Annotated in this window: 105 protein-coding genes (2 of these 105 running past the window's edge); 48 read left to right on the top strand and 57 right to left on the bottom strand. The window is 71.6% G+C overall.

Translation table 11 applies throughout. The annotated features are described in order from the left end of the window. The 5 genes from cutA to ACYVKF_RS01975 all read right to left on the bottom strand — a co-directional run. A protein-coding gene (gene cutA / locus ACYVKF_RS01995) for an aerobic carbon-monoxide dehydrogenase large subunit (protein ID WP_460964470.1) crosses the window boundary here: on the bottom strand, positions 1–1117 show its beginning. The gene continues 1352 nt to the left of window position 1, outside the view; 1117 of the gene's 2469 nt are visible here — the first part of the coding sequence; it begins with the start codon at positions 1115–1117; the stop codon falls past the left edge of the window. Then, positions 1114–1611 carry a (2Fe-2S)-binding protein gene (locus tag ACYVKF_RS01990; RefSeq protein WP_056916711.1) on the bottom strand — a complete coding sequence of 166 codons (498 nt, stop codon included), beginning with the start codon at positions 1609–1611 and terminating at the stop codon, positions 1114–1116. Before ACYVKF_RS01990 ends, cutA begins: the two co-directional genes overlap by 4 nt. Continuing rightward, complete coding sequence (locus ACYVKF_RS01985) at positions 1608–2495, bottom strand: FAD binding domain-containing protein (RefSeq protein WP_056916712.1); 888 nt, start codon at positions 2493–2495, stop codon at positions 1608–1610. Before ACYVKF_RS01985 ends, ACYVKF_RS01990 begins: the two co-directional genes overlap by 4 nt. A gap of 42 nt (positions 2496–2537) precedes the next feature. Next, on the bottom strand, positions 2538–3974 hold the full coding sequence (locus ACYVKF_RS01980) for a uracil-xanthine permease family protein (RefSeq protein WP_056916713.1): 1437 nt from the start codon (positions 3972–3974) through the stop codon (positions 2538–2540). 202 nt (positions 3975–4176) lie between these two features. Beyond that, positions 4177–5928: a helix-turn-helix domain-containing protein gene (locus ACYVKF_RS01975; protein WP_460964468.1), complete on the bottom strand. Its 1752-nt coding sequence runs from the start codon at positions 5926–5928 to the stop codon at positions 4177–4179. Positions 5929–6059: 131 nt separating this feature from the next. Here ACYVKF_RS01975 and ACYVKF_RS01970 point away from each other — a divergent pair, with 131 nt between their 5' ends. From ACYVKF_RS01970 to ACYVKF_RS01950, 5 genes are read left to right on the top strand one after another with little or no spacing between them, the layout of a single operon-like run. Further along, on the top strand, positions 6060–7031 hold the full coding sequence (locus ACYVKF_RS01970) for an oxamate carbamoyltransferase subunit AllH family protein (protein WP_460964466.1): 972 nt from the start codon (positions 6060–6062) through the stop codon (positions 7029–7031). Then, positions 7028–8533 carry an FdrA family protein gene (locus ACYVKF_RS01965; protein ID WP_460964464.1) on the top strand — a complete coding sequence of 502 codons (1506 nt, stop codon included), beginning with the start codon at positions 7028–7030 and terminating at the stop codon, positions 8531–8533. The genes ACYVKF_RS01970 and ACYVKF_RS01965 overlap by 4 nt, the downstream gene beginning before the upstream one ends. Position 8534: 1 nt before the next feature. Then, positions 8535–9959 carry a YlbE family protein gene (locus ACYVKF_RS01960; RefSeq protein ID WP_460964462.1) on the top strand — a complete coding sequence of 475 codons (1425 nt, stop codon included), beginning with the start codon at positions 8535–8537 and terminating at the stop codon, positions 9957–9959. 51 nt (positions 9960–10010) lie between these two features. Continuing rightward, complete coding sequence (locus tag ACYVKF_RS01955) at positions 10011–10871, top strand: bifunctional methylenetetrahydrofolate dehydrogenase/methenyltetrahydrofolate cyclohydrolase (RefSeq protein WP_460964460.1); 861 nt, start codon at positions 10011–10013, stop codon at positions 10869–10871. A gap of 4 nt (positions 10872–10875) precedes the next feature. After that, entirely contained in the window at positions 10876–11145 is a 270-nt protein-coding gene (locus tag ACYVKF_RS01950; RefSeq protein WP_200947742.1) for a DUF3017 domain-containing protein, read from the top strand. A gap of 110 nt (positions 11146–11255) precedes the next feature. Here the strand turns inward: ACYVKF_RS01950 and ACYVKF_RS01945 are convergent, their stop codons facing one another. Continuing rightward, a complete protein-coding gene (locus ACYVKF_RS01945) occupies positions 11256–12248 on the bottom strand; it encodes a malate dehydrogenase (protein WP_056916719.1) in 993 nt (330 codons plus the stop codon). A gap of 91 nt (positions 12249–12339) precedes the next feature. Here ACYVKF_RS01945 and ACYVKF_RS01940 point away from each other — a divergent pair, with 91 nt between their 5' ends. After that, on the top strand, positions 12340–13395 hold the full coding sequence (locus tag ACYVKF_RS01940) for a GNAT family N-acetyltransferase (RefSeq protein WP_460964457.1): 1056 nt from the start codon (positions 12340–12342) through the stop codon (positions 13393–13395). A 72-nt stretch (positions 13396–13467) separates the two neighbouring features. Then, positions 13468–13869: a DUF6855 family protein gene (locus ACYVKF_RS01935; RefSeq protein WP_056916720.1), complete on the top strand. Its 402-nt coding sequence runs from the start codon at positions 13468–13470 to the stop codon at positions 13867–13869. Positions 13870–13907: 38 nt separating this feature from the next. On the opposite strand, the gene ACYVKF_RS01930 is transcribed toward ACYVKF_RS01935, so the two are convergent. Further along, positions 13908–14375, bottom strand: a complete 468-nt coding sequence (locus ACYVKF_RS01930) for a DUF2867 domain-containing protein (protein WP_162254775.1) — start codon at positions 14373–14375, stop codon at positions 13908–13910. An 18-nt stretch (positions 14376–14393) separates the two neighbouring features. On the opposite strand from ACYVKF_RS01930, the gene ACYVKF_RS01925 reads away from it, so the two are divergent. After that, a complete protein-coding gene (locus tag ACYVKF_RS01925) occupies positions 14394–15956 on the top strand; it encodes a cryptochrome/photolyase family protein (RefSeq protein WP_460964455.1) in 1563 nt (520 codons plus the stop codon). Positions 15957–16051: 95 nt separating this feature from the next. Here the strand turns inward: ACYVKF_RS01925 and ACYVKF_RS01920 are convergent, their stop codons facing one another. From ACYVKF_RS01920 to ACYVKF_RS01900, 5 genes are all read right to left on the bottom strand, one after another. Then, the gene (locus ACYVKF_RS01920; RefSeq protein ID WP_460964453.1) at positions 16052–18268 is read right to left on the bottom strand and encodes an NADP-dependent isocitrate dehydrogenase; all 2217 of its coding nucleotides are present in this window, start codon (positions 18266–18268) and stop codon (positions 16052–16054) included. Between the two features lie 124 nt (positions 18269–18392). Beyond that, entirely contained in the window at positions 18393–19184 is a 792-nt protein-coding gene (gene aqpZ, locus ACYVKF_RS01915; RefSeq protein WP_460964451.1) for an aquaporin Z, read from the bottom strand. A gap of 449 nt (positions 19185–19633) precedes the next feature. Then, on the bottom strand, positions 19634–19918 hold the full coding sequence (locus tag ACYVKF_RS01910) for a PqqD family peptide modification chaperone (RefSeq protein ID WP_460964449.1): 285 nt from the start codon (positions 19916–19918) through the stop codon (positions 19634–19636). Further along, a complete protein-coding gene (locus tag ACYVKF_RS01905) occupies positions 19915–20709 on the bottom strand; it encodes a hypothetical protein (protein WP_460964447.1) in 795 nt (264 codons plus the stop codon). The genes ACYVKF_RS01910 and ACYVKF_RS01905 overlap by 4 nt, the downstream gene beginning before the upstream one ends. A 7-nt stretch (positions 20710–20716) precedes the next feature. Then, on the bottom strand, positions 20717–22255 hold the full coding sequence (locus ACYVKF_RS01900; protein ID WP_460964445.1) for a S10 family peptidase: 1539 nt from the start codon (positions 22253–22255) through the stop codon (positions 20717–20719). Positions 22256–22327: 72 nt separating this feature from the next. On the opposite strand from ACYVKF_RS01900, the gene ACYVKF_RS01895 reads away from it, so the two are divergent. Continuing rightward, positions 22328–23131 (top strand): exodeoxyribonuclease III, encoded by an 804-nt coding sequence (locus tag ACYVKF_RS01895; RefSeq protein WP_460964443.1) that lies wholly within the window; start codon positions 22328–22330, stop codon positions 23129–23131. A 231-nt stretch (positions 23132–23362) separates the two neighbouring features. Here ACYVKF_RS01895 and galK read toward each other — a convergent pair whose 3' ends face one another. The 4 genes from galK to ACYVKF_RS01875 are packed head-to-tail and all read right to left on the bottom strand — an operon-like array spanning position 23363 to position 28439. Further along, entirely contained in the window at positions 23363–24529 is a 1167-nt protein-coding gene (galK, locus tag ACYVKF_RS01890; protein ID WP_056916728.1) for a galactokinase, read from the bottom strand. Beyond that, a complete protein-coding gene (galT, locus tag ACYVKF_RS01885; RefSeq protein ID WP_200947743.1) occupies positions 24526–25641 on the bottom strand; it encodes a galactose-1-phosphate uridylyltransferase in 1116 nt (371 codons plus the stop codon). Before galT ends, galK begins: the two co-directional genes overlap by 4 nt. Next, entirely contained in the window at positions 25638–26450 is an 813-nt protein-coding gene (locus tag ACYVKF_RS01880; protein ID WP_056916729.1) for a DeoR/GlpR family DNA-binding transcription regulator, read from the bottom strand. Before ACYVKF_RS01880 ends, galT begins: the two co-directional genes overlap by 4 nt. Next, positions 26451–28439: a beta-galactosidase gene (locus tag ACYVKF_RS01875; protein WP_460964440.1), complete on the bottom strand. Its 1989-nt coding sequence runs from the start codon at positions 28437–28439 to the stop codon at positions 26451–26453. Between the two features lie 372 nt (positions 28440–28811). Between ACYVKF_RS01875 and ACYVKF_RS01870 the strand changes: the two genes are divergently transcribed. The 7 genes from ACYVKF_RS01870 to ACYVKF_RS01840 are packed head-to-tail and all read left to right on the top strand — an operon-like array spanning position 28812 to position 36841. Continuing rightward, entirely contained in the window at positions 28812–30170 is a 1359-nt protein-coding gene (locus ACYVKF_RS01870; RefSeq protein WP_460964438.1) for an ABC transporter substrate-binding protein, read from the top strand. Between the two features lie 55 nt (positions 30171–30225). Continuing rightward, positions 30226–31116 (top strand): carbohydrate ABC transporter permease, encoded by an 891-nt coding sequence (locus ACYVKF_RS01865; RefSeq protein ID WP_235529116.1) that lies wholly within the window; start codon positions 30226–30228, stop codon positions 31114–31116. Then, entirely contained in the window at positions 31113–32048 is a 936-nt protein-coding gene (locus ACYVKF_RS01860; RefSeq protein ID WP_082552997.1) for a carbohydrate ABC transporter permease, read from the top strand. The genes ACYVKF_RS01865 and ACYVKF_RS01860 overlap by 4 nt, the downstream gene beginning before the upstream one ends. Next, positions 32045–34201 (top strand): alpha-galactosidase, encoded by a 2157-nt coding sequence (locus tag ACYVKF_RS01855; RefSeq protein ID WP_460964435.1) that lies wholly within the window; start codon positions 32045–32047, stop codon positions 34199–34201. Before ACYVKF_RS01860 ends, ACYVKF_RS01855 begins: the two co-directional genes overlap by 4 nt. Positions 34202–34205: 4 nt before the next feature. Beyond that, entirely contained in the window at positions 34206–35237 is a 1032-nt protein-coding gene (trpS, locus tag ACYVKF_RS01850; protein ID WP_056916733.1) for a tryptophan--tRNA ligase, read from the top strand. A 9-nt stretch (positions 35238–35246) separates the two neighbouring features. Continuing rightward, a complete protein-coding gene (locus tag ACYVKF_RS01845; RefSeq protein WP_460964432.1) occupies positions 35247–35759 on the top strand; it encodes a 2'-5' RNA ligase family protein in 513 nt (170 codons plus the stop codon). A gap of 5 nt (positions 35760–35764) precedes the next feature. After that, on the top strand, positions 35765–36841 hold the full coding sequence (locus ACYVKF_RS01840; RefSeq protein WP_460964430.1) for a YihY/virulence factor BrkB family protein: 1077 nt from the start codon (positions 35765–35767) through the stop codon (positions 36839–36841). Between the two features lie 43 nt (positions 36842–36884). On the opposite strand, the gene ACYVKF_RS01835 is transcribed toward ACYVKF_RS01840, so the two are convergent. The 7 genes from ACYVKF_RS01835 to ACYVKF_RS01805 form a co-directional block, all read right to left on the bottom strand. After that, on the bottom strand, positions 36885–37829 hold the full coding sequence (locus ACYVKF_RS01835) for a DUF389 domain-containing protein (protein WP_056916736.1): 945 nt from the start codon (positions 37827–37829) through the stop codon (positions 36885–36887). A gap of 1 nt (position 37830) precedes the next feature. Then, complete coding sequence (locus tag ACYVKF_RS01830) at positions 37831–39138, bottom strand: D-alanyl-D-alanine carboxypeptidase family protein (protein WP_460964427.1); 1308 nt, start codon at positions 39136–39138, stop codon at positions 37831–37833. Between the two features lie 14 nt (positions 39139–39152). Then, a complete protein-coding gene (locus ACYVKF_RS01825; protein WP_056916738.1) occupies positions 39153–39911 on the bottom strand; it encodes a succinate dehydrogenase iron-sulfur subunit in 759 nt (252 codons plus the stop codon). Further along, on the bottom strand, positions 39911–41695 hold the full coding sequence (gene sdhA, locus ACYVKF_RS01820; RefSeq protein WP_056916739.1) for a succinate dehydrogenase flavoprotein subunit: 1785 nt from the start codon (positions 41693–41695) through the stop codon (positions 39911–39913). Before sdhA ends, ACYVKF_RS01825 begins: the two co-directional genes overlap by 1 nt. Before the next feature lie 28 nt (positions 41696–41723). After that, positions 41724–42191 (bottom strand): succinate dehydrogenase hydrophobic membrane anchor subunit, encoded by a 468-nt coding sequence (locus tag ACYVKF_RS01815; RefSeq protein WP_056916740.1) that lies wholly within the window; start codon positions 42189–42191, stop codon positions 41724–41726. Between the two features lie 11 nt (positions 42192–42202). Continuing rightward, a complete protein-coding gene (gene sdhC, locus ACYVKF_RS01810; RefSeq protein ID WP_157598378.1) occupies positions 42203–42580 on the bottom strand; it encodes a succinate dehydrogenase, cytochrome b556 subunit in 378 nt (125 codons plus the stop codon). A 179-nt stretch (positions 42581–42759) separates the two neighbouring features. Next, on the bottom strand, positions 42760–43899 hold the full coding sequence (locus tag ACYVKF_RS01805; RefSeq protein WP_460964424.1) for a glycosyltransferase family 4 protein: 1140 nt from the start codon (positions 43897–43899) through the stop codon (positions 42760–42762). 110 nt (positions 43900–44009) lie between these two features. Here ACYVKF_RS01805 and ACYVKF_RS01800 point away from each other — a divergent pair, with 110 nt between their 5' ends. Then, positions 44010–45089 carry a mannose-1-phosphate guanylyltransferase gene (locus ACYVKF_RS01800; protein WP_056916742.1) on the top strand — a complete coding sequence of 360 codons (1080 nt, stop codon included), beginning with the start codon at positions 44010–44012 and terminating at the stop codon, positions 45087–45089. Between the two features lie 15 nt (positions 45090–45104). On the opposite strand, the gene ACYVKF_RS01795 is transcribed toward ACYVKF_RS01800, so the two are convergent. Then, positions 45105–46688 carry an ABC transporter permease gene (locus ACYVKF_RS01795; RefSeq protein ID WP_460964422.1) on the bottom strand — a complete coding sequence of 528 codons (1584 nt, stop codon included), beginning with the start codon at positions 46686–46688 and terminating at the stop codon, positions 45105–45107. After that, a complete protein-coding gene (locus tag ACYVKF_RS01790) occupies positions 46685–47614 on the bottom strand; it encodes an ABC transporter ATP-binding protein (protein WP_460964420.1) in 930 nt (309 codons plus the stop codon). Before ACYVKF_RS01790 ends, ACYVKF_RS01795 begins: the two co-directional genes overlap by 4 nt. A gap of 53 nt (positions 47615–47667) precedes the next feature. Between ACYVKF_RS01790 and ACYVKF_RS01785 the strand changes: the two genes are divergently transcribed. From ACYVKF_RS01785 to ACYVKF_RS01730, 12 genes are all read left to right on the top strand, one after another. Continuing rightward, the gene (locus ACYVKF_RS01785) at positions 47668–48186 is read left to right on the top strand and encodes a GbsR/MarR family transcriptional regulator (protein ID WP_460964418.1); all 519 of its coding nucleotides are present in this window, start codon (positions 47668–47670) and stop codon (positions 48184–48186) included. Between the two features lie 99 nt (positions 48187–48285). After that, positions 48286–49881: an acyl-CoA mutase large subunit family protein gene (locus ACYVKF_RS01780; RefSeq protein WP_460964416.1), complete on the top strand. Its 1596-nt coding sequence runs from the start codon at positions 48286–48288 to the stop codon at positions 49879–49881. Positions 49882–50049: 168 nt separating this feature from the next. Continuing rightward, positions 50050–51267, top strand: a complete 1218-nt coding sequence (locus ACYVKF_RS01775) for an amidohydrolase (RefSeq protein ID WP_460964414.1) — start codon at positions 50050–50052, stop codon at positions 51265–51267. Positions 51268–51393: 126 nt separating this feature from the next. After that, on the top strand, positions 51394–52446 hold the full coding sequence (locus tag ACYVKF_RS01770) for a BMP family lipoprotein (RefSeq protein ID WP_082552998.1): 1053 nt from the start codon (positions 51394–51396) through the stop codon (positions 52444–52446). A 128-nt stretch (positions 52447–52574) separates the two neighbouring features. Next, on the top strand, positions 52575–54182 hold the full coding sequence (locus tag ACYVKF_RS01765; RefSeq protein ID WP_082552999.1) for an ABC transporter ATP-binding protein: 1608 nt from the start codon (positions 52575–52577) through the stop codon (positions 54180–54182). After that, positions 54179–55297 carry an ABC transporter permease gene (locus ACYVKF_RS01760; protein WP_056916748.1) on the top strand — a complete coding sequence of 373 codons (1119 nt, stop codon included), beginning with the start codon at positions 54179–54181 and terminating at the stop codon, positions 55295–55297. The genes ACYVKF_RS01765 and ACYVKF_RS01760 overlap by 4 nt, the downstream gene beginning before the upstream one ends. Continuing rightward, entirely contained in the window at positions 55294–56562 is a 1269-nt protein-coding gene (locus ACYVKF_RS01755; protein WP_056918648.1) for an ABC transporter permease, read from the top strand. The genes ACYVKF_RS01760 and ACYVKF_RS01755 overlap by 4 nt, the downstream gene beginning before the upstream one ends. Then, the gene (locus tag ACYVKF_RS01750) at positions 56562–56972 is read left to right on the top strand and encodes a cytidine deaminase (protein WP_056916750.1); all 411 of its coding nucleotides are present in this window, start codon (positions 56562–56564) and stop codon (positions 56970–56972) included. Before ACYVKF_RS01755 ends, ACYVKF_RS01750 begins: the two co-directional genes overlap by 1 nt. 151 nt (positions 56973–57123) lie before the next feature. Continuing rightward, positions 57124–58029, top strand: coding sequence for a DUF559 domain-containing protein (locus ACYVKF_RS01745; protein WP_460964410.1), 906 nt, complete (start codon positions 57124–57126; stop codon positions 58027–58029). A 123-nt stretch (positions 58030–58152) separates the two neighbouring features. Continuing rightward, complete coding sequence (locus tag ACYVKF_RS01740) at positions 58153–59442, top strand: thymidine phosphorylase (protein WP_460964408.1); 1290 nt, start codon at positions 58153–58155, stop codon at positions 59440–59442. A gap of 8 nt (positions 59443–59450) precedes the next feature. Continuing rightward, positions 59451–59813 carry a cupin domain-containing protein gene (locus tag ACYVKF_RS01735; protein ID WP_056916753.1) on the top strand — a complete coding sequence of 121 codons (363 nt, stop codon included), beginning with the start codon at positions 59451–59453 and terminating at the stop codon, positions 59811–59813. Next, a complete protein-coding gene (locus tag ACYVKF_RS01730; RefSeq protein ID WP_460964406.1) occupies positions 59810–60985 on the top strand; it encodes an adenosine deaminase in 1176 nt (391 codons plus the stop codon). Before ACYVKF_RS01735 ends, ACYVKF_RS01730 begins: the two co-directional genes overlap by 4 nt. Positions 60986–61003: 18 nt before the next feature. On the opposite strand, the gene ACYVKF_RS01725 is transcribed toward ACYVKF_RS01730, so the two are convergent. Continuing rightward, positions 61004–61819, bottom strand: a complete 816-nt coding sequence (locus ACYVKF_RS01725) for an RDD family protein (protein ID WP_056916755.1) — start codon at positions 61817–61819, stop codon at positions 61004–61006. Between the two features lie 41 nt (positions 61820–61860). Between ACYVKF_RS01725 and ACYVKF_RS01720 the strand changes: the two genes are divergently transcribed. Beyond that, positions 61861–62856, top strand: coding sequence for a stage II sporulation protein M (locus ACYVKF_RS01720; RefSeq protein ID WP_460964403.1), 996 nt, complete (start codon positions 61861–61863; stop codon positions 62854–62856). 69 nt (positions 62857–62925) lie between these two features. Here ACYVKF_RS01720 and ACYVKF_RS01715 read toward each other — a convergent pair whose 3' ends face one another. From ACYVKF_RS01715 to deoC, 10 genes are all read right to left on the bottom strand, one after another. Then, on the bottom strand, positions 62926–63495 hold the full coding sequence (locus ACYVKF_RS01715) for a dihydrofolate reductase family protein (protein WP_460964401.1): 570 nt from the start codon (positions 63493–63495) through the stop codon (positions 62926–62928). An 80-nt stretch (positions 63496–63575) separates the two neighbouring features. Beyond that, complete coding sequence (locus ACYVKF_RS01710; protein ID WP_056918651.1) at positions 63576–64868, bottom strand: DUF58 domain-containing protein; 1293 nt, start codon at positions 64866–64868, stop codon at positions 63576–63578. Between the two features lie 10 nt (positions 64869–64878). Next, complete coding sequence (locus tag ACYVKF_RS01705; protein WP_460964399.1) at positions 64879–65931, bottom strand: AAA family ATPase; 1053 nt, start codon at positions 65929–65931, stop codon at positions 64879–64881. Next, on the bottom strand, positions 65928–67106 hold the full coding sequence (locus ACYVKF_RS01700) for a DUF4350 domain-containing protein (protein ID WP_460964397.1): 1179 nt from the start codon (positions 67104–67106) through the stop codon (positions 65928–65930). Before ACYVKF_RS01700 ends, ACYVKF_RS01705 begins: the two co-directional genes overlap by 4 nt. Beyond that, the gene (locus ACYVKF_RS01695; RefSeq protein WP_460964395.1) at positions 67103–67840 is read right to left on the bottom strand and encodes a DUF4129 domain-containing protein; all 738 of its coding nucleotides are present in this window, start codon (positions 67838–67840) and stop codon (positions 67103–67105) included. The genes ACYVKF_RS01700 and ACYVKF_RS01695 overlap by 4 nt, the downstream gene beginning before the upstream one ends. After that, entirely contained in the window at positions 67837–69069 is a 1233-nt protein-coding gene (locus tag ACYVKF_RS01690) for a glycerophosphoryl diester phosphodiesterase membrane domain-containing protein (protein WP_460964393.1), read from the bottom strand. Before ACYVKF_RS01690 ends, ACYVKF_RS01695 begins: the two co-directional genes overlap by 4 nt. A gap of 93 nt (positions 69070–69162) precedes the next feature. Continuing rightward, complete coding sequence (locus ACYVKF_RS01685; RefSeq protein WP_056916762.1) at positions 69163–69789, bottom strand: uridine kinase family protein; 627 nt, start codon at positions 69787–69789, stop codon at positions 69163–69165. Between the two features lie 2 nt (positions 69790–69791). Beyond that, the gene (locus ACYVKF_RS01680) at positions 69792–70706 is read right to left on the bottom strand and encodes an aldehyde dehydrogenase family protein (RefSeq protein WP_460964391.1); all 915 of its coding nucleotides are present in this window, start codon (positions 70704–70706) and stop codon (positions 69792–69794) included. Positions 70707–70714: 8 nt separating this feature from the next. Beyond that, the gene (locus tag ACYVKF_RS01675) at positions 70715–72163 is read right to left on the bottom strand and encodes an aldehyde dehydrogenase family protein (protein ID WP_056916763.1); all 1449 of its coding nucleotides are present in this window, start codon (positions 72161–72163) and stop codon (positions 70715–70717) included. 29 nt (positions 72164–72192) lie between these two features. After that, on the bottom strand, positions 72193–73194 hold the full coding sequence (gene deoC, locus ACYVKF_RS01670) for a deoxyribose-phosphate aldolase (RefSeq protein ID WP_460964687.1): 1002 nt from the start codon (positions 73192–73194) through the stop codon (positions 72193–72195). 216 nt (positions 73195–73410) lie between these two features. On the opposite strand from deoC, the gene ACYVKF_RS01665 reads away from it, so the two are divergent. Both ACYVKF_RS01665 and ACYVKF_RS01660 read left to right on the top strand, forming a co-directional pair. After that, positions 73411–74811, top strand: a complete 1401-nt coding sequence (locus ACYVKF_RS01665) for an HNH endonuclease signature motif containing protein (RefSeq protein WP_460964389.1) — start codon at positions 73411–73413, stop codon at positions 74809–74811. Between the two features lie 116 nt (positions 74812–74927). After that, entirely contained in the window at positions 74928–75227 is a 300-nt protein-coding gene (locus ACYVKF_RS01660) for a hypothetical protein (protein WP_460964387.1), read from the top strand. Between the two features lie 193 nt (positions 75228–75420). On the opposite strand, the gene ACYVKF_RS01655 is transcribed toward ACYVKF_RS01660, so the two are convergent. From ACYVKF_RS01655 to ACYVKF_RS01605, 11 genes are all read right to left on the bottom strand, one after another. Further along, positions 75421–75897, bottom strand: coding sequence for an SRPBCC family protein (locus tag ACYVKF_RS01655; RefSeq protein WP_460964385.1), 477 nt, complete (start codon positions 75895–75897; stop codon positions 75421–75423). 126 nt (positions 75898–76023) lie between these two features. Further along, a complete protein-coding gene (locus ACYVKF_RS01650; RefSeq protein WP_460964383.1) occupies positions 76024–76629 on the bottom strand; it encodes a sigma-70 family RNA polymerase sigma factor in 606 nt (201 codons plus the stop codon). Beyond that, positions 76626–77069, bottom strand: a complete 444-nt coding sequence (locus ACYVKF_RS01645) for a MarR family winged helix-turn-helix transcriptional regulator (RefSeq protein WP_460964381.1) — start codon at positions 77067–77069, stop codon at positions 76626–76628. Before ACYVKF_RS01645 ends, ACYVKF_RS01650 begins: the two co-directional genes overlap by 4 nt. Before the next feature lie 437 nt (positions 77070–77506). Continuing rightward, positions 77507–77860 (bottom strand): DUF6221 family protein, encoded by a 354-nt coding sequence (locus ACYVKF_RS01640; RefSeq protein WP_460964379.1) that lies wholly within the window; start codon positions 77858–77860, stop codon positions 77507–77509. Positions 77861–77934: 74 nt separating this feature from the next. Further along, complete coding sequence (locus ACYVKF_RS01635) at positions 77935–78201, bottom strand: hypothetical protein (protein ID WP_056916770.1); 267 nt, start codon at positions 78199–78201, stop codon at positions 77935–77937. A 104-nt stretch (positions 78202–78305) separates the two neighbouring features. After that, positions 78306–80033, bottom strand: a complete 1728-nt coding sequence (locus ACYVKF_RS01630; protein WP_460964377.1) for a phospho-sugar mutase — start codon at positions 80031–80033, stop codon at positions 78306–78308. Between the two features lie 13 nt (positions 80034–80046). Beyond that, positions 80047–80898 (bottom strand): purine-nucleoside phosphorylase, encoded by an 852-nt coding sequence (locus ACYVKF_RS01625; RefSeq protein WP_460964375.1) that lies wholly within the window; start codon positions 80896–80898, stop codon positions 80047–80049. Positions 80899–80994: 96 nt separating this feature from the next. Then, complete coding sequence (locus tag ACYVKF_RS01620; RefSeq protein WP_460964373.1) at positions 80995–82098, bottom strand: ABC transporter ATP-binding protein; 1104 nt, start codon at positions 82096–82098, stop codon at positions 80995–80997. Then, positions 82095–82919, bottom strand: coding sequence for an ABC transporter permease (locus tag ACYVKF_RS01615; RefSeq protein ID WP_460964371.1), 825 nt, complete (start codon positions 82917–82919; stop codon positions 82095–82097). Before ACYVKF_RS01615 ends, ACYVKF_RS01620 begins: the two co-directional genes overlap by 4 nt. A gap of 17 nt (positions 82920–82936) precedes the next feature. Further along, a complete protein-coding gene (locus tag ACYVKF_RS01610; protein ID WP_056916774.1) occupies positions 82937–83806 on the bottom strand; it encodes an ABC transporter permease in 870 nt (289 codons plus the stop codon). Then, positions 83799–84935, bottom strand: a complete 1137-nt coding sequence (locus ACYVKF_RS01605; RefSeq protein WP_460964368.1) for an ABC transporter substrate-binding protein — start codon at positions 84933–84935, stop codon at positions 83799–83801. The genes ACYVKF_RS01610 and ACYVKF_RS01605 overlap by 8 nt, the downstream gene beginning before the upstream one ends. Positions 84936–85049: 114 nt before the next feature. Here ACYVKF_RS01605 and ACYVKF_RS01600 point away from each other — a divergent pair, with 114 nt between their 5' ends. Both ACYVKF_RS01600 and ACYVKF_RS01595 read left to right on the top strand, forming a co-directional pair. Next, entirely contained in the window at positions 85050–86510 is a 1461-nt protein-coding gene (locus tag ACYVKF_RS01600) for an NAD(P)H-quinone dehydrogenase (protein ID WP_082580868.1), read from the top strand. A gap of 143 nt (positions 86511–86653) precedes the next feature. Beyond that, positions 86654–87367 (top strand): antitoxin, encoded by a 714-nt coding sequence (locus ACYVKF_RS01595; protein ID WP_460964366.1) that lies wholly within the window; start codon positions 86654–86656, stop codon positions 87365–87367. A gap of 82 nt (positions 87368–87449) precedes the next feature. Here ACYVKF_RS01595 and ACYVKF_RS01590 read toward each other — a convergent pair whose 3' ends face one another. Beyond that, positions 87450–89252, bottom strand: a complete 1803-nt coding sequence (locus tag ACYVKF_RS01590; RefSeq protein ID WP_460964364.1) for an acetyl/propionyl/methylcrotonyl-CoA carboxylase subunit alpha — start codon at positions 89250–89252, stop codon at positions 87450–87452. Positions 89253–89333: 81 nt separating this feature from the next. Between ACYVKF_RS01590 and ACYVKF_RS01585 the strand changes: the two genes are divergently transcribed. Together ACYVKF_RS01585 and ACYVKF_RS01580 are read left to right on the top strand one after the other, a co-directional pair. Then, positions 89334–90170, top strand: coding sequence for an aldo/keto reductase (locus ACYVKF_RS01585; protein WP_056918667.1), 837 nt, complete (start codon positions 89334–89336; stop codon positions 90168–90170). Positions 90171–90336: 166 nt separating this feature from the next. Beyond that, positions 90337–91122 carry a tryptophan 2,3-dioxygenase gene (locus ACYVKF_RS01580; RefSeq protein ID WP_056917461.1) on the top strand — a complete coding sequence of 262 codons (786 nt, stop codon included), beginning with the start codon at positions 90337–90339 and terminating at the stop codon, positions 91120–91122. On the opposite strand, the gene ACYVKF_RS01575 is transcribed toward ACYVKF_RS01580, so the two are convergent. After that, positions 91123–92496, bottom strand: coding sequence for a glucose-6-phosphate dehydrogenase (locus tag ACYVKF_RS01575; protein ID WP_056916779.1), 1374 nt, complete (start codon positions 92494–92496; stop codon positions 91123–91125). 101 nt (positions 92497–92597) lie between these two features. On the opposite strand from ACYVKF_RS01575, the gene ACYVKF_RS01570 reads away from it, so the two are divergent. Beyond that, positions 92598–93590 (top strand): PfkB family carbohydrate kinase, encoded by a 993-nt coding sequence (locus tag ACYVKF_RS01570; RefSeq protein WP_460964362.1) that lies wholly within the window; start codon positions 92598–92600, stop codon positions 93588–93590. On the opposite strand, the gene ACYVKF_RS01565 is transcribed toward ACYVKF_RS01570, so the two are convergent. Both ACYVKF_RS01565 and ACYVKF_RS01560 read right to left on the bottom strand, forming a co-directional pair. Then, positions 93587–94597 carry an NAD-dependent epimerase/dehydratase family protein gene (locus ACYVKF_RS01565; RefSeq protein ID WP_460964359.1) on the bottom strand — a complete coding sequence of 337 codons (1011 nt, stop codon included), beginning with the start codon at positions 94595–94597 and terminating at the stop codon, positions 93587–93589. The genes ACYVKF_RS01570 and ACYVKF_RS01565 overlap by 4 nt on opposite strands. 164 nt (positions 94598–94761) lie before the next feature. After that, a complete protein-coding gene (locus ACYVKF_RS01560; protein ID WP_056916781.1) occupies positions 94762–95163 on the bottom strand; it encodes a MerR family transcriptional regulator in 402 nt (133 codons plus the stop codon). Between the two features lie 104 nt (positions 95164–95267). Between ACYVKF_RS01560 and ACYVKF_RS01555 the strand changes: the two genes are divergently transcribed. After that, positions 95268–96449: an acyl-CoA dehydrogenase family protein gene (locus ACYVKF_RS01555; protein ID WP_056916782.1), complete on the top strand. Its 1182-nt coding sequence runs from the start codon at positions 95268–95270 to the stop codon at positions 96447–96449. Positions 96450–96469: 20 nt separating this feature from the next. After that, positions 96470–98068, top strand: coding sequence for an acyl-CoA carboxylase subunit beta (locus ACYVKF_RS01550; protein WP_056918670.1), 1599 nt, complete (start codon positions 96470–96472; stop codon positions 98066–98068). An 84-nt stretch (positions 98069–98152) separates the two neighbouring features. Here ACYVKF_RS01550 and ACYVKF_RS01545 read toward each other — a convergent pair whose 3' ends face one another. The 3 genes from ACYVKF_RS01545 to ACYVKF_RS01535 form a co-directional block, all read right to left on the bottom strand. Then, complete coding sequence (locus ACYVKF_RS01545; RefSeq protein ID WP_460964356.1) at positions 98153–98815, bottom strand: Maf family protein; 663 nt, start codon at positions 98813–98815, stop codon at positions 98153–98155. Between the two features lie 38 nt (positions 98816–98853). Continuing rightward, positions 98854–100752 (bottom strand): Na+/H+ antiporter, encoded by a 1899-nt coding sequence (locus ACYVKF_RS01540; protein ID WP_460964355.1) that lies wholly within the window; start codon positions 100750–100752, stop codon positions 98854–98856. A gap of 69 nt (positions 100753–100821) precedes the next feature. Continuing rightward, positions 100822–102519: a DUF885 domain-containing protein gene (locus ACYVKF_RS01535; protein WP_056918672.1), complete on the bottom strand. Its 1698-nt coding sequence runs from the start codon at positions 102517–102519 to the stop codon at positions 100822–100824. Between the two features lie 73 nt (positions 102520–102592). On the opposite strand from ACYVKF_RS01535, the gene ACYVKF_RS01530 reads away from it, so the two are divergent. Continuing rightward, positions 102593–103258, top strand: coding sequence for an MOSC domain-containing protein (locus tag ACYVKF_RS01530; protein WP_460964353.1), 666 nt, complete (start codon positions 102593–102595; stop codon positions 103256–103258). Between the two features lie 151 nt (positions 103259–103409). Here the strand turns inward: ACYVKF_RS01530 and ACYVKF_RS01525 are convergent, their stop codons facing one another. Then, positions 103410–103640 (bottom strand): acyl-CoA carboxylase subunit epsilon, encoded by a 231-nt coding sequence (locus ACYVKF_RS01525; protein WP_056916788.1) that lies wholly within the window; start codon positions 103638–103640, stop codon positions 103410–103412. 38 nt (positions 103641–103678) lie between these two features. Beyond that, positions 103679–105331, bottom strand: coding sequence for an acyl-CoA carboxylase subunit beta (locus tag ACYVKF_RS01520; protein ID WP_056916789.1), 1653 nt, complete (start codon positions 105329–105331; stop codon positions 103679–103681). Positions 105332–105355: 24 nt separating this feature from the next. Here ACYVKF_RS01520 and ACYVKF_RS01515 point away from each other — a divergent pair, with 24 nt between their 5' ends. The 5 genes from ACYVKF_RS01515 (at position 105356) to ACYVKF_RS01495 (ending at position 109941) form a co-directional block, all read left to right on the top strand. Then, the gene (locus ACYVKF_RS01515; RefSeq protein WP_460964350.1) at positions 105356–106135 is read left to right on the top strand and encodes a biotin--[acetyl-CoA-carboxylase] ligase; all 780 of its coding nucleotides are present in this window, start codon (positions 105356–105358) and stop codon (positions 106133–106135) included. Positions 106136–106295: 160 nt separating this feature from the next. After that, complete coding sequence (locus ACYVKF_RS01510) at positions 106296–107411, top strand: adenylate/guanylate cyclase domain-containing protein (protein ID WP_460964348.1); 1116 nt, start codon at positions 106296–106298, stop codon at positions 107409–107411. Next, positions 107408–108199 carry an enoyl-CoA hydratase/isomerase family protein gene (locus ACYVKF_RS01505; protein ID WP_056916792.1) on the top strand — a complete coding sequence of 264 codons (792 nt, stop codon included), beginning with the start codon at positions 107408–107410 and terminating at the stop codon, positions 108197–108199. Before ACYVKF_RS01510 ends, ACYVKF_RS01505 begins: the two co-directional genes overlap by 4 nt. A gap of 29 nt (positions 108200–108228) precedes the next feature. After that, complete coding sequence (locus ACYVKF_RS01500) at positions 108229–108906, top strand: response regulator transcription factor (RefSeq protein ID WP_056917463.1); 678 nt, start codon at positions 108229–108231, stop codon at positions 108904–108906. A gap of 9 nt (positions 108907–108915) precedes the next feature. Then, the gene (locus tag ACYVKF_RS01495; RefSeq protein ID WP_460964346.1) at positions 108916–109941 is read left to right on the top strand and encodes a sensor histidine kinase; all 1026 of its coding nucleotides are present in this window, start codon (positions 108916–108918) and stop codon (positions 109939–109941) included. Positions 109942–109965: 24 nt separating this feature from the next. Here the strand turns inward: ACYVKF_RS01495 and ACYVKF_RS01490 are convergent, their stop codons facing one another. After that, positions 109966–110466 (bottom strand): GtrA family protein, encoded by a 501-nt coding sequence (locus ACYVKF_RS01490; protein ID WP_235529118.1) that lies wholly within the window; start codon positions 110464–110466, stop codon positions 109966–109968. An 86-nt stretch (positions 110467–110552) separates the two neighbouring features. On the opposite strand from ACYVKF_RS01490, the gene ACYVKF_RS01485 reads away from it, so the two are divergent. The 3 genes from ACYVKF_RS01485 to ACYVKF_RS01475 all read left to right on the top strand — a co-directional run. Next, complete coding sequence (locus ACYVKF_RS01485) at positions 110553–111749, top strand: 5-(carboxyamino)imidazole ribonucleotide synthase (protein ID WP_056916795.1); 1197 nt, start codon at positions 110553–110555, stop codon at positions 111747–111749. Next, the gene (gene purE, locus ACYVKF_RS01480) at positions 111746–112288 is read left to right on the top strand and encodes a 5-(carboxyamino)imidazole ribonucleotide mutase (protein WP_460964343.1); all 543 of its coding nucleotides are present in this window, start codon (positions 111746–111748) and stop codon (positions 112286–112288) included. Before ACYVKF_RS01485 ends, purE begins: the two co-directional genes overlap by 4 nt. Positions 112289–112397: 109 nt before the next feature. Further along, positions 112398–113176, top strand: the 5' portion of a protein-coding gene (locus tag ACYVKF_RS01475) for a cell wall-binding repeat-containing protein (protein WP_056918676.1). 277 nt of this gene lie beyond the right edge of the window; only the first 779 of its 1056 coding nucleotides appear in the window; it begins with the start codon at positions 112398–112400; its stop codon lies beyond the right edge, outside the window.

The following is a 113176-nucleotide window of genomic DNA, read 5'->3' as shown; positions in this document are numbered from 1 at the left end:
TGGCGAAGCACCCCTGCGGCCGGCCCGCGCCGCGGTACGGCGTGACGAGGACGGTGTTCGTGTAGAGCGACCAGAACTCGCAGCGGTAAGTCCCCGGCTTGTAGGGGCCGAGCAGCTGGGTGGAGGTGATGATCGGGACGATGATCCCGTATGGCGTGTACGCCCCGTTGTCGTGCCAGAACTTCACGTCCAGTCCGAGGAGCCGGCCGTCGTCGTCGAAGCCGACCCGCACCTGCTGGAGCTGGCCTCGTTCGTGCGCCGAGGAGATGAAGTGCTCGCGGCGGTCCTCGACCCACTTCACCTCGACCCCGAGGGTCTTCGCGACCCAGGGGACGAGGACCTCCTCGGGCCACGGGTGGTTGATCTTGACCCCGAACCCACCACCCACGTCGGGGGCGATGCACTCGACCTTGGCGAGCGGCATACCGAGCTTGGCGGCGACGGCTGCGCGCACCCCGGTGGAGGTCTGGGTGGAGGAGTAGATGCGCAGCTCGTCGCGGTCGGCGTCCCAGCGGGCGTAGACCCCCTTGCCCTCCATGGGCATGCAGGCGCTGCGCTCGATGGCGAGGTCCAGCTCGAGCACGTGCGGCGCGCCGGCGATGGCGGCCTCGACGTCACCGACCTCCTGGAGCATGTGGGCCGCGATGTTGCCGGGGACGTCGTCGTGGACGAGCAGGTCGGCGGTGCGGGCGGCCTCGATGCCGACGACCGGGGGGAGGGTCTCGTAGTCGACCCTGATGCGGGCGCAGGCGTCCTCGGCGAGGTAGCGGTCCCGGGCCACCACCATGACGACGGGCTCGCCGACGTGGTTGACCTCGTCCTTGGCGAGGGCGTGCTGCGTGCGGCCGTGCGTCAGGGTGGGGTGGGGGATGAGCAGGGGCAGGGGTTCGCCGACCCTGCCGGGGAGGTCCTCGTGGGTGTAGATCGCGACGAGGCCGTCGACGTCGAGCGCTTCGGTGACGTCGATGTCGACGACCTTCGCGTGGGCGTGCGGGCTGCGGACGAAGGCGGCAGCGAGGGCGCCGCGGCCGAGGTCGTCGAGGAACTTGCCCCCGCCGGTCACCAGGCGTGGGTCCTCGCGCCGCCTGATGGGGGCGCCGAACATCTGGGTGGTCACGAACCGGCCGCCTTGATCTCGGCAGCGCGCAGGACGGACTTGACGATGTTCTGGTAGCCGGTGCAGCGGCACAGGTTCCCCGAGATCGCCTCGCGGGCCTCGTCCTGCGTCGGGTCGGGGTTCTCCTCGAGGTAGGCCGTGATCGTCGTGACGAAGCCGGGCGTGCAGAAGCCGCACTGCAGGCCGTGGCACTCGGTGAACGCCTGCTGCACCGGGCCCATGGCGTCGATGGTGCCGAGGCCCTCGATGGTGGTGACCGCATGGGCCTGGGCGCTCACCGCGAACATCAGGCACGCGCGCACCGGGGCGCCGTCGACCAGGACGGTGCAGGCGCCACAGACCCCGTGCTCGCACCCGACGTGGGTGCCGGTGAGGCCGAGGTCGTGCCGCAGGAAGTCGGACAGCAACCGTCGGGCCGGCACCCGGGCGTGACGCGGGACGTCGTTGACCGTGACGGTGACGTCGAGCAGCTCCTCGGGGACGGGCTCGCTCATGCGGCGGATCCTCCTGCGCTGGAAGCGATCGAGTCGCTGGCGGCCTCGGCCAGGGTGAGGTGGGCGAGTCGGGTGGCGAGCATGGTGCGGTACTCCGCCGTGGCGTGGATGTCGGCCTCCGGTGAGAGGTGGTCGCGGATCAGGTCGTCGCACAGGGACCAGTCGATCCCCTCGGGGGACTGGCCCTGGACGGCCTCTGTCACGTCGACCACGCCGGGAACCTCGGTGACGGACACGAACGACAGCCTCGCCGACGTGACCACCCCGTCCGCCACGGCGACCGAGGCGGCCGCTCCGGCGATGGCGTAGTCGCCGTGCCGACGGGCGCGTTCGGCGAACGCCGTCCCGGTGGCAGCAGGCAGTCTCGGGAAGCGCACAGCCACTGCCAGCTCGTCGGGTTCCAGGGACGTCTCGAGGGCGCCGAGGAAGAAGTCGTGCCAAGGGATCTCGCGCGCCCCGGCAGGCCCGACGGCCTCGACCACGCCACCGGTCAGCGCGAGGATGGCCGGCATCTCGCCTGCAGCGTCCGCGTGGGCGATGGACCCCACCGTGGTCCCGCGGTTGCGGATGGCCGGGTGGGCCACGTGCCGCAGGGCGCGGCGCAGCAGCGGCGACGCGGCATACGCGCCCTCGTGGGCCTCGAGTCCTGCGTGCCGCACCAGGGCCCCGACCCGGACCACCTCGTCGGTGACGGTGACGGCGTCGAGGCCGGTCACGCGGTTGATGTCGACGAGGTGGGCCGGGGAGGCCAGCCGCATGTTGAGGATCGGGATCAGGCTCTGCCCACCGGCGAGGACCTTCCCGTCGTGGCCCACCCGCCCGAGCACCGCGACGGCCTCCTCGACGGTGCGAGGTGCGTGGTGCACGAACGGAGCGGGCTTCACGGACTGATCCTGCCTGTTCGGTGGGCGGGTGGGAAGGACGGGTCAGCGGCGAGGTCGGAGGTCGTCCTCACCGTCGCCATACGTCTCCCTGCCCACGGTGAGCACCGAGCCCTCTGCCTTCGCGCGCAGGTCGGAGGGGGCCAGGGACTTGGCGAGGTGGTACGCGCCGACGGCGACGATCGTGCCGAGGGCGATGCCGCTGAGCGAGAAGTCGTCGGTGAACTTCAGCGAGACGTTGCCGATGCCGATGACGATGCCGGCCGCGACCGGGACGAGGTTGATCGGGTTGCCGAAGTCGACACCGTTCTCCTTCCAGATCTTGGCGCCGAGCAGGCCGATCATGCCGTAGAGGACCACGGTGATCCCGCCGAGGACGCCACCGGGGGTGGAGGCGACGAGGGCGCCGAACTTCGGTGAGAGACCGAACAGGATGGCCACGACCGCGGCGACGTAGTAGGCCGCTGTCGAGTAGACGCGCGTGGCGGCCATGACACCGATGTTCTCGGCGTACGTCGTCGTGGGGGAGCCGCCGACCGAGGAGGCGAGCACCGTGCCGATGCCGTCCGCGGCGATGGCGCGACCCATGACGGGGTCGAGGTCGGTCTTGGTCATCTCGGCGACCGCCTTGACGTGGCCGGTGTTCTCGGCGATCAGGGCGATGACGGCCGGGAGGACGAGCAGGATCGCGGCGACCGAGAAGCTCGGCGCGTGCCAGCCGACGACCTCCTTGCCGGCGACGAGCTCGGTGTGGGGCGGGAACCCGATCCAGTCGGCAGCCTTGACGCCGTCGAAGTTGGTGCGGAAGTGGGTCGTGATCTTGCCGGCGCCCGCGTCGTAGGCGGTGATCTGGCCGAAGGCCTTGTCGAAGATCCACGAGAGGACGTAGCCGAAGATCAGTGCGAGGAAGATGGCGATGCGGCCGACGAAGCCACGGACGGCCACCGCGCACACGATGGTGAACACCATGACGAGCAGGGCGACCCACTGGTCCTGGGGCCAGTAGATCGTGGCCACCACCGGGGCGAGGTTGAACCCGATGAGCATGACCACCGCACCGGTGACGACCGGCGGCAGCACCTTGTGCACCACCCGTGAGCCGGCGAAGTGGATGAGCACGCCGACGAGGGCGAGGACGACACCGGCGACGAGGATCGCCCCGGTCACCTCGGCCGAGTCGCCGCCCTGCGCGCGGATCGCCGCGACACCGCCGACGAAGGACGCCGAGGTGCCGAGGTAGGACGGCACCTTGCCCTGGACGATGAGCAGGAACGCGATCGTCGCGATGCCGCTCATCATGATCGCCAGCTGGGCGTTGAGGCCCATGATCAGGGGGAAGACGAACGTCGCCCCGAACATCGCGACGACGTGCTGGGCGCCGAGCCCGATGGTCTTGCCCCAGGAGAGCCGCTCGTCGGGGGCGACGACGTCGTCGGGCCCCATCGTGCGACCGTCACCGTGAAGTTTCCAGCCCAATGCCATGAGGACTCCTTGTCGACTGCCGCGCCGGGTGGGGGGAGGGAGCAGCGCTGCCCCAGGTCGAACGTCACGCGGTGCGGCGACCCTACGACCCGGGCACCCCGGGACATGCGAAAACTAGCGGGACGCGCGGGCCGTGCATTGGGCAACAGTTGCCATCGGGGGCGGGCACGGGTTCGGCAGGTCGTGCACTCGCCCCCAGCGCTCAGATGCCGCGCATCTGGTGGACCTTCAGGGCCAGGGCCAGCTTGAGTCGCAGCTGCGGGTCGGAGGTGAACGGGCCGAGCATCTTCTCGAGCTTGGCGATGCGGTAGCGCAACGTGTTGTAGTGGAAGAACAGCATGCGGGCGGTCTCGGCGACGTTCATGTTCGTGTCGATCAGCACGCTCAGGGTGGTGCGCAGGTCCGCGTGCTCGGGGAGGTCGTCGTTCGCGAGCGGCCCCAGCGACTCCTCGACGAACCGCCGCAGGTCCGCGCTGTCCGGGATCAGCGACAGCAGCCGGAACACGCCGAGCCCGTCGAAGTGGGTCAGCGCGGAGGCTCCGTGCAGCTGCCGCCCCACGCTCACGGCACTGAGCGCCTCGTCGTATGCCGCGGGGAGACCGGCGAGGGAGTCGATCGGCCGCGACACCCCGGTCGAGAACGTACGACGCCCCCCTCCGCCGTCGCCGCGCACGATCCGGACGACCTCGCCCACGGCGCGCATGACGGCATCGGTGTCGGCGTCTGCGGGGACGGCGTGCAGGGCGACGACCTCCTGGCTGAACCCCACCACCGGTGCGCGCGGGTCGCGCACCGCCATCGCCTGGCTCCAGGCCCGGGCGAAGCGTTGCTGCAGCGAGCTCACCTCCTCGGGGGAGCGCGTCGTGTGGGCGTCGTCCTCGTCGGTCTCGGCGACGACGACGACGAGCCGGCGGTCGATGTCCCACCCGAGGGCTGCTGCGTGCGCGATCGCCTCGGCGGGCGCGCCCGCTCGTCCGGAGAGCGCGTCGCGGAGGAACTCCGCGCGGTACTTGCCCTCGACCGCCGACACCGCCTGGTCCTTGGTGATGGCCAGGGCCGCCACGGTGGCGGCGCGCTCGAGCAGGTGGACGTCGTCGGCGGTCAGGGCCCGGTCCACGACGAACGCCGAGAGCAGCCCGTGGTCGAGCTGTCCCGCCACGATCCGGACGAGGGCGCGGCCGGCGTTGTCGGCGCGGGGGTCGCGGATGCCGACGGGTTCGCGTTCGGTGACCAGCCGCCCCGTCCGGTCGAAGCAGTCCAGCGCCAGGGCCGCCTCGAGGTCGGCCTCCGAACCGGCGCGGGCGAGCACCCGCCCGTCGGTCGTCGTCACCATCGTGGCCCCACCGAGGAACCCGGCCAGGCGCTCGCACAGGTCCTCGAGGCCGCCTCCCGCGAGCACGATCCCGACGAGGATCTGGTGGGCCTCGTCGACCCGGGCGAGGATCCCGGACTGCTGGTCGAGCAGCGCCCCGAGGACCTCGGTGACGACGAGCTCGGGGCTGGCACCGCGGACCAGCACGACGGGGAGGCCGGCCGCAGCCCCGGTGCTGCGCCAGTCGGTGCCGTCCGTGCCGCCGTTGCGGGTCACGACGAGGGCGGCTGCGCCACCGGCGACCAGGGTGTCGACCAGGCCCCGGACGTCGGTGCCGGGCGCGAGCCTGGCGGGGTCGAGGCAGACCACGTGGTGGTCGGGACTGAGCTCGCGCCCGGAGTCGGGTCGGGAGCCGGGTCGCGAGCCCGCCTGCGTGTCGTGCACCGACGCCCGTGTGACGACGGTCCCCAGCTGGTGGGCCGTCGCGTGCACCCTGGCCCCGGCCAGCGCCGGCAGGAGCAGGACCCTGCTGAGCGGCACACCAGTGACGAGCTCGCGGGTGGGCAGGGGTGTTGCCGCCAGCGCCTGGGCGGCTGGCAACTCCGCGTCAAGGACGCCGGGATCGTTGGCAACATTCACCATGAGGGGACTGTAGTCCCACTGGGTAGCGTCGCTGCTCGAAGCCGCGCGGGGCTCGTGGTCCCCTGTCCACGGAACCCGCGCGGCTCTCTCGTCAGTCCTGCGCGACCCGACGCCGAGGAGGTGCAGCACCCGTGACGCCCTCCGGGACGCCTCTCGCCGGCACGATGGACCGTGCCACCAGGAGCAGCCCTGCGCCCGCCGAGGGGGGAGCCCCCACCTGGCCGGCCGCGGTCTCCGAACGGTCCGTGGGGATGCTGGCCCGGCGTCCGAGGAGTGCCACCGTCGTCGCGGTCCACCCGCTCGCGTTCTACCTGCGGTTCGACCGCAGCCGGCCCGACGGCACCACCGAGGGGATCCTGCCCGTGGTGGCCCAGTCGGGGCTGCGCCTGCCCAACGCCGTGGTGCTCGCCCCCGGGTCGTCCCGGCTCGGCTGGGGGGTCCAGCCCGGCGACCGGGTGGGTGTGGGCGACGGGGAGATCCGCCTTCCCGGCGCGACGATCCGACGAGCCCGCGTCTGGCGGCCGGTCCGCGTGCCGACGCCCGGCCACCTCCCGGGGGTTGCGGCGACCGGCTCCCTCGGGCGGCTCGCCTCCCCCGGGTGGGCGGTGCCGGCGCGGCACCTCGCCACGACGGCCCTGAGGGGCGAGTCGTTGGTCGACGTCGTCGGTCACACGGTGGGAGTGGGGCAGGGGCTGACCCCCAGCGGTGACGACGTCCTGTGCGGCGTGCTCCTCGCCCTGCGCCTCGCGGGCGCCGAGGACGCGCGCCGGCACCTGTGGACGACGGTCCGACCCCGTCTCGGCGCCACGACCGCCGTCTCCGCCGCCCTGCTCACCGAGGCCGCCGACGGGTATGCCGTGCCGGCCGTCGTCCGCCTCGCCGCGGCGCTCGCCGGTGGCCGCGAGAGCGAACCCGACGTCGTTCCCGCGGCCCTGGAGGTGCGGGCCATCGGCCACAGCTCGGGTGCCGACCTGCTCGCCGGGCTCGCGGGGGCGCTGGCGGCGGCGGACAGCACTTGCGGAGGTGACCCGAGCAGTCGCGTGCTGGGGCTGCCCACCGTGGGCGCCCACCACCTCCCGACGACCCCAGGAGTGACCTCGTGACCGACCACGTCGAGCTGAGGACCGGGGTCTACGTCGACTCGGTCAGCCTCATGCAGGTCTCGCGCACGGCGGCGGCAGCCCCGGGCGTCGACGCGGCCCAGGTCGCGATGGCGACCGAGCTGAACCTCGAGGTGCTGCGCGGCATGGGTTTCGACGTCCCGGCCGCCTCACCGAACGACCTCGTCGTCGCCCTGCGCGCTGCCGACGAGACAGGGGTGGCCACCGGGCGGGCCGCCGTCGACGACGCCCTCGCAGCGCTCCGGTCGGCCGGGACGTCGGCAGGAGGGTTCGGCGACGCCCCGCCACCACGGACCCTCGGTCGCGCCATCGACGCGGTCGGTGCGAACCTCGCCCTCGTCTCCGTCCCCGGTCGTCACGCGGCGGTGGAGGCGTTCGACGCCATCGACCGCGGGGTGAGCGTGATGCTGTTCTCCGACAACGTCGACGTCGACACGGAGGTGCTCCTCAAGGACGCAGCGGCCGACCGTGGTGTGCTCGTGATGGGTCCGGACTGCGGCACCGCCGTGGTCGGTGGCGTGGCCCTCGGGTTCGCCAACGTCGTCTCGCCCGGACGGGTCGGGCTGGTCGCCGCCTCCGGGACAGGAGCCCAGCAGGTGATGGCCCTCCTCGACGCCGCCGGTGTCGGGGTGAGCCACTGCCTGGGCGTCGGAGGGCGCGACCTGTCGTCCCGCGTCGCCGGGCGGTCCACCCGGCAGGCGCTCGCCGCCCTCGCCGCCGACGAGGGGACGGACACCATCGTCGTCGTCTCCAAGCCGCCGGCCCCGGGGGTGCTCGCCGACCTCGAGGCGTATGCCGCCGGGCTCGGCACCCAGGTCCACTGGGCGACGCTGGGGGCCGGTCGGCCCGACCTCACCACCTCGGTCGAGAGCGTGCTCGCCGCCCTTGGCAGGTCGGTACCCACGTGGCCGGTGTGGGACGTCCCGCAACAGCCCGTGGGCCGGGGGTCCCTGCGCGGGCTGTTCTGCGGCGGCACGCTCGCCGACGAGGCGATGCTCGTCGCGGGGGAGGCGCTGGGGGACGGCCGGGGCGACATCCGTTCCAACATCCCCCTGCGACCCGAGCTCGCGGTGGGTGACGACCTGCGCGCCGACGGGCACGTCGTGCTCGACTTCGGTGACGACGGGCTGACGCGCGGGCGCGCCCACCCGATGATCGACCCCAGCCTGCGGCTCGAACGCATCCACACCGAGGCCGCTGACGCGGGTTGCGGCGTGCTGCTGCTCGACCTCGTCCTGGGTCACGGGGCCCACCCCGACCCTGCGGAGGAGCTCGCCGAGGCCGTGCGCTCGGCCCGCGCCTCGGCCGCAGCCTCGGGCCGCGACCTGCCGGTCGTCGTGTCGCTGACCGGCACCGACGGCGACCCGCAGGGGCTGACCCGCTGCGCCGAGGCGCTGCGGTCGGCCGGTGCGGCGGTGTTCCTCTCCAACGCGGCTGCCACGAGGCGCGCCGTGTCCCTCCTGCCGACCACCGAGGAGGCCTGACATGGCCGGGCACGTCGACCTGCACGGGTTGCTGACCACCGACCCGGTCGTCGCGACTGCCGGCGCGGGGTTGCTCAGCGACGCCTTGCGCGACCAGGCCGTCGTCGTGGGGGAGGCGCAGTGGCAGCCACCGCCGGACGGCTCCGTCGACCCCCTCGTCCGGGTGATGGCTGACCGCCGCCGACGTGATGCGAATGCCCTTGCCCTGCAACGGATGACGGCAGCGGGTGCCGACCTCGTCGACGTCCGACCGGCCCACGAGGTGCTGGGGCTGGAGCGCGGCACCTTCCTGCACGCCGGCCCGCCGCTGGAGTGGGAGCGTGCCTCGGGCCCGATGCGCGGTGCCCTGATCGGGGCGATGCTCTTCGAGGGGATGGCCGACACCCCGGAAGCCGCGGAGACGGCCCTCGCCGCCGGCCACGTGGCGCTCGAGCCCTGCCACCACCGCGATGCGGTGGGCCCGATGGCCGGAGTCATCTCACCGTCGATGTGGCTGTACGAGCTGCGCGACGAGGTGCACGACCACACGTCCTGGTGCTCGCTCAACGAGGGCCTCGGCAAGGTCCTCCGGTACGGCGCGTACGGCCCGGAGGTCGTCGACCGCCTGCACTGGATGAACTCCGTCCTCGGCCCGCTGCTCCAGCAGGCCGTGCGGGCTGCCGGGCTGATCGACATCAAGGCGATCATCGCCCAGATGCTCCAGATGGGCGACGAGGGGCACAACCGCAACCGTGCCGGCTCGCTCATGCTGCTGCGTGAGCTCCTGCCGTCCCTCATCACGGCCGACGGGTCGTCCACCGACATCGCGGAGGCGGTGCGCTTCTCCGGTGCCAACGAGCACTTCTTCCTCAACCTCGGCATGCCGGCGTGCAAGCTGTCGACCCTTGCGGCGGAAGGAATCCCGGGGTCGACCGTGGTGACGACGATGGCGCGCAACGGCACCGACTTCGGCATCCGCACGGCCGGGACCGGCGACCGCTGGTTCACCGGTCCGGCGAACACCCCGGAAGGGCTGTTCCTCGGCTCGTACGGCCCGGACGACGCCAACCCCGACATCGGCGACTCCGCGATCACCGAGACCGCGGGGATCGGGGGGTTCGCGATGGCGGCAGCCCCGGCCATCGTGAAGTTCGTGGGCGGCGACGTCCCGTTCGCCCTCAGGACCACGCGCACCATGTACGACATCACGGTCGGTGAGCACACGGCATACCAGGTGCCGATCCTGGAGTTCCGCGGAACTCCCACCGCCATCGACGTCACCGCGGTGGTGCGGACCGGGATCCTCCCGCAGATCAACACCGGTATGGCGGGCCGGGTCGCCGGGACGGGTCAGGTCGGGGCCGGGCTGGTCACCCCGCCCGCGCAGTGCTTCACGCAGGCGCTCGACGCCCTCGCCGACGCGCTGCCCACCCCGGCCGCGGGCTGAGCCGTGGGTGGTCAGGGGACCGCTCGGACCGGCGTGGCAGGATACGGGACCGTGAGCGCGCGCATCCTGGACGGCAAGGCAGTACTCGCGACGATCAAGGAGGAGCTGCGCAGCAGGGTGGACGTCCTGCGCGAGCACGGAGTGGTCCCCGGACTGGGCACCGTGCTCGTCGGCGACGACCCCGGCAGCCACTGGTACGTCAACGCCAAGCACAAGGACTGCGCCGAGATCGGCATCACGAGCATCCGTCGCGACCTGCCCGCCACCGCGACGCAGGCCGAGGTCGAGGCGGTCATCGACGAGCTCAACGCCGACCCCGACTGCACGGGGTTCCTCGTGCAGCAGCCCACGGGCCTGGACGAGATGGCCCTGTTGTCGCGGGTGTCCCCCGAGAAGGACGTGGACGGGCTGCACCCGACCAACCTCGGCTGGCTCGCCCTGGGCAAGGCGGCCCCGCTGCCCTGCACGCCGATGGGCTGCATCGAGCTGCTGCGCCGCCACGACGTGACCATCGCCGGTGCCAACGTCGTGGTCATCGGCCGCGGGCTCACCGTCGGGCGACCGCTCGGGCTCATCCTCACCCGCAAGAGCGAGAACGCCACCGTCACGCTCTGCCACACCGGCACCCGTGACCTCGCCGCCGAGGTCATCCGGGCCGACATCGTCATCGCCGCGGCCGGTGTGCCCGGAATCGTCACCAAGGACATGGTCAAGCCCGGTGCCGCGGTGCTCGACGTCGGCGTCAGCCGGGTCGACGGGAAGATCGCCGGGGACGTCGCCCCCGACGTCGCGGAGGTGGCCGGCTGGATCAGCCCCAACCCCGGTGGTGTCGGTCCGATGACGCGAGCCCTGCTGCTGTCCAACATCGTGGGTGCGGCCGAACGCCGGCTCGCGGCCACGGCCACGGCCTGACCTCGTGGTCATCCCCCGGTTGGGCTGGTGGTGGGTCGCCACGCCGGTCCTCGCGCTGGGGGTGGTGGCCTTCGCAGCAGGTCACGTCCGACTGGCCGGGTTCGTGCTCGCCGGGGGGCTGCTGATGGCTGCCCTGATCCGGGCGGTCCTGCCGACCGCGCTCAGCGGCGGCCTGGTCGTGCGCTCCCGCGTCGTCGACGTCGCGACGATGGCGCTGCTCGGGGTGACCCTGGCCGTGATCACCGCGAGCCTGGACCTTCGCCCCCGCGGCTGATCGGGCCGTGGCCGTCCGGTCACCGTGTCCAGGTGCCGCGTGCGCAGACACGCAGCGGCCGGTCCCGGGTGACCCGGGACCGGCCGTTCGCCGTGCTGTGAGGGAGTGCGTCAGCCGATGAGGCCCAGGCCCTTGACGGCCTCGCGCTCCTCCTCGAGCTCCTTGACCGACGCATCGATCTTGCCGCGGGAGAACTCGTCGATCTCCAGGCCCTGGACGATCGACCACTGGCCGTCCTTGACGGTCACGGGGAACGAGGAGATCAGGCCCTCCGGGACCCCGTAGGAGCCGTCGGAGCAGACCGACATCGACACCCAGTCGCCGTCCGGGGTGCCGAGCGTCCAGTCGCGGGCGTGGTCGACGGTGGCGCTCGCGGCGGAGGCGGCCGAGGACGCGCCCCGGGCCTCGATGATCGCGGCGCCGCGCTTGGCGACGGTCGGGATGAACGTGCCGGCCAGCCACTCCTGGTCGCCCACGGCCTCGGCGGCGTTCCGGCCCGAGACCTCGGCGTGGAACAGGTCGGGGTACTGGGTCGCGGAGTGGTTGCCCCAGATCGTCATCTTCCTGATCTCGGTCACCGGCACGCCCAGCTTGGCCGACAGCTGCGAGATGGCGCGGTTGTGGTCCAGACGGGTCAGCGCGGAGAAGCGCTCCCTACCGATGTCGGGCGCGTTGCTCATCGCGATGAGGGCGTTGGTGTTGGCCGGGTTGCCGGTCACGGTGACACGGATGTCGTCCGCGGCCACCTTGTTCAGGGCCTTGCCCTGCGGGGCGAAGATGCCGCCGTTGGCCTCGAGGAGGTCACCACGCTCCATACCGGGGCCGCGCGGGCGGGCGCCGACGAGGAGGGCGTGGTTGACGCCGTCGAAGATCTTCTCGGCGTCGTCACCGATCTCGACCTTGGCGAGCGTCGGGAACGCGCAGTCGTCGAGCTCCATGACGACACCCTCGAGCGCCTTGAGCGCGGGGGTGATCTCGAGCAGTCGGAGCTCGACCGGGGTGTCCGGGCCGAACAGCGAGCCGCTCGCGATGCGGAAGAGGAGGCTGTAGCCGATCTGGCCTGCGGCGCCGGTGACGGCGACCTTGACGGGGGTAGTGCTCACGGTGGGCCCTTCACGTCGGTGGGGTGGGACAGCTGTGCACGACGCTAGCAGGGGTGCGGAGCACGGGTTCCCGGTGGTTAGGGTCGAGGCCATGCCCACCCCGGACTTCATCCTCGCCCTGCGCGACAAGGTCGGCACCGACCTCCTCTGGCTCACCGGCGTCACTGCCGTCGTGCGCAACGACGGCGGTGAGGTGCTCCTCGGCCGCCGCGCCGACAACGGCCAGTGGGCCCTGGTGAGCGGCATCCTCGAGCCCGGCGAGCAGCCGGCGGTGGGCCTCGCCCGCGAGATCGAGGAGGAGACCGGTGTCGTCGCTAGGATCGAGGCACTGACCTCGGTCTGGACGCTGCCGGAGCAGGGCTACCCCAACGGCGACCGTGCGCAGTACCTCGACCTGTGCTTCCTCGCCCGCCACCTCTCCGGCGAGGCGAGGGTCAACGACGACGAGTCGCTGGAGGTGGGCTGGTTCGCCGTGGACGCCCTGCCCGAGCCGCTCATGGACCGGGCCCGCGTCCGGCTCGAACGGGCCCTGGCCTTCGACGGCACCACGTGGTTCGACACCGACGAGGCAACGAGTGCCGCAGGGACGACCGGGGACCCGTATGCCGCCGTTCCCGGCCCGGGGGATCCAGCCCGGCGCCCGCTCGCGACGCTGCCCGCCGGCGCCGGCGAGGTGGTCCTGCGCCGAGCAGTCCGGACCGACGTGCCGGCCATCGTGAACCTCCTCGCCGACGACGAGATCGGCGCCGGTCGCGAGGACGGCCACGACCTCACGGGGTACCTCGCGGCCTTCGACGCGATCGACGCCGACCGGGGCCACCTGCTCGTCGTCCTCGAGTCGGGGGACGCCGTGGTGGGGACGATGCAGCTGACCTTCCTGCCCGGGTTGTCGCGCGGGGGTGCGTGGCGCAGCCAGGTCGAGGCGGTGCGCGTTGCCGCCTCCCAGCGCGGCCATGGCCTCGGGGAGGCCATGCTGCGCTGGGGGATCGAGGAGTCCCGGCGACGGGGCTGTGCGGTCGTCCAGCTGACCACGGACAAGCGGCGCACCGACGCCCAGCGGTTCTACGTCGAGCGGCTGGGGTTCGCCAGGTCGCACGAGGGCCTCAAGCTCGCCCTGGGCGACCCCGGGAGCCCCGGAGGGGAGTAGAACTGGACTGGTCGGTCGGGTGGTCGACCGGGTGGACGATCAGGCGCACGACCGAGGACGAAGGTGGACGTGATGGGTGCTGGCACCAAGGACGACCCGTGGACGCTCAGGACGCCACCGGGCAGCGGTGACTACACGATGTACCGCGACGACGACACCGACCCGCCCCAGCTGGTCTGCCAGGTCGGTTCGACGCGTCTGACCTACGACGCCCGTGTCATCGATGACCTGCACGCCTGGTTGCGGGAGCAGGGTGACTGGGTGCCGCTGGGTTCGGCCGACGAGCAGAAGCCGGCCAAGGACGGGACCGTCGAGGCCTGGGCCCGCTCGGAGGGCAACCCGCTGGGCGGGTGGTACGGCCTGCGCAAGGGCTATCGCGGCCGGGTCGGCATGTACCTGCCACCTCTGCTCGAGGAGCTGGGCCTCGCCGAGGTCGAGCACCAGCCGCGCAACAACCGGATGCGCGCGATCTGACCCGCGCTCGTCGGCCGAGTCCTGGGTCGACGGGACCCTCAGCCGGCGAGGTCCTCGGCAGCGAGGACCATCCGTCGGTGCATCCAGGCGTAGAGCGCGACGTCCCCGAGGCGGGTCGCCTCACCGTAGAGGCGACCGGCCACCCCGTCGGGGACGAACCCGTGCCGCAGCGTGAGCCGGGAGCCGTCCCGGTCCGGCGCCACGTCCAGCTCGAGGAACGCGCTGCCCGGCAGCCGGGTGTCCGGTGACAGCACCAGGTGCCGGCCCGCCTCGATCGCCGTCACCGTCCAGAAGTCGACCTTGTCGCCGAGACGCAACGGCCGGTCCGGCCGCACCCGGCGGCGGCCGGGGCCACCGAGGACCCGGTCCACCCCGCAGCGTGCCGCCCAGACGGCCTCGGGCGTGAACCAGCCGGTGTCCCCACCGACCGAGGTCACCACCTGCCACAGGACCTCGGGCGGTGCGTGGACGTGCGAGGTCTGGGTGCCGCCGATGACTGGGTCCACCCAGCCACCGTATGCGGCGTGGCACCGGACCGCCCGGCTCGCCGCAGCACGCGCGGTCGCCCAGACTGGCTGGGTGACGATGCCGGTGGGGAACCCGTGACGCGGCGCTGGCTGTTCGCCGACCAGCTCGGCCCGCACTTCGACGTGGGCCGCGACGGGGTCCTGCTGGTCGAGAGCCGCGAGGCCCTGGGCCGGCGCCGCTACCACCGGCAGAAGCTGCACCTCGTCCTGTCCGCCCTGCGCCACCGCGCGGCGGAGCTGGGCGACTCGGCAGTCCTCCTGCGCACCGCCACCTACGGCCAGGCCCTGCGCGAGCTCGGCGAACCCGTCCGCGTCTACGAGCCGACCTCGAGGAGCGCCGCCGACTTCGTCGCCCGTCAGCTCGAGACGGGCCGGGTGGAGGCCGTCGACCCGACACCGGGGTTCTCGTTGCCCCGCAGAGACTTCCAGCGCTGGGCGGGTGACCGGCGACGGTTGCGGATGGAGGACTTCTACCGCTTCCAGCGACAGCGGCTCGACCTGCTCGTCGAGGGGGACGGGACCCCGGTCGGTGGTCGGTGGTCGTTCGACGAGGACAACCGGGAGCCACCGCCCAAGGGGGCGGACCGCCTGGACGTGCCCGCGCCATACCGGCCGCGCGAGGACGACGTCGACGCGCAGGTGAGGGAGGACCTCGACCGGTGGGAGCGCGACGACGGGTGGGTGACCGTGGGGAGGGACGGTCCGCGGCTGTTCGCCGTGACCCGCCCCGAAGCGCTCGCGGCGCTCGACCGGTTCGTCACGCACCGGCTCGGGGCGTTCGGGCCGCACGAGGACGCCATGCTGCGCGGCGACTGGGCGATGGCCCACAGCCTCCTGTCGGTGCCCCTCAACCTCGGGCTGCTCGACCCCGTGGAGGTCGCCGAACGGGCGGTCCGCGCGTACCACGACGGTGACGCACCGCTGGCCTCGGTCGAGGGCTTCGTGCGGCAGGTCGTCGGGTGGCGCGAGTACGTCTGGCACCTCTACTGGCACTTCGGGGGCCAGTACCGCAGCCGCAACGCCCTCGCGGCTCGCGAGCCGCTGCCACGGTGGTTCGACGAGCTCGATGCCGACGCGGTGGAGGCCGCGTGCCTCAAGGACGTCCTCGCCGGTGTGCGCGACCGGGGGTGGGTGCACCACATCCCGCGGCTCATGGTGCTCGGCAACTGGGCGGCGGAGCGCGGGTACGACCCCGACGCGTTGACCGAGTGGTTCCAGACGCGGTTCGTGGACGGCTACGACTGGGTCATGCCCGCGAACGTCGTCGGCATGAGCCAGTACGCCGACGGAGGCGCCATGACGACCAAGCCCTACGTGTCCGGCGGCGCGTACCTGAACCGGATGTCGGACTACTGCGGAGGCTGCCGCTACCGCCCCACGGTCAGGGTCGGCGAGGACGCCTGCCCGTTCACCGCCGGCTACTGGGCCTACCTGGACCGCACCGCCGACCGCCTGGAGGGCAACCCCCGCATGGCGCGTCCGCTCCAGCAGCGGCACCGGCTCACCGACCTCGAGGCGACCGTCGCGCAGGAACGAGCCAGGGGAGCAGACGCTCCCTGACTCCACCCGACATGACGTGACGTGACGTGAAAGGCCGGTGCCGCAAGGGAATCCCCCTGCGGCACCGGCCTCTCGGGCCCGTCAGCCCTTGTGGCTCAGCGCAGGGCGGCGAGCGCCTCGTTGAACGTGGCGCTCGGGCGCATGACCGCCGACGCCTTGGCCTCGTCGGGGCGGTAGTAGCCACCGATGTCGGCGGGGTGGCCCTGGACGGCGAGCAGCTCGGCGTTGATGGCGTCCTCCTGCTCGGTGAGGGTCTTCGAGACCTGGCTGAACGCCTCGGCCAGCGCGGCGTCCTCGGTCTGCTGCGCGAGCTCGTTCGCCCAGAACAGCGCGAGGTAGAAGTGGCTGCCGCGGTTGTCGATCTGGCCGACCTTGCGGGCCGGGCCCTTGTTCTCGTTGAGCAGCCGCTCGGTCGCCTTGTCGAGCGCCTCGCCCAGCAGCGCGGCGCGCGCGTTGTCGGTCGTCGTGGCCATGTGGCGAAGGCTCTCGGCCAGGGCCAGGAACTCGCCGAGGCTGTCCCAGCGCAGGTAGTTCTCCTGGAGCAGCTGCTGCACGTGCTTCGGGGCGGAGCCACCGGCGCCGGTCTCGAAGAGGCCGCCACCGTTCATCAGCGGGACCACCGAGAGCATCTTGGCGCTGGTACCGAGCTCGAGGATCGGGAAGAGGTCGGTGTTGTAGTCACGCAGCACGTTCCCGGTGACGGAGATGGTGTCCTCGCCCTTGCGGATGCGCTCGACGGAGAACTTGGCCGCCTCGACCGGCGAGAGCACCTGGAGGTCGAGCCCGTCGGTGTCGTGCTCGGGCAGGTAGGCCTCGACCTTCGCGATGAGGTTGCGGTCGTGCGCTCGGGTCGCGTCGAGCCAGAAGACCGCAGGGGTCTTCGAGGCGCGGGCACGCGTGACGGCGAGCTTGACCCAGTCGCGGATCGGGGCGTCCTTGGTCTGGCAGGCGCGCCAGATGTCGCCGGGCTGCACGTCGTGCGACATCAGCACCTCGCCGGAGCTGTCGACGACCTGGACGGTGCCCCCCTCGGCGATCTCGAACGTCTTGTCGTGGCTGCCGTACTCCTCGGCCTTCTGCGCCATCAGGCCGACGTTGGGGACCGAGCCCATCGTCGTGGGGTCGTAGGCGCCGTGCTCGCGGCAGTCGTCGATGACGGCCTGGTAGACGCCGGCGTAGGAGCTGTCGGGGATGACGGCGAGGGTGTCGGCCTCCTCGCCGTCCGGGCCCCACATGTGGCCGGAGGTGCGGATCATGGCCGGCATCGAGGCGTCCACGATGACGTCGCTCGGGACGTGGAGGTTCGTGATCCCCTTGTCGGAGTTGACCATCGCGAGCTTCGGGCCGTCGGCGAGACCCTGCTGGATCGCCGCACGGACCTCGTCGCGGGTGCCCTCGGGGAGGGCGTCGAGCCCGTCGAGGATCGAGCCGAGGCCGTTGTTCGCGGACAGGCCCGCAGCGGCGAGCTCGGCGCCATACCGGGAGAAGACGTCCGGGAGGAACGCCCGCACGACGTGGCCGAAGATGATCGGGTCGGAGACCTTCATCATCGTGGCCTTGAGGTGCACGGAGAAGAGCACGCCGTCGGCCTTGGCCCTGGCGATCTGCTCGGTGAGGAACGCGTCGAGCGCGGCGGCGCTCAGCACCGTGGCGTCGACGACCTCGCCCTCGAGGACCTTCAGCCCCTCCTTGAGGACGGTGGTGCCGGCGTCGGTGACCAGATGGATGGTCAGGGTGTCCGCGGCGGGGAGGACGACCGACTGCTCGTTGGACCGGAAGTCGTCGGAGCCCATGGTGGCCACCGAGGTGCGCGAGTCGGGGCTCCAGGCACCCATGGAGTGCGGGTGCTTGCGCGCGTAGTTCTTCACGGCGGCAGGCGCCCGGCGGTCGGAGTTGCCCTCGCGCAGGACGGGGTTGACTGCGCTGCCCTTGACGCCGTCGTACCGCGCACGGGCATCCTTCTCCGCGTCGTTGCTCGGCTCGTCGGGGTAGGCGGGCAGGTCGTAGCCCTGCGACCGGAGCTCGGCGATGGCTGCCTTGAGCTGCGGCAGGGAGGCCGAGATGTTGGGGAGCTTGATGATGTTGGCCTCGGGCGTGGTCGCGAGCTGCCCGAGCTCGCCGAGGGCGTCGCCGATGCGCTGGTCCTCGGGGAGGAGGTCGTCGAAGGCCGCGATGATGCGCCCCGACAGGGAGATGTCACGGGTCTCGACGTCGACGCCCGCGGTGGACGCGAAGGCCTCGATCACCGGCAGGAAGGAGTAGGTCGCCAGCATCGGCGCCTCGTCGGTGAGGGTGTAGATGATCTTGGCCATGTCGGCGGCTCTCTCCCTGGGCTCGTCGTGCTCGCAGCGTTCGTGCGCAGCGTTGCTCAGGCTATCGAACCGTCCGGGACCCGATGGGGTGGGCCGTGGCCGTCTCGGGACGGCTGCGTCGGGATCAGGTGGTCGAGGGGGCGTCCTCGGGCTCCACCATGCCGGTGATGTCCTCGTCGCGACGGTCGATGCCGGTGACGAGGTGGTAGGTCGCCCCGGCGATCGCGGCGCCGACGATGGGCGCGACCCAGAACGCCCAGAGCTGTCCGGGCGCGCCGTTGCCGTTGAAGAAGGCCACGGCGGTGGAGCGGGCGGGGTTCACCGACGTGTTGCTGATCGGGATGGAGATGAGGTGGATCAGCGTCAGGCCCAGGCCGATGGCGATGGGCGCGAACCCGACGGGCGCCCGCTCGTCGGTGGCTCCAAGGATGATGTAGAGGAAGAACGCGGTGAGGATGGCCTCGGCGACGAGGACCGCGACGAGGGTGTACCCGCCGGGGGAGTGGTCGCCATAACCGTTGGCGGCGAGGTTGCCGGTGACCTTGAACCCTGCCGAGCCGCGCGCGACGCCCCACAGGGCCAGCCCGGCGAGCAGGCCGCCGACCACCTGGGCCACGACGTAGGCCGGCACCTCGGCCCAGGGGAACCGCTTGGCCACGGCGACGCCGATGGTCACCGCGGGGTTGAAGTGCGCGCCGGACACGTGCCCGACGGCATACGCCATCGTCATCACGGTGAGCCCGAACGCCAGGGCCACGCCGAGGAAGCCGATGCCGAGCTGCACGGACTGGCCGGACGGGACGTCGGGGGCCAGGTACTTCGCCGCGAAGACGGCACTGCCACAGCCCCCGAAGACGAGCCAGAAGGTGCCGAGCGCCTCGGCGCCGAGCCGGGACGGGAGTGGGGGAGTGCGCATCGGACGCTCCTGGGTGCATGGGGGTGCGTCGGAGGCCCCCCGGGTCGTTCCATGGTGGAGGCACCGGGCAACCGGGGCAAGACCCGTCCGTGGGCGGTGGGGCGGCGGGATGAACGTGTTCTCATCCGTTCGGACGAGGTGGGACTCAGCCGTTCGACTGCACGAAAGCGGCAATGCTCACGACCCGGGAAACGCGCACCACCCGACTTGACCAAACACTGGTGCAAAACCTGTCGTTCCTTTACGTTTCAGGTGTGCAGAGCGGGCCGCAGGGGCTCGGGATCGCAAGTTGTCGAGGACTCCGCACTGGACGACCGTCCTCGGCCGCTGGGGGCGGCTGAGGACGGTCGGGGGGCCAGCTCAGGCGACGGCCGGGGGTGTCGGCACGACGGGTTCCACCCGGCGTGCGGCAGGCCGCGTCCTGGGCGGACCCACTGGGCGACGAGCCGTCACGCCAGCTCCAGCAGGCCTGCTCCGGCCAGCGTCTCCACCAGCGACCGCAGGGCCACGTCGGCGTCGCCGTCGGGGGCCCCGAACCGCACGCGGAGCATCGCCGAGAGCTCTGTCGGGTCGGTCCACGTGTCGGCGCACCCGTCGAGGACGGCGACGGCGACGGCCGAGAGCCGCAGCACCGAGGTGCCGACCAGCGCGATCGCCTCACCGTCGCGGTCGAGCCGCTCCCTCGGCGGGACGGCTCGGACGCGGACCCCGGTATGGCGTGGGCCGCCGCTCACGTCGCAGCCTCCAGGAGGGGTGCGAGGTCGGCCGCCTCCGAGTAGCTCACCCGCGCGGCCCCGCCGATGCGTTCGAGCAGGGCGGCCAGCCGGTGCAGTGGTTCGTCGAGGTCGAGGAGGTGCGAGGTGTGGGGGACCAAGGCGTCGATGGCGTCCAGGGTCCCCAGCGGTGACACGTGGAGGTGGCCGGGCGGACCGTCCTCCCGGTCGAGCAGGAGGACCTGGGCCAGCGGGAGCCGAGCGGCGGCAGGGGCGGGGTCGAGCCCCAGCGACCGTGGTGAGGTCTCGTCCTTGTGGTCGCTCGCGGGCGACCGTCGCAGCGACAACGGCTTGGGGTAGGGCACCACGGTGCCGTCCGACCGCACGGCGACGGTCTCGTCGGTGACGTACCAGCGGCCCGGTCCGAGCGTCCGGGCGAGGGTGGTCTTGCCCGTGCCCCCGGAGGCGACGAACGCCGTCGCGCGGCCGGTGTCCCTGTCGGCGAGGCAGGCAGCGTGCAGCAGCACGTGGTCCCCGCCCACGGCGTCGATGGCGGCGACCGTCACCTCACGGGTGATGACCTGCAGCAGGTCGTCCAGGCGCGGTCGGCTCGCGAGCCCGTCAGCCTCGGCGGCCGCACCGACGGCAGGGTCGCTGTCGAGCACCGCCCCGACCCGCGCCACGACGTCGGTCCCGGGGGGAGCGACGCACGGTGCCCATCGTCCGGCGAGGGCTGCGTGCAGCTCCTGGGCCCGGTCGCCGCCCACGTCGACGGTGACGCCGACACCGAGGGCCAGGACGGTGAGGGACACGCCGACGCTAGGACCGACCGCTGGCCCTGGTGACGAAGTCCGCGAGGTCCGCGCTCTGCTGCAGCCGGGACGGCTCGTGGACGTACATCATGTGACCGGCCTCGTAGTAGGCGTGCTCGAGGTTGTCGTGGAGCGAGGCGGGGACCTGCAGGTGCGCGACGACGTCCTGGGCGCCGTAGTAGGGCGTGGCTCCGTCGAAGTACCCGTAGGCCACGTGCACCTTGAGGTGCGGGTTGGCCCGCATCGCGCGCGCCAGCTGGGCGCTGACGTCGACCGGCTTGCCCTCGAACTCCTTGTAGGACCAGTCCTTCGAGGCCGGTGGCGAGAACACCGTGTAGGGGAGGTCGCTGCTGTAGCCCAGCTCGTCGCGGACGTAGTGGTTCCATGCCGACGCGTAGGGCCCCAGGATCGCGTCCATGGAGGGGTCGGCGTCCCACGTCTCCGCGTTGCCCGCGGCCAGCGGGCCGGTGAACCGGCTGTCGAGCCTCCCGACGGAGAGCTGCTGGTCGCGCAACAGCTCGGTGAAGAACCGCACGTGCTCGATCCGCAGGTCCGCCCTGTCGACGTACGCCTCGGAGAGGCCGGTCAGCGCGGCGAGCCGGGTGACGTGCTCGGCCCGTTCCTCCGAGGTCAGCCGGGAGCCACGGGACAGCGCCCACGGGTAGTCGCGGGCGGCATACTCCTCCGCCTCGGCGAGCACGGTCTGGAGCGACTTGCGTCCGTGCTTGCCGTGGAAGTGCGCGGTCGCGGCGTAGGTCGGGAGGTAGTCGACGTGGGCGCGGTCGTTGCTGAACTCGAAGTCCACGGTGGCGAGGTCGAGCACCGAGCTGATGAGCATGAGCCCGTTGAGGTAGAGGCCGTGGCGCGTCTGCAGGTGCTCCGCCAGGGCGGCCGCACGGACCGTGCCGTAGGACTCGCCGGCGATGAACTTCGGTGACAGCCAACGGTTGTGGCGGGTCGTCCACAGCCGGATCAGCTCGCCGACGCTCTCGATGTCGGCGGTGAAGCCGTGGTAGTCGTTCGCCTTGCCGCCCTCGACCGCGCGCGAGTAGCCGGTGGAGACCGGGTCGATGAAGACGAGGTCCGACACCGCCAGCAGCGACTGCGGGTTGTCGAGCAGGCCGTACGGCGGCGGGGTGAGGGCGAGGGCGTCGCCGGAGTCGACCCGCCGCGGCCCGAGCAGCCCGAGGTGCAGCCAGACCGAGGCCGAGCCCGGGCCGCCGTTGAAGGCGAACGTCACCGGTCGCTGGGTGGTCCCCGGGGTGTCCACCACGTATGACGTGATGCTCAGCTCCGCCTTGGCGTGGTGGCCCTTGAAGACGTGGTCCTCGAAGACCTCCTCACGCAGCACCACCCGACCCGTGGTCGCGGTGTAGCGCAGGCGACGGCGCCCGATCACGAGGGTGTGCTGGGTCTCGACCAGGTCGTCCTTGGGCGGTGCCGGGGCGGTCGTCACGGTCGTGGTGTCCGTGGACGTCGTCACCGTCTCGCCCGGTTCGGGCGTGTGCGGGGTCGTGCTGGTCGTGGATGCGGACTCGTCGGCCATGGCGTCACCCTATGCGTGGGGACGGGCCGGGGCGGTCGAATCGAGGTGTGAGGCAGGCGGCAGAATGGCTGGATGCGTCTGATCACGGCCAACGTCAACGGCATTCGGGCCGCCGCCCGGCGCGGGGGTGTGGCGTGGCTGGCGGAGCAGGAGGCGGACGTCCTGTGCCTGCAGGAGGTCCGGGCGAGCGACGACCAGCTCGCGCAGTGCCTGGCCGAAGGTGGCTTCGGCGACTGGCACGTTGCCCACACGGAGGCTGCCGCCAAGGGACGCGCCGGGGTGGCCGTCCTGAGCCGGGAACCGCAGGCGCGGGTGTCGACGACGGTCGGCGCCGCGGAGTTCGACGGGGCCGGCCGTTGGGTCGAGGTGGACCTCGCCACGCCGTCCGGGACGGTGACGGTGGCGTCGACGTACGTCCACACCGGTGAGGCGGGCACCGAGCGCCAGGCGGAGAAGCTGCGCTTCCTCGACGCCATGGGGTCGCGTCTGCGCGAGTGGTCCGCCGCCGGCCGGCTCGCCGTGGTGACCGGCGACCTCAACGTCGCCCACCACGAGCACGACCTCAAGAACTGGAAGGGCAACCTCACGAAGTCGGGCTTCCTTCCGCAGGAGCGGGCCCACCTCGACGACTGGTTCGCGGACGGGGCGTGGGCCGACGTCCATCGCGACCTGCACGGGCCGGGGCCCGGTCCGTACACCTGGTGGTCCTGGCGGGGGAAGGCGTTCGACAACGACTCGGGGTGGCGCATCGACTACCAGCTGGCGAGCCGTCCCCTCGCCCGACGGGCGGTGCGGGCCACCGTCGGACGCGCGGCGTCCTACGACCAGCGCTGGTCCGACCACGCGGCCGTCACCGTGGACTACGACCTCGGCTGACGGCGGGCCCCGGGCGCGGGCGCGGGCCCTGGCCCGGCCCCGGGCCCGGCCCCGGGCGCGGGACGGCGCGGGCGTTCGGCGCGAGCGGCGGCGGGGCGATCGGTGCCGTTTGCTGCACGAATCGCCCCGATGCTCGTCGGGCAGGGGCGATTCGTGACGGATCCGGCGCACATGGCCGTGATGGGGAGCAGGTCGCGTCCGAGCCAGGGGCAGTCGGACGCGACCCGCCGTCTAGAGGTCGCGCCCGGCCGGGCCGGCAGCGGACACGACGAAGCACTCAGGGGCCCGGAACCCCTTGTCGGCGAACGACTTCTCCACGGCCGCCCGGACCTCGTCGGCGGACTCGCGACGCACCAGGGCGATCGCGGACCCGCCGAACCCGCCGCCGGTCATCCGGGCGCCCAGGGCGCCGGCCGACGTGGCCGACGTGACCGCGGTGTCGAGCTCGTCGACGGAGATCTCGAAGTCGTCGCGCATGGAGTCGTGCGAGGCGAGGAAGAGCTCGCCGAGGCGGGCGAAGTCGTCAGCGCGCAGCGCCTCCCGCGCCTGCTCCACCCGGGCGATCTCGGTGACGATGTGCCGCGCGCGACGACGCAGGAGGTCGGAGGAGAGGCGCTCCAGGGCCGCATCGAGGTCCGCGACGTCGACGTCGCGCAGGGTCTCGACCCCGAGCTCGCGGGCCGCCTGCTCGCACGAGTCGCGACGCTCGGCGTACTGCCCGTCGACCAGCTCGTGGACGGCACGGGTGTCGACGACGAGCAGGGCCAGGTCGTGCGCGGCGAGGTCGAACGGCACCTGCTCGGTCGAGAAGTCACGGCAGTCGAGCAGCAGCGCGTGCCCTTGCTGGGCGAGGAGCGAGGCCGACTGGTCCATGCCGCCGGTCGGCGCCTTGGCCACGGTGTTCTCGGCCTCCACGCAGACGGCGGCGAGGTCGACGCGACCGGCGGGGGAGTCGAGCAGGACGAGGTCGAACACGTCGCTCAGGGCTGCCGCGACCGCGCACTCGAGCGCTGCCGAGCTGGACAGCCCGGCGCCGAGGGGCACGCGGCCCTCCACCGCCACGTCGAACCCACCCACCGGGTGGCCGGCCCGCTCAAGGGACCAAGGGACGCCGGCGACGTACGCCGCCCACCCCTGTGGGCTGCCGGGGCCGACGTCGTCCAGGTCGAGCTCCACCACGCCGTCGCCCTGGGCCGAGACGATCCGCAGGTGACGGTCGTCGCGGCGCCGCAGCGCCGCATACGTCCGGTGGGGGAGGGCGATGGGCATGCACAGGCCGCCGTTGTAGTCGGTGTGCTCGCCGATGAGGTTGACGCGCCCGGGCGCCGACCAGACACCGTCCGGCTCCTCGCCGAAGGTGTCGCGGAACAGGCGGGCCGCGGTGTCCGGCCCCGTCACGGGGCGACCTCGCGCAGACGCGCCGCGATGCGCTCCGGTGGCACGTCGTTCACCCAGCCACCGACGCCGGACTCGGAACCGGCGAGGTACTTGAGCTTCTTGGGCGAGCGCAGGACCGACATCACCTGGAGGTGCAGGCGCGAGACGTCCCGCCCCTGCTTGGCCGGCGCCTGGTGCCAGCCGGCGATGTACGGCAGCCGGATCGGCGCGCCGTCCTTGGCGACGTAGTACCGGTCGAGGCGGCGCAGCAGGTCGAGGTAGACGCGGGCGAGGTCGTCGCGCTCGTCGTCGGTCAGCGATGCGAGGTCGGGCACGTCGCGGTGGGGGGCCAGGTGCACCTCGACCGGCCAGCGGGCGGCGTAGGGGACGTAGGCCGCCCAGTGCTCGGTGTCGATGACCACGCGCTCCTTGGCGTGCAGCTCGGCCGCGAGGATGTCGGCCCCGAGGAGCCGGCCGGTGCGGGCGTGGTGCGCGGTGGCCTGCTCGAGGATCGTCCTGCTGCGCTCGGGCAGGTAGGGGTAGGCGTAGATCTGGCCGTGCGGGTGGTGCAGGGTGACGCCGATCTCCTGCCCGCGGTTCTCGAAGCAGAACACCTGCTCCACCTCGGCCACGGCGCCGAGCTCCGCGGTGCGGTCGGCCCACGCGTCGACGACCGTGCGCGCACGCTCGGGGGTCAGGTCGGCGAACGTGGACTCGTGGTCGCTCGTGAAGCAGACGACCTCGCACCGGCCGAGGGCCGGCCTGCTCTGGATGAGGTCGCCGTCCTCCTGCTCCGCGTGGGAGTGCGCCGAGACGGGGGCGTAGCTGGGGAAGCGGTTCTCGAAGACCACGACGTCGTAGGCCGCCTCGGGCACCTCCGACGGCACGCTGCCCGTGCCGGTGGGGCACAGGGGGCACTCGTCCTTCGGGGGCAGGAAGGTGCGGTTGCTGCGGTGGCCTGCCACCGCCACCCAGTCGCCGACGAGGGCGTCGTAGCGGATCTCGCCCGAGGCGGCCCGGTCCCCGAGGGGGCGGGTGTCCTCGGCGGTGCGCTCGGGCGCGTCGGGGGAGTCGTCGAAGTAGATGATCTCGCGTCCGTCGGCCAGCCGCCGGCTCGTGCGCCGCACCGTCATGCGTGGCTCCTGCTCGTGCGGGCCGTGCGGACGACGCCGGGGGTGGCGAGCACCACCTCGACCCCGGCTTCGCTCACGGCGGTGCGGGCCCGTTGGCCGAGACCTGCATCGGTGACCAGGAGGTCGACCGACGACAACGGGATGATCGTGCTGAGCCCGACCGTGCCCCACTTGGTGTGGTCGGCGAGGACGCAGACCTGGCGCGCGGTCTGGACCAGCGCCTGGTTGGTCTCCGCCTCGACGAGGTTGGGGGTGGTCAGGCCGGCCCGGGCGTCCATGCCGTGCACACCGAGGAACAACCGGTCGACGTGCAGCATGCGCAGCGCAGCGACCGCGACCGGCCCGACCAGCGCGTCGGAGGGGGTGCGGACACCACCGGTCAGGACGACCGTCTGCCCGGGGGTGCCGGACTCGTGCAGCAGCTGGGCGACCGGCACCGAGTTGGTGACGACGGTGAGGTCGGGGACGGAGCGCACGGCACGGGCGAACTCGTAGGTCGTCGTGCCGGCCGAGATGCCGATGGCGGCGCCCGGCTCGACGAGCTGGGCGGCGGCCTGGGCGATGGCGTTCTTCTGCGACTGCATGAGGGCGGACTTCGCGGTGAAGCCCGGCTCCTCGCTGCTCCTGCTCCCGACCGCGAGTGCGCCACCGTGCACGCGCTCGACGAGTCCCTCCGTGGCCAGCTGCTCGATGTCGCGCCGCACCGTCATGTCCGAGACGCCGAGCTGGTCGACGAGCTCGGACACGCGCACCGCACCGTTGTCCTCGACGAGGCCGAGGATGGTGGCGCGACGCTGGCTGGCGAGCAACTAGGCCTCCCTGATGACGGCGACGGCGCCCGCCGCGAGCGGGGTCCCGGGGGTGAAGGGGCGGTCCGCGACCAGGTCGTGCCCGGTCACGGGAACCTGCTGGTCGGTCGTCGTGTCGTTGACGAGGAACAGCCAGGAGCCATTCTCGCCACGACGCCGGACGGCCTCGACACCGGGCGGCACCGTTGCCGCGGGAGCGACCCCGCCGGCCTCGGTGAGGTGGTCGAGGAGGCTGCCGAGCGCGTCGTCGTCGAGGAGGGTGCTGAGGTACCACGCCGCGCCCGTCCCCGTGCGGCGCCGGGTCACGGCGGGCCGACCCGTGAGGGGACCTGCGGCATACCGGTCGAGGACCTCGGCGTCGACGGCCGTGACGTCCTCGCTCCACAGGGTGCCGGTGCCCCCGCCCTCGAGCATGCTCTGCTGGTCCGCCAGGAGCGGGAAGAACTCCTCGACGCGGACCCCGAGCAGGTCGCGGAACGCCCCCGGGTAGCCCCCGAGGCGGACGTGGTCGTCGCTGTCACTGATGCCGGAGAAGAACGTGACGAGGACCTGCGCGCCGGCCTCCGCGGCCGCCGCGACCGCTGCCGCGTGCTCGTCCGTGACGAGGTAGAGCGTCGGGACGACGACGACCTTGTATGCCGTGAGGTCGGCGCTCGGGTGCACCACGTCCGCGGTGATGCCGCGGTCGCGCAGCACGCGGTGCACCGCGTGGGCGGTCGTGGGGTACCTCAGCTCGCTGGACGGCATCGCCGGACCGTGGGCGGCCCACTGGGCCTGGTAGTCCCAGAGGATGGCGACGTCCGCCTCGACCCGGGAGCCGAGCAGCTCGCCGAGCCGCTCGGCGACCTGACCGAGCTCCACGACCTCGCGGAAGCGCGCGCTGTCGCGGCCGGCGTGGGGGACGAGGGCGGAGTGGAACTTCTCCGAGCCGGACAGCGACTGACGCCACTGGAAGAAGCCGAGGGTGTCGGCGCCACGGGCGACGTGGGCGAGGCTGTCACGCAGCGTGCCGCCGGGGAGCTTCGCCGGGTTGACGGGCTGCCAGTTCACGGCGCTCGTCGAGTGCTCCATCAGCAGCCACGGCCGGCCACCGGCCAGGCCACGGGTGATGTCACCGCTGAAGGCCAGCTCGGCCTGCGGGTGCTCGAGGGCCGCGACCACGTAGTGGTCGGTGCTGACGACGTCCTGCTCGGCGGCCCACTGGTGGTAGTCGAGGTGGTCGAAGTGCGCGAGCGTCATGAAGTTCGTCGTCACGGGGATGCCGGGCGACAGGTCCTCGAGGATGGCCTTCTCGCTGCGGAAGAAGTCCAGCAGCGTGTCGGACTGGAACCGCTTGTAGTCGAGCACGTGCGTGGGGTTGGCGAACGTCGTGGTCAGCCGCGGGGGGAGGACCTGCTCCCAGTCGGTGTACCGCTGGCTCCAGAAGGCCGTTCCCCAGGCGTCGTTGAGTCGCTCCAGCGTCTCGTGGCGGCGACCCAGCCAGACGCGGAAACCGGCCGCGCACGTGTCGCAGTAGCAGGGGATGTTGTGGCAGGCGTACTCGTTCGAGACGTGCCACATGGCCAGGGCGGGGTGGTCGTGGTACCGCTGGGCCAGCTGAGTCGTGAGGGCGAGGGCGTAGTCGCGGTAGACGGGCGAGCTCGGGCACCAGGCCTGGCGGCTGCCCGGCCACAGGGTGTGCCCCTCGTGGTCGACGGGCAGGATCTCCGGGTGCGCGGCGGACAGCCACGGAGGAGGGGTCGCCGTCGCCGTCGCGAGGTCCACCGCGATGTCGTTCGCGTGGAGCAGCTCCATGATGTCGTCCAGCCAGGCGAAGTCGTACTCGCCCTTCGCCGGCTCGAGCCACGACCAGGAGAAGACCCCCAGGGTGACGAAGGAGACCCCGGCCTCGCGCATGAGCTCCATGTCCTCGGACCAGACCTCGCGCGGCCACTGCTCGGGGTTGTAGTCGCCACCCAGGGCGATCCGACGGTTCGGCCATGAACGCATGGCGGACAGTGTTGCGCCGGTTTGATGAAGATGTCAACAAAAACCAACAGATGGCTGCAGCCTCGTGTGGAGGACCTCCGGACCGTGGCCCCTTCCGCCGGGTGGGCTGGGAAGCCGGCGCCTCGATCAACAGCCTGTGTCCTGCCTGTATGGCGTGGTTGAGCCGAATTCGTCATCCGCCTGTGCGCGGAGGGCGAGGCGTCCGCGAGGTGGAGGGCGGATGGATGCGCGACCATTTCGTGATGAGCAGACTCTTGACAGGTGTTGGTTCCTAGGCCCATCCTCGGGACTTGTTGATGGTTTTTGATCGAATCTGTCGGATGATGGGTTCGGCCATCGCGCCGGTGCAACCCGTGTCAAAGGAGACCCGTCATGACCCGCCCGACCTCTGAGGCCGAGTACCTCGCCAGCCTCGTTCCTGCCTCTGTCCGCGGTGTCAGCCGTCGGACCCTGCTGCGCGGCGCCCTGGGCGCCGGCACCCTGCTCGCGGCCCCCTCGCTCCTCGCGGCGTGTGGTGGCGGCGGCAGCGGCTCCTCTTCCTCCGGCGGTGCCGCGACCGGCACCGTGACGGTGGGCTCCAACCAGTCCGACGCCGTGCCGAAGGCGGCCATCCAGTCGGTCATGGACGCCTTCCAGAAGGCCAACCCCGGCCTGACGACCAAGATCAACACGATCGACCACAACTCCTTCCAGGAGAACATCAACAACTACCTCCAGGGCTCGCCCGACGACGTGTGGATGTGGTTCGCCGGCTACCGGATGCGGTTCTTCGCCTCCAAGGGCCTCGCGGGCGACGTCTCCGACGTCTGGAAGGACCTGTCCGGTGCCGGGATGTCCGACGCCCTCAAGAAGTCCTCGACCGGCGACGACGGCAAGCAGTACTTCGTCCCCTCGACCTACTACCCGTGGGCGATGTTCTACCGCAAGAGCGTCTTCGAGAAGTACGGCTACACCGAGCCCAAGACCCTCGACGAGTTCAAGACCCTCGGCACGCAGATGAAGAAGGACGGACTCGTCCCGATCGCCTTCGGCGACAAGGACGGCTGGCCCGCCATGGGCACCTTCGACCAGCTGAACCTGCGCGTCAACGGCTACGACTTCCACGTCAACCTGATGGCCGGCAAGGAAGCCTGGAACAGCCCCAAGGTCAAGGCCGTCTTCGACACCTGGGCCGGGCTGCTGGACTACCACCAGGCCGACTCCCTCGGTCGCACTTGGCAGGAGGCCGCCCAGGCCCTCCAGCAGAAGAAGGCCGGCACCTACCTGCTCGGGTCGTTCGTGGCCCAGCAGTTCGGCAAGGGCGCGGAGCAGGAGGACCTGACGTTCTTCAACTTCCCCGAGATCGACTCGAACGTCGGCGCGGACGCCATCGAGGCGCCCATCGACGGCTACATGATGGCCAAGCGTCCGAAGAACGAGGCCGGTGCCAAGAAGCTCCTCGCCTACGTGGGCTCCGCCGACGCGCAGAACATCGTCGTCAAGGCGGACCCCAGCGTCATCGCGACGAACGACAAGGCCGACCAGGCGGCATACACCTCGCTGCAGAAGAAGTCGGTGGAGTTCGTCAGCCAGGCCAAGTCCATCGCGCAGTTCATGGACCGCGACACCCGTCCGGACTTCGCCTCCACGGTGATGATCCCGGCCATCCAGTCCTTCCTCAAGAACCCGAAGGACATCGACGGGCTCGTCAACGGCATCGAGAAGCAGAAGCAGAGCATCTTCGCGAGCTGACGCACCGACCACGCCGACGTCGACGACGACGACGCCCGCCCACCGAGGAGCTCCCGTGGCACGCAAGTACAAGGGAATCGACCACCTGACACCCGTCGACCGGGTGGTGGTCGGCCTGATGATCGCGGTTCCGACGCTGTTGGTGCTGTGGCTGGTCTGGGTGCCGGCGATCGGGTCGGTCCTGCTGTCCTTCACGAACTGGGACGGGATCGGCCCGATCTCCTCGGCGAAGAACGTCGGCCTGAAGAATTACACGGACGTCCTGACGATCTACCCGCCGTTCGTCCCGGCGCTGCAGCACAACCTGATCTGGCTCGCGGTGATGTTCCTCATCGCGACCCCGATCGGGATGTTCCTCGCCGTCCTGCTCGACCGGGAGGTACGTGGCTCGCGGGTCTACCAGACCGCCATCTACCTCCCGGTCGTGCTGTCCCTCGCCCTGGTCGGCTTCATCTGGCAGCTCATCTACAGCCGCGACCAGGGCCTGATCAACAGCGTCACGGGCAGCAGCATCGACTGGTACGGCGACCAGCGGTACAACCTCTGGGCCGCCCTGATCGCGTCGAGCTGGCGACACGTCGGCTACATCATGCTGCTCTACCTGGCCGGGCTGAAGGGCGTCGACCCGACGCTGCGCGAGGCCGCCAAGGTGGACGGCGCCAGTGAGCGCCAGACCTTCTTCAGGGTCGTCTTTCCGGTGATGTTCCCGATCAACATCATCGTCCTGGTCGTGACCGTGATCGAGTCGCTGCGGGCCTTCGACCTCGTGTGGGTCATCAACAAGGGGCGCAACGGGCTCGAGCTCATCTCGACCCTGGTGACGAGCAACATCGTCGGTGAGGCCAGCCGGATCGGCTTCGGCTCGGCACTGGCCACCTTCATGCTCGTCATCTCCTCGATCTTCATCGTCATCTATCTACGCATCGTCATGAGGGAGCAGCGATGACTGCCGGAAGCGACCTTCCACTGGTCTCGGTCCCCAGGTCCAAGAACCCGCTCGCCAGCCGGCGGGCCGAGTCGAGCGGGGCGAAGAAGCAGCGCAACCGTGGCATCCAGGTGTTCCTGGCCATCGTCGCCCTGGTGTGGATCTTCCCCGTCGGCTACGCCCTGCTGGGCAGCTTCCGTGACTACGCGTACACCGCGAAGAACGGGTACATGTCCTTCGGCGGGTTCACCCTCGACAACTACAAGAACGCCTGGCAGCAGGCCAACTTCTCCCACACGATGCTCAACTCCGCCTACATCACCATCCCGGCGGTGCTGCTGACGCTGTTCCTGTCGTGCTGCGTGGCCTTCGTCGTGTCGCGCTTCTCGTTCAAGTTCAACCTCGCGCTGCTCGGCATGTTCACCGCGGCCAACCTGCTTCCCCCGCAGGCCCTGCTCATCCCGGTCTACCGGATGTTCCGCGCCATCGAGGTGCCCTTCTGGTTCAGCGACTCGGGCACCCTGCTCAACTCCTACTGGGGCCTGATCCTCGTCAACGTCGCGTTCCAGACCGGCTTCTGCGCCTTCGTCCTCTCGAACTACATGAAGACGCTGCCGCGCGAGCTCTACGAGTCGGCCGTGATCGACGGAGCCGGAGTCCTGCGCCAGTTCTTCACGCTGACCCTGCCGTTGTGCCGGCCGCCGCTCGCAGCGCTGGCGACCCTCGAGGTCACCTGGATCTACAACGAGTTCTTCTGGGCGACGGTGCTGCTCCAGTCCGGCGACAAGTTCCCCGTGACGAGCTCGATCAACAACCTGCGTGGCCAGTTCTTCACCGACAACAACCTCGTGGCGGCCGGGTCGGTCGTGATCGCCCTGCCCACCCTCCTCGTGTTCTTCCTCCTGCAGAAGCAGTTCGTCGCAGGCCTCACCCTGGGAGCCACCAAGGGATGACCATCCCCACCACCACCCTCCGGTCCGCAGGCACCTGCCTGGTCATCGAGCTCCCCGAGGGCGCGCTCCCCCGTGTGCTGCACTGGGGGAGCGAGCTCCCCGACGGGGTGGCCGGCCAGCTGGCCGCCGTCACCACCGGCCCCGTGGCCCACAACGCCCTCGACGAACCGTGGCCCCTCACCGTGCTCCCCACGGGCGGCGACGGCTGGCTCGGCACCCCGGCGTATGCCGCACACCGTGCGGGTGGTTCGGCCGCCCCCCGCTGGGTGGTCACGACCGAGCAGGACGGCGAGCGCTCGCTCACCGTGACGGCGGTCGACGGCCCCACTCGAGTGCGGGGCACGTGGTCCCTGGACGAGCACGGTGTGCTCCGGGTGTCGAGCTCGGTGACGAACGTCGGGGAGGGGAGCGATGCCGCCACCCCCCTCGACCTCGGCGCGTTGCGCGCCATCCTGCCGCTGCCCAGCAGGGCCACCGAGGTCCTGGACCTCACCGGTCGCTGGTGCCGAGAGCGCTCACCGCAGCGCTCGACCCTGCAGGACGGGACCCACCTGCGTGCCTCACGCCGCGGTCGTACCGGCCACGACGCGACCCTGCTGCTCACCGTCGGCACGCCCGGCTTCGGCTTCCGCACCGGCGAGGTCTGGTCGGTCCACGTCGCCTGGAGCGGCAACCACGAGCACCTGGTCGAGCGGCTGCCCGAGGGGGCGGGCGTCCACTCCGGCGTCCTGGGTGGCGGCGAGCTGCTCGAACCCGGCGAGGTGCGTCTCGCCGCGGGGGAGACCTACACGGCGCCCGACGTCGTCTTCGTGCACTCTGCCGACGGCCTGGACGGGATCTCGCGCCGCCTGCACCGTCGCCAGCGCGCGACCGCACTGCACACCAACGAACCCCGGCCCCTGGTCCTCAACACCTGGGAGGCCGTCTACTTCGACCACGACCTCGACCGCCTCAAGGCCCTGGCCGACACCGCCGCCTCCATCGGCGTCGAGCGCTTCGTGCTCGACGACGGCTGGTTCGGCAGCCGTCGCGACGACCACAGCGGGCTCGGCGACTGGGTGGTGTCCACCGACATGTGGCCGCAAGGTCTCGCGCCGATCGTCGACCACGTCAAGGGCCTCGGGCTGGAGTTCGGCCTCTGGTTCGAGCCGGAGATGGTCAACGTCGACTCCGACGTCGTCAGGGCACACCCCGACTGGGTTCTGGGGCCGCGCGCCGGCCTTCCGCGCCCGTCACGGCACCAGCACGTCCTCGACCTCGCGAACCCCGACGCAGCGGCGCACGTCGAGGGCCAGATCAGCGCCCTGGTCTCGGAGCTCGGGATCGACTTCATCAAGTGGGACCACAACCGCGACCTGCACGAGGCCGTGCGGTCCGACGCCACGGGCACCGACCGCCCTGCCGTCCACCTGCAGACCGAGGCGTTCTACGCCCTGCTCGACCGGCTGCGCGCCACCCACCCCGACCTCGAGATCGAGTCCTGCTCCAGCGGTGGTGCCCGCGTCGACCTCGGCGTCCTCGCCCGGAGCGACCGCATCTGGACCAGCGACTGCAACGACGCCCTCGAGCGGGCTGCCATCCAGCGGTGGACCTCGTTGCTCGTGCCCGCCGAGCTCATGGGCACGCACGTCGGTCCGGCGACCGCCCACACGACGCACCGCACCCTGGACCTGTCGTTCCGCATGCTGCTGGCCCTGCAGGGCCACGCCGGGCTGGAGTGGGACATCACCACCTGCAGCCCGGAGGAGCTGGAGAGCCTGCGCGCCTGGTCCGCGCTGTACCGCGAGCTGCGCCCGCTGCTGCACACCGGCGACCTCGTGCGCGCCGACCTCCCCGAGGAGCAGGGCCTGCTCGTGACGGGGACCGTCTCCGCGGACGGTGGGCAGGCGGCATACAGCGTCGTGCGGACCGTCACCGGTCCAGCTGTCCGGCCGGGCCTGCTCACCCTCCCGGGGCTCGACCCCGACCGCACCTACACGGTGCGGGTACGGGCGGAGGCGGGCCTGCCCGCCGTCACCCAGGTGCGCGGTCCGCAGTGGTGGGAGCAGGCCCTCGGTGACGGGATCGGCGTCAGTGGCGCGGTCCTCGGGCGGGTCGGGTTGGCGCTCCCGGTGCTCGACCCCGTCCAGGGATTCCTGCTCCACCTCACCTGACACAATGGCGGGCATGTCTGCGTCCCCCGCTCCCGCTGCGCTGCCCCGGATCCTGTCCGGGATGCAGCCGACCAGTGACTCCCTGCACCTCGGCAACTACCTCGGGGCGCTGGTCAACTGGGTGAAGCTGCAGGACGAGTTCGACGCCTTCTACTTCGTCGCCGACCTCCACGCGCTGACCGTCCCCACCGACCCCGCGGTGCTGCGCCAGCGCACCCGCGTCACCGCGGCGCAGTTCCTCGCCGGTGGGGTCGACCCGAAGCGCTCCGCGGTCTTCTGCCAGAGCCACGTCACCGAGCACGCCGAGCTCGGCTGGGTGATGAACTGCCTCACCGCCGACGGCGAGGCCCGGCGGATGACCCAGTTCAAGGACAAGACGGCCAAGGGGCAGAACGCCAACGTCGGGCTGCTCACGTACCCCATGCTCATGGCGGCCGACATCCTCATGTACGACGCGGCCTACGTCCCGGTGGGGGAGGACCAGCGCCAGCACCTCGAGATCACCCGTGACCTCGCCGAGCGGTTCAACCACCGGTTCGGCGAGGCCCTGGTCGTGCCCGAGCCCTACATCGTCAAGGGCTCGGCCAAGATCATGGACCTGCAGGACCCCACCTCGAAGATGAGCAAGACGGGGTCCTCCCCGAAGGGCCTCATCGACCTCATGGAGGACCCGGCGCGGATCGCCAAGAACATCCGCTCCGCCGTCACCGACACCGACGCCGAGGTGCGCTACGACCCCGAGGCCAAGGCGGGGGTGTCCAACCTGCTCGTCATCCACTCGGTGCTCTCCGGCCAGTCCGTCGAGGACGTGGCCGCCTCGTTCGCGGGCCGTGGTTACGGCGACCTCAAGAAGGAGGTCGCGGACGTGGTGGTCGACGCGCTGACGCCGTTCCAGCAGCGGATGTCCGAGCTGCTCGACGACCCGGCCGAGCTCGACCGCATCCTCGCCGACGGCGCCGACCGCGCACGGGAGGTCGCCCGGACCACCATGGCGCGGGTCCGCGACCGAGTGGGTCTGCTCCCGAGCGTTCGATAGGGTCGATCAGTGCCCACCATTGGCGTCTCGATCGCCATCCCCTCGCCGTACGCGGAGATGCTCCAGGCCAAGCGGGCCTCGTTCGGTGACCCGCTCGCCGACTCGATCCCGACCCACGTCACGCTGCTGCCCCCGACCGGGGTCGGCGACGAGGAGCTCGCGGTCGCGGTGAAGCACCTCGAGGAGGTCGCCGCCGACAAGGAGTCCTTCCGGATGGTGCTGCGCGGCACCGGCACCTTCCGGCCGATCTCCCCGGTGGTCTTCGTCCAGGTGTCCGGCGGCCTGGCCGACTGCGAGCTCCTGGAGAAGGCCATCCGCCGCGGTCCGCTCGACCGGACCCTGGAGTTCCACTACCACCCGCACGTCACGGTGGCGCACCACGTGCCCGAGGAGGCCCTCGACCGGGCCTTCGGCGAGCTCTCCGACTTCGAGTGCGAGTTCGTCGTCGACCAGTTCCACCTCTACGAGCACGGCACCGACGGCGTATGGCGCCCGGTCCGCTCCTTCGCGTTGGGCGGCTGACGAGCGTGCAGACCCTCAAGCAGTGGTGGACCCGTCTGCAGGCCACCACCGCGTGGCAGGCGTGGAAGCGCTACGGCGACGCCCGGGGCAACGTCCTCGCCGGCGGGGTGGGCTACTTCGCCTTCTTCTCGATCTTCCCGGCGGTCGCCCTCGCGTTCACCATCGGCGGGATCGTGCTGCGCGACCGGCCCGACCTGCTCGACAACGTGCGGCAGTACGTCGACCAGACGCTCCCGGGGTTCGTGTACGACGAGCAGACCAAGAAGGGGATCATCCCGATCACGATCCCCGAGAAGAACGCCCTGACCATCACCGGCCTCGTCGGCCTGGCCGGCCTGGTGCTCGCTGGACTGGGGTGGCTCTCGGCGCTGCGTGACGGCATCCGCTCGGTCTTCGGCGTCCCCGGCGAGCCGGGCAACCCGATCATGCTCAAGCTTCGCGACCTCGGCGTCATGGTCGTCCTCGGGCTGGGCGTGCTGGTCTCGGCAGCCGTGACCGTCGTCGCCGGGGGGATCACCCACACGGTGTCGTCGTGGATCGGCCTGGGGTCGCAGACGTGGATCGTCGGCGTCGTCGGGTTCCTCATCGGGGTCGTGCTCGACACCGGTCTGGTCGCGCTCATGCTGCGGGTCCTCAGCGGGGTCGCCATGCCGTGGCCCGCGCTGCGCAACGGCGCCCTGTTCGGGGGCATCGGCCTGACCGTGCTCAAGGTCGCCGGGTCACGGCTCATCGCCGGGACCACGAACAACCCGCTCTTCGCCTCGATCGCCCTCGTCGTCGGCCTGCTCCTGTGGCTCAACATCATCTCGCGCGTCATGCTCGTCGCCGCCGCGTGGGCCGCCAACGACGTCGACCACGCGACCGAGGGGCTCACCACGGCGCAGAAGGACAAGCTCACCGAGGGCCCTGCGCCGGAGCCGGTGGACAGCGTCCGGGAGCGTACCGATGCGGGGTTGCCGACCTTCGGGCAGCGCGCCGCGGACCGGACGTCCGTGGCAGCCGGTGCGGTGCTCGGCGCGGTCGGTGCGGTCGCGGTCGGGTCGCTCGGTCGCGGCATACGGGCGCTCGTCCGCCGCCGCTGACCGAGCCGGGGTCCACCCCGTCACGGTGGTCAGCCGGCGTCGCTCACGCCGGGGTGGGCTGACGCCGTCGGTGCAGGCGGCCCCACAGGGCTCGCTGGGCGAGCAGGGTCAGCACGCCGGCGACGGTCATGCCGAGCAGGTTGATGCCGAGCTGGGCCGCGGCGCCGCCGAGCTGGCTCCACGCCCCGGTGGCCAGCGCCACGGAGAAGTCGCCCGCGGCGGGAACCGTCGTCACCGAGATGAACACCCCGACGAGCGCGTTGCTGCGCCCGGCCGTCGTCGAGAGCACCCCGGCCGCACCGGCCAGCACCGCCACCACGACCGACCAGTGGTCGGGGCGCCAGATGAAGCCGGTCAGCGGGCGCGGCGCGGCCACCGTCGACGCGTCGAACCAGCCGACGGCCACCGCGAGGAGCGACAGCAGGGTGGTCACGGCGATGGCCAGGGCGAACCCGCGCACGAGCAGGCCCATGGCGCGGAGCGACAGCCGGGGCCGGCCGAGGGCGAGCCCGACCGCCAGGGCGGCCACCGCGCTGAACTCCGGCCCCACGACCATGGCCCCCACGACGAGGATCGCCGAGTCGGTGACCACGGCGACCGACGCGATCAGCGTGGCGAGGCAGAGGAAGGCGTAGTACGACCACGACCCGTGCGACTGTCCCTCCGCGCCGTCCAGCACGGCGTCCCACACGACGGCGTCGTCGGGCGCACCCGGTGCGTGGCGTTCGGCCGCGACGGCGTTGCGCGAGGGAGCTGCCTCGATGGTGAGGATGGTGATGCCGCCCCGGTCGTGCAACCCGAGGTCGCGCAACCGGCCGAGCACCGCGTCGGTGGCCTCGCGGGCGATGTCGGCCTCCACGAGGTCGCCCACGGGCTTGAGGCTGCCGCCGCGCGTGACTGCAAGGTTGCAGACGGCGTCGTCGGGTTCGAGGACGGCCAGGACCTGTTCGGACAGGTCGCCCGGGACGGCGAGGCGCAGGTGCAGCACGTCAGTGGCGGGCGTCGCGGCGGCGGCGTGCCGAGGCTGCCCGCGAGCCCAGCCACAGCAGGAGCCCCGCGATGACCGCGAGGGTGCCGATGCCGACCCAGGGTGCGGACGTGTGGTCGATCCCTCGGGGGAGGGCAGCCGCGGCGGCGGTGGCGCGCGACGCCTGGTCCTGCGGGGCGTCGAGGGGAGCCACCGTCGAGTTGTCCTTCAGCGGCGGGAGCCGTGGAGGGGCGGTCACCGTGCCCGGCGCGACGAGGGTGCCGACGGGGCGCGCCCTGGAGCCGTACCGGAACGCCCAGTCGTACATCGCGGCCTGCGGTCGCCAGGACCCGTCGAGGCCGTACATCTCGGTCAGCAGGTAGGTCTTCCCACCCCGGGTGACCGCCGAGATGAAGGTGCGGTGGGCCGCCACGGTGTAGCCGTTCTTGATGCCGATCGTGCCGTCGTAGTTGTAGAGCAGCTTGTTGTGGTTGTTGATGACGTAGGTTGCACGCTTCTTGGTCTTCGGGTCGGTGCGTCCCGGGAACTGCGCCTGCTTGGTCGTGACGTAGCGGCGGAACTCGGGGAGCTGCATCGCGGCCCGCCCGATCAGGGCCAGGTCGTAGGCGCTGGACGTCTGGCCGCGGACATCGAGCCCGGACGGGTCCTTGGCCACCGTGTCGTGGGCGCCGAGGTAGCGCGCCTTGGCGTTCATCGCCGCCAGCGTCGCGGCCCGCCCGCCCCCGGCCCCGGCGAGGGCGTAGGCCGCGTCGTTGCCGGAGGACATGAGCAGCGCCTCGAAGAGCTGGCGCGAGGTGTAGGTCGCACCCGGCACGATCCCGACGCGGGTGCCGTCGGCGTTCGCGTCGGCAGCGGTGGCCGTGATCACCCGGTCCGGCCCGACCTTGGGGATCAGCGTCAGGGCGGTCAGGGTCTTCAGGGTGCTGGCCGGCAGGAGGCGGGCGTGCGGGGCCTTGGCGGCGACGACCTCACCGGTGTCCATGTCGGCGAGCAGCCAGGCGACGTTCTTGAGCGCCGGGGGAGCAGGCACCCCGGCAGGGAGGTCGGTGACCAGACCGGTGCTGGCCAGCCTGGGCCCACCGATCGACAGCTCGGGACGCACCGTCGCCCTGGGGACCGGGAGCTTCGGGAGGCTGGGTGAGGGCTTGGGCTTCGCCGCGGCGACCTGCGCCGACGTGAGCCGGCCCTGGGACGCCGGGGCGCTGGCCGGCGCTCCGGCGACGGCGGGCGCGGTGGGTCCGAACACGACGGCGCCGCCGACCGCCAGCACGAGGCTGGCAGCGGCGGCGGACGCACGTCGTCGGGGCACGCGAAGAGTGTGCCCTAGAACCTGCTCGTGAGCAGTGCCCTCTTGACCTCTTGGATCGCCTGGGTCACCTGGATGCCGCGCGGGCAGGCGTCGGTGCAGTTGAAGGTCGTGCGGCAGCGCCACACGCCCTCCTTGTCGTTGAGGATCTCCAGGCGCTGGCTGCCACCCTCGTCACGGCTGTCGAAGATGAAGCGGTGGGCGTTGACGATCGCGGCCGGGCCGAAGTACTGGCCGTCGTTCCAGAAGACGGGGCAGCTCGTCGTGCACGCGGCACACAGGATGCACTTGGTCGTGTCGTCGAACCGGTCGCGGTCCTTCTGGCTCTGGATGCGCTCGCGGGTCGGCTCGTTGCCCGTGGTCACGAGGAACGGCATGACCTCGCGGTAGGCGTCGAAGAACGGCTCCATGTCGACGATGAGGTCCTTCTCGAGCGGAAGACCCTTGATCGCCTCGACCGTGATCGGCTTGTCGGGGTTGACGTCCTTGATGAGCGTCTTGCAGGCGAGCCGGTTCTTGCCGTTGATGCGCATGGCGTCCGAGCCGCACACGCCGTGCGCGCACGAACGCCGGAAGCTCAGGGAGCCGTCCTGCTCCCACTTGATCTGGTGCAGGGCGTCGAGCACGCGGTCGGTCGCGTGCGCGGTGACCTGGTAGTCCTCGAAGTGCGGCTCGGTGTCGGCCTCGGGGTTGTAGCGCGCGACGCGGATGGTCACGGTGAAGGTCGGCACGGCGCCGACCTTGCCCTCGGTCTTCTCTTCGACAGTGGCAGTCATCAGTACTTGCGCTCCATCGGCTGGTAGCGGGTCACGGTCACGGGCTTGTAGTCGAGGCGCACCTCGTCCGAGAACAGCGGGCTGTCCGCCCCGAAGCCCTCGCCGGCGACGGGCGCGCGGTAGGCCATCGTGTGCCGCATGAAGTTGACGTCGTCGCGGGCCTCGTAGTCCTCACGGAAGTGACCGCCGCGGGACTCCTTGCGGGCCAGGGCGCCGATCGTGATGACCTCGGCCAGCTCGATGAGGAAGCCGAGCTCGACGGCCTCGAGCAGGTCGGTGTTGTAGCGCTTGCCCTTGTCCTGCACCACGACGTTCGCGTAGCGCTCCTTGAGCTCCTCGATCACGCCGAGGGCCTCCTTCATGGAGGCCTCCGTGCGGAACACCTGGACGTTGCGGTCCATGGTCTCCTGCAGCTCCTTGCGGAGGTCGGCGACCCGCTCCCCGGTGGCCCTGCCGCGGATGCCCTCGACCATGCCGTCGACCAGCGAGGAGGGGTTGGCCGGCAGCTCCACGAACGCGGCGTTCGCGGCATACTCCGCGGCGGCGATGCCGGCGCGGCGGCCGAACACGTTGATGTCGAGCAGGCTGTTGGTGCCCAGGCGGTTGGAGCCGTGCACCGACACGCAGGCGACCTCGCCGGCGGCGTACAGCCCGGGGACGACGTCGGTGTTGTTGCGCAGCACCTCGGTCTCGACGTTCGTCGGCACCCCGCCCATCGCGTAGTGCGCGGTCGGGTAGACCGGCACCGGCTCGGTGTACGGCTCGACGCCGAGGTAGGTGCGGGCGAACTCGGTGATGTCGGGGAGCTTGGCGTCGATGTGGGCCGGCTCGAGGTGGGTGAGGTCGAGCAGGACGTAGTCCTTGTTCGGTCCGGCGCCGCGGCCCTCGCGCACCTCGTTGGCCATCGAGCGGGCGACGATGTCGCGCGGCGCGAGGTCCTTGATGGTGGGGGCGTAGCGCTCCATGAAGCGCTCGCCGTCGGCGTTGCGCAGGATGCCGCCCTCGCCGCGAGCGGCTTCCGAGAGCAGGATGCCGAGGCCGGCCAGGCCTGTCGGGTGGAACTGGAAGAACTCCATGTCCTCCAACGGGATCCCGCGGCGGAAGGCCACACCCATGCCGTCGCCGGTGAGGGTGTGGGCGTTCGAGGTGGTCTTGAAGACCTTGCCGGTGCCGCCCGTGGCGAACACGATCGACTTGGCCTGGAAGACGTGGATCTCGCCGGTGGACAGCTCGTACGCCACGACGCCGGCAGCACGCTCGACGCCGTCCGCGCCAGTGTTCATGAGCAGGTCGAGGACGTAGAACTCGTTGAAGAACTCGACGCCCTGCTTGACGCAGTTCTGGTAGAGGGTCTGCAGGATCATGTGACCCGTGCGGTCGGCGGCGAAGCACGAACGGCGCACCGCGGCCTCACCGTGGTTGCGGGTGTGGCCCCCGAACCGGCGCTGGTCGATCTTGCCCTCGGGCGTGCGGTTGAACGGCAGGCCCATCTTCTCGAGGTCGATGACCGCGTCGATGGCCTCGCGGCACATGATCTCGGCCGCGTCCTGGTCGACGAGGTAGTCGCCGCCCTTGACGGTGTCGAAGGTGTGCCACTCCCAGTTGTCCTCCTCGACGTTGGCGAGGGCGGCGCACATGCCGCCCTGGGCCGCGCCGGTGTGGGACCGCGTCGGGTAGAGCTTGGTGAGCACCGCGGTGCGGGTGCGCGTCGAGGACTCGAGGGCCGCGCGCATCCCGGCGCCGCCGGCACCGACGATGACGACGTCGTACTTGTGCGTCTGCATCAGGATTGGTTCCTTCGGTGTTGCGGGGTCATCGTGCCGTGCACACGGACAGGGTGGACGACGGGTCGAGGCACGGGTCGAACGTGAAGATGACCAGCGTGCCGAGGACCAGGACGAGCAGGGCGCTCGCGACCAGCAGCCCCTTGAGGATCCAGCGGGTGCGGTCCTTCTCGGTGTAGTCGTTGATGATCGTGCGGACCCCGTTGAAGCCGTGCAGCTCCGCGAGCCACAGCATCAGCATGTCCCAGGTCTGCCAGAACGGGCTGGCCCACTTGCCGGCGACGAACGCGAAGTCGACGCCGTGGATGCCTTCGCCCAGCATGAGGTTGACGAAGAGGTGCCCGAAGACCAGGACGAGCAGCAGGACGCCGCTGGCACGCATGAAGACCCAGGACCACAGCTCGAAGTTGCCCCGGCCCTTGGAGACGCGGCGGTAGCGCGACGTCTTCGCGGAGACCGCGTCAGGACCGGCGTGGTAGTTGGTGGTGGTGCTCATGATCCGCCCTCTCAGTGCGTGAAGACGATGGTCAGGTGGCGGATCGCGAACGGCGCGAAGAGCACCACGAACCCGACGAGGACGGCCCAGAACATCTGCTTCTGGTACCTGGGGCCCTTGGCCCAGAAGTCCACCGCGATGATCCGCAGGCCGTTGAGCGCGTGGAAGATCACCGCCGCCACGAGGCCGGCCTCGGCGAGCCCCACGACGGGGTTCTTGTAGGCGTCCATGACCTCGTTGTAGGCCTCCGGGGAGACCCGGACCAGCGCCGTGTCGAGCACGTGCGCGAAGAGGAAGAGGAAGATCAGTACGCCGCTGATGCGGTGGGCCACCCACGTCCACATGCCTTCACGGCCGCGGTAGAGGGTCCCGTTGGCTGCCTGCGCCACTGCGCGTCCCTTTCGAAGCAGAGTTGTCACGGCAGCTGCACCAGAACATGGCTGGGCCTGGCTGTCCGTACGTCGACCGTCAGGTTATCCGTACGTGCAGGTGGAGCGCGCACGGCCCTGCTGTGAGAAACCAGACAGGAGGGGTTACCGGCGGGTACCCGACGACCCCTGCGAGGTGGTCAGGCGGCGGGGACCGCAGCCCGGTGGACCGACTCGTACTGGCCGACCAGCTCGTCGGTGAGGGCGGACCACGACCGGCCCGCGACCCGGAGCCGGCCGGCGGCTCCCATCGCCTCGCGCTTGGTCCGGTCACCGGCGAGGTGGGCGACCGCCTCCCGCAGCGCTGCAGGGTCGTCGGGGTCGAAGAGCAGGCCGGTGCGGCTGTGGTCGACCAGGTCCAGCGGTCCACCCCGTGCCGGTGCGACGACCGGCAGGCTGGTCGCGGCCGCCTCCTGGAGGGTCTGCCCGAAGGTCTCCCTGGTCCCCGTGTGGGCGAACACGTCCAACGCGGCATACGCCCTCGCCAGGTCGTCCCCCTCGCGCCGCCCGAGGAGGACGACATCGAGGCCGGCGGCCCCGAGCAGGGCCGAGTCGTCCGCGCGGCTCGGCCCGTCGCCGACGATGACGACCCGCACCCCCGGGAGCCCGGCGAGGGAGGCGAACCGGTGCAGCTCCTTCTCGGGTGCCAGCCGACCGACGTAACCCACGAGCACCTCACCATTGGGGGCGAGGCTGCGGCGCAGGGCGCGGGTGCCGGCGTCGGTGCGCCACTCCGGGCGGAACGTCGCCGCGTCCACGCCGCGCGCCCAGCCCCGCACCCTCGGTATGCCGTGCGCCTCCAGCTCGGCGAGCGCCGCCGACGAGGGGGCCAGGGTCAGGTCGGCGAGCTCGTGGACCCGTCGCACCCAGCGCCAGGCAGCGGTCGCCGCACCGCGCCCGAGCGCGCGGGGGGCGTGCTGGCCGAGGTAGCTGGGCATGTCGGTCTGGTAGACCGCGACCGAGGGGACGCCCAGCCTGGCCGCCGCGCCGAGCGCGCTGGCGCCGAGGACGAACGGCGAGGCGACGTGGACCACGTCCGGGGCGAAGCGGCGCAGCAGGGCCTCGACCTCGCCGGTCGGCAGTCCGACGGGGAACTGCCGGACGGGGACGGAGGCCACGGCGTGCACGGGGTACCCGGCCCAGCTCGACGGTGCCGGCCGAGGGGCGATGACCACGACCTCGTGCCCGCCGTCGCGCAGGCACTCGAGCACCCGGCAGACGCTGGTCGTGACGCCGTTGAGGTTCGGCAGGAACGACTCGGTGACGATGGCGATGCGCACACCACCAGCGTGCGGACCGCGGGTGAGGGGACGGCGACGCCCGGGGGTGTGTCAGGTGAGCGCAGGGTGATCACCAGGGGCCGTTGTGGCCGTGGGCTAGCGTTCGCGCCATGTCGAACGAGCACTTCTGGGCCGTCATCCCGGCAGGCGGGGCAGGGACGAGGCTCTGGCCGTTGTCGCGCGCCGGGTCGCCCAAGTTCCTGCACGACCTCACGGGCACCGGGCGCTCGCTGCTGCAGGCCACCTGGGACCGGTTGGAGCCGTTGACCGGTCCGCAGGTGCTCGTCGTCACCGGGGTGGCGCACGCCGAGGCCGTGGCTCGCCAGCTGCCGGGGCTGCCCGCCGACCAGCTGCTCGCCGAACCCTCGCCGCGCGACTCGATGGCCGCCATCGGCTGGGCCGCAGCGGTGCTCGAGGCCCGGGACCCGGAGGCGGTCCTCGGCTCGTTCGCCGCCGACCACGTCATCGGTGACGAGGCGCAGTTCCGCGAGTGCGTCTCCGCGGCCGTGGACGCCGCGGCCGACGGTCATGTCGTGACCATCGGCATCGAGCCCACCCATGCCGCAACGGGTTTCGGCTACGTCGAGCTGGGTGAGGTGCTCGGTGACGGCCCGGCGCATGCGGTGGCGCAGTTCGTGGAGAAGCCGGACCGCGAGCGGGCGGAGGCCTACCTCGCCACCGGCCGGTTCCGCTGGAACGCCGGCATGTTCGTCGTCCGGGCCTCGGTGCTGCTCGACCTCCTCGGCCGGTGGCACCCTGAGCTGGCTGCCGGTCTGCGCACCCTGGCCGCAGACCCCTCCCGCCTCGAAGAGGTCTGGCCGGGCCTGGAGAAGATCGCCATCGACCACGCCGTCGCCGAGCCTGCTGCCGCCGAGGGTCGGGTCGCCGTGGTGCCCGGGGGGTTCGGCTGGGACGACGTGGGCGACTTCGCGTCCCTCGGCTCGCTGCTCACGGATGCCGACGGCCTGCCGGGGGTTCGCGTGCTCGGGGACGCCGAGCGCGTGCGCGTCCTCGACTCGACCGGTGTCGTGGTGCCGGGGACGGACCGGGTCGTCGCGCTCGTCGGCATCGACGACGTCGTGGTCGTCGACACCCCGGATGCGCTGCTCGTCATGTCTCGCGAACGAGCCCAGGACGTCAAGGGCGTCGTCGACGCCCTCAAGGCGCAGGGCCGCACCGACCTCACCTAGGAGTGCCGAGGATCATCAGTGCAGGTCGCGCCGGCGGAACAGGCTGCCGCCGACGACGACCAGGATCCCCGCGACGGCCACCAGCGCGACGACGGGCGTCGGGTCGAACGCAGCACCGGGCAGCATCGGCACGTGCCGGAACGGTGAGAGGCCCTGCACTGCCGTCGGCAGGGCGAGCAGCTCGCCGAGCTGGCCGATGACCAGGCAGCCGGCGAGAACCACCCAGGCGCCGACGGCCAGCCTCGAGGCGGTGCCGTAGAGCAGCACGGCGACGCCGATGACGACCCAGACGGGTGGCACCTGCACGAGCGCCGCCGGGAGGACCCGGGCGAACGAGTCGTCGAGGTCACCGCGGGTCGCCCCGTCCGCGGCGGCGGCCCCGGCGCCGAGCAGGGCCAGGATCCCGGCGCTGCCGACCAGGGCCAGGCCGACGTGGCTCATCAGCCAGGACCACCGAGACGTCGCCGTCGACAGGGTCAGCTCCGCGCGGGTGGAGGTCTCCTCGCCCAGCATGCGGAGTGCTGCCGCGACGCCGAAGCCCGCCACGACCGCGGCCATGATGCCGAACTCCGCGGAGATGAACGCGTCCGTCAGGGACCCGGTGCCCCCGAGGCTGCGGATCATGTCCCGCGCCTGTGGCGAGTCGAGCAGCGTGGCGGCACTCGAGGCGAACCCGCCCAGCACCGCCCCCATGAGGACGAGCGCCAGCGACCAGCCAACGATGGCGGAGCGCTGCAGCCGCCAAGCCAGCGCGAGCGGCGAGCCCATCGTCGTGTGGGCCGGTCCCGCACGGTCCGCGAAGAGGCCCGACCCGAGGTCGCGACGGCTGCGCAGGACGTAGGCGAGTGCCGTGGTGGCCGCAGTGAACCCCAGCGCGAGCAGCCCCACCCACCAACGCTCCCCGGCGTACGGACGGACCTGCTGGGCCCACCCGAGCGGGGAGAGCCAGACGAGGACGCGCGCCGGCCCGTCGCCGGCCGCGTCACCCACCGCACGGAGCAGGTATGCCGCCGCGACACCACCTCCCGCGATGGCGGCGACGGTCCGTGCGCTCGAGGTGAGCTGCACGGCCACCGCCGTGATCCCGGTGAACGCGAGGCCGGCGACCAGCCAGGCCAGCCCCAACGCGACCGAGCCCGCGACGGGCAGGCCGGAGGCGGCATACCCCAGGGCGCAGAGCGCACTGGCGAGCAGCACCACCAACGTGGTGTGCAGGACCGCCGCGGTGAGGGGTGCGTGCCGTGACAGGGCCCCGGCCCCGAGCAGCTCGACGCGGCCGGTCTCCTCCTCGGTGCGGGTGTGGCGGCGCAGGAGGAACACGGCCGCCAGCGCGATGGCCACGGCGCCGGTCGAGAGCATCTTGAGGCTGGCCAGGGACCCCAGGGACGCGTGGACCGGTCCGTACAGGGCGACGAGGGCGGGCGAGGCGTTGGCGGCGACGGCCGCCGAGGTCACCTGCGCAGGGTCGGGGTAGAGGGCGACGGTCGCTGCCGCAGTGCTCCATGCCGTGAGACCCAGCAGCAGCACGACCACCGGGGCCAGCACCCGGTCGCGCCGCAGCGCCAGCCGCAGCAGGGTCCCGGTGCCGGAGGGGCTCATGGCCGTGCCCCGACCTCGCGAGCGGCGTCGGCCGGGCGCCGGTAGAGGTCCATGAACAGCTCCTCGAGACTCGGGGGAGCGCTGGTGATGCGACGGATCCCGCACTGCGTCAACAGGTTCATCACGCTGCCGAGCTCGTCGGGATCGACGCTGAGGTGCACGCGCCGGCCTTCCGTCCGCAGGTCGTGCACCCCGGGGGCCGACTCGAGGGCGACCGGGGCGCGGTCCAGCTCGACGTCGACGGTGGTGCGCGACAGGTGCCGCATGTCGGCCAGGCTGCCGGTCTGCACGGTGCGGCCGGCGCGGATGATCGTCAGGCGCTCGCAGAGGTGCTCCACCTCGCTGAGGATGTGGCTCGACAGGAGCACGGTGCGGCCCTCGTCCCGGACCTCGCGGATGCACTCGCGGAAGACCTCCTCCATGAGGGGGTCGAGTCCGGACGTGGGCTCGTCGAGGATGAGGAGCTCGGCGTCGGAGGCCAGGGCCGCGACGAGGGCCACCTTCTGGCGGTTGCCCTTGGAGTAGGCGCGGCCCTTCTTCGTGGGGTCGAGGTCGAAGCGCTCGAGCAGCTCCGCACGCCGGCCCCCGGCGTGGCGGTCGTCGGCCTGGCCGCGCAACCGACCCAGCAGGTCGATCACCTCTCCGCCGGTGAGGTTGGGCCACAGGGCCACGTCGCCGGGGACGTAGGCGAGACGGCGGTGGAGGGTCGCGGCCTGGCTCCACGGGTCGCCTCCCAGCAGGCTGACGTCGCCGCCGTCGGCCCGCAGCAGACCGAGCAGGACCCTGATGGTCGTGGACTTCCCCGAACCGTTGGGACCGAGGAAGCCGTGGACCTCGCCCTGCTGGACCTCCAGGTCGAGCCCGTCGAGTGCTCTGGTGCGGCCGAACTCCTTGCGCAGCCCGGCCGCGTGGATCACGGTGGTCATGGTGTCCACGGTACACAGTTTTCAGAAAATACTGAATGTTCTAAAGTGACTGCATGGTGACACGCAGGAACGGCTCGGCACGGGCGGGTTCGCCTCCCGAGGCAGTGGGGGAGGACGAGCGGTCGAGGTTCGTCGAGCGGTTCGGCTCGAGCCTGACGGCCGCGGGCTTCCCCCGCCTGCCCGCCCGCGTCTTCGCGTGCCTGCTCGCCCGCGACACCGGGACCCTCACCGCGGCGGAGCTGGGCGAGGCCCTCGCCGTGAGCCCCGCCGCCGTCTCCGGGGCGGTCCGCTACCTCGAGACCACGCGGATGATCCACCGGGAGCGCGAGCCCGGGTCGCGGCGGGACGTGTTCGTCGTGTCCGACGACGCCTGGCACGACGTGATGATCAACTCCGCGGCGACCTACGCCCCGATCACGGCGAGCCTGCGCGAGGGTGTCGGCCTGGTGGGTGGGCGACGGACGGCCGCCGGCCACCGGCTCGCCCTGAGCGTCGAGTTCCTGGAGTTCATCACGGAGGAGATGAAGGGCATCGCCGAGCGGTGGGAGCAGCGCCGCGCCGACCTCGCCTGAGGGGGCCCGCCCGGCACCGGCCCGGCACGGCAGGCGCCCCTGGTGAGGTTGGCCACGGGCCGTGGGCGGGTGCCATACCTCGCCGTTAGGCTCCGCAGCATGGCCGCAGACGTCCCCGAAGCCCGCTCCGAGTCCGACCTCCCCATCAAGCCCGTGTACGGCGCGGAGGACCTCGCGGACTTCGACCCGGCGGAGCAGCTGGGCGAGCCCGGGCAGTTCCCGTACACCCGCGGCGTCTACCCGAACATGTACACCGGACGGCCCTGGACGATGCGGCAGTACGCCGGGTTCGGCACCGCCAAGGAGAGCAACGAGCGCTACCACGAGCTCGTCGCGAACGGCACGGGCGGACTCTCCGTCGCGTTCGACCTGCCGACCCAGATGGGCTACGACTCGGACGAGGCGATCGCGAGCGGCGAGGTCGGCAAGGTGGGGGTGGCGATCGACTCGATCGACGACATGCGCACCCTGTTCGGCGGCCTCCCGCTCGGCGAGCTGTCGACCTCGATGACCATCAACGCACCCGCCTCGACGCTCCTGCTCATGTACCAGCTCGTCGCGGAGGAGAACGGCGCCGACAGCGCGAAGCTCGCAGGGACGATCCAGAACGACGTGCTCAAGGAGTACATCGCGCGCGGCACCTACATCTACCCGCCGAAGGAGTCGCTGCGCCTCATCAGCGACATCTTCGCCTACTGCGCCAAGGAGATGCCACGCTGGAACACCATCTCCATCAGCGGCTACCACATGGCCGAGGCGGGGGCGACGCCCGCGCAGGAGATCGCCTTCACCCTCGCGAACGCCAAGGAGTACGTCCGGGCGGCGATCGCCGCCGGCCTCGACGTCGACGACTTCGCGCCCCGGCTGTCCTTCTTCTTCGTCGCCCGCACGACCCTGCTCGAGGAGGTCGCGAAGTTCCGGGCGGCCCGTCGGATCTGGGCGCGGATCATGCGTGAGGAGTTCGGGGCGACGAACCCCAAGAGCCTGATGCTCCGGTTCCACACCCAGACCGCCGGCGTGCAGCTCACCGCCCAGCAGCCCGAGGTCAACCTCGTCCGCGTCGCGCTGCAGGGCCTCGGGGCGGTCCTGGGTGGCACCCAGTCGCTGCACACCAACTCCTTCGACGAGGCGATCGCCCTGCCGACGCAGAAGGCCGCCCGGCTGGCCCTGCGCACCCAACAGGTCATCGCCTACGAGACCGACGTGACGAAGACGGTCGACCCGTTCGCCGGCTCGTACGTCGTCGAGTCCATGACCGACGACGTCGAGGCCGCTGCCCTCGAGCTGATCCGGGCCGTCGAGGACCGAGGCGGCGCCGTGGCCGCGATCGAGCAGGGTTTCCAGAAGTCCGAGATCGAGCGTTCGGCCTACCGCATCGCGCTGGAGATCGACAACAAGCAACGCACCGTCGTCGGCCTCAACCGCTTCGCCCTCGACGAGGAGGAGCCGTACGAGCCACTGCGCGTCGACCCGCAGATCGAGCACGACCAGCGGGAGCGGCTGGCCGCCCTGCGCGCCGAACGTGACAACGAGGCCGTCGAGCGTGCCCTCAAGGCGGTCCGAGAGGCGGCCCGCGGCACCGACAACCTGCTGTACCCCATGAGGGAGGCGCTGCGGCTGCGCGCCACCGGCGGAGAGGTCAGCCACGCCCTGCGCGACGTCTGGGGCCAGTACGTCCCGCGCGAGACCTTCTGAGCCGTCCGACGCCGGCGCGACCACGCGCCATTCCGGGGTCCCCACGGCACCCCGGCGGGGTCCTCCCCGCAGTCGTTGAGTGATCCGACGGGTCCTGGTCCGTCGGGCCACGCAAGGACCGCGGGTGGCCGGGCGGGGCCGTGACCCGCGAGTAGAGTGCGCCGGGACATGAGCGACAACCACCTGCTGACCGACCTCGGCGAGTCCATCGACGCCCTGGCCCCCGCGCTCCTGGCCCTCCAGCGCGACGTCCACGCCCACCCCGAGCTGTCCCGAGGCGAGGTGCGAACCACCGCCCGCGTGGAGGAGCTGCTCCGCGGTGCCGGCGTCCGCACCCGCGCCCTGCCCGTCACCGGGCTGGTCGCCGACCTCGGTGCCGAGCAGCCGGCCTACCGCGTCGCCCTTCGCGCCGACCTCGACGCCCTGCCCGTGGGGGAGCGCACCGGGGTGGCGTGGGCCTCGACCACCGAGGGCATCTGCCACGCGTGCGGCCACGACGTCCACGTAGCAGCTGTGCTGGGCGCCGGCCTGGCCCTCAAGGAGCACGAGGAGCAGCTCCGTGAGCGGGGGATCGGGGTCCGCCTCCTCTTCCAGCCCGCCGAGGAGGTCATCCCCGGCGGTGCCGTCGACCTCATCGCCCAGGGCGCCCTCGACGGCGTCGACGCGATCTTCGCGGTCCACTGCGACCCCAGCCTGGACGTCGGGAGCGTCGGCCTGCGCGACGGGGCGATCACCGCCGCCGCCGACCGGGTCGTCGTCCACCTGAGCGGTCGTGGTGGCCACACGTCCCGCCCGCACCTCACCGAGGACCTCACCTTCGCCCTGGCCAAGGTCGTCACCGAGCTGCCGGCCGTGCTGTCGCGCCGCCTGGACCCGCGGACGGCGTTCGCGCTGGTGTGGGGGGAGCTGCACGCCGGCCAGGCGGCCAACGTGATCCCGTCCAGCGGGACCGTCGCCGGCACCCTTCGCATGCTCGACGCCACCGCGTGGACCAGCGTCGGCCCCCTGCTCGCCCAGGCGCTGGAGCACATCGTGGCCCCGTATGCCGTGACGGCCGTGCTCGAGCACGCCCAGGGCGTGCCCCCCGTCGTCAACGAGCCCGAGGCCATCGAGGTGTTCCGCCGCTCGGCGGAGGGGATGGGCCTCGCCGCGGTGGGCACGCCGCAGTCCCTCGGCGGCGAGGACTTCGCGTGGTACCTGCGTGAGGTGCCCGGGGCGATGGCCCGGCTCGGGACGCGCACTCCTGGCGGTACGACCTACGACCTGCACCAGGGCGACCTCGTCGTGGACGAGACGTCGGTGGTCCAGGGCGCTCGCCTGCTGGCTGGTGCTGCTGTGGCTGGTGTGGTCAAGAGCGGTCCCGGACGGACAGTCGCGGATCGGTAACGGTTTGCAAGAACTGCGCCAGAAGGCTGACGGGAGCCGCAGTTCTTGCGGCTATCCTCACGCCCTAGTGGCGCACCAGAGCGCCTCATGCATACCTAGGAACAGGAGACAGCCTTGCGTCACGCGATGAAGGTTGCAGCGGTCGTGTCGGTGGCAGCACTGACGCTCGCCGCATGTGGTGACTCGGGCAGCGACCAGCCCAGCGGCAGCGCCTCGAGCTCGGGCTCGGGCTCGACGAAGAAGAGCGACATCAAGGTCGGTATGGCGTACGACGTGGGCGGGCGCGGCGACCAGTCGTTCAACGACGCTGCCGCTGCCGGCCTCGACAAGGCCAAGAGCGACCTCGGTGTCGAGGTCAAGGAAGCCGCAGCCGTCAACGGTGAGAACGAGGCCGCTCGCGAGGAGCGCCTCCAGCAGCTCGTGGACGCCGGCTACACCCACGTCGTCGCGGTGGGCTTCGCCTACGCAGCCTCCGTGGGCAAGGCCGCCAAGGCCAACCCCGACGTGCACTTCGCGATCGTCGACGACGCGTCCGACGACTCCAAAGGCGCCAACGTCGACCAGATCACCTTCGCCGAGAACGAGGGCTCGTTCCTCGTGGGCGCGGCCGCCGCGCTGAAGTCGAAGGCCAAGCACATCGGCTTCGTCGGTGGCGTCAACGTCCCCCTCATCAAGAAGTTCGAGGCCGGGTACATCGCGGGCGCCAAGGCCGTGAACCCCAGCATCAAGGTCGACAGCCAGTACCTCACCCAGCCGCCGGACTTCAGCGGCTTCGGTGACCCGGCCAAGGGCAAGACGGCTGCCGAGGGCATGTTCCAGGGCGGCGCCGACATCGTCTACCACGCCGCTGGTGGCTCCGGTGGCGGTGTCTTCACGGCGGCCAAGGCTGCTGGTGGCCTGGCCATCGGTGTCGACTCCGACCAGGCGCTCACGGCCCCGGCCGACGTCCGCTCCGTCATCATGACCTCGATGATCAAGAAGGTCGACGTCGCGGTGTTCGACTTCATCAAGTCGGCCGCTGACGGCACCGAGAAGACCGGCAACAACGTCTACGACCTCAAGGCCGGTGGCGTGGACTACTCCACGACCGGTGGCCAGATCGACGACATCAAGTCCAAGCTGGACGACTACAAGCAGAAGATCATCTCCGGCGAGATCAAGGTTCCCACCACCCCCTGATCGACCCCCAGATCGATCCTGTGGTGGTCCACACGGCCCGGGCGGCGCGGTAGCGTCTCACCCGGGCCGTGTGCATGTCCCGCACGACCAGCCCGACCCCTCGACCCGTATGCCGGGTCTGCCAGACCATGCGCCGAAAACTGCCTGCACCGTTGCGGGCCCGGACCAGGAGTGTCGCCATCACTGCCTCCCCACCCCTGACGCGGACCACCGCTGACGCAGGCCCCCCAGCCGTCGAGCTCGAGGGCATCACCAAGCGCTTCCCCGGTGTCGTCGCCAACAAGGACGTGACCTTCTCCGTCCGCCGCGGCACGGTCCACGCGATCGTGGGTGAGAACGGCGCCGGCAAGTCCACCCTGATGAAGATCCTGTACGGCGTGCAGCGCCCGGACGAGGGCACCATCAAGGTGGGTGGGCAGCTGGTCAACCTGCACTCCCCGTCCGACGCCATCGCCGCCGGTATCGGCATGGTGTTCCAGCACTTCATGCTGGCCGACAACCTCACCGTCCTCGAGAACGTCGTCCTCGGCGCCGAGAAGCTGCACGGCATCGGCGACAAGGCCCGGCGCGAGATCCAGCGGATCTCCGACGCCTACAAGCTCGACGTCGACCCCGACGCCCTGGTCAGCGAGCTGGGGGTGGGTGCCCGTCAGCGCATCGAGATCCTCAAGGTGCTCTACCGCGGCGCGAAGACCCTGATCCTCGACGAACCCACCGCCGTCCTCGTCCCGCAGGAGGTCGACGAGCTGTTCGACCAGCTGGCCGAGCTCAAGGACGAGGGCCTCACCGTCCTGTTCATCTCGCACAAGCTCGACGAGGTCCTCAAGGTCGCCGACTCGATCACCGTGATCCGACGCGGCACCACGATCGACACCGTCGACCCGAAGTCGGTCAACGCCCGCCAGCTCGCCGAGCTCATGGTCGGGTCCGAGCTGCCCTCGCCCACCACGGAGGAGTCCACGGTCACCGACCGCGTCCTGCTGTCGGTCGAGGACCTCGTGCTGGGCGGCGGCTCGGGACGCCCGCTGCTCGACGGCATCTCGTTGACCATCCACGCCGGGGAGGTCCTGGGGATCGCCGGGGTCGAGGGCAACGGCCAGGCCGAGCTCGTCGAGGTCATCATGGGGATGCGCGAGCCCACCTCGGGCACCGTGCACCTCGAGACCACCGACATCTCCGACTGGGGTACGCGAGAGATCCGTGAGGCGGGCGTCGGGTACATCCCCGAGGACCGCCACCGCCACGCGCTGCTCCTCGAGGCACCCTTGTGGGAGAACCGCATCCTCGGCCACCAGACCGAGTCGCCCAACGTCAAGGGCCAGCTCATCGACGCCGCCGCGGCCAAGGCCGACACCCAGCGCATCGTGGGGGAGTACGACGTGCGCACGCCGTCGATCTTCGTCACGGCCGGCTCCCTGTCCGGTGGCAACCAGCAGAAGCTCATCATCGGCCGCGAGATGAGCCACCACCCGAAGGTGCTCATCGCCGCCCACCCCACCCGTGGTGTGGACGTCGGCGCCCAGTCGAGCATCTGGGACCACATCCGTGCCGCTCGCCGGGAGGGCCTCGCGGTGCTGCTGATCTCCGCGGACCTGGAGGAGCTGATCGGCCTGTCCGACACCATCCGCGTGATCCTGCGCGGCAAGCTGTCCGGCGAATTCGACCCGGACGCGGTGACGGCCGAGGACCTCGGTGCCGCCATGACCGGCGCCGGCGAGAAGGAGCAGACCCGATGAAGGCCCTCAACCCGCGCCGGATCCTGCTCAGCGCAGCAGCCCCGGTCCTCGCGCTCGTGGTGGCCTTCGTCGTCACCTCGCTCGTGCTCGTCGCCGTCGGCGACCCCGTGGCGGAGGTGTGGAAGACGATCCTCGCGGTGCCCAAGCCCCGCCAGGCCGTCAACATCGTCAACGCCGCAGCCGTGTTCTACCTGTCGGCCATCGCCGTCGCGGTCGGCTTCCGCATGAACCTGTTCAACATCGGTGTCGACGGCCAGTACCGCGTCGCCGTGTTCGCCGCCGCCGTCTTCGCCGGCCAGGCGTGGTTGCCCGGCTGGCTCAACATCGTCGTGAGCATCCTCATCGCGATGGTGGCCGGCGGGCTGTGGGCCAGCATCGCGGCATACCTCAAGGTCAAGCGCGGCGTCTCCGAGGTGATCTCGACGATCATGCTCAACGCGATCGCCACCGGCATCGTGAGCTGGTTGCTCCTCAAGGTCGCCGACCGCAAGGCCGGCAGCAACAGCATCGAGACCAAGACCATCCCGGACAGCTCGCAGCTCGAGGGCTTCAAGCTCATCCCCGGTGCCACCAACCGCGTCTACACGCTGCTGATCCTGGCGCTGCTGGTCGGGTTCCTCTACTGGTTCGTGCTGGGGAAGACGCGCTTCGGGTTCGACCTGCGCGCCACCGGGCGCTCCGAGAGCGCGGCCGTCGCCAGCGGCGTGAAGGTCCCGCGCATGGTGATGACCGCCATGATCGCCTCGGGCGCGCTCGCCGGACTGGTCGGCATGCCGCTGCTCTTCGGGCAGGACCACAACTACGGCACGACATTCCAGTCGGGCCTGGGCTTCGCCGGCATCGCCATCGCCCTGCTCGGTCGCAACAACGCGGTCGGCATCGCCTTCGCCGCGCTGCTGTGGGCGTTCCTCGACGTCCAGTCGAACGCGCTGCAGATCCAGGCCAACGTCGCCCAGGAGCTCGTCAACATCATCCAGGGCGTCATCCTGTTCGCCGTCGTCATCGCCTACGAGCTGATCCGCCGGGCCGACAAACGGCTCGAACAGACCCGCGTCGCCCGGGAGCTGGCCGCCCAGCGGCCTGCCCCCGCATCCAAGGAAGGAGCCCCGGCATGAGCGCCGCCGGACTCGAGGTCGGCACCAGGACCGTGCCCGACAGCCCCCGGCGCAAGCGTCGCTACGGGCCCCGCGAGTGGGCCGTCATCGCGATCGGCGCGCTCGCCGTCATCTCCGTCCTGCGCGTCGTCAGCGGTGCGAACGACATCGCGTCCTCGGGCGCCCTGGCCGCGGCCATCGGCCTGGCCGTCCCGATCGGCCTCGCCGGCCTCGGTGGCCTGTGGTCCGAGCGCGCGGGCGTGGTCAACATCGGCCTCGAGGGCATGATGATCCTCGGTACCTGGGGAGCCGGGTTCTTCGGCTACCACATGGGTCCCTGGGCCGGGGTCCTCGGCGCGATCCTCATGGGCATGATCGGTGGCCTCATCCACGCGATCGCCACCGTGACCTTCGGGGTCGACCACATCGTCTCCGGTGTCGCCATCAACATCATCGGCCTCGGTGTCGCCAAGTACCTCGCCGCCCGCTTCTTCAACGGCCTGCCCGGCGGTGGTCCAACCCAGTCGCCGCAGGTCAAGGAGCTGCCGTCGTTCACGCTGCCCGGGATCTCGCCGGCGCTGGGCGACCTGGAGAAGAAGCACTGGTTCTTCGTCAGCGACCTCGCAGCGGTGCTGCGGGCGATCTGCACGAACCTGTCGATCCTGACGATCATCGCGATCCTGCTGTTCGTCGGCACCTGGTGGGTGCTGTGGCGCACGTCGTTCGGCCTGCGGCTGCGCTCCGTCGGTGAGTCGCCGGTGGCCGCCGAGTCGCTCGGTGTCAACGTGCTCCGCTACAAGTTCCTCGCGGTGCTCGTCTCCGGTGGCCTCGCCGGCCTCGGTGGCGGGTTCCTCGCCCTTGTGGCGGCGAGCATCTACCGCGACGGGCAGACCGGTGGCCGTGGCTACATCGGCCTCGCCGCCATGATCTTCGGCAACTGGCGCCCGGGTGGCCTGCTCACCGGTGCCGCCCTGTTCGGCTACACCGACGCCGTGCAGCTGCGCGGTGGCGCGACCGTGCACGCTTTCCTGCTGCTGTTCGCGGTGCTGCTCATCGCGGTCGGCATCTGGCAGGTCGTGCGCAACCGTCGCATGGTGCAGGGTGTCCTCGCGATCGTCGTGGGCGTCCTCGTCGGCTGGTGGTACCTCGCTGCGGACGCCGTCCCCGCCGAGCTCACCGGCACCACGCCGTACGTCACCACGCTGCTCGTGCTCGCGTTCGCCTCGCAGCGCCTGCGCATGCCGGCGGCCGACGGTCAGATCTACCGCAAGGGCGAGGGCCACTAGTGGCGAACGAGGTCGACTGGGACGCCCTGCGTGGCAAGGCGATCGAGATCATGGGCAAGGCCTACGCGCCATACTCCCGCTTCCCCGTCGGGGTCGCGGCGATCGTGGACGACGGACGGCTCGTCTGGGGCTGCAACGTCGAGAACGCGGCGTACGGCGTGGGCCTGTGCGCCGAGTGCGGGCTGGTCTCGCACCTGCACGCCACGGGCGGTGGCCGCCTCGTCGCGGTGTCGTGCGTCGGGCGTGATGGTGAACCGCTCATGCCGTGCGGTCGCTGCCGCCAGCTGCTGTGGGAGAACGGTGGGCCCACCTGCCTCATCCTCACCCCCCAGGGCGTGCTGCCGATGAGCGAGGTCCTGCCCCAGGCGTTCGGCCCCGACAACCTCTCGATCGCCGCCCCACCCGCCTGACGCTCGGGCTGTCGCTCGGCCCACTCACGCCGGTTCCTGCACGAATCGCCCCTCGCCGCCGCGGAGAGGGGCGATTCGTGCAGGATCGGGCCTTGGTCGCCCCTGTGGACAACCGCCGGTCGGCTCTGCCTCGGTCGGCGACCCTGTCGGTATGGAGGGCCTGCCGTTCGTCTTCACGCGTACCGAGGCGCGGTCCGCGGGCCTGACCGACAAGGTGCTGCGCGGCCCCCGCGTCCAACGGGTCCTGCACGGCGCCTACGTCCGCGCCGGGGTCGAGGTGGACCTTCGGGTGCGGGCGTTGGCCGCGCTACGGCTTGCGCCCGCCGGTTCCGTCGTCGCCCGGTCGACGGCAGCCGTGCTGCTGGGTGGCATCGTGCCTCCCGACCACCGCATCCACCTACGTGTGCCGCACGGCCAGCTCCGGCTTCCCGAGGTCCAGGCGCGGGTTCGGTCGGGTCCACAGGCCCAGGCTCGGGTCGGCGGCATACCGGTCACGACCGCGGAGGACACGTTCCTCGACCTCACCGGTGAGCTCTCCCTGGTCGACCTCGTGGTACTCGGCGACTCGCTCGTCCGTCGTGGACGCACGTCTCCGGACGCACTCGTCGCGGCCGCCAGCGGGCGCCGAGGTCTCCAGGCAACGGTGGCCAGGCGCGCCGCGTGGCTGGTGCGGGCCGGTGTCGACTCGCCGATGGAGTCGCGGCTGCGAATGCTCCTCGTGCTGGCCGGGCTGCCGGAACCGGTCGTCAACCACATCGAGTACGGAACGGACGGGCGGTGGCTGCGCCGCTTCGACCTGTCCTACCCCGACCACCGGCTGGCGATCGAGTACGACGGTCGCCAGCACGCCGAGAGCACGAGACAGTGGGAGCGTGACGTCGCCCGACGCGAGGAGCTGGACACCGAGGGTTGGCGGATCGTGGTCGTCCTGGCGAACGGGGTGTACGGCGACCCGGAGCGGACCCTGGAACGGGTCCTGGCAGGGATGCGGGCCTGTGGCATGCGGGCCCGCGTCAGGTCACAGGAGTGGCGACGGCACTTCCCGGGACGCGGCTGACGGCGCACTGGGTCGGATCCTGCACGAATCGCCCCGGTAGCGGTGAGGTCCGGGCCGTTCGTGCAGGAACCAGCAAGGTTTCCCCCGTGTCGGGTCGCGGTAGGGATCTGACACGATGAGGCCATGAGCGAGAGCTTCGATGCCGTCGACGTCATCATCACCAAGCGGGGCCGGGGCGAGCTGTCCGACGGCCAGATCGACTGGGTGATCGACGCGTACACCCGGGGCGCGGTCGCCGACGAGCAGATGAGCAGCCTGGCCATGGCGATCCTGCTCAACGGCATGAACCGTCGCGAGATCTCGCGCTGGACGAACGCCATGATCAACAGCGGTGAGCGCATGGACTTCTCGTCCCTGTCGCGACCCACCGCCGACAAGCACTCGACCGGCGGCGTCGGCGACAAGATCACCCTCCCGCTGGCCCCGCTCGTGGCTGCCTGCGGGGTCGCGGTGCCGCAGCTGTCCGGCCGCGGTCTCGGCCACACGGGCGGCACCCTCGACAAGCTCGAGGCGATCCCCGGGTGGCAGGCGGGGATGAGCAACGAGCAGATGATGCGCCAGCTCGAGGACGTCGGCGCCGTCATCTGCGCGGCTGGTGACGGTCTCGCCCCCGCCGACAAGAAGCTGTACGCCCTGCGCGACGTCACCGGCACCGTCGAGGCGATCCCGCTCATCGCGTCCTCGATCATGAGCAAGAAGATCGCCGAGGGCACCGGCGCGCTGGTCCTCGACGTCAAGGTCGGCAGCGGTGCGTTCATGAAGAACGTCGAGGACGCCCGCGAGCTCGCCCGCACCATGGTCGACCTCGGCACCGACGCCGGCGTCAGGACGGTCGCGATGCTCACCAACATGCAGGTGCCGCTCGGCCTCACCGCCGGCAACGCCCTCGAGGTCCGCGAGTCGGTCGAGGTGCTCGCCGGTGGCGGGCCCGAGGACGTCGTCGAGCTGACCCTGGCCCTGGCGCGCGAGATGCTCGCAGCAGCCGGTCGTGGTGACGTCGACCCCGCCGACGCGTTGAAGGACGGCCGGGCGATGGATGCCTGGAAGGCCATGATCCGCGCGCAGGGCGGCGACCCGGACGCGACCCTGCCGGTGGCCAGGGAGACCCACGAGGTCCTCGCCCCGGCCGACGGTGTCCTCACCCAGCTCGACGCCCTCAAGGTCGGCGTGGCCGCCTGGCGCCTCGGTGCCGGACGCGCCCGCAAGGAGGACCCGGTGCAGGCCGGCGCCGGCGTCGAGATGCACGCCAAGCCGGGGGCCACCGTCCGTGCGGGCGAGAAGCTCCTCACGCTCCACACCGACACCCCAGAGCGCTTCGAGCGTGCCCTCGAGTCGCTCGAGGGTTCGTTCACCATCGCCCCCGAGGGCAGCCGCCCCGACCTGCTCCCGCTCGTCATCGAGAAGATCTCCTAGGACCCACCGTGCCCCAGCTCATCACCACGCCCACGACCATCCCCGTCCCCGGTGGCAAGGTCATCGACGAGCACGTCGGTCGTGTCACCACCGGCACCGACGCCGTCTCCGTCGCCCACATGAAGGCACCGGCCGACTGGAGCGAGCCGTTCCAGACGCCGCAGTTCGACGAGATCACCCTCGTCCTCGCGGGGGCGGTCCTGCTCGACCACGACGGTGGCCGGCTGCGGGTCGAGGCCGGCCAGAGCGTCATCACCAGGGCGGGGGAGCGGATCCGCTACTCCACGGGCGAGGACGGGGCCGAGTACGTCGCCGTGTGCCTGCCGGCGTTCTCCCCGGAGACCGTCGGCCGTGAGGAGGAGGGCGAATGATCTTCGGCCGCAAGGACAAGAACGACGACACCACCGTCGCGCCGGAGCCGGGCTCGGTCGAGGACCTCGTGCTGCGCGCGCCGAAGGCGCTCCTGCACGACCACCTCGACGGTGGCCTGCGGCCGCAGACGATCGTGGAGATCGCCGACGAGGTCGGGTATGACGCGTTGCCGGCGAAGGACGCCGAGAGCCTCGGCACGTGGTTCCGCGAGAGTGCGGACTCGGGTTCGCTGGTGCGGTACCTGGAGACGTTCGACCACACGCTGGCCGTCATGCAGACGGCCGACGGTCTGCGCCGGGTGGCGCGCGAGTGCGTGCTCGACCTCGCCGCGGACGGCGTCGTCTACGCCGAGAGCCGGTACGCCCCCGAACAGCACCTGACCGCCGGCCTCGCGCTCGAGGACGTCGTCGAGGCCGTGAACGCGGGCTTCCGCGAGGGCGAGAAGGAGGCGGCCGCGGCCGGGACGCCGATCCGCGTCACCGCCCTGCTGACCGCGATGCGGCACGCCGCGAAGAGCACCGAGATCGCCGAGCTCGCGGTCCGCTACCGCGACCACGGGGTCGCAGGCTTCGACATCGCCGGGGCCGAGGCGGGTTTCCCGCCCACCCGTCACCTCGACGCGTTCGAGTACCTGCGGCGCGAGAACGCCCACTTCACGATCCACGCGGGTGAGGCGTTCGGGCTGCCGAGCATCTGGGAGGCGATCCAGTGGTGCGGTGCCGACCGGCTCGGGCACGGAGTGCGCATCGTCGATGACATCCTCGTCCACGACAAGCCCTTCGCCGACGACCCGGCCAAGGCGCTCGACGCCGACCCGGCCGACATCTACCTCGGTCTGCTGGCGGCCTACGTCCGTGACACCCGCATCCCGCTCGAGATGTGCCCGAGCAGCAACATCCAGACCGGCGCTGCGGAATCCATTGCGCTGCACCCGATCTCGCTTCTCAAGCGGTTGCGGTTCCGTGTCACGGTCAACACCGACAACCGGCTCATGAGCGGCACGTCGATGTCGCGCGAGATGGGCCTGCTGGTCAACGAAGCGGGCTGGACCCTCGACGACCTGCGCTGGGTCACCATCAACGCGATGAAGTCGGCGTTCCTGCCCTTCGACGAGCGGCTCGCCATCATCGAGGACGTCGTGAAGCCGGGGTACACAGCCCTCGAGGCCTGAACCGGACCGGAGGGGAGCTCAGGCGGTCGGGTCGGGGGGCAGGATGCGAGCCCGCAGCGCGTCCTCCCGCTCGAGCCGAGCGGCGTCGCGGCTACGACGCTCGGCCAGCACCGCCATGAGCACGTACTCCGGGTGGTTGCCCTCGGGAGGCGCGGGCGCGACATACGGGCGGGTCTCCTCGAGGAGCCGCTGACCGAGCTGTTCGCGCACCTCTGGGGTGAAGGTGGCCGCACGGGCCACGAACTGGCGCAGCGCCACCGCGAGCTGGTCGGGCAGCGGTGCGACATCCGCCGTGCGCGCCCACGAGGCGAGGTGCGGCGGCATCTGGACGGGTGGCGGCAGGCTGATCCGGTGGCGGTCGCGCACGACGTAGGTGCCGGCGAGGAGGTCGCCGAGTCGTTTGCCACGCTGGGAGACGCCGGCGCAGATCAGGGCGGGGACGCCGGCGCAGGAGTACAGCTCGATGACACCGAGCAGGGCGCGGGTGAGTGCATGCCGGAACCCGATCGGGCCGGCGTCGTCGCGCACGGTGCGCAGCCCGACGGCGAGGTGCCCGAGGGTCTTGCCGCGGGTCAGCGTCTCGAACGTCGTGGGCACCGCGACCCAGGCGACGATGACGACCGCGATCGACACCGCGGCCTGGATGGCGTCATCGGCGCCGCCGATCAGGAAGCCGACGGCGAGCTGCAGGCCGTAGAGCAACCCGTACCCCACGAGCAGGTCCAGCAGCCCGGATGCGAGGCGCAGACCGATGCCCGCGTGGGGGAGGTCGAGGGCGACCGCCTCGCCGGTGACGAGGTCGTCGGCACCGACCCCCACGGTGCTGCTGCTCATGTCGGCCACCCTAGCCGCGCCGCGCCGCTAGGGTGGCCGATGTGGACCTGGACGCCTTCGTGGCAGCCCACAGGGGGGACTGGGAGCGGCTCGAGGAGCTGACGCGCCAGCGACGTCTCGACGGCGCCGAGGCCGACGAGATCCTGGACCGGTACCAGCGGGTGGCGACCCACCTGTCGATGATCCGGTCGACCGCCCCCGACGCCTCGCTCGTCGGCTACCTCTCGATGCTGCTGGCGCGGGCCCGCACCCGTTCGGCGGGTACCCGTACCGCGTCGTGGGCCGACCTCGGCCGCTTCTTCGCCGTGTCGTTCCCGGCCGCCCTGTACCGCCTGCGCTGGTGGTGGATCACCACCCTGGTCGTCAACGTGGTGCTGGCTGTCGTCATGGGGTGGTGGCTGCTCGACCACCCGAGGATCGAGTCGTCGATGGCCTCGCCGGAGCAGATCCGCCAGCTCGTGAACAACGACTTCGAGGGCTACTACAGCGAGTTCGCCGCGACGTCGTTCGCGCTGCACGTGTGGACCAACAACTTCTGGCTGTCGGCGGTCTGCATCGCGCTCGGCGTGTTCTGCATCCCGGTGGTGGTCATGCTCGCGGGCAACATGCTCAACCTCGCCGTGATCGGCTCGATCATGGTCCGCCACGACCGGGCCGGGCTGTTCTTCGGGCTGATCCTGCCGCACGGGATGCTCGAGCTGACCTGCCTGTTCGTCGCGGCCGGGGTGGGGCTGCGGTTGTTCTGGACCTGGGTCTCGCCCGGTGCACGGACGCGGGTCCGCGCGCTCGCCGAGGAGGGGCGAGCGGCTCTCGGCGTCGCCCTCGGCCTCGTCGTGCTCCTGCTCCTCACCGGCCTGATCGAGGCGTTCGTGACCCCGTCGGGGCTGCCCACCTGGGCGCGGGTCGGCATCGGGGTCACCGTCGAGGCTGCCTTCTTCACCTACGTCTTCACCGTCGGCCGGTGGGCCCACCACCGCGGCGAGACCGGTGACGTCGCCGAGGCCGATCGCGGCGCCATGGCCCCGGTCGCCGGCTGACGTCCCGGCTGACGTCCCTGAAGAAGCGCAGGCGGCGTATGCCGCGGACCTCGCCTCCGATGCTCGCAGCTAGGCCGTGGCCCGCGCGGGCCGGTAGTGCAGGGCCACCGCCCCCGACCGGAACTCCCGTCGCTCCACGAGCTCGAGCTGGATGCGCTCGCGCAGACCGGCGAGCAACGTCGGCCCGTGACCGGCGAGGACCGGCTGGACGAGGAACGCGTACTCGTCGATCAGTCCCAGCTCTGCCAACGCCAGGGGCAGCGTCACGCCACCCACGAAGAGTCCCTCACCCGGCTCCTGCTTGAGCCGCTGGACCGCGTGGGCCAGGTCGTCACGCACCAGCTCGGCGTTCCAGTCCACCCCGCCCAGGGTGCTCGACACGACGTGCTTCTCGGCCTCGTCGATCGCCTCGGCGAACGCGATCTCCCGCTCACCCATCCAGTCGGGCCACCCGCCGGTGGACGGTCGGCGCCAGGCCGACTCCATCATCTCGTAGGTCACGCGACCGAACAGCAGGGCGTCGGCCCGCTCCATCTCGGTGGTCCAGTAACGCATCGACTCATCGTCCGGCGGGAGCCCTGCCTCGTGGTGGCAGCAGCCGTCGAGGGTGATGTTGATCGAGTAGCGAAGCGGTCTCATCCCGTTGCTCTCCCCGGGTGCTCGGTGGCTTTCACCTGACCGTACCCAGACCACGGTCTGCGGCACAGGAACGCGCGGGTTCAGAGCAGGCCGCGGGCCTTGAGCATGAGGTAGTGGTCGGCGAGGGCGACGGGGAGCTGTTCGGGGTCGGCATCGAGGACGTCCACGCCCAGCTGGCCCAGGGCGGCAGCGGTGCGTTCGCGCAGCGCGACGGTGCGGGCGGCCGCGGCGGCGTCGTAGACGACAGTCGAGTCACCGGTGCCCTCGACCATCGCGGTGAGCGCCGGGTCGGCGACGGAGGCGAGGACCACGCGGTGCCGGGCGGCGAGCACGGCGAGCGGCGCGAGCAGCGACTCCTCGATGGCCGAGGGCTCCAGCGGTGTCAGCAGGACGACGAGTCCGCGCTGCCGGCTCACCCGCGACACCTCCGCGGCCAGCAGGTTCCAGTCCGCCTCGAGGAGGGCGGGCTCGAGGGGCGCCATCGCCGTGACGAGGTCACCGAGCAGCGTCGTCCGGCTCGAGCCGACGACCTTGCGGTGGACCCGACGGTCGCCGGCGACCAGGTCGACGCGGTCCCCCGCGCGGGAGGCCAGGGCGGCGAGGAGGAGGGCCGCGTCCATGGCCGCGTCGAGGCGGGGCACGTCGCCGACCCGGCCGGCCGAGGTCCGGGACGTGTCCAGCACGAGGATGATGTGACGGTCCTTCTCGGGCTGCCACGTGCGGACGACCGTGGAGCGGCGGCGGGCCGTGGCGCGCCAGTCGATGCTGCGGACGTCGTCGCCCTCGACGTAGTCGCGCAGCGAGTCGAACTCGGTGCCCTGGCCACGGACGCGCACGGCCGAGCGCCCGTCGAGCTGGCGCAGGCGGGCCAGTCGTGAGGGCAGGTGCTTGCGGGAGGCGAACGGCGGCAGTGCCCGCACGTGACCGGGGACGACGACCGACTTCTGCCGACCGGCGAGGCCGAGGGGGCCGAGGCGACGCAGGGTCACCCGGTCCGCGAGGCGGTCGCCCCGCCGGGTCGGCCGCAGGGTCGTCGTGACGGCGCGACGCTCGCCCGGGGGGAGCATGATCCGGTGCCGGTTGGTTCCTGCACCGGCCGAGGGCTGCCAGGCGTCGCGGAGCCGTCCGCGGAACGTGCGCCGCCCCCGGTTGGTGACCAGGAGGGTGGTCGTCGTCGCGTCGCCCAGACGCACCTGGGCGCTCGGCACGCGGGTGAGCTCGACAGCGGTGGGCGACCCCGCGAGCAGGAGGTCGACCGCTGCGAGCACGACGACGATGCCCATCCACAGCCACACCGTGCCCGTCTCGGGACGCACGAGCACGGGCACGGCTCCGGCGAGCACGAGCCCGAACAGGCGACCACTGACGATCACGGGAGCGACCTCAGCGGGGGACCGGGACGGAACCGATGGCGGCGTCCAGCACCGACGACACGGCGACGCCCTCGAGCTCGGCCTCGGGACGAAGCGACAGGCGGTGGGCGAGCGTCGCCTGCGCGAGCGACTTGACGTCGTCCGGGGTGACGAAGGACCGCCCGTTGAGCCACGCCCAGGCGCGGCTGGTGGCCAGCAGGGCGGTGGCACCACGGGGGCTCACGCCGAGCGCGAGGGACGGTGAGTGACGCGTCGCCCGGGCGATGTCCACGATGTATGCCGTGACCTCGGGCGAGATCTGCACGTGGCGGACCTGCTCGGCCCCGGCCTCGATGTCGGCGGCGCTGGCGACCGGCCGGAGGCCCGCCGCGGCGAGGTCGCGCGGGTCGAAGCCGGAGGCGTGGCGGGTGATCACGGCGATCTCGTCCTCGCGCGGCGGCAGCGGCATCGTCGCCTTGAGGAGGAAGCGGTCGAGCTGGGCCTCGGGCAGGGGGTACGTGCCCTCGTACTCCACGGGGTTCTGCGTCGCGGCGACGAGGAACGGCCTCGGGAGCGGCCGGGGCGTGCCCTCGACGGAGACCTGCCGCTCCTCCATGGCTTCCAGCAACGACGCCTGGGTCTTCGGGGGCGTGCGGTTGATCTCGTCCGCGAGCAGCAGGTTGGTGAAGACGGGTCCTTCGCGGAACGAGAACTCCGACGTCGAGTTGTCGTAGACCAGCGAACCGGTCACGTCGCCGGGCATGAGGTCCGGCGTGAACTGCACGCGCTTGGTCTGCACGTCGAGGGCAGCGGCCACGCTGCGCACCAGCAGCGTCTTGGCCACCCCTGGAACCCCCTCGAGGAGGATGTGGCCGCGGCACAGCAGCGCGATGAGGATGCCGGCGACGGCGGCATCCTGGCCCACGACGGCCTTCCCGACCTCCGTCCGGACGGCCATGAGGGATGCGCGGGCCCGGTCGTCCGCCGTGGCGGACGCGCCGGCGACGGAGGCCGGGTCCGCATACGGGGAGTGGCTCGTCGGCTGTGCCGACGGGGGCTCGGTGGGCTGGGGCTGCTCGGTCATGCGCGGCGCACTTCCTTCTCGAGGTCGGTCAGGTCGTTGGCGAGGGCGACCAGGGCCGCCTCGGTGGTGGGTGGTGCAGCGGTGAACAGGTCGGTGACGGACCGCGGGTCGCGTCCGGTCGCCGTGGCGGCGGCCCGCGCGACCGCGTCCGGCGCGGCCCCGGTCGGCAGGCCGAGGTAGGCGGCGAGCCGCTTGGTCGTGCGCGCCCGGAGCACCCCGCCGGCCCGTTGCGTGTCGCGAGCCTTGCGGTACAACCGGCCGCGGCTCTGGGTCGTCTCGATCGCCTTGACCACGGCGGGGAGCGGTTCGGTGACCAGCGGCCCGAACCGGCGCCCGCGCCACAGCATCAACGCCAGCAGGCCGAACACCGAGAGGAAGACCAGCGGGCCCAGGGCGCGCGGAATCTCGGAGGTCGCCGTCGTGTCATCGTCGCTGATGTCGAGCGAGGTGGGGAGGTACCACACGACCCGGTCGCCCCGGCCGAGCAGGCGCAGCGCCACCCCGGCGTGGTCCTCCTGCGTGATCTGGCTGTTGGCGAGGAGGTCGGCGTTGCCGAGCAGCACGACCTCGGGCTGATCGCCGTTCGCGGGGACCGCGACGAGCTCGAAGGACCCGTCGTGCGCGAAGCAGCCCACCGGTCCCGAACCCGTCGCGACATAGGTCTGCGGGGCCGGCACGACCCGGTCACCCGGCGACAGGCCGTCGACCGTGCACCCCGCTGTCGTGGTCGACGGGATCCCGGCGTCACCTGCGGCATCGACGGGGAGCTCGAGCGCCGAGAGGAGGAACTGGCCGGGGGCGACGAGCAGCAGGCGGCCGGCGCCGGCCACGTGCTCGACCATGGTCGCGGCCGTCTGGTCGGAGAGCTCGCCGGTGCCGGTCACCAGCACGGTCGTCCCGGCGTCGACGGGGGCGTCGAGGAGCTCCTGCTGGCCGCGAACGACCTGGACGTCGACGCCGCGGTCACGCAGGACCGAGGCCAGCGCCTGGGCGCCTTCTCGACCGGGGTTCTGCGGGTCGAGCGACTCGCCCTTGTGGGCGTTGCGCCGGATGCCCACGACGACCGCCGTCACGACGAGGACGGCGACGACGACGAGCACGCCGGCCCACAGCAGGCGGCGACGGGTGGCCGAACCGGCTGCGGTGTCCGCGCGGTCCCAGACGTGGAGGGTCACGACGGTGACCCCACGACGGACTTCGCCGAGGCCTCCACCTGGGCGCGGTGCGGCCGGGCCGCCGCGATGACCCGGTCGAGGGACAGCAGGTCCTCGGCGTCGGCGCGCGAGGCCGGCTCGTCGCCGTAGGCCACGGCGTCGAACCGGTCCGCAGCTGCGCGCAGGTCCTGGGCCTGCTCGGGGAAGGTGGAGCCCAGGCGTCCCGCGATCTCGTGCGCGGTGAGGCTCGGCGCGTCCTCCAGGAGGGTTCGTTCGACGGCACCGCTCGCGATCGCTCGCAGCGCGTCGAGGACGCAGTCGCCGTGCCGCTGCTCGGCCAGCGCCTGTTCGGCGCGCGCACGGTACTGGGCGGCGGTGAGCCGCTCGTCACCGAGCACTGTCCCGGGCCCGTCGGCGGCTCGGCGCTCGGTGCGTCGGACGAAGCGCAGCGAGTAGGCAACCAGGGCGACCAGCGCGAGGGCCACGAGGACGGCGACGATCGTCGGCAGCGGGTTGGACGGGGTGTGGGCCCGGCTGAGGAGGTCGGTCAGCCATTGCTCGAAGGCGTCCACGGCGCGCTGCAGCGGGTCACGGGTGTCGCGGTAGGCGGGCTTGGCCAGCTCGTCCCGCAACCAGGTCCGCGCCTCGTCGTTGCCGGGGTCGATCCGCGACGGCACGATCCCGAGGCGGGACGGCAGCGCCCCCAGCTGCGCAGGGAGGGCGACGACGTGGGACGGCACGACGGAACCGGTCACCCGGACACCCTGGCGCCGGTCGCCGCCCGGACCAGGGCCAGGTCGAAGCCTTCCTTGCGGATGCGGGCATCGGTGTAGAGGAGCGTGCCGACCGCGGCCTGGAACGGCTGGGACAGCAGGGTCGCCAGCAGGGAACCGAGGAGGGTGAACGCGAGGACGACCACGGTCCCCGCGATCTCCCCGGCCCGGCCGCTCATCGTCGAACCGAGTCCGAACCCGACGGCGCCACCCACGACCTGGAACCCGACTCCGAGGACCTGCTGCACCACCCCGACGATGAGTCCCGAGACGAGGAGCACCTCGAGCGTCCGCCAGAAGCGTCCTCGGGTCAGGGCCCACGAGCGCCGCAACGAGGCGATGGCGCCCAGGTCCTCGAGCACCAGGGCGGGGGTCGACAGGGCGAGGCGGACGCCGAGTAACCCCATCGCGACGGCGGTGCCGAGGATGGCGAAGATCCCGAGGGTGCCCAGGACGTTGGAGCCCCGGTCGAAGGCGAGGATCACCACCGCGACGAGGCCCGCGATGACGACGAGCACCGGGATGAACAGGACGAGCGTCAGCCCGGCGAGCCGCAGGAGCATCCCGCGGGTGCGGCGCCACGTCTCCCCGATGGACGGCTTGCGCCCCAGGACGGCCTCGGCGACGGGGTAGGACAACATCCCGGTGAGCGCCACGGAGGTCACGCTGCTCGCGACGAACAGGAGGGTGAAGCCGCCGATGGTCCCCACCGCCAGCAGGACGTCGTTGGCCTGCGAGGAGCCGATCTGGGTGACGGCGAGGTACCCCAGCGCTCCGACCGCGGCCAGGATGAGCAGGATCACCAGCGAGGTGAGCAGGGCGAGGCCGAAGAACGTCCGCGGGTTGCGGCGCATCGCCGCGAAGGAGCCCTCGAGGATGTCGCCGAAACCCAACGGGCGCAGCGCCACGATCCCCGGCTTGTGGGCCGTCAGGGCGGTGCTCCAGTGCGGGGCGGGCGCACCGGGCGTCCCGGTCGGAGTCCCTGCAGGGGACCCGTATGCCGGTTGGCCGGCACCCGCGCCGTAGGCAGGTCCGCCTGCGCCGTACCCGGGGCTCGCGCCATACGCCGGTCCGCCCGGGGGCGGCACGGGAGGGGCTGGCGCCCCGCTGCCTCCAGGGGAAGGGGGCTGGGGCGAACCGGGGGCCGACCACGACGGCGGTAGGGGCGTCGAGGGGTCCGGCGGGACGGCTCCGCCGTCGGTGTCGCTCATGCTGGCCGTGCCCCTCCCCGCGCTCGACAGGTCCCACCCCTGCGTGCCCCGAAACCTACCAAGTCGGACCCGCGCCGTGCGGAGTTGGACCGGTCAGCGGGCCAGCGCCGCGAGCAGGGGTTCGAGGTCCTTGGCACGGGCCGGGGTCGCGCCGAGCGACTCCTGGCGCGCCACGACGGCTGGTTCGACCCGCATCAGGGCCAGGCCGCGGCGGACCAGCGTCCACGGCGGCTTCCGGCGCTCGCGCAGGTCGCGCGCCAGCCGCCGGACGAACGTCACGAAGGGCCGGTGGTGCACGCAGTACGCACCCGCGAGCAGGCCTCGCTCGCGCAGGTCACCGATGATCTCTGCAGCGAAGATGCCCTCGGCGAGCACGAGGTCGTGGGCGCCGGCCTCGACGGTCGTCGAGTCGACGGCCCGGCTGGTCGAGATGTCGTAGACGGGGGTGCGGACCGACCCCGTCGTCACCAGGGTGGCCAGGGCGTCGACGGCGGCCGCGCGGTTCCACGAGTCGGGGTGGTCCCAGTCGACGATGCCGAGCTCGGCGCTGCGCGGCATGGCCGGGTCGTCCTCGTCGCGGTAGAAGTCGTCGAGGCGGACGATCGGCCACCCGTGCGCGGCGTGCAGGCGCTGGGCGAGGCGGGACTTGCCCGCCCCGCTGGGTCCCGCGAGGACGACCACCCGGGCGGCGGTGTGGTCGCCGGGGTGGTCGGCCGTCAAGGTCAGCGACCCTTGGGGTGCCAGACGGTCTTGGTCTCGAGGAACGCCGTCATCCGCGCCATGTCCGGGGTGCGGGTCCAGTCGGGCTCGACCGCGTCGGTGCCCTCGCCCGCAGGGCGGACCACGCGCTTGAGGTTCTCGGCGGCGGCGAGCTCCAGGTCGCCCCAGACGACACCCTCGGCCTCGGCCGCGCCGGCCAGGTCGATGGCGTTGACGTCGCGGTGCGAGGCGATCCACGGTGCGACCTCGGCGGTCCGCCCGGTGATCAGGTTGACCACACCACCGGGGACGTCGGAGGTGGCCAGCGCCTCCGAGAGCGTGATCGCCGGCAGCGGACGCAGCTCGCTGGTGAGGACCACAGCGGTGTTGCCCGAGGCGATGACCGGCGCGACGACCGAGACGAGGCCGAGCAGCGAAGAACGTTGCGGCGCAAGGACACCCACGACACCGGTCGGCTCGGGGGCCGAGATGTCGAAGTACGGTCCGGCGACGGGGTTGAGCCCGCCGAGCACCTGTGCGAGCTTGTCGGTCCACCCGGCGTACCAGACCCAGCGGTCGATCGCGGCGTTGACCACGGTCTCGGCGCGACGCTCGGTGAGGCCCTCGCTCGCGCGCACCTCGGCGACGAACTGGGCGCGGCGGCCCTCCATGACCTCGGCGACGCGGTAGAGCACCTGGCCACGGTTGTAGGCGGTGGCCCCGGCCCACTTGGGGAAGGCCGCGCGGGCCGCGACGACGGCGTCACGGGCGTCCTTGCGCGAGCCCTGCGAGGCATTGGCGAGGAAGCGGCCACGGCCGTCGAGGACCTCGTAGGAGCGGCCGGACTCGGAGCGGGGGAACTTCCCGCCGATGTAGAGCTTGTAGGTCTTGCGCACGTCGACGCGGGCGTCGGTGGCAGTCCGCTGGTTGGTCGGCATCGCGGAGATCACCCGTTGCTTTCAGTCGTGACGTAGGCGGACAGGCCGTGGCGGCCACCCTCGCGGCCGTAGCCCGACTCCTTGTAGCCACCGAACGGGCTGGTCGGGTCGAACTTGTTGAAGGTGTTGGCCCAGACGACGCCGGCGCGGAGCTGGTCGGCCATCCAGAGGATGCGCGACCCCTTCTCGGTCCAGACGCCCGCGGACAGCCCGTAGGGCGTGTTGTTGGCCTTCGCGACCGCTTCCTGCGGCGTGCGGAAGGTCAGCACCGACAGGACCGGGCCGAAGATCTCCTCCTGGGCGATCCGGTGGCCCTGGCTGACACCGGTGAACACGGTGGGGCGGAACCAGAAGCCCTTGGCCGGCAGCTCGCAGCCGTTGTCCCAGCGCTCGGCGCCCTCGGCCTCGCCGGCGTCGGTGAGCTCGGTGATGCGGGTCAGCTGGGCCTTGGAGTTGATGGCGCCGACGTCGGTGTTCTTGTCGAGCGGGTCGCCCACGCGCAGCGTCTGCAGGCGGCGCTTGAGGCGGCGCTCCACGTCCTCGGCGATGTTCTCCTGCACGAGCAGGCGCGAACCGGCGCAGCAGACGTGGCCCTGGTTGAAGAAGATGCCGTTGACGATGCCCTCGACCGCCTGGTCGATGGCGGCGTCCTCGAAGATGATGTTGGCGGCCTTGCCCCCGAGCTCGAGGGTGGCCTTCTTGCGGGTGCCGGCGATGGAGCGGGCGATCATCTTGCCCACCCCGGTCGAACCCGTGAAGGCGAGCTTGTCGATGTCGGGGTGGTCGACGATGGCCTGGCCGGTGGCACCCGCGCCGGTGACGATGTTGACGACACCCGGGGGGAGGTCGGCCTGCTGCACGACGTCGGCGAACAGCAGCGCGGTCAGCGGCGTGGTCTCGGCGGGCTTGAGCACGACCGTGTTGCCGGTCGCGAGGGCCGGGGCGATCTTCCACGCGAGCATGAGCAGCGGGAAGTTCCACGGGATGACCTGGCCGACGACGCCGTGCGCGCGGGGGTTCGTGCCGAGGCCGGCGTACTCGAGCTTGTCGGCCCAGCCTGCGTGGTAGAAGAAGTGGGCCGCGGCGAGCGGGATGTCGACGTCCCTGCTCTCCTTGATCGGCTTGCCGTTGTCGAGGGTCTCGAGGACCGCGAACTCGCGGGCGCGCTCCTGCAGGATGCGCGCGATGCGGAAGAGGTATTTGCCGCGGTCGGCGCCGGACATCCGGCCCCATACCCCGTTGTAGGCACGGCGGGCGGCAGCGACGGCACGGTCGACGTCGGCGGCGCTGGCGTCGGTGACCTCGGAGAGGACCTCCTCCGTCGCCGGGTTGACGGTCTTGAAGGCGGAGCCGCCCTGGGACTCGGTGAACTCGCCGTTGATGAACAGCCCGTAGGAGGGGGCGAGGTCGACGACCGCCCTGCTCTCCGGGGCGGGTGCGTACTCGAACTTGGCCATGGTCTTCAGGTTCCTCGAATTCGCAGGTGTCAGTAGAGGCTGGGGGAGTCGTCGGTGACGTAGTCGGCGCCGGAGTAGGCACCGATCCGCATCCGCTGACGCTGCAGCAGCAGGTCGTTGAGCAGGCTGGACGCACCGAACCGGAACCAGAACGGGTCCAGCCAGTCGTCGCCCGCCATCTCGCTCACGGTGACGAGGAACTTGATGGCGTCCTTGCTCGTGCGGATGCCACCGGCCGGCTTCACGCCCACCATCTCACCGGTGAGGTCGCGCCAGTCGCGGACCGCCTCGAGCATGATCAGGGTGACGGGCAGGGTCGCCGCGGGCGACACCTTGCCGGTCGAGGTCTTGATGAAGTCGCCACCGGCGAGCATCGACAGCCACGAGGCGCGGCGGACGTTGTCGTAGGTCACGAGCTCGCCGGTCTCCATGATGACCTTGAGGCGCGCGCGGGTGCCGTCCTCGCGGACGCAGGCCTCGGACACCTGGGCGATCTCACGGAACACCCCGAGGTAGTCACCGGAGAGGAACGCGCCACGGTCGATGACCATGTCGATCTCGTCGGCACCAGCGGCGATCGCGTCACGCGTGTCGGCGAGCTTGACCGGCATGGACGCGCGACCGGAGGGGAAGGCGGTCGCGACGGCCGCGACGTTGATGGGCGCGTCGCCGAGGGCTTCGCGTGCGGTGGCCACCATGTCGCCGTAGACGCAGACTGCGGCCGGGCTCGGGGTGGACGGGTCGGTGGGGTCCGGGTGCAGCGCCTTGGCGGCGAGGCCGCGGACCTTGCCCTTGGTGTCGGCGCCCTCGAGCGTCGTCAGGTCGATCATGGAGATCGCCGTGTCGATGGCCCAGGCCTTCGACGTGGTCTTGATCGAGCGGGTGCCGAGACCGGCCGCGCGTCCCTCGCAGCCCACCTGGTCGACTCCGGGCAGGCCGTGCAGCCAGCTCGTGAGGGCCGCGTTGGTGAGGCGGGAGACACCGAGGAGGTCACGCGCCCGGGCGGTCGGGTCGACCGAGGGGGCGGACATTGTGGGGGTACTCACCGCACGAGTCTATCGGTGTCTACAGGGTGGTCGGTTCGCGCGGATTCGGTGGAGTCTCGGGTGTCCCTGGCCGGTGTCCCGAGGTGTGCCCCCGTTGGTCCTGCGGTGACTCGCGAGGCTCTTGGTTCTGAAGCGAAAGATGTTGCGTATCAAGGACTTTCGCGGGGAGGGACTGTCAGACCCCGTTGGTAGTTTTGTCCCATGGGTGAGGGAGCGCCGTTCTCGGAGCGCGAGTCAGCGGTGGCGCAGGCGTGCGCTGTCCTGACCGGCACCGAGGACGCCCTGTGGGCCGCGAGCGGTGCCGACCTGGGCCGGTTCATGTCCGAGCTCGACGAGCTGGCCGCCCGCGTCGACGCAGCCCGCGTGGAGGTGCTCAGTGAGGCGGTCGACCGTGGTGAGGCCGGCGCGGGGCGCTCCGGGGCGAGTGCCTGGCTGCTCGACCACTCTCCGTCGTTGCGCGCCGGTGGCTCGGCCCGCGTCGTGCGGCTCGCCGAGGCCGCCCACGACGACCGGTATGGCGCGTTGCTGGCGGCCGTCCGCGAGGCGCGAGTGCCGCTGGTCACCGCGACCGTCGTCGTCGACGAGTTCGAGCGGCTCGCGTCCAGGCTCGCTCCCGGTGCTGCTGGGCCGGTGCTCGACGGGCTCGTCGAGGTCGCGTCGTGGGGCAGGCCCAAGGACGTGCGTGGCCTCCGCGACCGGCTGGTCGCGAAGTACGGCGCGGTCGGCGAGCTCCAATTGGAGCAGGACCGGGCCTGCGAGCGACGATCGTTGTCCCAGCCGTTCGCCGACGGCACCGGGTTGTTCGAGTACACGATGGTCGTCGATGCCGAGGCCAAGACGGTCATCGAGGCTGCCGTGCAGGGGCTGTCCGCGCCGCGACCGGCTGAGGGCGAGCCCGACCGCCGCCCGTCGGGTCAGCGGCGCATGGACGCCCTGCTCGAGGTCGTGCGACGAGGTGTCGCCTCGGCCGACGGCGTGAGCACCACCCCCAAGGCCGAGGTGTTCGTGACCGTCTCCCTCGACGACCTCGTGGCCCGGTCGAACGCCGCCACGGTGTTCGGCTCGGGGGAGGCCGGCGCGCTGATCGGTCCGGAGACCGCCCGTCGCATCGCCTGTGACGCCGGGATCGTGCCGGTCGTCCTCGGCAAGGACGGCGAGGTCCTCGACCTGGGGCGCCGGTTCCGGCTGTTCACCAGCGCCCAGCTGCGAGCCCTGTGGCTCCGCGACGGCGGGTGCACGTTCCCCGACTGCACGGTGCCGGCGTCCTGGTGCGACGGCCACCACCTGAGGCACTGGGTCGACGGAGGCGCCACCGATCTGGGCAACGCAGCGTTGCTGTGCGGGCGGCACCACACGGTCGTGCACCGCAAGGGCTACCTCGGGGAGCTCGTCGAGGGCGGGGTCCGGTGGACGCTCGTCCCCGGTTCGTACGACCACTGGCTGGCTGGACAGGCGGCCGCAGGGTCCTCGCTGGGTCGAGGCGACCGTGCGGTGCACGGTGCCGGAGCGGGTGCGGGGCCGGGGGTTCGCACCTACACCGTGTGGGGCGAGCTGGCGACGACCGCCGTCGCGCCACCCCCGGCGCCACCCTGGCGACCATGACCGCGCCCCACAGCCCGCCCCCTCTGGCGGGCGCCGCGGCATGCCCGTGGATCGACGCGTGGGCTGACGCGCCCGGGGTCGTGGAAGGCGTGGGAACGCATCGCTAGGGTCTGGCCGTGACCGCGCGACCTGAGATCGTCTGCCTCTGCGGATCGGCGCGGTTCGTGAACGAGATGCGCGCGGTGAACAGTGAGCTGACCTTGGCCGGGGTGATCGTCGTGGCGCCGAGCGAGGCGGACCAGTCACCCACTCCAGAACAGAAGGCTGTTCTCGACGCCCTCCACCGGCGCAAGATCGACCTGGCCGATCGTGTCCTGGTCGTCAACCCTGGCGGGTACGTCGGGGAGTCGACCCGACGGGAGATCGCTTACGCCCGTGCGGCTGGCAAACCGGTCTCGTTCACTCATCCCCTCTGACGGCCAAACGCCATCGCGGGCAAGGACGCGCTCATCGCGGCAAGAGCGGACGTTCGCTCTCACTTGACCAACGCTTGGGCCAGATGATGTTGCTGCCTTGGTTCACGGTCACCGTCAGCAACCACGGCGGGGGCCGCCGATTCGTCGTCCGACTTCCCGCCTGAACGAGGCGGTCCGGCAGAGGTTCGGGTTCTCAGCCGGATGCTTCGAGGATGCCCTTGAGCCTGGCCAGGTCCTTGGTCGTGGCGCGCGTCATGGCGCGCTTCACCATCGGCTCGCTGATCTTGGCAAAGCCTGACGGGGAGCCCTGGTTGCGCAGCGTCATCCGCGTCGCTCCCTCGTGCACCGGCTCCCACTCGTACGTGGTCTCCATCGGGAACGGGCCATCAGCAGTGCGCATCACCAGCCTGCGCCCAGGCACGAGCTCGACGACCTCGTAGGTGTAGGCGAGTCGCCGCCCGAGGAAGTGGGCGACGAAGTCCATCCTCGACCCCACGGACAGGGGCTCTGGTGTCAGCCAGTGCACAGACGCGATGTTGGCGTACCACTCCGGAGCCCTACCCGGGTCACCGGCGAAGGCCGCTACCTCCGCGGAGGCTCGCTCGATCGTGCATTCCACCCTCACATCAACGCTCACCAGCGCATCATCTCCCAACAGCAACGCCTCCATGGGACAGAGGGTCTGCATGTGCCGGACGCTGGTGGCTCGAGATCACGAGGTGCAGGTCTGACATCCAGCGCACTCGGTCGGCGCCTGTAGGACCAGCCACCGAACCGCGCCCGACGTGGGCTCCCTCTAGGCGCTGGCAACCCCTGGGTCGAGAGCGTGCGCCAGTGAGCGCAACCCGTCCCTGATGCGGGTCTTCGCGGTGCTGTGCGGAATGCCCAGGTGCGAAGCAACTTCGGTGTATGTCAGGCCGTGGAAGTACGCGAGCTGGACGGCCGTGCGCTGCTTCATCGTGAGCGCTGCCAGGGCACCTCGGACTCTGGCGGCTTCGAAGGAGGAGTGTGCCGACTCGGCGGTTGAATCGAATGGTGCCGGCGTCACCTTCCGTGTCCACACGTCGTCACGGGTGCGGCTCGCGCTGACACTGCGGACCCGGTCCACTGCGCGGCGGTGCGCAATGGTGAGGATCCAGCCGGCTGCGCTGCCCCGCGACGGTTCGTACCGGCCGGCCTCGGCCCACACGTAAGCGAAGACGTCCTGGGTGACCTCCTCGGCGAGTGCGTGCTGGACCACGACGCGCAGCACGAGCCCGAACACGCGCGGCACCGTCGCGGCGTAGATCTGCTCGAACGCGGCCTCGTCCCCGGATGCGCAGCGGACCAGCAGGTCGCCCAACGACTGCGCGTCGTCGCCCTCGCCGTTCCAGTCATCGAGTGGCGCGCTGTGCGCGGTCACGACGTTCGCACCGACATCCGCATCACCAGGTCGTGCAGGTCGTCGCGCAGCCCGGTCAGCTCATCGCCGCACAATCCGGTCTGCTCGACGACGTTCAGCTGCGCCCGCGACGCGCCCAGCTCGACGGCAGCGCCCTTGGGTGTGAGGCGAACTCGACGGGTTCGCGCATCGTCCGGGTCCAGGTCGCGCACGACGAGCCCAGCTTCCTCGAGGCGCCCCAGGATGGGGCTGACCGCGGCCGGCGACAGCTGCAACCGGTCGGCAATCTCATGGGCCGGTTGGTCATCGGACTCCCAAAGCACGAGCATCACCAGATACTGCGGATACGTCAGCCCGACGGCTTCCAGCAGAGGTCGGTACGCGCGGGTCACCTGGTTCGTCGCGGCGTACAACGCGAAGCACAGCTGGTCGTTCAGTCGCAGATTGCTGGACGTGGTCATTGGCACTCCCTTGTCGGCCATCGGCAACATAGTTCACGCGTGAACTATCCGCACGGTGGGCAGCGCCCGGTGACAACACTCTGACCGAACAGGTGACACGACAAGGGCTGCCGCTCCCCGTTCGAAGACCGCCTAATCCGCTCGCTCACGCAAGGACGACCCGAGCACTGCGGGCCTGTGCACCGCCGGGTTGACCCTCGCAAAACCCTTCGACTCCCGCCTGGGCATTGCATCAACTACTGGCAAAGGACCCCCATCCCGCTGCAACGGCCACAGAGGCCCCGAGGACCACACGGGTCCACACCTTCATCGACCAGTTTTCGGAACCACCCCCGGCAGGTACCTCACCACCCACGGGCATCGCCGCTTGCCTGTGGATCAGCAGTCGTACTCATCTCGGCATGGTCGAGCGGATCGCGGCATGAGCGGACGTTCGTTCAGTCGGCTCGGGTCTCGGGCTCGATAGGCCGCCATCCGGGGTGATAGCTGGGATGGTCGGCGTAGACGGCAACCGCAATGCGCAACGTCTGACACGGGTAGGGCTTTTGGCAGGTGACGCACTCGACGATCGGGGGACGTCGGTCGGCTGAAGTTGGCACGTAGTCGTCGTGAGTGAAGAGGACCTCGCGCTTCAGTGAGGCTTCGGCGAGCAGGCGCCATCCAGTCATAGCAACGCGACCATCAACATGCGCGGTGAGGCGCGAGTCCTGGAGCGGCGCAGCTGCGATCGCAGCCTTGGCGATCGCCTCGTCCTGCAGGATGCGTTCTTCGAAAAATTGATCAAGGTGCACGGCATCATGTTCTCGCAGCTGCGTCCCGCCCTTCGCAGACCGCGGAATGAGCCCGCACTGGCTAGAGCCCGCCGTCAGGACGGAACCAGGACCCACCCGGCGTACTGAAACGCTTTCGCAATGTTGTCCATCACCTGTATGCGTCCCCGTTGCGGTGAATCTGGGATGCTGCCTGAGTAGACGGTCACAGTGGTGCCAGAGCCGGTCATGGGCTCAGTGTCGACCCGCAGTTCGCCGCCTGCGTCCTTGTACGTCAGGGCACTCCTGCCGTTCAGGCGCACGCTGAACCCCTCGGATGACACGATCTCCCCGCGCCACGTCTTACGGAACGTCTCAGCCACGAAGGCATGGTGCCATCGGTTGCTGGAGTCGAATGCCCGGTTACGGCTCATCGGCAGATGCTGAAACTCGCTTGGCCCTCGCATGGCCGCGGAGAGGCGGGACGTCAGACCTGCGTGAGCTCCTCCATCGCGGTGCGGATCGCGGCCAGCCTCGCCGCAGCGGCCTTGCGGGCGGTGACCAGGTCGGTGGACACCGGCTCGATGACCTCGAGGTAGACCTTGAGCTTCGGCTCGGTGCCGGACGGGCGCACGATGATCCGCGAGTCGTCCTCGAGGAGGTAGCGCAGGCCGTCGGTGGGCGGCAGCGTGTCGCTGCCGAGGGCCAGGTCGTCGGTGCGGGACACCGCGAGCCCGGCCACCTCGGTGGGTGACTGCTCGCGCAGGCGGGTCATCACGGTGCCGATGAGCGACAGGTCGGCGACCCGCACCGAGAACGAGTCCGTGGCATGCACGCCGTGCTCCACCGCGAGGTCGTCGAGGACGTCCTGCAGGGTGCGGCCCTGCGCCTTGACCGTCGCAGCCAGCTCGGCCATGAGGAGCGCGGCGCTGACGCCGTCCTTGTCGCGGACGACTCCGGGGTCGACGCAGTAGCCGAGAGCCTCCTCGTAGCCGTACCGCAGGCCCTCGACGCGGGCGATCCACTTGAACCCGGTGAGCGTCTCCTCGTGGCGGATCCCGGCCTTCGCAGCCATGGCGGCGAGCAGCCGCGAGGACACGATCGAGTTGGCGAACACGGCATCGGCGTCGACGCCGCGGGCGAGGACGTGGGCGCCCAGCAGCGCTCCGACCTCGTCGCCTCGCAGCATCCGCCAGTCGGTGCCGCCGTCGTTCTCGCCACCCTGGACCGTGAACGGGACGGCGACCGCGCAGCGGTCGGCGTCCGGGTCGTTGGCCAGCACGATGTCGGGTCCGATCTCGCGCGCCAGCGCCAGCGCGGCGTCGATGGCGCCCGGCTCCTCGGGGTTCGGGAAGGACACGGTGGGGAACGCGGCGTCCGGGTGCTGCTGGCTCTCGACCGGCACGGGTGAGGGGAACCCGGCGCGCTCGAACACGCGCAGCAGGGTGTCGCTGCCCACGCCGTGCAGGGCGGTGTGGACGATGTCGATGTCGCGGGGGCTGTCCGGAGCGACGACACCGGCCGTCGCGTCGACGTAGTCCTCGAGGACGTCGTTCCCGAGGGTCTCCCAGCCGTCGTCGGCCAGCGGCACGTCGGCCACCGCCGCGACGCGGGCGATCTGACCGGCGATGCGGGCGTCGGCGGGCGGGACGATCTGCGAACCGTCGCCGAGGTAGACCTTGTACCCGTTGTCCTGGGGCGGGTTGTGGCTCGCCGTCACCATGACACCAGCGTCGGCACCGAGGTGACGGATCGCGAACGCCAGCACCGGTGTCGGCATCGTGTGGGGGAGTACCGCGGCCCGACCGCCCGCGCCGACGGTGACGGCCGCGGTGTCGCGGGCGAACACGTCGGAGTTGGTGCGGGCGTCGTACCCGACGACGACGAAGGGCTCCGGCTCCGACTGCTTGAGGTATGCCACGAGGCCGGCTGCCGCACGGATGACCACCGAGCGGTTCATCCGGTTGGGGCCGGCACCGATGGCGCCGCGCAGGCCGGCGGTCCCGAACTCGAGCATCCCGGAGAACCGGTCCTCGAGGTCCGCGACGGCGGACTCGTCACCGTTCTTGGCCCGGGCGAGGACCTGGCCGAGCTCGACCCGGGTCTCGTGGTCGGGATCGTCGTCCACCCACTCCTGGGCGGCGTCGATGAGCTCCTGCGCGTGGCCGTCGAGGGGAGGGGCGCCTTCGGAGCCGTGCCGGGCGGCATACGTCATGACGCTGGTCCTTTCAGAGGGAGGCGACGACGGCCGCGAGGAGGCGGCCACAGCGCTCGGCAGCGGCCTGGCCGGCCTCGAGGACCTCGTCGTGCGACAGCGGCTGGTCGCTGATCCCGGCGGCGAGGTTGGTCACCAACGAGATCCCGAGGACCTCGAGGCCGGCCTGCCGGGCCGCGATCGCCTCGAGGGTGGTGGACATGCCGACGAGGTCACCCCCGAGCACCTTGGCCATCTGCACCTCGGCCGGGGTCTCGTAGTGGGGACCGCGGAACTGGACGTACACGCCCTCGTCGAGGTCGGCGTCGACGCTGCGGGCGATGTCGCGCAGTCGGGGGGAGTAGAGGTCGGTGAGGTCGACGAAGTTGGCGCCCTCGATGGGGGAGTGCGCGGTGAGGTTGATGTGGTCGCGGATGAGGACCGGGGTGCCGGGGGCCCACGCGGGGTTGAGGCCACCGCAGCCGTTGGTCAGCACGATGGTCGAGCAGCCGGCGGCGGCGGCGGTGCGCACGGCGTGCACGACGGCGCGGACGCCCTTGCCCTCGTAGAAGTGGGTGCGCGTGCCGTAGACGAGGGCGCGGCGGCCGGTGTCACCGATGGCGACCGAGCGCATCGTGCCGCTGTGGCCGGCGACGGCGGCCTTGCCGAACCCGGGGACGTCGGCGTTGTCGATGGTCGCGAGGGTCTCGCCGATGAGGTCGCCGGTCTGGCCCCAGCCGGAGCCGAGGACCAGCGCGACGTCGTGGCGCTCGGCCCCCGTGCGCTCGGCGATCACCGCGGCAGCCGCACGGGCCACCTCGAACGGGTCGGTCGCCGGATCGGTCAGGTCGGGGGCGCCCGTGGCGGGGCGGCTCTGCTCAGTCACCGGGGAAGACTACCGAGGTCTGCGCAGGCGCGGTCCAGTGCCGTCCCTATGGTCCGGAAGGTGGTGCTCCTGCTGGTCAGCGGCGGTATGCGGTGTTCAGCCGTCGGTGCCCGCGACCGCGAGGGCGGGGTCGCCGGTGGGACGCAGGGTCACCGTGGCACCCGGGGCGAAGTCGGCGACGGACCCGCTGGGCACCTGCACGATGACCTGCTGCCCGGCTCCGCCCGGGTCGACGACGACGCGACCGTGGGCGCCGAGGAAGCTGGCGCTGAGCACCGTGCCCGGTCCGGCAGGGTCGAGGGCCACCGTGAGGTGCTCGGGGCGGACCAGCACGGTCGCGGCACCCTCGGGGGCGGACCCCGGCAGGAGGGGGATGATCGCTCCGAGCACGGTCGCGGTCGTCCCGTGCGACTGCCCGTGCAGCCGGTTGGTCACCCCCACGAAGTCGGCCACGAAGTCGTTGACCGGCCGCGAGTAGAGCTCCTCGGGGCTGGCGATCTGCTCGAGCCGGCCGCCACGCATCACGCCCACCCGGTCGGCCACGGCGAGGGCCTCCTCCTGGTCGTGGGTGACGAACAGGGTGGTGGTCCCGACCTCGAGCTGGATGCGACGGATCTCGTCGCGGAGCTGGACCCGGACCTTGGCGTCGAGGGCGGACAGCGGCTCGTCCAGGAGGAGCACCTGCGGCTCGATGGCCAGGGCGCGGGCGAGCGCCACGCGTTGCTGCTGACCGCCGGACATCTGGTGGGCGTACCGGTCGGCCTGGGTCGACAGGCCGACGAGCTCCAGCATCTCGGCGGCCCGGCTGCGACGCTGCTGGCCGGGCTGGCGCCGCAGCTGGAGCCCGAACTCGACGTTCTGGCGGGCGGTCATGTGGGGGAACAGGCTGTACGCCTGGAACACCATCCCGAGGTCGCGCTTGTTGGTCGGCACCCGCGTCAGGTCCCTGCCATCGACCTCGATCCGGCCCTCGTCGGGGTCCTCGAGGCCGGCTAGGCACCGCAGCGCGGTCGTCTTCCCGCAGCCCGACGGTCCCAGCAGGGCGACGAGCTCGCCGGGGGCGAGGCGCAGGGTGAGGTCGTCGAGCGCGTGGACGTCGCCGTAGCTGCGCCGCAGCCCGGTCAGCTCGACAGCCACTCCTCGCGCACCGCCGTCCGCAGACCTCCCTGGCTGGGTCGGGTGGGTGCTGGTGGAGGTCATGCGGTCTCCTTGCGGCGGCGCAGGCGGGTCAGGGGCGAGGCGCTGGAGCGCTGGCCACCGACGAAGGACATGGCGAACAGGATGACGAACGCGAACACGAGCGAGGCGAGGCCGACGGCGACGGAGATCTGGGCGTCGGACTTGCCGATGAGGTACATCGCGACCTGGAGGTTGGTGCGGCTGAACAGGTTGGCGATGGTGAACTCGCCCAGCGTCAGCGCCACCGCGAGGAACGACGCCGACAGCACTGCGGTCCGCAGGTTGGGCAGGATCACGCGCACCATCACGGTGCCCCAGCCGGCTCCGAGCGAGCGGGCCGCCTCGGACAGCGTCCGGACGTCGATCGCCCGCAGGCCTGCGTCGAGCGCGCGGTAGGCGTAGGGCAGGACGAGGACGACGTAGGCGAACGAGAGCCAGATCGCGTTGCCCCCGAGGAAGTAGGTGACCCACGCGTAGACCGGCGTCAGCCCGACGACGAGCACGATCGCCGGGACGGTGAGGGGCAGCAGGCAGATGAACTCGACCGTGCGGCCCAGTCCGGGCAGCCGCAGCCGCACCCAGGTCATGGTCGGGACGAGGAGGACGAGCATGACCACGACGGTGAGGACGGCCAGCCCGATGGAGGCGATGAACCCGGCCCGCAGATCCGGGTAGCGCGTGGAGATGGCCCCGAAGTCGGCCAGCGCAGACCACGTCGCCCCGGTGCGGTGGCCCTGGGCGTCGCGCGTCGTGAACTCGAGCATGCTGAACAACGGCAACCCGAAGAAGACCAGGCTGAGGCTGACGACGACCCACCGGAAGAGGTCCTGGCGACGCCTCATGGACGCCCGCTGGCCGCTCACCGGACCAACCACTTCGAGGCGCGGCGGTCGAGCACGGCATACGCGGTCATCACCACGGCGACCACGACCACCATCTCCAACGCCATCGCCTTGCCGACGTTCTCCTGGCCGAGGATCACCTCGGAGGTGAACGTGCCGCCGATCTGCAGGGGCAGCAGTGGCGAGCCCTGCGAGACCAGCGCGGCGGCGGTGGCGTACGCGGAGAAGGCGTTGGTGAAGAGCAGGAGCAGGGCGCCGATGAACGACGGCATCAGGATGGGCCCGGCGACCTTGCGCCAGTAGAGGAAGGTGCTCCCGCCGAGGGTCTCGGTGGCCTCGCGCCACTGGGGGCGCAGGCCCTCCACGGCGGGCAGGAACACGATGAGCATGAGTGGCACCTGGAAGTACAGGTAGACGAGCATCAGGCCCTTGTCCCACTCGTAGAGCCACAGCCCGCCACCGCCGGTGCCGAGGAGCCGGGTGAGGAACCCCTGGGCCGAGAAGGTCGCGAGGAACGCGAAGGCCAGGATGACGCCGCCGAACTGGGCGAGGACGCCGCACAGGGAGGTGACGAACCGCTTGAGCACACCGTTGGGGGGAGCGGTGGACACGGCATACGCGAGGACCGCGCCGAGCACCGCGCCGACGACCGCAGTGACGACGGAGAGCACCACCGAGTGCCACAGGGCCGCGGTGACCGCCGGACCCCCGAGCGCGCGGATGTTGCCCAGGGTCGGGCGCCCACCGCTGACGAACGCCCCGATGACGACGACGAGCGCGGGGATGATGAGGAAGACGGTGACGTACGCGAAGAAGGGGACGACACCGAGGAGGGCGCCCGGTGGCCGGAAGCCACCGGACGCCCTGCGCGTCCGGACCTCAGCCAACCGCGTTGGCCCATTCCTTGGCGAGGTAGGCCTTGGCGGTGTCGGAGTCGGCAGCCGTGGGCACGACCGGGGTGCCGGTGACGGGCGGGAGGGCGGCAGCCGCGGTGGCGTCGAGCGTGCCGGCCTTCTTCATGTCATCGAACCGGACCGGGCGGGCACCACCCTTGAGCCAGAGGTTCTGGCCCTCGTCGGAGTAGAGGAACTCCTGCCACAGGCGGGCTGCGGCGGGGTGGGGCGCGTCCTTGCTGACGGCCTGGACGTAGTAGCCGGCGACCACGGCGTTGTCCGGGACGTAGACCTTCCAGGTCGGGACCTTGGCCGTCTGGGCGGCGTTGAGGTAGTCCCAGTCGATGACGACCGGCGTCTGGCCCGAGGCGATCGTCGCGGGCGTCGGGTCGACCGGGATGAAGTTGCCGGCCTTCTTGAGCTGCTTGAAGAAGTCGACGCCCTTGGTGACGTCGCCGGCGCTCCCGCCACTGGCGATCGAGGCCATCTGCACGCCGGCGAAGGCGGCACCGGCCTTGGTCGGGTCACCGTTGAGGGCGACCTTGCCCTTGTACGCGGGCTTGAGGAGGTCGGCGAAGGACGTCGGGGCTGGGACCTTGGAGGAGTCGTAACCGACGGACATGTAGCCGCCGTAGTCGTTGACCCAGAGGCCGTTGGCGTCCTTGAGGTCGGTCGGGACGCTGTCGAAGGTGGTGGTCTTGTACGGCGCGAACATCGTGGTGTTGGCCGTGGCGACCGCAGCACCGAGGTCGAACACGTCGGGGGCGCTGTCCTGGCCCTTGAGGCGGGTGGCGGCCGAGATCTCGTCCGCGCTGCTCGCATCGGGCTGGGCGCTGTTGACCTTGATGCCGTACTTGGTGCCGAACGCCGTGATGATCGCACCGTAGTTGGCCCAGTCCGGGGGGAGCGCGATGACGTTGAGCGTCCCCTCCTTCTTCGCGGCGGCGACGAGGGCGTCCATGCCGCCCAGCGCCTGCGCGGAGGTCGCGGTGGCGGCCGAGCCGCCCGAGCTGCCGGAGGAGCCGGACGAGTCCTTCGCGGGGGGCGAGCACGCGGCGACCGCGATCGAGGTGGCGGCGGCAACGACGGCCAGCCAAGCCGTGCTGCGGGTACGAGCGGTCATGTTTCCATCCTGGAGTTGTAGCCCGGCCTGCGGGCGTGAAGTCTGCCGAGCGGAACCTAGTCCGCCTTTCCGGACCATACGGCCACGACGGCGTTGCGGGAAGGTGTCCGGCGCATGACGACCCGACGCGAGCACGGTCGCCAGGTGCGGGGATGGTTGGATGGGCGCGTGAACTCGCGTCAGTCCTCGGTCGTCATCCTCGGCGGCGGACCCGGCGGGTACGAGGCCGCCCTGGTCGCGGCCCACCTCGGTGCCGCCGTCACCGTCATCGACCGCGACGGCCTCGGTGGCGCCGCGGTCCTGACCGACTGCGTGCCCAGCAAGACCCTCATCTCGACGGCCGACTTCATGTCGCAGTTCGAGACGGCGTCCGACCTCGGGGTGCACCTCGAGGACCACGAGGGCGACGAGGTCGCGGACTCGGTCGCCGAGCTGAACGCCGTCAACCGGCGCGTCCTGGCCCTCGCCGCGGCCCAGTCCCGTGACATCGGTCGCCGGCTCGATGCCGACGGCATCACCGTCCTGCGCGGCACCGGGCGCCTGCTCTCGCCGTCGCAGGTGGAGGCGACCCTGGAGGACGGTTCGGTCCGCACCCTCGACGCCGAGGTGGTTCTGGTCTCCACCGGTGCGACGCCGCGGGTCATGGCCAGCGCCCAGCCCGACGGCGAGCGCATCCTCACCTGGCAGCAGATCTACTCCCTCCCCGAGCTCCCCGAGCACCTCGTCGTGGTCGGCTCCGGTGTGACCGGCGCCGAGCTCGCGCAGGCGTACCTCGGGCTGGGCTCGCGCGTCACCCTCGTCTCCTCCCGCGACCGGGTGCTCCCCGGCGAGGACGCGGATGCCGCCACCGTGATCGAGGACGTCTTCCGCAAGCGAGGCATGGAGGTCCTCGGGCGCTCGCGCATGGCCTCGGTCGCGCGCACCGACGACGGCGTCGTCGTCCGCCTCGAGGACGGCCGCGAGGTGACCGGTTCGCACGCGCTGCTGGCCGTCGGCTCCATCCCCCAGACCGCGGGCCTCGGGCTCGCGGAGGTCGGGGTCACGCTCACCGAGTCCGGTCACGTGAGCGTCGACCGGGTCTCCCGCACGTCCGTGCGCGGTGTGTATGCCGCGGGCGACTGCACCGGGGTCCTCCCGCTCGCGTCCGTGGCCGCCATGCAGGGGCGCATCGCCATGGCCCACGCGCTCGGCGACGCCGTTGCGCCGCTCAACCTGCGCGCCGTGTCGGCGAACATCTTCACCGACCCCGAGATCGCGACCGTCGGCTTCTCCCAGAAGGACCTCGACGACGGGACGGTCGACGCGACCGGGGTCATGCTGCCCCTCGCCACGAACCCGCGCGCGAAGATGCAGGGCATCACGGACGGGTTCGTGAAGCTGTTCGCCCGCAAGGGGGTCGGCACCGTGGTCGGTGGGGTCGTCGTGGCCCCCAAGGCCTCCGAGCTGATCTACCCCGTGACGCTGGCGGTGCAGCACGGACTGACCGTCGACCAGCTGGCCGGGACCTTCACGGTCTACCCGTCGCTCAGCGGCTCGGTGGCCGAGGCGGCCCGCCAGCTCCACCCGACCGACTGACCTGTCCCGGACGGTTCCGGGGGCGCCTCGTTTCCCGGAGTGCCTGCCCAGGGGGTTGTGGGTAGCGTCGTGCGCAGAAGAGCGTCGACCTCACGTCGACCTCGAGAGCGATGACCCAGATCCCCACCGAGAGAGGCAGTGCGATGGCTGGCTGGATGGACAAGGCGAAGGACTACATCAAGGGGAACCCCGAGCAGGCGGGTTCGGCGATCGAGAAGGTGGAGAGCCTGATCGACCAGCGGACCGGCGGCAAGTACGCCGACAAGATCGACAAGGGCGGTGACGTCCTGCGCGAGAAGCTGGGTCTGCCCAGCGACGGCGACACCCGCACGGTCCCCGCGGGCCAGGGCCCGACCGAGCAGTCCGGTCAGGCGCCGTCGGTCGACACGCCGGTGGGCTCGCCCACCGAGCACCAGCCGGGCGGCACGCCGACGGGCCAGCTGTCCGAGGAGCAGACCATGCCGGCGCCACCGGCGCCGCCGGAGACCACACCAGAGCCGGCTCCCGCACCGACACCGGAACCGCTGCCCACCCCCGAGCCGGCTCCCGCACCCGAGCCCGCGCCGAGCCCGGAGCCCGCGCCGAGTCCGGAGCCTGCGCCGGCCGGACCGGTGTCCAGCGGCGACCGTGACTCCGGCGCCACCGAGCCTGTCCAGGGTTCGGTGCCGAACCCGGAGCCCGGCACCAACGACCCGCAGCAGCCCGGCACCCTGTCCGAGGATTCCTTGGTCCCCGGGGACAACGAGCGGGTCGGGCAGCCCGGCGGCCCCATCGACCCGCAGCACCCGGCGGGAGACCACCCCACGTGGGGCACCCCCGGCGAGACGACGCCCGACGTCGGCCCCGACCGCGCCTGACGGCCGACACCGCGGCACACCGAAGTGACGAAAGGCCCTGTCCCACCGCGGGACAGGGCCTTTCGGCCGGTATGGCGCGGGGTCAGTCCTTGATCTCGGCGATGACGGCGCCGTTGGTCACCGTCTGACCGACCTCGGCCGCGAGGCCGGTGACGGTGCCTGCCTTGTGGGCGTTGATCGGCTGCTCCATCTTCATCGCCTCGAGGACCACGACGAGCTCGCCCTCGGCGACCTGCTGGCCCTCCTCGACCGCGATCTTGACGATCGTGCCCTGCATCGGCGCGGTGAGGGAGTCGCCCGAGGCGGCGGCGCCGGCCTTGGCGCCACCGGAGCGACGGGGGGCCTTCTTCTTCGTGCCGCCACCCCCGCCGAGCGAGAGTCCAACGGGGAGGACGACCTCGAGGCGCTTCCCGCCGACCTCGACGACGACGCTCTGGCGCTCGCCGGACTCCTCGGGGGCCTCGGGCGTCGCACCGGAGTAGGCCGGGATCTGGTTGTCGAACTCGGTCTCGATCCAGCGGGTGTGCACGGTGAACGCCGAGTCGTCCTCCGGGGCGAACGCCGGGTCGGACACGACCACGCGGTGGAACGGCAGGACGGTCGGCATCCCGTCGATGACGAACTCGGCCAGGGCCCGGCGTGAACGCTCGAGCGCCTGCCGGCGGTCACGGCCGGTGACGATGAGCTTGGCGAGCATCGAGTCGAACGCACCGCCGATGACGTCGCCCTCGACGACACCGGAGTCGAGCCGGACGCCGGGGCCCGACGGAGGCTGGAAGGTCGCGACCACGCCGGGGGCGGGCAGGAAGTTGCGCCCGGCGTCCTCGCCGTTGATGCGGAACTCGAACGAGTGGCCCACGGGCGTGGGGTCGTCGTAGCCGAGGACCTCGCCGTTGGCGATGCGGAACTGCTCGCGCACGAGGTCGATGCCGGTGACCTCCTCGCTCACGGGGTGCTCGACCTGGAGTCGGGTGTTGACCTCGAGGAAGGAGATCCGTCCGTCCTGGGCCACGAGGAACTCGCACGTCCCGGCGCCGGTGTAGCCGGCCTCGGACAGGATCGCCTTGGAGGCGCGGACGAGCTCGGCGTTCTGCTCGTCGGACAGGAACGGCGCGGGCGCCTCCTCGACGAGCTTCTGGTGCCGACGCTGCAGGGAGCAGTCGCGCGTGGAGACGACGACGACGTTGCCGTGCTGGTCGGCGAGGCACTGGGTCTCGACGTGGCGCGGCTTGTCGAGGTACTGCTCGACGAAGCACTCGCCGCGGCCGAAGGCTGCGACGGCCTCACGGGTCGCCGAGTCGAACAGCTCGGGGATCTCCTCCATGGTGCGGGCGACCTTGAGGCCGCGGCCGCCACCGCCGTACGCCGCCTTGATCGCGACGGGGAGGCCGTGCTCCTTCGCGAACGCCACGACCTCGTCGGCGCCCTCGACCGGGTCGGGGGTGCCCGCGACGAGCGGGGCGTCGGCCTTGGAGGCGATGTGGCGGGCCTTGACCTTGTCGCCGAGCGAGTCGATCGCCGACGGGGGAGGGCCGACCCAGGTCAGCCCGGCGTCGATGACGGCCTGGGCGAACGAGGCGTTCTCGGAGAGGAAGCCGTAGCCGGGGTGCACGGCGTCGGCCCCGGACTTGCGGGCCACCTCGAGGAGCTTCTCCTGCACGAGGTAGGAGTCGGCGGGGGTGGTCCCGCCCAAGGCCCACGCCTCGTCGGCGACCTTGACGTGCAGGGCGTCCCGGTCCGGGTCGGCGTACACGGCGACCGAGCCGAGTCCGCTGTCGGCACAGGCCCGGGCGATGCGCACGGCGATCTCACCACGGTTGGCGATGAGGACCTTCGAGATGGGGCGGGGGCTCGGCTTCGTCGTCGAGTCGGGAGAGGGCACCATGCGGCGGAGCCTAGCCCGTTTCCCCGGCGTCACTCCCACCCACGGGGTGTGGCCTGGGCGACACCTGCATACAGTCGAAGCATGACCTCAGTCCCGAACCTCCAGCTGTCCACCGGCGCCGACACCATCACGATCCCGCAGCTCGGGTTCGGGGTGTGGCAGGTCCCGGACGCCGACGTCGACGCGGCCATCGCCTCGGCCCTCGAGGTCGGCTACCGCAGCATCGACACGGCCAAGCTCTACGGCAACGAGGAGGGTGTCGGCCGGGCGCTGGCGGCCACCGACCTCGACCGCAGCGAGCTGTTCGTCACCACGAAGGTGTGGCAGGACGACCACGGCCACGACGCGACGCTCGCGTCGTTCGACGCCTCGATGAAGCGGCTGGGTCTCGACGTGCTGGACCTCTTCCTCATCCACTGGCCGGCACCGGCCCAGGACAGGTACGTCGAGACCTGGCGGGCGCTGCTCGAGCTGCGGGCCTCGGGCCGGGTGCGCGCCGTCGGTGTCTGCAACTTCGAGGTCGAGCACCTCCAGCGCCTCCTCGACGAGACCGGGGAGCTGCCGGCGATCAACCAGGTCGAGCTGCACCCCTACCTCCAGCAGTTCGAGCTGCGCGAGTTCCACGCCAACCACGGCATGCTCACCGAGGCCTGGAGCCCGCTGGCCTCCGGTGGTGGGGTCCTCACCGACGAGGTGGTGGTGAGGATCGCGGACAAGCACGGCGTCACCCCGGCCCAGGCGATCCTGCGGTGGCACACCCAGATCGGGAACGTCGTCATCCCCAAGTCCGTGACCCCGAGCCGGATCAGGGAGAACTTCGACCTCTTCGGCTTCGAGCTCGATCCGGACGACCTGTCCGACATGGCCCGCCTCGACCGCGGCGAGCGCACCGGGCCCGACCCGCGCGAGTTCGGCTGACGCCCGCGCCGCTGGCCCTAGGGTGGGCGCCATGAGCACGGACGAGCAGGCCGCTGGAGCCACGACGAACGACGGCGTGGGTGCCGAAGCGGCAGACCACGCGGCGCAGGACGCCAAGGCGATCCGGCCGATCGAGGAGGGCGTGCAGCGCGACTTCTCTCAGTCCATGTCCTACGGCGCCTATCTGGGGCTCGACCGGCTGCTGTCGTCGCAGCACCCGCGCAGCGAACCGCCCCAGCACGACGAGCTGCTGTTCATCATCCAGCACCAGACGTCCGAGCTCTGGTTGAAGCTGATGCTGCACGAGCTGCGTTCGGCCCGGGCCCTGCTGTCGACCGACGAGCTCGCCCCGGCGCTCAAGCGGCTGGCGCGCGTCAAGCACATCCAGCACACCCTCACCGGCCAGTGGTCGGTGCTCGCGACGCTCACGCCGAGCGAGTACGCCGAGATCCGGCCGTTCCTCGCGACCAGCTCGGGGTTCCAGTCCTGGCAGTACCGCGCGGTCGAGTTCCTCCTGGGCAACAAGAACGCCGACATGGTGACCGTGTTCGAGCACGACCCCGCGGCACGGGACATGCTCGCCGAGCTGCTCGTCGAGCCGAGCCTGTACGACGAGTTCCTGCGCTACCTCGACCGACGGGGGTATGCCGTGCCCGCCGAGCTGCTCGAGCGCGACTTCACCCAGCCCTACCGGCTCGACGAGCGGCTGGTCGACACCTTCGCCGCCGTCTACGCGTCGCCGGCCGAGCACTGGGGCGTGTACGAGACCTGCGAGGAGCTGGTCGACCTCGAGGACAACTTCCAGCAGTGGCGGTTCCGGCACCTGCAGGTCGTCACGCGCACGATCGGCATGAAGCCGGGGACCGGTGGGTCGTCGGGCGTGAGCTTCCTGCGCCGGGCGCTGGACCTGACGTTCTTCCCCGAGCTCTACGCCGTCCGCGCCCGCGTCTGACTACAGCCAGCCCTCCGGGCCGTCGGACCCGGCGGCATACGACTCGAGCGGGACGACGTCGTCGGCCCACGCCTTGATGACCGGGGCCATGACCCGCCAGCACTCCTCGGCCGCGTCGCCGCGCACGGTGAGCAGCTGGTCGCCGTCGAGGACCTGGGCCAGCACCTCGCCGTAGGCCTGCATCCGTGGTGCGGCGAGGGGAGCCGTGAGGGTCTTCTGCTCGAGGTCGAGGGGGTCGCCCTCGGCGTTCATCGTCAGGGTGAGCGAGACCGCGCCGGGCTTGAGGTCGATGGTGAGCCGGTCGCCGGCGCTGGTGCCGACGAAACCCGTCGGCAGGTGCGGCACGTCCCTCAGGTGCGCGACGACCTGCTTGCGCGGCGAGCCCAGCGCCTTGCCGCTGCGCAGGACGAACGGCACCCCCGCCCAGCGGTTGTTCCTCACCTCGAGGGTGACCTGCGCGAGGGTCTCGGTGTGGCGGCGTGGGTCGACACCCTCCTCCCGCGCGTAGTCGGGAACGGCGCGGCGGCCGATCTTCCCCGCGGTGTAGCGGGCCCGGCGGGAGGACCGCTTGGGCGACCCGCCCCACACCCGGGTGGCACGCAGCACCTGGACCTTCTGGTCGCGCATCTCCTGGGCGTCGAGGGTCGCGATGGACTCCATGGCGAACAGCGACATCACCTGCAGCAGGTGGCTCTGGAGCATGTCGCGCAGGGCTCCTGCGCCGTCGTAGTAGCCGGCCCGGCCCTCGAGCGCGAGGTCCTCGTCGTAGACGATCTCGACGCGCTCGATGTGCTCGGCGTTCCAGATCGGTGCGAGCACGCGGTTGGCGAACCGCAGCCCCACGAGGTTGAAGACCGTGGCGACGCCGAGGAAGTGGTCGATCCGGAAGATGGCGTCCTCGTCGACCACCTCGTGCAGCAGGGCGTTGAACTCCACGGCACTCTCGTGGTCGGTGCCGAACGGCTTCTCCAGCGCCAGCCGGGTGGTCTGCGGCAGGTCGACGTGCCGCAGCAGCGCGCAGACCTTCATGGTCACCTGCGGCGGCAGCGCGAAGAAGATGACCAGGGGGCCGTCGCCGCAGTGCGCGACGAGGTCACGCAGCGCGGCCTCGTCGAGCAGGTCCGTCTGCAGGTATGCCGTGTGCCGGGTCACGGGCGTGGTCACCTTCGTCGGCGCATCGACGGTCGAGAACGCGTCCTTGACCCGCGCCTTCCACTGGGCCGGCGAGAGATCCACGCGGTCGGCCCCCAGCACCCGGACCCGCCGGTCGCGTTCGACGACCAGGAGGCTGGCCAGACCGGGGAGCAGGAGCCGGTGGGTCAGGTCACCGCCCGCGCCGAGGATGAGCAGGGTCGTCTCGGGGGTGGTTGCCACCCTGTCACCCTGCCACGCGGTCCTGTGCCGCGCTCGGGCGTAGCCCGCATCGCGCCCCTGTGCGGCCGCACCCGGAGGCCGACACGGCATACTCCGTCGGCATGGCCACCCACGACGCCGAAGCGGCACGCCGTCCGCGGTCCGTTCGGCCGCGGGTGATCCACAGTGCCCAGGCGCTCGTGGACGAGGTGGTCGAGGTCGCGTCCCTGCCCGAACGCGGCGGCAACGCCGTGGCCACCTCCTACAGCCGGTATGCCGGCGGGGCGGTCAACATCCTCGTCGCCGCGGCGCGGTCGGGAGCCGTCGCCGTGCACGCCGGCTCGGTGGGGACGGGGGCGAACGGCGACCTCGTCCGTGCCGCCCTGGCCGCGGACGGGGTGTCGCTCAGCAGCCCGGTCGTGCCCGACTCCGACACCGGCATCTGCGTCGTCATGGTGGAGCCGTCGGCCGAGCGGACGTTCGTGACGACCCAGGGTGCCGAGCGCGACATCTCGGTCGCCAGCCTCGACACGTCTGCGCCGGTCGCCGGGGACCTCGTCTGCGTGAGCGGGTTCTCGTTGGTCGGTCGGACGCGGGATCCTTTGCGGCAGTGGCTCTCCGGGCTCGCTGACGACGTCGTGGTCGTGCTCGACCCGGGTGACGCGTTCGGCAGTCTGGACGACTCGCTGCGGGAGGAGGTCCTGGCCCGGACGAACGTCTGGACGAGCAACGCGGACGAGGCGCTCACCCTGACCGGGGTGCAGGTCGAGGACGACTCCGCCGCCGCCGTGGCCCTCCGCCTGCCCGATGGCGCCATCGCGATCGTCCGCGACGGGTCCAAGGGCTGCCACGTCCACGAAGCCGGCCACACCGCATACCTCGCCGGTCACCCGCAGGAGGCGGTCGACACCAACGGTGCGGGCGACACCCACACCGGCGTGCTCCTCGCCGAGCGGGCACGGGGTGCCGACTGGCTGACGGCGGCGCGGCGGGCCAACGCCGCCGGTGCGATCAAGGTGACCCGGCGCGGACCGGCGACGGCCCCCACGGCCGCCGAGATCGACGCCTTCCTGGCAACGGCGGGGGTCGCGCCGGTCCGGGTCGACCGGGGCTAGAGCGCCCGCGGGCGGTAGGCCTCGAGCAGGCGGTCGTAGAGGGCGTCGAGCTCGTGGTCGATGCGCTGCCGGGTGGGGTCGGCGAGGTGCCAGGCGACCATCTCGGCCGCGCCGCGGCGGAACGGGACCCGGGCGTTCCACCCGGCGGCGAGCGTCCGGATCTTGGTGTTGTCGAAGACCATCGAGTTCGACTTGTCGCCGACGAGGGACGCGCCGAGCTCGGCGTCGTTGGCGGCGATCGCGTCGGAGGCGACGTGCACGATCCGGGCCTCGACCCCGGCCGCGGCAGCCACTTCCTGGTGGATCTGGTCCCACGTCAGTGCCTCGTCGGAGGTGATGTGGAAGGCCTCGCCGATGGCCTGCGGCCGGTCGAGCAGGCGCACGAACGCGCGCGCGAAGTCCTCGTGGTGGGTCAGCGTCCACCACGACGTCCCGTCGCCCGGGACGACCACCTCCTTGCCGTCGAGCATCCGCTGGACGACGGTCCAGCCACCGCTGAACGGGAGCAGGGTGTGGTCGTAGGTGTGCGACGGGCGCACGATCGTCACCGGGAGCCCGGCGTCCCGGTAGGCGGCGACGAGCAGGTCCTCGCAGGCGATCTTGTCTCGGGAGTACTGCCAGAACGGGTTGCGCAGCGGAGTGGACTCGGTGACCGGGCCGTGGGTGGGTGGGGTCTGGTACGCCGAGGCCGAGCTGATGAAGACGTACTGGCCGAAGCGTCCCTCGAGCAGGTCCAGGTTGGCGGTGAGCTGGTCGGTCGTGAACGTCAGGAAGTCGACGACGACGTCGAACTCGCGCCCGTCCAGGGTGGTGGCGACGGCCTCGCGGTCACGGATGTCAGCGGTCAGCACCTCGGCACCCGGCGCCGGCTCGTGGGTGCTGCTCGCGCCGCGGTTGAGCAGGGTGACGGCGAACCCGTCGGCGACCGCGGCCCGGGCGCACGCGGTGCTGATCACCCCCGTCCCGCCGATGAACAGGACGGTGGGGGACGCGCTCGAGGAGGCCATGCCCCAACCCTAGGTCGCACCGCCGCGAGCTGCCTCGGTCGGCAACCAGGTGGCCGAAGGGTGGGAAACGGCCCACCCGGGACGTGGGGAGGGGGCGTTCTGCCCCCCTTGGTGCGCGCTGGGGCAGCAGTCGGGTGAGCCTGGTGCGAAGGGGCCCGGCAGGGTCAGGCGAGGTGGTCGAGGTCGGCGCGGCAGCGGCGCTCGAACTCGCCGAGCTCGGCCAGCGCGTCCTCGAGGTCCCGGCGGCGCTGCTCGAGGTCGCGGCGGCGCTCGTCGATCTGGGAGAGCACGTACTCGAGCTGGCTGGCCTTGCCGCGGGGCCGGTCGTAGAGGTCGATGATCGTGCGGATCTCCTCGAGCGGGAACCCGAGCCGCTTGCCCCGCAGGATCAGGGCCAGGCGGGTGCGGTCGCGGCGACGGTAGACCCGGGTCGTGCCACGGCGTTCGGGGGAGATGAGCCCGAGGTCCTCGTAGTGCCGCACGGTGCGGTGCGTGACGTCGAACTCGTCCGCGATCTCCCGGATGGACCACGACTGGTCGAGATCGGTCACGTCGGCGGCTGGCATACCCGTGAGTATTGCTTTACGTTTACGTCAACGTCAAGAACTGGCGGCCACACACCTCACGCCGTGGCACCCCTGCACCACCCCCGATCCCACGAGGAGCGCGCATGTTCGAGCTGTCCAAGGAGCACGAGGACTTCCGCAAGGTCGTCCGGGAGTTCGCCCAAGACGAGGTCGAGCCGAACATCGCGAAGTGGGACAAGGCGCACCACTTCCCCACGGACCTCGTCCCGAAGATGGGCGAGCTCGGGCTCTTCGGGCTGGTCGTGCCGGAGGAGTTCGGGGGGATGGGCGACGACGGCGACTTCACCAGCCTCTGCGTCGCGATCGAGGAGCTCGGCCGGGTCGACCAGTCGATCGGCATCACGCTGTCCGCCGGGGTCGGCCTGGGCATCAACCCGATCCTCACCTACGGCACGCAGGAGCAGAAGGAGCGCTTCCTGCCCGACCTGGTCGCCGGGCGCGCGCTCGCCGGTTTCGGCCTCACCGAGCCCGACGCGGGTTCGGACGCCGGTGCCACCCGCACCAAGGCGGTCCGCGACGGCGACGAGTGGGTCGTCAACGGCTCCAAGGCGTTCATCACCAACTCCGGGACCGACATCACCTCCGTCGTGACGGTCACCGCCCGCACCGGCACGAACGACGACGGTTCGGCCGTCCTCAGCGCGATCATGATCCCGTCGGGCACCCCCGGGTTCACCGTCGAGCCGGCCTACGACAAGCTCGGCTGGCACGCCTCGGACACCCACGGCCTGACCTTCGAGGACTGCCGCGTCCCGGCTGGCAACCTGCTCGGCAACGAGGGCGAGGGCTTCAAGCAGTTCCTCAAGACCCTCGACGACGGCCGCATCGCCATCTCCGCGCTCGCCATCGGCATGAGCCAGCGGATGCTCGAGGAGACCACGGCCTACGCGAAGACCCGCAAGGCGTTCGGCAAGCCGATCGGCGTCAACCAGGGCATCTCGTTCCAGATCGCCGACCTCGCCGTCATGGTCGAGGCCTCGCGCCAGCTCACCTACAAGGCCGCTTGGCTCAAGGACGAGCTCGAGCGTGGCCGCCGTTCGGTCAAGGAGGTCAAGCAGGCCGCCGCCATCTGCAAGCTGTACTCGACCGAGGCCGCCGTCACCGCGACCCGCATCGCCACCCAGGTCTTCGGTGGCAACGGCTTCATGGAGGAGTACCCCGTGGCGCGCTTCTACCGCGACGCCAAGATCCTCGAGATCGGCGAGGGCACCTCCGAGGTCCAGCGCATGGTCATCGCCCGCCACCTCGGCCTCCCGACCGCGTGAGCGCCGGAGTGCGAGAGGGTATGCCGGTGAGCCGAGTCGACGACGCCAGTCCCGCCTTCGCCGTGGCCGGGGACTCCGGCGCCGACCCCAAGGTGGGGGACGTGCGCCGGCGGCTCGCCGCGGCATACGAGGCCTCGGGCTCGGCGCCCGAGAAGGCGAAGGCGAAGCTCGACGCGCAGGGCAAGCTCTACGTCCGCGACCGGATCGCCCTGCTGTTCGACGAGGGCAGCTTCGTCGAGGACGGCCGGTTCGCCAACGCGACGGCCGAGGGCCTGCCCGCCGACGGTGTCGTCACCGGGCGCGGGATGGTCGACGGGCGGCCGGCGATCGTCATCGCGAACGACCCGACCGTCAAGGCCGGCTCGTGGGGCGCGCGCACCGTGGAGAAGATCGTGCGCGCCACCGAGATGGCGCTGCGCGAGGAGCTGCCGGTCTTCTGGTTCGTCGACTCGGCAGGCGCCCGCATCACCGACCAGGTCGAGATGTTCCCGGGACGTCGTGGCGCCGGGAAGATCTTCCACAACCAGGTCGCGCTGTCCGGCAAGGTCCCGCAGATCTGCTGCCTCTTCGGCCCGAGCGCCGCGGGCGGTGCCTACATCCCGTCGTTCACCGACCTCATCATCATGGTCGAGGGCAACGCGTCGATGTACCTCGGCAGCCCACGCATGGCGGAAATGGTTGTGGGAGAGAAGGTTTCGCTCGAGGACATGGGCGGTGCGCGCATGCACTGCACCGTCTCCGGGGTCGGCGACCTGCTCGTCTCCGACGACACCGAGGCGATCGAGCTCGCCAAGCTCTACTTCTCCTACGTCCCCTCCAGCTGGCGCGCCGACAAGCCGAGCTATGCCCCCGAGGAGCCGTCGCGCCCGCTCACGCGGCACACGGTGCCCGAGCGCGAGAGCCAGCCGTTCGACATCCACGAGGTCATCGACGGGCTGCTCGACGACGAGTCGTTCTTCGAGATCAAGCCGCTGTTCGCCCCCGAGCTCGTCATCGGGTTCGGCCGGATGGACGGCGAGACCGTGGGCATCGTCGCCAACAACTCGATGGTCAAGGGTGGCGTGCTGTTCACCGACAGCGCCGACAAGGCCGCACGGTTCATCTGGCTGTGCGACGCGTTCTCGATCCCGCTGCTCTACCTCGCCGACGTCCCGGGGTTCATGATCGGCTCCGAGGTCGAGCGCGGCGGCATCATCCGCCACGGCGCGAAGATGGTGCACGCCGTGTCGTCCGCGACCGTCCCGCAGTTCTGCATCGTCGTCCGCAAGGCGTACGGCGCCGGCCTCTACGCGATGGGTGGACCGGGTTTCGCTCCGGACGCGACGATCGCGCTGCCGACCGCGCGGATCGCCGTCATGGGTCCCGAGGCCGCGGTGAATGCGGTGTACGCCAACAAGATCGCCGCCATCGAGGACCCCGACGAGCGCGAGGCGTTCGTCCAGGAGATGCGCCGCGAGTACGAGGAGGACGTCGACCTCGAGCGCCTCGCCGCGGACCTCGTCCTCGACCAGGTCATCGAGGCCGATGCCCTGCGCGCCGAGCTGCTCCTGCGGCTGCGGTACGCCGCGAACCGTGAACGCCACTTCGCCACCAAGCGCCGGGACGTCCCCCCGGTCTGACCGGCCGTCTCGCTGGCGGCCGCGTAGGCCGTGCGGCCCCTGCGCGTCAACGGGAGCCAGGTGCGCGGTCGCTGGCGTCTTGCGTCAGTTGCCGCGGGCGGAGCTCGGGCTGCGCAGGGTGCGCCAGGCGATGCCGATCTCCCCGAGCAGCTCGCGCAGCAGCGGCAGGCTGAGTCCGACGACGTTGCTCGGGTCGCCCTCGATGCCCGCGACGTAGGGGGAGCCGAGCCCGTCGAGCGTGAACGACCCGGCCACCCGCAGGGGCTCACCCGTCGCGACGTACGCCTCGATCTCCGCGGGGTCAAGGCTGGCGAAGTGGACGGTGGTCGAGGCCGTCGCCCCCAGGGTCGCGCCGGTGCCGCCGGCGTCGCTGTCGCGGGTGTCGACGAGCCAGTGCCCGGTGTGCAGGACGCCGGAGCGCCCGCTCATCCGCGACCAGCGCTCGACCGCCTCCGCGGCGTCGACGGGCTTGCCGTGCACCTCGCCGTCGAGCTCGAGCACCGAGTCGCAGCCGAGCACCAGGGCGTGCTCGATCTGGGCGGCGACGTCCTCGGCCTTGGCGCGGGCGAGGACGAGGGCGACGTCCTCCGGGGCCAGCTCGCCGTACGTCTCGCGTGCCGCTGCCGTCACGGCGTCCTCGTCCACGGAGCTGACGACGATGCTCGGCTCCACCCCCGCGGCGAGCAGGAGCTTCTTGCGGGCGGGCGAGGCGGAGGCGAGGACGAGCGAGGCGGTCGGGTTGGTCATGCCCGGACCCTATCCGCCGCCGGACGCCCCCCGAACCCTCAGCCGAGCTGGTTGTCGACGAAGCACCAGCGCCAGGACTCGCCGGGCTCGAAGCTGCGCATCACCGGGTGCCCGGACTCGTGGAAGTGCGCGTCCGCGTGCTTCTGCGGCGAGGAGTCGCAGCACCCGACGTGGCCGCAGTCCAGGCACAGCCGCAGGTGGACCCACTGCGTCCCGTCGCGCAGGCACTCCTCGCAACCGTGCGGGCTGGTCGGGGCGACGAACCGGTCGTGGTGGTCAGCGAGGTGCTGGCACTGTCCTTCGGTGCGCTCGACCGGCAGCATCGGCTCGTCACGCAGCGCGGAGGTGCGGTCCTCGATCCGGTCGAGCATCGACTCCTCGATGTCGAGCTGCGCCATGACGTGGGCGAGGACCTCTTGGTCGGCGTTGCCCTCGCCGCGGATCCGCAGCAGCTCGCGCCGCTCGGCCTCGAGCATCGTCATCCGCATCCGCCGGTACGTCTCGCTCGGGGTCTCGGCGCCCTCACGTCCCTGGCCGAGGCGTTCCCAGACGATGTTCGTACGGTTCTCCGCCCGGGCCCGGAGGGTCTCGACCACCTCGGGGTCCGAGCCGTCGCAGTTCTCCAGGGCGGTCAGCCCTGCGGAGACCGCGGCCTGGAGGATGGTCGCCTCCTGCAGCGCGTCCTCGCGCGGGTCGGGCCCGCGGACCCGCAGCCAGCGGGCGAGCAGCGGCAGGGTGGTGCCCTGCACCAGCAGGGTGCCCACGGTGACGACCATGGCGATCCAGACCAGGACGCCCCGGTACGGCGTCTCCTGGGGGAGCGTGAACGCGGCGGCGAGCGTGACGACGCCACGCATGCCCGCCCACGAGATGATCGCGCTGTGCGCGTACGGCCGCGACGTGGGGCTGATGCCCTTGTCGAAGCGGCTGAACAGCAGGCGGGTGGGGAAGACGTACAGGGGGCGCAGCAGGACGACCGTGGCGAGGACGGCCAGGGTGACGACCACGACCCGTCCCCACGACAGGCCGGAGTCGGAGATGTCGGCGACGATGCGCCGCATCTGCAGGCCGATCATGAGGAAGACGGCGTTCTCGAGCAGGAACTGGACCGACGCCCAGTTGATCCGCTCACTGAGGCGCGAGGCCGCCGTCTGCACGACCGGTGACTTGTGGCCCAGCAGCAGCCCGGCGACGACCACGGCCAGGACGCCGGAGGACTCGAAGTGCTCGGCCGGCAGGAACGCCACGAACGGCACGATGAAGGACAGGGAGGTGTCGATGGCCGGGTCGGTGAAGTTGCGGCGGATCAGGCCGATGACGAGGGCCACGACCACCCCGAACCCGATCCCGCCGACGACCGCCCAGGCGAAGTCGAGCGCGACCGACCCGAAGGTCACCTGGTCGGCCGCGGCGTGCGCGCCCACACCGGCGACGCTGAAGGCGGCGATGGCGGTCCGCAGGGACACCAGCGCCGTCGCGTCGTTGACCAGCGACTCGCCCTCGAGGATGGTCACCACCCGGCGCGGGAGACCGATCCGGCGGGCCACGGCGGTGGCCGCGACGGCGTCCGGTGGGGCGACGACGGCGCCCAGGGCGAAGGCCACGGCGAACGGGACGGGGATCAGCCACCACGTCACGAGGCCGACACCGGCAGCGGTGAACAGCACCAGCCCGACGGACAGCGCCAGGATCGACGTGGTGTTGGCCCGGAAGTCCACGAGCGAGGTCCGGACCGCCGCGGCATACAACAGGGGTGGGAGCAGGCCGTAGAGGACGACGTCCGGGGTGAGGACCGGCTCCTTGACGAAGGAGATGTAGGAGATGCCGATGCCCACGACGATCAGCGAGAGGGGCGCCGGGACGTTGATGCGTTCGGAGAGCCCCGCGACGACGATCACCGCAGCGACGATGGCGACCAGGGTCAGGGCGAGTGTCACGCGGGCATCTTCCCACCCGCAGGGGATGAACGCGTCGGCCGACCACCGCTGGTGGCCGGCCGACGAAGGTCAGTCGAGCTCGCCGAGGACCGCCTGGCGCAGGGTGTCGAGGCCGACGCTGCCGATGTCGAGCGCGCGACGGTGGAAGTCCTTGAGGCTGAAGGCGTCGCCCTCCTTCTCGCGCACCTGCTCGCGCAGCTGCAGCCAGAGGCGCTCGCCGATCTTGTACGAGGGAGCCTGACCCGGCCAGCCGAGGTAGCGGTCGAGCTCGAAGCGCAGCCAGGCCTCGCCCTGGTTGGCGTGGGCGGTGAGGTACTGCCAGGCCTTGTCGTAGTCCCATGCACCGCCGCCGACCTCCTCGGGCGCCTCGAACCCGCAGTGCACGCCGATGTCGATGACGACGCGGGCTGCTCGCAGGGACTGGCTGTCGAGCAGGCCGAGCCGGTTGCCCGGGTCGTCCATGTGCCCGAGCTCGGCCATGAGCAGCTCCGCGTAGAGCGCCCAGCCCTCGCCGTGGCCGGAGGTCCAGATGCCGATGCGCCGCCACCGGTTGAGCAACTCGGAGCGGAACACCGTCTGGGCGACCTGGAGGTGGTGACCGGGAACGCCCTCGTGGTAGACGGTGGTCAGCTCCTTCCACGTGCCGAACGCCGTGACGCCCTTGGGGACGGACCACCACATCCGGCCCGGGCGGGTGAAGTCCTCGCTGGGGCCGGTGTAGTAGATCCCACCGGTCTGGGTCGGCGCGATGAGGCACTCGATGGTGCGCACCGGGTCGGGGATGTCGAAGTGCGTGTCGGCGAGCTCGGCGATGGCGGCGTCGGCCTTCTTCTGCATCCAGGCCTTGAGCTCGTCAGTGCCGTGGAGCTGGTACGCCGGGTCGGCGTCCAGGGCCGCGATCGCCCCGGCCACGGTGGCGCCGGGCTTGATCTGGTCGGCGACCGCGGCCATCTCGGCCGTGATCCGCCGGACCTCCTCCTGGCCCCACGCGTAGGTCTCCTCGAGGTCGACCTCGGCCCCGATGAAGGCCCGCGACAGCAGCGCGTAGGCCTCGCGCCCGCAGGCATCCGCCTCCGGGGCCCGGTCCAGCAGGTTCTCGGCCAGCCAGGGGCCGAGCTCCGCGTATGCCGCGCGGGCGCCGCCCACCGCGGCCTCCAGCTGGGTGCGGGTGCCGTCGGAGAGGTCGGCCGTGCCGGCCGTGGTCCCGTCGAGCAGTCCGGCGAAGTAGCCGTCGTCGGCGGTGAGGTCCTCGCACTGGGCGATGCAGGCCTTGACCTGGCGGCGCGGGGCGATGTTGCCCTTGTCGGCCGCGGCGGTGAGGCTCTGCTTCCACTGGTCGAGGGCGGTCGGCACCTTCTCCAGCCGCCGGGCGAAGACCCCCCAGTCCTCGTCGGTGTCCGTGGCCATGAGGTCGAAGCAGCCCCGGATCTCCTGCAGCGGGGAGGCGAGGACGTTGAGGGCCATCTCGTCCAGCCCCGCGGCATACGTCTCCTCGGCGAGGCCGATGCGCTCGCGCAGGGCCGCGATGGTGACGCGGTCGATGTCGTCGACGGGCGGCACACCCTCGAGGCGGGACAGGATCTCGCGACGCAGCTCCGAGGCGGCGGCATGGCCGGCGGGGGAGAAGTCGTCCAGCTCCTCCTCGTACCCGGCGATGCCGTAGTAGGTCGCGCTGATCGGGCTGAGGGCTGCGGTGCGCGCGAGGTAGTCGTCGGCGATGGCGTCGACTGCGGTGGCGGGCCGGGTCGTGGAGGTCTGGGTGCTCACAGCCGCGAACGTACCCCAGCGGCCTGACGTCGTCACCGCCTTATCGGCTTGCCGCACTGCCTAGGCTGGCCGCATGACTGCCCGCCTGCTCTCGCTCAACATCGGCGCCTCCGAGCCCAACCCGGCCAAGTCGGTCGGTGTCACCGGCATCGGCAAGAAGCCGGTCGGGTCCGCGACCCTGCGCGCCCCCGGGCCCAAGCACGGTGGGCTCGGCAGCGGGGTCGTCGGCGACTTCATCGCGGACGTGAAGCACCACGGCGGGGACCAGCAGGCGGTCTACGCGTACGCCCGCGAGGAGCTCGACGCCTGGCAGGAGCGGCTGGGACGCGAGCTGGCCGACGGGGTCTTCGGGGAGAACCTCACGACCACGGGGCTCGAGGTCGACGGTGCCCTCCTCGGCGAGCGGTGGGCGGTCGGGGACGAGGTCGTCCTCGAGGTCTGCGGCCCTCGCGTCCCGTGCGCGACGTTCCAGGCCCGGATGGGCGAGCGCGGGTGGGTCAAGCGGTTCACCGAGGTCGGCAACACGGGTGCCTACCTGTCGGTCGTCACCGGTGGGGAGGTCCGTCCCGGCGACGCGATCGAGGTGGTGTCGCGGCCCGGGCACGGTGTCGACGTGCGGATGGCCTTCCGGGCGTTCATGGGCGACCTCGAGGCGGCCCGTCAGGTCCTGGCGGCCGACGCCCTCGCCGGGGCCGACGCCGAGGAGCTGCGCGAGATGGTCGAGAGCCGCAGCCGCTGACCGACCACCACCCCACGCAGAACGCTGGCTGCGCGGTGAAGCTCGCGGAATCATCCCTCAGGGCTGCCGCGCAACCAGCGTCTTGCCTGCGCTCCGTCGGGGACGTGAGGTATGCCGCGGAGCCGGGTGCGCGGCACACCTCACCTGGGGCTCAGCGCCAGGCGGAGGCGCGCCACGCGCCCGGACCCGGGGTGAGGGGGCGGCGCACGAGGCGTTCACGGGACGTCCACGCAGAGGTGGACCGCGGTGCCGGCGCCTCGTCGCCACCGGACGCGGCCGACAGCACGGCGAACAGCGCCGCGATCTCCTCCGGGCTCGCGTCGCCGCGGACCAGCCGCAGCGGCGGCTCCGTCGCTGCGGACTCGCTCTGCTCGGGGGTCATGGGGCCGGGTCCCCCTGAGCTCGGAGCCTGCGACGAGGTCATAGGGGAATGTTCCCGTGCTTCTTGGGCGGCAGCGTCTCCCGCTTGGTGCGCAGGGCGCGCAGGGCCCGGGTGACGTTCATGCGCGTGTTGCTGGGCGTGATCACCGTGTCGATGTAGCCGCGCTCGGCCGCGATGTAGGGGTTGGCGAGGGTGTCCTCGTACTCGGTGATGAACCGCTGGCGGGCCTCCTCGACGTTCTCGCCATCGGCCTCGGCGGCCGCGAGCTGCTTGCGGTAGAGGATGTTGACCGCGCCCTGGGCACCCATGACCGCGATCTGCGCCGTCGGCCAGGCGAGGTTGATGTCGGCGCCGAGGTGCTTGGAACCCATGACGTCGTACGCGCCGCCGTAGGCCTTGCGGGTGATGACGGTGACGAGGGGGACGGTGGCCTCGGCGTAGGCGTAGATGAGCTTGGCGCCACGGCGGATGATGCCGTCCCACTCCTGGTCGGTGCCCGGGAGGAAGCCGGGGACGTCGACGAAGGTCAGCACCGGCACGTTGAACGCGTCGCAGGTCCGCACGAACCGGGCGGCCTTCTCCGAGGCGTCGATGTCGAGGGTGCCGGCGAACTGCATCGGCTGGTTGGCGACGACCCCGACCGAGCGGCCCTCGACCCGCCCGAAGCCGCAGATGATGTTGGGCGCGAACAACGGGTGCACCTCGAGGAACTCGCCGTCGTCGACGACCGAGCCGATGACGGTGTGCATGTCGTAGGGCTGGTTGGGGCTGTCGGGGATGAGCGTGTCGAGGACCCGGTCGTCGTCGGTGACCTCGAGCGACGGCAGGTCGGCGTCGTCGGCGAAGGACGGCGGCTCCTCGAGGTTGTTGCTCGGGAGGTAGGACAGGAGCGCCTTGACGTACTCGATCGCGTCGGCCTCGTCGTCACCCATGTAGTGCGCGACACCGGACTTGGTGTTGTGGGCGCGGGCGCCACCGAGGTCCTCGAACGAGACGACCTCGCCGGTGACGGTCTTGATGACGTCGGGACCGGTGATGAACATGTGCGACGTCTGGTCGACCATCACGGTGAAGTCCGTGACGGCGGGGGAGTAGACCGCCCCGCCGGCACAGGGGCCCATGACGAGGGAGATCTGCGGGATCACGCCGCTGGCGTGGACGTTGCGGCGGAAGATCTCGCCGTAGAGGCCGAGCGAGACCACGCCCTCCTGGATCCGCGCGCCGCCGGAGTCGTTGAGGCCGACGACCGGGCAGCCGACCTTCATCGCGAAGTCCATGACCTTGCAGATCTTCTCGCCGAAGACCTCGCCGAGCGACCCGCCGAACACGGTGAAGTCCTGGGCGAAGACGGCGACGGTGCGGCCGTCGACGGTGCCGTACCCGGTGACGACGCCGTCGCCGTAGGGGCGGTTCTGCTCCTGCCCGAAGGCGGTGCTGCGGTGGCGGGCGTACTTGTCCATCTCGACGAAGGACCCCTCGTCGAGCAGCATCTCGAGGCGCTCGCGGGCGGTCTTCTTGCCCCTGGCGTGCTGCTTCTCGACGGCCCGCTCCGAGCCGGCGTGGGCGACCTCGGCCACGCGGCGCTTGAGGTCGGCGAGCTTGCCTGCCGTCGAGTGGAGGTCGACACCGGAGTCGGGGCTGGGGACGTCGGTGCCGCCGGTGGAGACCGCGTCGGTGGTGGTCTGGGCCATGCCGGGGAGCCTAGCCTTGCCCCCATGCGCCAACCTCTCCAGCGTGAGGCATTGCACGAGGCGTTGGTCACGTCGGGCTCACCGTGGTTGGACGTCGACGTCCACCGCGAGCTCGGCTCGACCAACGCCGAGGCCGCTCGCCTCGCCCGGCCCTTCCACGTCGTCGTCACCGACCACCAGCAGGCGGGGCGCGGACGGCTCGGCCGCGTCTGGGAGACGCCACCGGACACCTCCGTGACCCTGTCGGTCCTGCTGCCCGCACCGGACGCGGGGCGCGGGTGGATGCCCCTGGCTGCGGGACTCGCGGTCCGCGACGCCATCGGGGACGTCACCGGCCTGGAGGCCGGGCTGAAGTGGCCCAACGACGTCCTCCTCCCCGCCGACGAGGAGCGCAAGGTCTGCGGAATCCTCTGCGAGCTGCAGCCGGGCGGCATCGTGGTGGGCCTCGGGATCAACGTCGACCAGGAGCGCGACGAGCTGCCCGTCGACACGGCCACGTCGCTGCGCCTCGCCGGTGCCCCCGACACCAGCCGGGAGGACCTCGTCGTCGCCCTGCTCGGCCACCTGGCGCGGTGGCACGGTGAGCTGTGCGGCGGCCCGGCGGCGCGCGCGGGTCTCCACGCCGCCTACCGGTCGGCGTGCCTGACCATCGGGCGCGACGTGGAGCTGCACGTCGCCGGCGGTGACGTGCGGCGCGCCCGGGCCACAGGGGTCGACGAGGAGGGGCGGCTCGTGGTCGCCTCGGGGGGCACGGAGTACCCGGTCGCCGCCGGGGACGTCGTGCACGTGCGGCCGGCGAGCTGACCGACTCCTGCGGCGAGGGCCTCCCCGGCACGGCATGATGCGGGGGAGGGACGCACCGCCGCGCCCCGTGCAGTCCTGCCGCGTGCGGGGCTGCTCCCGTGTTGCCCAGCAGGCGCAGCGACGTGTGCGCCGTCCGTGAGATCCCGAGGAGGTGTCGGCCGTGTCCGAGGTCGGACGCCACCGCATCGTGCGCCCCGAGGACTTCGCCGCCCTGAGCCCGGACAACCTCGAGGCCCGACTGCTCGGCAAGCCGGCCACCATGGCCCGCCGCGACGTCAGCCGCGGCGCCGAGGTCTCGCTGCTGTCGGCCCGCAAGTTCTGGCACGCCCTGGGGTTCCCGATCGTCGAGGACGACGACGCGATGTTCACCGAGGCCGACCAGATGGCCCTCATGGCCGTGGCGCGGCTCGTGCGCGAGGAGGAGCTCGACGAGGCGACCGCCCTCGCGATGACCCGGGCCTTCGCGCGCACCACCGACCGGCTCGCGGTCTGGCAGACCCAGCTCATGGCCGAGGCGCTCGCCGACCCGGCGCTCGAGGCGGCCCTCGACGAGGCCGACGCCCGCGGCGCCCCCGACCTCGCCGCCGCCAAGGCGGCAGCCCGCAAGCTCGCCGACATGGCCGACTCGCTCGAGCCCCTGCTCATCTACGCCTGGCGCCGGCACCTCACCGCCGCCATCTCCCGCATGCTCGCCGACGCCGACCCCCAGCAGTCGGCCCAGGGCGTGCGCCGCGTGGTCGGGTTCGCCGACCTCGTCAACTTCACCTCGCTGGTGCGCCGGATGACCGAGCGCCAGCTCGCGGTCATGGTGCAGCGGTTCGAGGCGCTCGCGACCGACATCGTCACCGCCCACGGCGGCCGGGTGATCAAGACCGTGGGGGACGAGATCCTGTTCGTCACCATCGACGCCGCGCCCGCCGCCGCGGTCGCCCTCGACCTCGTCGAGACGATGGCCGAGGACGACCTGCTCCCGGACGTGCGGGTCGGTATGGCGGTCGGCCCGGTCCTCTCGCGCCTCGGGGACGTCTTCGGCACCACCGTCAACCGCGCCTCCCGGATCACCAGCGTCGCGCCGGGTGGCGGCGTGCTCGTCGACGACGCCCTCGCCACGGCGCTCGCGTCGCTGTCGGGGTTCGAGACCACCGCGCTGCGCACCCGCACGCTGCGTGGCATCGGTCGCGTGACCCCGAGCGAGCTGCGCCGCGCCACCGGCGGCCGCCTGGCCGGCCGCACCCCCACGCCGCCCCCTGCACCCCCACGAGAGGACACCCCATGACGACGACCATGGTCCGCATCGAGCGGCACGGAGACGGCGGCCACGTCGCCGAGCTGGTCCTCGACCGCCCCGAGGCGATGAACGCGGTGTCCACCGAGATGGCGCACGCCCTCGGACGCGCGGCCCGCGAGCTGGCCGAGGACCGCACCGTGCGCGCGGTCGTCGTCAGCTCGACCCACCCGAAGGCTTTCTGCGTCGGTGCCGACCTGAAGGAGCGCAACTCCTTCACCGACGAGGACCTGCGCGCCCAGCGCCCGCTCGCGCGGGCGGCATACCGCGGCGTGCTCGACCTGCCCGTGCCGGTCGTGGCGGCCGTGGACGGGTACGCGCTGGGAGGTGGCTTCGAGATCGCGCTGTCCTGCGACCTCGTCATCTGCGGCGAGGGCGCAGTGGTCGGCCTGCCCGAGGTGTCCGTCGGGGTCATCCCCGGAGGGGGCGGCACCCAGCTGCTCACCCGCCGCATCGGCTGGTCCCGCTCGGCGCGGATGATCTTCACCGCCGAGCGCTTCTCCGCGGCCGACGCCTGCGCCCTGGGCGCGGTCGACGAGGTGGTGCCGGCCGGCTCGGCCCGCGAGCGGGCCCTCGAGCTCGCGACGACGATCGCGGCCAACTCGCCGGTCGGCGTGCGCAACGCCAAGGCCGCGATGCGCCGCGGCTTCGACACCGACCTGGCCGCCGGGCTGGAGCTCGAGGACGAGCACTGGGCCGCGACGGCGTTCTCTGCTGACCGTGCCGAAGGTGTGTCCGCTTTCAACGAAAAACGCCGTCCGGAGTGGCCTGGTCGCTGATCTGGCTCGTCGTTCCCTACGATCACCCCATGACCCGTGTGCTGTTGGCCGAGGACGACCCCGCCATCTCCGAACCGCTGGCCCGTGCGCTGCGACGAGAGGGCTACGACGTCGACGTCCGCGCAGACGGCCGTGCGGCCCTCGAGGCCTCGGCGGAGAACCCGGACCTGGTCGTCCTCGACCTCGGCCTGCCCTACGTCGACGGGCTCGAGGTGTGCCGCCGCATCCGTGCGGAGGGCCGTACCGTCCCCGTCCTGATCCTCACGGCCCGCGCCGACGAGGTCGACACGGTCGTCGGGCTCGACGCCGGCGCCGACGACTACGTCACCAAGCCGTTCCGCCTCGCCGAGCTCCTGGCCCGGGTCCGGGCCCTGCTGCGGCGCAACCCCACCGACGCGCCGTCGGCCAACGAGCTCGTCCGCATCGACCCCGAGGGTCGGCGCGCGTGGTTCCAGGAGGAGGAGCTGCAGCTCACCGCCAAGGAGTTCGACCTGCTGCGCGTGCTGGTCCGCGAGCAGGGCAAGGTCGTCTCCCGCGAGCAGCTCATGCGCGAGATCTGGGAGACCGCATGGTTCGGCTCGACCAAGACGCTCGACATGCACATCTCCGTCCTGCGCCGAAAGCTCGGCGACGACGCCGCCCAGCCCCGCTACATCGCCACCGTGCGTGGTGTCGGGTTCCGCTTCGAGCGCGGCGACGAGGTCTGAGCGCCTGACATGCGTCAACAGCTGATCCGCTCCACGGTCCTGGCCGTGGGACTCGCGATCGTCATCACGATGGTGCCGGTGGCCGTGGCGATCTGGCGCGCCACCGTCGCCGGCCGTGGGGTGGTCGCGACCTGGCTCAGCGCCGGGACCCCGACCGAGACGTCCCTGCGACTCGTCGGCATCGCCGTCGCCCTGTCGGTGCTCGCCCTCGGCGTGGGCGTGTTCGTCGCGATCCAGCAGGCGCGTCGCCTCTCCCGTCCGATGACGCAGCTCGCCGACCGGGCCGAGCGGCTCGGTGCCGGTGAGTCGCGGATCCAGCCGCTGCACTCGGGCATCGCCGAGCTCGACCAGGTCTCCCAGGTCCTCTCGCGCAGCGCGCAGACCCTGACGAAGTCGCTGGCGTCCGAACGCGACTTCGCCGCCGATGCCTCGCACCAGCTGCGCACGCCGCTCACCGCGCTCCTCATGCGCCTCGAGGAGATCGCCGCCACGGACGACCTCGAGGTCGTGCAGGAGGAGGCCAACATCGCCATCGCCCAGGTCGAGCGGCTCACCCGGGTCGTCGACGACCTCATGTCGCGGACCCGCCGCGGTGGCGACGAGCCCAAGGCGACCGTCTCCCTCGACTCGGTCATCGCCGCGCTCCAGCGCGAGTGGCAGCCGGCCTTCGAGCAGGCGCGGCGCAGCGTCCGGGTGCACGGGGAGCGGGGCCTGGTCGTCCAGGCCACCCCGGTGGCGCTCTCGCAGGTGCTGTCCACGCTGCTCGAGAACTCCCTGGCCCACGGTCGCGGCACCGTGGACGTCGCTGCCCGGCGCTCCGGCCCGTCCGTCGTCGTCGAGGTGACCGACCAGGGCGAGGGGGTGCCCGCCACCATCGCCCCGCACATCTTCGAGCGCTCGGTCACGACCAGCGGCACCGGCCTCGGCCTGGCCCTGGCCCGCGACCTCGCCGAGTCCAACGGTGGCCGGCTCGAGCTGATCCAGGCCCAGCCCGCGATCTTCGCGCTCTTCCTCAGCGAGTCCGACGCCGCCTGAGGGGGATCCGCTGCGGCGGGGGCGTCACTCGGACAGGGGCGAGGTGTCCGCGAGGGGTTCGTGGCTGAACACGAACCGGCGGTAGGCGTAGAACCGGAACAACGTGCCGAGCGCGATGCCGATCATCTTGGCGAGGTTCTCCGCGACCCAGCCGGTCTCGCCGGCGACGACCTGGTTGGTGACCCCGACGCAGAACGCCTGGATGAGCAGGGCCACCCCGTTGGTCAGCGCGAACAGCAGCGCCTCGTGGTGCACCGGACGGTTGCGGCGGTGCCGGAACGTCCACATCCGGTTGCCGACCCACGCGACCACGGTGGCCACGGCGGCCGAGATGATCGTCGCCACCACGGCGTGCGACAGCACCCAGTCGCCGGTGCCCTGCAGGACGGTGCGGCGAAGGAGGTTGAACCCGCCGATGTCGATGACGAAGGCGACGGCCCCCACGACGCCGAACTTGATCATCTCGCGGTAGAGGACGTCGACGGTCCCACGCAGGCGCGTGAGGACGGAGGGGGTCGCAGACACCAGCGGAGCCTATCGACCGATGCCGTGCGGCGCGTGCCCAGCACCGCGCCCTCGGCCCAACGGGGGAGGCCGATATCCTCGCCGTCGTGACGTCACCGCAACGCGCCCCCGGAGGGTTCCCCGTCGTCGGCATCATCGGTGGCGGCCAGCTCGCCCGGATGTGTGCCGGACCCGCTGCCGAGCTGTCCCTGACCCTGAGCGTCCTGGCCGAGGCGCCGGATGCCGCCGCGGCACAGGTGATCCCGTCGGCGCCCGTCGGGGACCACACCGACGTCGAGGCCGTCCTCGCCTTCGCGGCCGAGTGCGACGTGGTGACCTTCGACCACGAACACGTCCCGCCGGCGGTCCTGGACGCCCTCGTGGCTGCGGGGGTACCGCTGCACCCGAGCCCGGACGCCCTGCACTTCGCGCAGGACAAGCTGGCCATGCGCGAACGCCTCACCGAGATCGGCGTTGCCTGCCCGCCGTGGGCCAGGGCCCTCACCGCGGACGAGGTGACGGAGTTCGGCGACCGCACGGGGTGGCCGGTCGTCGCGAAGACCCCCCGCGGCGGCTACGACGGCAAGGGCGTGCGGGTCATCGGCTCGGCCGACGACGTCGCCGACTGGCTCGAGCAGGTCGGGCAGCCCGGTGCCCTCGCCGACGGCGTGCTGCTCGAGGAGAAGGTCGACTTCGTCCGCGAGCTCGCGGTCCTCATCGCCCGCAGCCCCTCCAACCAGGCTGCGGCCTGGCCGGTGGTCGAGACGGTGCAGACCGACGGCATCTGCACCGAGGTGCTGGCCCCGGCGCCCGGACTCGACGCGGACCTCGCGGCCGTGGCCACCGAGGCCGGCCTGCGCATCGCCGAGGAGCTCGGGGTCACCGGGGTCTTCGCGGTGGAGATGTTCGAGGTGCGCGACCCCGCGACGGGCGCCGCGGCATACGTCGTCAACGAGCTGGCCATGCGCCCGCACAACAGCGGGCACTGGTCCATGGACGGGGCGGTGACGGGCCAGTTCGAGCAGCACCTGCGCGCGGTCCTCGACCTCCCGCTCGGCGCGCCCACGCCGCGCGAACCGCACACGGTCATGGCCAACGTGCTCGGTGGCGACTTCCCGGAGCTGTACCCCGCCTACCGTCACATCATGGCCAGGGACCCCGGTCTCAAGGTGCACCTCTACGGCAAGTCGGTCCGTCCGGGCCGCAAGATCGGCCACGTCACCGTGAGCGGAGCCGACCTCACCGACCTGCGCGCGCGGGCCGGCCACGCCGCCGACTACCTCGCAGGAGTGATCACCGAATGAGCGACGCCGCCACCACCCCCCACTCCGAGCCCCTCGTCGGCCTCGTCATGGGCAGCGACAGCGACTGGCCGGTCATGGAGCTGGCGGCCACGGCGCTGGAGGAGTTCGGGATCGCGTACGAGGCGGACGTCGTCTCGGCGCACCGGATGCCCGACGAGATGATCGCCTACGGCCAGCAGGCCGCCGACCGTGGCTTGCGCGTCATCATCGCCGGAGCTGGGGGAGCCGCCCACCTGCCCGGCATGCTCGCCGCCGTCACGCCGCTTCCCGTCATCGGGGTGCCGGTCCCGCTCAAGCACCTCGACGGCATGGACTCCCTGCTGTCGATCGTGCAGATGCCGGCCGGAGTGCCGGTGGCCACCGTCTCCATCGGCGGCGCCCGCAACGCAGGACTCCTCGCGGCTCGCATCCTCGCAGCAGGGGAGGGTGAGCTCGCGGCCGGACTGCGTGAGGCGATGGTGCGGTTCCAGTCCGCGCTGCGCGACCAGGCCCACGCCAAGGGAGCGGCCCTGCGCGAGCGCCGCGGCACCGGCGGCTGAGCGGGGTCGTCCGTCTGGTCAGACCTTCGCGGAGTGGGCGATTTGTCCCGCATCGTGGGGTTACGGTGCGTCGCACCCTTCCCCCGCACCCGTCCGAGAGGGTCCCCCCATGCGCCCTGCCCGCCTCACCGTCCCCGCGCTGGTCACCAGCGCCCTGCTCGCCCTCGGCACCACCGCCGCCACCGCCGCCCCGTCCCCCGAGGCGAAGGGCACCCGCGTCGCCTCGACCGCCGCGGTCGCCGCCGTCACCACCTCACGCCTGTCCGGCGCCAACCGGTACGCGACCTCGGTCGCGATCTCGAAGGCCAACTTCGCCCCTCCGCAGGACACGGTCGTCGTCTCCTCGGGGCAGAACTTCCCGGACGCGCTCGGCGCCGGTCCGTTCGCGGCCCTCGTCCAGGCCCCCCTGCTGCTCGTCCCGACCTCGGGCAAGCTTCCGGCCGAGATCGCCGCCGAGCTGGACCGTCTGAAGACCAGGGACGTCATCGTCGTCGGTGGCCCGGGGTCGGTCAGCGACTCGATGCTCACCCAGCTGGAGAAGCATGCCGGCAACGCGATGGCCTACCGGTTCGCCGGCAGCAACCGGTACGCGACCGCCGCCTCCCTCACGGATGCCTTCGAGACGCCGCTGACCGGGGTCCCCGTCTACCTCGCCTCAGGGACCACCTTCCCCGACGCACTCGGCGGTGGAGCGGCGGCCAGCGTCGCAGGGGGGTACCTGCTGCTCACCGGTGCCACCAAGCTCCCGCCCGAGACAGCGGCCGCCCTCAAGCGGATCAAGCCCTCCGAGATGGTCGTCCTCGGTGGGACGGGGGCGATCTCCACCAGCGTCCTCGGTGCCGCGAGGTCCGCGGCCGGGCTGGCCAACGATGCCGTGCGCCGCATCGG

Source organism: Pedococcus soli (assembly GCF_054782575.1).
This window is presented reverse-complemented; position numbering and strand designations above follow the sequence as displayed.

What these genes read in the sequence shown, in the direction of transcription:
- ACYVKF_RS01990 (WP_056916711.1), bottom strand. Translation starts at nt 1,611, where the DNA reads ATGAGCGAGCCCGTCCCCGAGGAGCTGCTCGACGTCACCGTCACGGTC.
- ACYVKF_RS01980 (WP_056916713.1), bottom strand. Translation starts at nt 3,974, where the DNA reads ATGGCATTGGGCTGGAAACTTCACGGTGACGGTCGCACGATGGGGCCC.
- ACYVKF_RS01975 (WP_460964468.1), bottom strand. Translation starts at nt 5,928, where the DNA reads ATGGTGAATGTTGCCAACGATCCCGGCGTCCTTGACGCGGAGTTGCCA.
- ACYVKF_RS01960 (WP_460964462.1), top strand. Translation starts at nt 8,535, where the DNA reads ATGGCCGGGCACGTCGACCTGCACGGGTTGCTGACCACCGACCCGGTC.
- ACYVKF_RS01940 (WP_460964457.1), top strand. Translation starts at nt 12,340, where the DNA reads ATGCCCACCCCGGACTTCATCCTCGCCCTGCGCGACAAGGTCGGCACC.
- ACYVKF_RS01935 (WP_056916720.1), top strand. Translation starts at nt 13,468, where the DNA reads ATGGGTGCTGGCACCAAGGACGACCCGTGGACGCTCAGGACGCCACCG.
- ACYVKF_RS01920 (WP_460964453.1), bottom strand. Translation starts at nt 18,268, where the DNA reads ATGGCCAAGATCATCTACACCCTCACCGACGAGGCGCCGATGCTGGCG.
- aqpZ (WP_460964451.1), bottom strand. Translation starts at nt 19,184, where the DNA reads ATGCGCACTCCCCCACTCCCGTCCCGGCTCGGCGCCGAGGCGCTCGGC.
- ACYVKF_RS01900 (WP_460964445.1), bottom strand. Translation starts at nt 22,255, where the DNA reads ATGGCCGACGAGTCCGCATCCACGACCAGCACGACCCCGCACACGCCC.
- ACYVKF_RS01895 (WP_460964443.1), top strand. Translation starts at nt 22,328, where the DNA reads ATGCGTCTGATCACGGCCAACGTCAACGGCATTCGGGCCGCCGCCCGG.
- galT (WP_200947743.1), bottom strand. Translation starts at nt 25,641, where the DNA reads ATGACGGTGCGGCGCACGAGCCGGCGGCTGGCCGACGGACGCGAGATC.
- ACYVKF_RS01875 (WP_460964440.1), bottom strand. Translation starts at nt 28,439, where the DNA reads ATGCGTTCATGGCCGAACCGTCGGATCGCCCTGGGTGGCGACTACAAC.
- ACYVKF_RS01870 (WP_460964438.1), top strand. Translation starts at nt 28,812, where the DNA reads ATGACCCGCCCGACCTCTGAGGCCGAGTACCTCGCCAGCCTCGTTCCT.
- ACYVKF_RS01860 (WP_082552997.1), top strand. Translation starts at nt 31,113, where the DNA reads ATGACTGCCGGAAGCGACCTTCCACTGGTCTCGGTCCCCAGGTCCAAG.
- ACYVKF_RS01855 (WP_460964435.1), top strand. Translation starts at nt 32,045, where the DNA reads ATGACCATCCCCACCACCACCCTCCGGTCCGCAGGCACCTGCCTGGTC.
- trpS (WP_056916733.1), top strand. Translation starts at nt 34,206, where the DNA reads ATGGCGGGCATGTCTGCGTCCCCCGCTCCCGCTGCGCTGCCCCGGATC.
- ACYVKF_RS01825 (WP_056916738.1), bottom strand. Translation starts at nt 39,911, where the DNA reads ATGACTGCCACTGTCGAAGAGAAGACCGAGGGCAAGGTCGGCGCCGTG.
- sdhA (WP_056916739.1), bottom strand. Translation starts at nt 41,695, where the DNA reads ATGCAGACGCACAAGTACGACGTCGTCATCGTCGGTGCCGGCGGCGCC.
- ACYVKF_RS01815 (WP_056916740.1), bottom strand. Translation starts at nt 42,191, where the DNA reads ATGAGCACCACCACCAACTACCACGCCGGTCCTGACGCGGTCTCCGCG.
- ACYVKF_RS01800 (WP_056916742.1), top strand. Translation starts at nt 44,010, where the DNA reads ATGTCGAACGAGCACTTCTGGGCCGTCATCCCGGCAGGCGGGGCAGGG.
- ACYVKF_RS01795 (WP_460964422.1), bottom strand. Translation starts at nt 46,688, where the DNA reads ATGAGCCCCTCCGGCACCGGGACCCTGCTGCGGCTGGCGCTGCGGCGC.
- ACYVKF_RS01790 (WP_460964420.1), bottom strand. Translation starts at nt 47,614, where the DNA reads ATGACCACCGTGATCCACGCGGCCGGGCTGCGCAAGGAGTTCGGCCGC.
- ACYVKF_RS01785 (WP_460964418.1), top strand. Translation starts at nt 47,668, where the DNA reads ATGGTGACACGCAGGAACGGCTCGGCACGGGCGGGTTCGCCTCCCGAG.
- ACYVKF_RS01780 (WP_460964416.1), top strand. Translation starts at nt 48,286, where the DNA reads ATGGCCGCAGACGTCCCCGAAGCCCGCTCCGAGTCCGACCTCCCCATC.
- ACYVKF_RS01775 (WP_460964414.1), top strand. Translation starts at nt 50,050, where the DNA reads ATGAGCGACAACCACCTGCTGACCGACCTCGGCGAGTCCATCGACGCC.
- ACYVKF_RS01770 (WP_082552998.1), top strand. Translation starts at nt 51,394, where the DNA reads ATGAAGGTTGCAGCGGTCGTGTCGGTGGCAGCACTGACGCTCGCCGCA.
- ACYVKF_RS01765 (WP_082552999.1), top strand. Translation starts at nt 52,575, where the DNA reads ATGCGCCGAAAACTGCCTGCACCGTTGCGGGCCCGGACCAGGAGTGTC.
- ACYVKF_RS01760 (WP_056916748.1), top strand. Translation starts at nt 54,179, where the DNA reads ATGAAGGCCCTCAACCCGCGCCGGATCCTGCTCAGCGCAGCAGCCCCG.
- ACYVKF_RS01755 (WP_056918648.1), top strand. Translation starts at nt 55,294, where the DNA reads ATGAGCGCCGCCGGACTCGAGGTCGGCACCAGGACCGTGCCCGACAGC.
- ACYVKF_RS01745 (WP_460964410.1), top strand. Translation starts at nt 57,124, where the DNA reads ATGGAGGGCCTGCCGTTCGTCTTCACGCGTACCGAGGCGCGGTCCGCG.
- ACYVKF_RS01740 (WP_460964408.1), top strand. Translation starts at nt 58,153, where the DNA reads ATGAGCGAGAGCTTCGATGCCGTCGACGTCATCATCACCAAGCGGGGC.
- ACYVKF_RS01730 (WP_460964406.1), top strand. Translation starts at nt 59,810, where the DNA reads ATGATCTTCGGCCGCAAGGACAAGAACGACGACACCACCGTCGCGCCG.
- ACYVKF_RS01725 (WP_056916755.1), bottom strand. Translation starts at nt 61,819, where the DNA reads ATGAGCAGCAGCACCGTGGGGGTCGGTGCCGACGACCTCGTCACCGGC.
- ACYVKF_RS01715 (WP_460964401.1), bottom strand. Translation starts at nt 63,495, where the DNA reads ATGAGACCGCTTCGCTACTCGATCAACATCACCCTCGACGGCTGCTGC.
- ACYVKF_RS01705 (WP_460964399.1), bottom strand. Translation starts at nt 65,931, where the DNA reads ATGACCGAGCAGCCCCAGCCCACCGAGCCCCCGTCGGCACAGCCGACG.
- ACYVKF_RS01690 (WP_460964393.1), bottom strand. Translation starts at nt 69,069, where the DNA reads ATGAGCGACACCGACGGCGGAGCCGTCCCGCCGGACCCCTCGACGCCC.
- ACYVKF_RS01680 (WP_460964391.1), bottom strand. Translation starts at nt 70,706, where the DNA reads ATGCCGACCAACCAGCGGACTGCCACCGACGCCCGCGTCGACGTGCGC.
- ACYVKF_RS01675 (WP_056916763.1), bottom strand. Translation starts at nt 72,163, where the DNA reads ATGGCCAAGTTCGAGTACGCACCCGCCCCGGAGAGCAGGGCGGTCGTC.
- deoC (WP_460964687.1), bottom strand. Translation starts at nt 73,194, where the DNA reads ATGTCCGCCCCCTCGGTCGACCCGACCGCCCGGGCGCGTGACCTCCTC.
- ACYVKF_RS01665 (WP_460964389.1), top strand. Translation starts at nt 73,411, where the DNA reads ATGGGTGAGGGAGCGCCGTTCTCGGAGCGCGAGTCAGCGGTGGCGCAG.
- ACYVKF_RS01655 (WP_460964385.1), bottom strand. Translation starts at nt 75,897, where the DNA reads ATGGAGGCGTTGCTGTTGGGAGATGATGCGCTGGTGAGCGTTGATGTG.
- ACYVKF_RS01645 (WP_460964381.1), bottom strand. Translation starts at nt 77,069, where the DNA reads ATGACCACGTCCAGCAATCTGCGACTGAACGACCAGCTGTGCTTCGCG.
- ACYVKF_RS01630 (WP_460964377.1), bottom strand. Translation starts at nt 80,033, where the DNA reads ATGACGTATGCCGCCCGGCACGGCTCCGAAGGCGCCCCTCCCCTCGAC.
- ACYVKF_RS01620 (WP_460964373.1), bottom strand. Translation starts at nt 82,098, where the DNA reads ATGACCTCCACCAGCACCCACCCGACCCAGCCAGGGAGGTCTGCGGAC.
- ACYVKF_RS01615 (WP_460964371.1), bottom strand. Translation starts at nt 82,919, where the DNA reads ATGAGGCGTCGCCAGGACCTCTTCCGGTGGGTCGTCGTCAGCCTCAGC.
- ACYVKF_RS01605 (WP_460964368.1), bottom strand. Translation starts at nt 84,935, where the DNA reads ATGACCGCTCGTACCCGCAGCACGGCTTGGCTGGCCGTCGTTGCCGCC.
- ACYVKF_RS01600 (WP_082580868.1), top strand. Translation starts at nt 85,050, where the DNA reads ATGACGACCCGACGCGAGCACGGTCGCCAGGTGCGGGGATGGTTGGAT.
- ACYVKF_RS01595 (WP_460964366.1), top strand. Translation starts at nt 86,654, where the DNA reads ATGGCTGGCTGGATGGACAAGGCGAAGGACTACATCAAGGGGAACCCC.
- ACYVKF_RS01590 (WP_460964364.1), bottom strand. Translation starts at nt 89,252, where the DNA reads ATGGTGCCCTCTCCCGACTCGACGACGAAGCCGAGCCCCCGCCCCATC.
- ACYVKF_RS01585 (WP_056918667.1), top strand. Translation starts at nt 89,334, where the DNA reads ATGACCTCAGTCCCGAACCTCCAGCTGTCCACCGGCGCCGACACCATC.
- ACYVKF_RS01580 (WP_056917461.1), top strand. Translation starts at nt 90,337, where the DNA reads ATGTCCTACGGCGCCTATCTGGGGCTCGACCGGCTGCTGTCGTCGCAG.
- ACYVKF_RS01570 (WP_460964362.1), top strand. Translation starts at nt 92,598, where the DNA reads ATGGCCACCCACGACGCCGAAGCGGCACGCCGTCCGCGGTCCGTTCGG.
- ACYVKF_RS01565 (WP_460964359.1), bottom strand. Translation starts at nt 94,597, where the DNA reads ATGGCCTCCTCGAGCGCGTCCCCCACCGTCCTGTTCATCGGCGGGACG.
- ACYVKF_RS01560 (WP_056916781.1), bottom strand. Translation starts at nt 95,163, where the DNA reads ATGCCAGCCGCCGACGTGACCGATCTCGACCAGTCGTGGTCCATCCGG.
- ACYVKF_RS01555 (WP_056916782.1), top strand. Translation starts at nt 95,268, where the DNA reads ATGTTCGAGCTGTCCAAGGAGCACGAGGACTTCCGCAAGGTCGTCCGG.
- ACYVKF_RS01550 (WP_056918670.1), top strand. Translation starts at nt 96,470, where the DNA reads ATGCCGGTGAGCCGAGTCGACGACGCCAGTCCCGCCTTCGCCGTGGCC.
- ACYVKF_RS01545 (WP_460964356.1), bottom strand. Translation starts at nt 98,815, where the DNA reads ATGACCAACCCGACCGCCTCGCTCGTCCTCGCCTCCGCCTCGCCCGCC.
- ACYVKF_RS01530 (WP_460964353.1), top strand. Translation starts at nt 102,593, where the DNA reads ATGACTGCCCGCCTGCTCTCGCTCAACATCGGCGCCTCCGAGCCCAAC.
- ACYVKF_RS01525 (WP_056916788.1), bottom strand. Translation starts at nt 103,640, where the DNA reads ATGACCCCCGAGCAGAGCGAGTCCGCAGCGACGGAGCCGCCGCTGCGG.
- ACYVKF_RS01520 (WP_056916789.1), bottom strand. Translation starts at nt 105,331, where the DNA reads ATGGCCCAGACCACCACCGACGCGGTCTCCACCGGCGGCACCGACGTC.
- ACYVKF_RS01515 (WP_460964350.1), top strand. Translation starts at nt 105,356, where the DNA reads ATGCGCCAACCTCTCCAGCGTGAGGCATTGCACGAGGCGTTGGTCACG.
- ACYVKF_RS01505 (WP_056916792.1), top strand. Translation starts at nt 107,408, where the DNA reads ATGACGACGACCATGGTCCGCATCGAGCGGCACGGAGACGGCGGCCAC.
- ACYVKF_RS01500 (WP_056917463.1), top strand. Translation starts at nt 108,229, where the DNA reads ATGACCCGTGTGCTGTTGGCCGAGGACGACCCCGCCATCTCCGAACCG.
- ACYVKF_RS01495 (WP_460964346.1), top strand. Translation starts at nt 108,916, where the DNA reads ATGCGTCAACAGCTGATCCGCTCCACGGTCCTGGCCGTGGGACTCGCG.
- purE (WP_460964343.1), top strand. Translation starts at nt 111,746, where the DNA reads ATGAGCGACGCCGCCACCACCCCCCACTCCGAGCCCCTCGTCGGCCTC.